This window comes from Flammeovirga aprica JL-4, from assembly GCF_012844305.1.
Taxonomy (GTDB): Bacteria; Bacteroidota; Bacteroidia; order Cytophagales; family Flammeovirgaceae; genus Flammeovirga; species Flammeovirga aprica.
The window spans coordinates 1-83,211 of record NZ_JABANE010000030.1 but is presented as its reverse complement, the minus strand read 5'-3'; the positions used below and the strand labels follow the sequence as shown (position 1 = coordinate 83,211).

The following is an 83,211-nucleotide window of genomic DNA, read 5'->3' as shown; positions in this document are numbered from 1 at the left end:
ATTCATCACCATGTCAGTGATCAATATATCCAACGATATTTAGATGAATTTCATTTTCGATTTAATAGAAGGGTATATCGGAAAACAATTTTCAAAAAATTATTGGCACGGATGGTTTCTTCAATTCATGTCACCCAAAAACAGCTTTGTGATTGGGCGACGTAAGTTTATATACCTAAAAATCTATTTTAACTTCAATACAGATTGTTATTTAAAGTTGAATTATATCTAAATATTTCAAAGCCCTTTTACTGACAGATTTCCTTTCATCTTTGGATAACCTCTCCAAATGAGGATGCAACCAGACTTTCAAATCCTCCTTTTTTTTAGACCATTTAAAAAGGGTTTCCATGGTTTGATTCAATACAATCCAATCATTATGATGCTCTAGATTATGTTTCATAATAACTATCGCATTTTTCTTTTGTTGATCGGAAATCTCTTTTTCTAGTAAAAGGAATAGCTGTGCAAAGGTCCATTGGGTAGAAGCTTGATCAATTTTTGAGATTTCATTTATAAATCGATCTATATAAGGTGTAAGATAGGTTTTGTCTACTTTGCCAATTTTTTTCATAGCATTGGAAACTCTTAATCGAACTACTTCATCATCACTAAAATAGCAATTGAAAAGTTCATCAAATAAGTCCCTATCTTGTAATACTTCTTCTACAATTTCAACAGTATTTCCGAGGGAGTTTGGGTGTCCTCCTTTTAGTCTTTCTTCAAAGTTTTTCATGTTTTTGGATTTAATGTAAATGATTATTTCTTTCGGTCAGATAAAGGCGAAATTCCAAATTTTCTTTTGTAGTGTTTAGCAAAATGAGAGGAATCAGTATACCCAATTTGATCTGATATTTCTGTCATATTTAATTCAGTGAACTTTACTAATCTTCTAGCTTCAATTAGTCGTTCATTCATTACAAATTGATGGGGTGATGTGCCAAATACATTTTTAAAATTGGTTCTTAAAACACCTATGTTTATCCCGAATTTTTCGCTCAATTCGGTAATTGGTGGTGGTTCCATTAAGTTTTCAATTAATAAATCCTTGATTTTAAATATCTCAACCAATTTTTCATCTGATAATTGAATGCTTTTTTGATTAGCTCTATTTTTAAATAATTGTATCAGCAGATAGGTCATTAATTCGACTGATCTTGATAAAGTCAATCCATATTTACCCTCAATTCCTTTTTGTATTACTATAATGTCTTTGAGTAGTCTCTCCATTTCCAAATCCAATGATTCATGAATCATCCAATCTTTTGGATTTTCTATAAAATTAGCGATTAAATCCCATCGATCATTGCACAACTTCTTGATAAACTCTCTTGTGATTCTGAATGTCACCCCTTTTAATTCTTGATCTTTTAAAACTTTGGTAGGAACACTCTTTTTAGAATTATAAATGACAACATTGGCGTGATTCCCCTTCCCTACTTTCATCTGATTGTAAATTACTTCTGTTTCAAGAAAGAATCGAAATGTAATGCAATCAAAATCCTTTTGATTATCAACAAAGTGAAAATCCTCTTTGAATGACATATCGAAAACTAATATTTGAAATTCATGGTCGAAATCATCGTACCACCACAAATCTATTTCTCCTTGTTTTCCCTTTCCCCAAAAGTGATTGTTGTTGTGTTGATGTTCTTCGTAATGCTTAAGGTTATCGAGAATACTTGATGCTGTAATTTTTTTACCAAAAGAAAAAGAATGTGAACTCATAATCATAATCGTTTTATACCGAAATATATTGTTTTTGCAACAATAATATAATAAATAATCACTGACATTTGTATCACGATATGAAAATAATAAACATAAATCATTATGAAACAAGTCAATTTACTTACCCTATTATTATGCCTTTTGGTCTATAATAGCAGTTTTGCTCAAAAAAAGAATAATTTATCAGTAGACCAAGCAAGAGCATTATCTAAAGAAGCGTTCGAGTTTGGTTTTCCCGCTGTATTTATTCAAAACCAATATTATGTCAATAGTTATGCAACCAAAGCAGTGGGATTTAAAGCACCTATTAATCAGTTTGCTCATAGTAGAGAGTTTGTTGACGCGAGTAACAGACAGTACGTGGGTAATAATGTCGATGTTTTAGCCTCATCTGCAAGTATAGATTTGTCTGAAGAACCTCTTGTTATCACAATTCCTGAGATGGGAGATCGATTTTGGTTAATGCAATTTATCAATACATGGAATGAAGTACCAGCTGTTCCAAGTTCCAGAACGCACGGAGGAAAAGCAAGAACTTTTGTAGTTGTAGGTCCTGAATGGGAAGGAGATGTTCCTGCTGAAATGGAACTTTTGAAAGTTAATACTGAAACTACTCTTATAGTATTGAGATTATACTGCAGTGGTAAATCTGATTACAAGGAAGTGAATGCCATTCAAGATCAAATTAATATTACTCCATTAAGTCAATGGGGGGGAAATTATGTTGCTCCTTCTTACGTAACACTAAAAGAGAACTTTGATGGAAATAGAGATGTCAATGAAATCGTAATGTCGATGCCTGCTGAAGAGTTTTTTAATTCACTTAACAAAGTCCTTTTAAAAAATCCAGCTTATGATGCCGATCAATCCTTCATGGAGAAAATTGCTGCTTTAGGTATCATTCCAGGAGAACATTTCACATTTGACAATTACACTGAAGAAGTACAAGAAGCTATTAATCAAGGTGTAATTGATGCTAAACAAGCCATTGGAGCAAGAGTTAAAAACTTAGGTGAGCTTAAGAACAATTGGATCTTGACTTATGATATGGGCCGCTTTGGTACTGATTACAACTACAGAGCCGCATGGACTTTAATCGGTGTGGGTGGTAATTTATTAGAAGATGCTTTTTACCCTACAACGATCATCGACGAAGACGGTGAAATGTTTGATACAAATAAACACGCTTACAAAATCACATTCTCAAAAGAGGAACTCCCTCCCGTTAAGTCATTCTGGTCATTAACAATGTATGATATTAAAAGCTATTTGGTCCCTAATGATCTAAATAAATATACTGTAGGTGATCGAAGTGATTTGCAATACAATGAAGATGGATCTTTAACGATTTACATGCAAAAAGATCGTCCATCAGAAGATAAAGTTTCCAATTGGTTACCAGCTCCTGAGGGAGCGTTTAGAATTGCTTTAAGATTATATACCCCTGAAGAGCAAGTAATCAAGGGAAATTGGATTCCACCTGTAGTTCAAAAAATTAAATAAACATAACTTATAGACACAATAATATGAAAAATCTAAACAGAATAGTTTTAAGCTTCTTATCCTTATTACTAATCATACAAAGTACTTTTGCTTCTAATATAAACGATCACATTACACCAGAAGAAGCGAAGAGTATAGCTAAAGATGCCTACATTTTTGGATTACCAGTTTTATTATGGGAAAAGCAATTTCAAAGAATTACTTATACCACTTCTCCAAAAGGTTTAATGGCTCCTATGGGACAATTTGGTCATAGCAGACAGTTTGTTGATGCGAGCAATAAAATGGTAGTTGGATTTAATGTAGACAACCTTTATTCTTTTGCAGGTTTAGACCTTGAAGAAGAACCCTTCATTTTATCAGTTCCTGAAGTAAAAGATAGATATTGGATCATGCAGATATTGAATGCATGGAATGATGTAGTTGCTGGTCCTGGAGTAAGAACACACGGTGAAAAAGGTGGTAATTTCTTAATTGCGGGTCCTAATTGGAATGGTACTGTTCCTAATGGAGTAGAATTGATCCGTTCTAATACAAATATCACTTGTATTGGTGGTCGTTTATATAGTAGCGGTGAGGAAGATTACACTATGGTAAATGCTATCCAAGATGAAATTACACTTACTCCATTATCTGCTTGGGGAACTGATTATACTCCTCCTTCAGAAGTTGCTTTAGCGGATATTGAATTCCCTAAAGATGTCAATGAAAGTGTTCAGAATATGTCAGCTGAAGAATTCTTCTCGAACCTGAATAGATTATTAGAAGGCAACTTACCTAACGCTGAAGATCATGAAATCATTGATAGATTGAAAAGATTAAATATTGAAGCGGGTAAAGAATTTGCTTTCACTGATTTTAGTGTAGAGATTCAAAATGCAATAAATGATGGTTTTGAAAAGGGACATCAAGAGCTTGAAGAAATAATAGCTAATCTTGGAACGATCAAAAATGGTTGGACTTTAACTTATGATATGGGTCGTTATGGTACAGATTACGCGCTAAGAGCTGGTTGGTCATATATCGGATTAGGTGGTAATGTTATTAAAGATGCCTTTTACCCAGTAACAAGAGTGGATCAAAACGGCGATGATTTAACTGGTGAGCACCAATACGAGTTAACATTTGCTCATGATGAACTTCCTCCTGCCAATGCATTTTGGTCAGCGACAATGTACGATAAAGATCAATATTTGGTAGATAATGAATTAGATCGTTATGCATTAAGCAACAAAAATGAACTGAAGTACAATGAAGATGGCTCTTTAACTATTTATATACAAAATGAGAAGCCAACCGAGGATAAACTATCAAATTGGTTGCCTGCTCCAAAAGATGGAATTAGAATAACATTAAGACTTTATTCGCCACATAAAAAAGTAGGAAATGGAACTTGGATTCCTCCAACCATCATGAAAGTCAATTAATTAAAAAGGAGTGTTTCTAAACTAAGAAACACTCCTCTTCTTTTTGTTTAAATAAGAAACTTAAACATCAAAACGATCCGCATTCATCACTTTCTCCCAAGCTTTCACAAAGTCTTGAGCAAAAGCCACTGTATTGTCATCTTGAGCATAATATTCACAATATGATCTTAAAATCGAGTTTGAACCAAATACAATATCAACTTGTGTGGCCGTCCAATCAATCTCTCCTGATGAACGATTGACAATATGATACAAGTTGTGTCCAGCAGGTTTCCAATTGTATTTCATATCTGTCAAATTCACAAAGAAATCAGTGCTTAACTTTCCAACATTCTTTGTAAAAACACCGTGTTTTGTGTTTCCATGATTGGTGCCCAATACACGTAAGCCACCGATTAATACAGTCATTTCAGGCGCTGTAAGTCCCAATAATTGTGCTTTATCCAAAAGCATTTCTTCTGGTTTTACTGCATACTCCTTTTTCAGCCAGTTTCTGAAACCATCATGTACAGGTTCTAATACTGAAAATGAATCAACATCTGTCATATCATCTGTTGCATCACCTCTGCCAGGAATAAAACTAGCTTTGATCGAAGGATCAACTTCTTGTGCGGCTTTTTCTACTGCTGCAGTTCCTCCAAGAACTATCAAATCAGCTATGCTTACATCCTTAGAGAAGGCAGATTTGATTTCCTCTAATTTAGAAAGCACTTTCTGTAGACGTTCAGGCTCGTTGCCTTCCCAATCTTTTTGTGGTGCCAATCGAATACGGCCGCCATTTGCTCCTCCTCTAAAATCAGAACCTCTAAAAGTACGAGCACTATCCCAAGCTGTGCTGATTAATTCTTGAGAAGTTAATCCAGAATTTAATATCTGTGATTTTAGATCTTCCACTTCAGCGTCAGTGAGTGTATAATCAACCGAAGGAATTGGATCTTGCCAGATTAAATCTTCAGCAGGTACATCAGAGCCAAGGTATCTTGATTTAGGTCCTAAATCTCTGTGGGTTAATTTGAACCAAGCTCTTGCAAATACATCTTCAAAGTAAGCCGGGTCATTCATGAATTTCTCAGATATTTTACGGTACTCAGGGTCAACCTTCATTGCCATATCTGCATCCGTCATGATCGGATTTCTTTTTACATTCGGGTCAAAAGCATCAACAGGTTTATCTTCATCTTTCATATTTACAGGCTCCCATTGATTGGCTCCGGCAGGACTCTTTCTTAATTCCCAATCGTGATTGAGTAAAAGATGGAAATAAGTGTGGTTCCATTTGTTTGGAGTAGTAGTCCATGCTCCTTCCAAACCACTTGTCACAGCATCTGCTCCGCTCCCCTTTCCTTTAGGGTTTATCCAACCTAAACCTTGCTCATAAACTTCTGCTCCTTCAGGTTCAGGTCCTAAAACAGAAGCATCACCATTACCATGTGCTTTACCTACAGTATGTCCACCTGCAGTCAATGCTACCGTTTCTTCATCGTTCATCGCCATTCTACCAAATGTAGTACGAACGTCATGAGCTGTTCTTTGAGGATCAGATTTTCCTCCAACTCCCTCAGGGTTTACATAGATCAACCCCATTACAACGGCGGCTAATGGATTTTCTAAAGAATCACTATCATCATTGTCACCATAACGGTTATTTCCTAGCCACTCTTTTTCATTTCCCCAGTAGATATCTTTTTCAGGGTGCCATATATCTTCTCTTCCTCCGGCAAATCCAAAGGTTTTGAATCCCATAGATTCATAAGCCATATTACCTGCTAGGATAAATAAATCGGCCCAAGAGATTTTATTGCCATATTTCTTTTTTACGGGCCAAAGCAATCTTCTTGCCTTATCAAGGTTAGCATTATCAGGCCAACTGTTCAATGGGGCAAAACGTTGGTTTCCAGTGTTACTACCACCACGTCCGTCAGAAGTTCTGTAAGTACCTGCTGCGTGCCAAGCCATTCGGATCATTAGACCACCATAATGCCCCCAATCAGCAGGCCACCAATCTTGACTGTCCGTCATTAAGGCTTTCAGGTCTGTTTTTAGGGCTTCCAAATCCAATTTCTTGAATTCTTCTGCATAATTAAAAGGTGTTCCGTAAGGTGTGCTTTTTGTGTCGTGTTGGTGAAGGATATCTAAATTAAGGGTCTTAGGCCACCATTCTTGCACATTGTGCTGTGTTTGAGAATTTGTCCCTTGGTGAAAGGGGCATTTGCTTTCATCTGTGAAATTCATAATTGAGTCTAGGGTTGTTGCTTATTCATTAATGATGGTAAATCATAAGGTTAATTTACCTTGCTGTTTTAAGTTATTCCATTTTCACTAAAAAAACAACGAATATAAAATAACTTTAAACAGTTAAACATTTAAAATCAGAAGCTTTGGATTTTAAGTGTTAATCTGCACAATAGAAACTGATTACTTTCTGAAAAGTTTTCAAATTAAACCATCATTATGAAGGGAGGATTGAACTTTAGGGAAAGAAAAAAGGTTATCTTCATGTACGAAATATTTTTTCTATTCCATAAAGAAGATAACCTAAAGTAGTAAAAAAATGTTAGTCACTATTGGTTTTTGGTTTTCGGTCTTTTGCTAAGCTGGTATATTAAAATAAAATGTTGAGCCTTTGTCGACTTGAGAATCGAGCCATATTCTGCCTCCGTGCAAATCAACAATCTTACGGCAATGTGCTAGCCCTATTCCTGTTCCTTCATATTCACATGTAGAATGCAAACGTTGGAATATGGCAAAAATTCTTTCTCTATGCACTTGGTCAATCCCAATTCCATTATCTTTTACAAAAAAAATCCATTGGTCTGTCTCCAAGCTTGCTCCTATTTTAATAATAGGAGTTGTATCTTTATTTTGAAACTTAATCGCATTGCTGATTAAATTTTGAAAGAGTAATCTTAATTCTGTTTCATAACCTTTTACCTTGGGTAATTTATTCACGTATAGCTGAGCATTTGATTTAGAGATCAATGAATCAATATCTGTTTTTACTTCATTGACTAATACATTGCAATCCACTTTTTCAAGATTCATGTTATGTCCAATCCTCCCGTAATCAAGCAGTGCTTTCACCAACTCACTCATCCTGACACTTGCTCTATTGATAAAGAGTAAATATTTATCCGCTTTTTTATCAATAACACCTCCATATTGTTGATTTAGCAGCATGCTAAAGCTTCTAATGGTATTCAAAGGTTCCTGTAAATCATGACTCGCTACATAATTAAACTGCTCTAATTCCTTGTTCTTAATTTCAAGCTTAGTGGTATACACTCGCATCTTGTGATCGAGTATGCGGTGTTTTACCACAATAAAATAAATCATCCATACTGCCAGAACAGATATTCCTCTATTTACAAAGGCCATCCAAGTAGTATTTTCATCAAAGGTTATAACAGGAATAGCAACAGTCAGTAAAGTTGCAACGATGGAAAACATCAAAGTAACCTTCACTTTCTCTCTTATCAACAATGCAATACAGCAAACATATAAAACACCTACTGCAACGCCCAAAGGAATTATTAAGTCAATAATAAATACGATCAACATTAATAATGCACATTGGTAGATTGGTCTTTCGAAATAATATCTCATGTTGATTCATCATCAGTTTTTTCACGCTCACTTTTTAAAGTATTTTTAATGCGCAAAATTCGATACTTCTTTTTTTGGGTTATACTTATTGTGCCAACTACTTGGTTATCCAATAAACAAGGAAGGGTCTATTTTAATCCTTGTTTTACGATTTATTTGAATATAACACTGTGTACTATATATTCCTAATTTCAACGAACTAACTATTGTACAATTTAATAAGGTTCATCGTTTCATCTTTTAATGTCTTGGAATAATACTATAATCAATCATTAAAACAAGCTCTGTTTAACTCTCTTGTATATATTAGATGTTTAAATACATATTTGACTAATGATATTATAGAATTGTTAAACAAAATAGAAAAAGCAGTTACTTGTTGTTTTAAATAAAATGGAAGTATTTTATTAGAAAATTACAATAAAATAAAGGAGTATAGCTAATAGAGGTTATATTATGTAAGATATTGTTTGAATATAAAAAAAACAGCCCATGCGTAACATGAGCTGTTTTGTATAAAAAAGATAACCTTAAACTTATTTAGTTTTTTCGGCTACCCAATTTTTAGCATTTACAAACGCCTCTATCCAAGGTGATACCTCATCAGTTCTGTCTGATGGATAGTGTGCCCAGTTCCAAGGGAAGATAGCTCTTTCTAAGTGAGGCATCATTACTAAATGACGACCATCTTCAGAAGCTAACGCCGCAGTGTTGTAATCAGATCCGTTAGGGTTGGCAGGGTAAGAAGTATAACCGTATTTACCTACGATATTGTATTTCTCCTCTGCATAAGGGAAGTTGAATTTACCTTCACCGTGTGCAATCCAAACACCTAAACGAGTATCTGCTAATGAGTTCAACATTACAGTGTTGTTTTCAGGAATCACCATGTTCACGAAACCTGACTCAAATTTATGAGAGTTGTTATGCAACATCTTAGGTTTTTCATCATGACCTTTCGTCACTAAACCTAATTCGACCATCAATTGACAACCGTTACAAACACCTAAACTCAATGTATCTTCTCTAGCGTAGAAGTTCTCTAAAGCTTGTTTTGCTTTCTCATTGTATAAGAATGCTCCAGCCCATCCTTTTGCAGAACCTAATACGTCTGAGTTAGAGAAACCACCTACGAAAACGATGAAGTTTACGTCAGTTAAGTCTTCTCTTCCTGAGATCAAGTCCGTCATATGAACGTCTTTCACATCAAAACCAGCTAAGTGCATAGAGTAAGCCATTTCTCTATCACCATTCACACCTTTCTCACGGATAATTGCCGCTTTGATTCCAGAACGCTCTTTACGATCAGGGTTGATACCCAATTTAGAAAGCTTTCCTTCAAATCCTTCAGGGAATGAATAATGTAATGGAGCATTTTTATAGCTCTCATAACGCTCTTTCGCTAATTCCTCACCACTTTGCTTTTGATCTAATAAGTAAGAAGTTTTCGACCAAACGTCTCTTAAATCTTCTGTATTAAATGCTAAAGTAGTTCCATTGTAAGTCACTTCAGTTTGAGCACCTTCTACTGCTTTACCGATCACATGGTAAGTAACACCCGCTTCTTTCATAACTGACTCTAACGCTGCTTCGTCTTCCACTTGGAAGATTACTGAAGGAGTTTCAGAGAACAATACGTTTGTCAAGTCCGCAGTAGAGATTGCTGATAAATCTACTTTATATGCTACATTTTGCTCAGGGAAAGTCATTTCCAATAAAGCAGTAATTAAACCACCTGCTGAAACGTCATGACCTGAAACTACGTTACCTGCTTTAATTGAAGTTTGAATTGCTTCGAAACCGTTCTTAAAGAAATCAGGTTTTGTTACTGTAGAAACTTTGTCACCTACTTTATTTAATACCTGTGCTAAAGATGAACCACCTAATTCATGACCACCTTGTGCAAGGTCTACATAAACTAATGATTTACCTACTTTAGCTACTGGCTCAACTACGTTTTTCAAATCGTCTACCTCACCTACTGTAGAAATAATTACAGTACCTGGAGAGTACACTTTTTCGTCACCGTACTTTTGCGTCATCGAAAGTGAATCTTTACCCGTTGGGATATTCACTCCTAATGCTACTGCAAAATCAGAACAAGCTTCAACCGCATCGTATAAACGAGCATCTTCACCTTCATTCTTACAAGGCCACATCCAGTTCGCAGATAATGAAACATTACCTAAACCGTGTGCCAATGGAGCCCATACTAAGTTAGTCAATGACTCCGCAATTGCGTTGATTGAACCTGCAGCAGGATCGATCAATGCGGCTACTGGAGAATGACCAATCGTTGTAGCGATACCTGCTTTTCCTCTGTAATCACAAGCCATCACTGAAACGTTGTTCAATGGTAACTGAAGACTACCTGCTGTTTGTTGTTTTGCTACACGACCTGTTACAGAGCGGTCCACTTTGTTTGTTAACCAATCTTTTGAAGCAACAGATTCTAATTGCAATACATCATTCAAGTACTCATGTACTTTTGAAGCTTCCACTTCAACAGCTGAGAAATTAGGAGCTACTTTTGTATCCTTCATGATTGTTTTTGGTGCTTTACCAAACATATAATCTAAAGGCATATCAATAGGAGCATTTCCTGTTGTAGTGTCTTTAAAAGTGAATTGCATATCGCCAGTTGTCTCACCTACTACGTAGAATGGAGCACGCTCACGAGCTGAAATTCTCTTTAAAGTATCAATATTTTTTTCGTTGATCACCAATCCCATTCTTTCTTGAGATTCGTTACCTACGATTTCTTTATTAGATAACGTTGGATCACCTACTGGTAATTTGTCTACATCGATCTGTGCTCCTGTTTCTTCTACTAATTCAGAAAGACAGTTCAAGTGACCACCTGCACCGTGATCGTGAATCAATACAATTGGGTTTTCGTCAGCCTCTGACATTGCACGAACCGCATTGTATACACGCTTCTGCATTTCAGGGTTAGAACGTTGAATTGCATTTAATTCGATAGAGTTAGAAAACTCACCTGTTGCAACAGAAGAAACGGCTCCACCGCCCATTCCGATACGGTAGTTATCACCACCCATCACAACAACTTTGTCACCTTTCTCTGGAGTATCTTTTAAGGCATCTCTTCTCTTACCGTATCCTATACCACCTGCCATCATGATTACTTTGTCGAAGCCATGTTTTTTAGCTTCTTCCTCATGTTCGAAAGTAAGTACAGAACCAGCAATTAGTGGCATACCGAATTTGTTACCAAAATCAGATGCACCATTTGATGCTTTAATTAAGATTTCCATTGGAGTTTGGTAAAGCCATGGTCTCTCAGCCATACCTTTTTCCCACTGACGGTCATCTTCTAATCTTGAGTAAGATGTCATATAAACCGCAGTACCTGCCAATGGCATAGAACCTTTACCACCTGCCATACGGTCTCTGATTTCACCACCAGCACCTGTAGCAGCACCGTTAAATGGTTCAACCGTTGTTGGGAAGTTGTGCGTCTCTGCTTTTAAAGAGATCACTGATTCGAAATCTTTTGTTTCAAAGAAATCCGGTTTGTCTTGAGTAGCTGGAGCAAATTGTTCCGCCATAGGACCTTTAATAAATGCTACGTTGTCTTTGTAAGCAGATACTAAGTTATCTGGAGTTTCGTTTGAAGTTTTACGGATCAATTGGAATAACGAAGTAGGTTTTTCCTCTCCATCAATCACAAAAATACCGTTAAAGATCTTATGTCTACAGTGCTCTGAGTTTACTTGAGCGAAGCCATAAACTTCAGAATCTGTTAAAGGACGATTTAATTTTTCACTTACTTCTTTTAAGTAAGTTACTTCATCCTCACTCAATGCCAATCCCTCCTCTTCATTATAAGAAGCGATGTCTTCGATATGACGAATTGGTTCTGGCTCTACATCAATAGTGTAGATCGAACCATCTAATCCTTCATACAAAGCTTGTAGCATTGGATCAAAATCCGCAGATTTTTCAGATTCAACGTGAAGGAATTCCTCAATACGGATAATTCCTTCAATACCCATATTTTGAGTAATTTCAACTGCGTTTGTACTCCAAGGAGTTAACATTTCTTTGCGTGGTCCTACGTACCAGCCGTCCAAAGATGTTTTTTCTGACAATTCCGCATTGCCAAATAACCAAGAAAGTTTTTCTAGATTTTCTTTTGAAAGTGCCTGACCGGCGTGTACTGCAAATACATTGTCTGTATTGCCTTGGAAAAAGAGTACCATTTTGCCCAATTGATTTTTCAGAAGCCCAATAATGCCCCCAAAAGTAAGGGTTAATTTGCGATTTCAACACATTTAGTTGAAAAAGTCACTAAAAAATTAAGTTAATATGAAGTTTTAGGTCTATTTAATAAAAAAATACATCCATTTACAGAGAAACGGATGTATTGTTGACTTTCATTTACTAAAGTTACAAAGCAATTAATCTACTTTCAACTAATTTAGAACTATATCTACGTCGGCAATTGAAACGGCTTTTTCTGATTCTAGAAAACGGATCAATTTAAAGTTGTCGTTGGCAGGGTCTTTAATGTCCTGCAAGTATTGATTCGTGAAATGTTCTGCATGAACGATATTTCCATCCATATCTTTCCACTTAATAAATACGCCATTTATAGCTTTATCAGATTTCATAATTTCACCCTGTAAAACTAAAGCGGCTTTTCTTTCAAAGATTTTAATAATGTTGTCATTCACTCTGAAATAACTGTTATTATACTCAGCATTTAAGAAATGAACGGAAGGTTTAAACTCTTTTGTTCTTATCTCTACCGTTTCGGCAGTATAAGGAATAGTAGTGACAACAATGTCGGAAAATGACAAATATGCTAGTGCAGTAAAAATAATTGCTCCAAAAGAACAGGCGACAATAAGTGTTTTCAATGATTCTTTTTCAATCACTCTTCTTTGTCTCTCTTCTTTCTTTAATGAACTTAGTAGTTGTAGTGCCTTCTCGTCAAGAGGGTTAATCTCAAGGCATTTGTTAGCGAAGCCAATGGATAGGTCTCTGTCTTCTTTTCTTTCTTCCTCATAGTACTTGTTAGCATAACAAGAAGAAATCATAAATAGGGTTTTTGAATCAAAAGGGTTAATTGTAAGTGCCTGATCAAGTTCGAAAATTGCATCATCCCAATTCTTGTATTTATGATATCCGATTGCCCTAGCTAAATGCGAAGAAAAAAGATCCTGCAATTTCACCCATTCTCTATCTGTAACTCCTATTTCTTTTGCAGCAGCTTTCAGATCGCTTTGGGTAATTACATTAGCACGACTTTCTTTGATTTCATATATCCGCTGGATAAACCTGGATAAATGATCTGAACTCATTATAGTATCTCGCATAAGGATCGTTTTGGGTATTAGTAACGTACTTTTATCTAATTAAATATAAACATTGTATCGATCAGTTAATAATTATCGGATTCAACTTGCTTCTTCAATGAATTATATTCTTAGAAGAGTACAATTTGATTATCTAATTAATTGATAATCACTCTTCTATTAACATTTAAGAGCGTTTTCAATAAAAAAGTGCCATAAATCTCCTACATTCTCAATGTAATTTTAATCAATCTTAGTTAGATACAATATGGACAGGTTCTTTGATTCAGAAACCCCTATTCTTTTCATTGCTTTGCACATAACAAAAGAATGATTCAACATTATTCATTCAAAATAACATACAATACCCACTCAATATTAGATTACTAACTAGCACTCTTTTATGGAAACCATTTAAAAAATAATGCTATTAAATTCTGACTCCTCTAAAGTGTTAAACTTTGTTACATACACCACTGTGCCTCATCTTATTTTCAAATTGTGATACTCATCATTAGTATATTAAATGATCAGCAAACAACTTTGCAACAAAGCAAACTATGGAAAAAGCAAACATCAAAATTTTTAATCTGAAGTCAAATTATTGTGAAATATGACTTATTTCAAATCTCAAATAACAACAAATTTCAAATGAGAATTCTAATCTTAACAATCTTCTCTCTCATCTTGTGTACTGCGTGTGAAAATGCAGAATATACTGCAAGTAAGTTTAATCAAGAAGAAGCTAACACAACTACAAATGCTGTAAAATCACATGATTTCTCTGTAGGTAACATTTACCGTCATGCAGGTACTGAAGACCTCTTTGAGTTCTATGGTGCGGGAACAATTGAACAACCTCTTTTCCAAGGAGCACTCAACACCCGTTCAATCAAGGATAAGCATGTTAATTTTACATGGGAAAAAGAAACGGGTACTTTGTACTTTTTTGATGACGAAGGTAATACTTTCTATTACACTTCTGATTCATGGTATGTAGCAGAATAATCTCATATCCTATTCATCTATTGCAGCCCTGTTAAACGAAATTCGTTTTTCGGGGCTGAAATGTCTAATTACTTTTTGTGTTCAGTGTTAGATTCTCATAAAATGCCAGTTTTATTCTACGTTATGAAGAAAAATCATCCTTAATATTTTACTTTTGATAAAATTTAATGGAATTAATCGATTGTAATCATGGATCTATCTCCCATCAATAACTTACCGGAAAAAGGAGAAAAAATATTTAAGGTTTGGAAAAGATACGCTAAAGAACACTTTCCATATACTGACTTATATATAGAAGATCTTAAAAATGATATTCTTCAGGCATTATCAAAATCACTGAAAGATATCGAAAGAAAAGGATACCATAAACACAGAGAGAAGAAAAGCTGGGTTGTGGGTGTTTTTATGGAAATTCTAGCCAAAAACATTAACCAATACTGGTATAACATATTTATTATCAGAGACAACAAAGACTTTAGCGGTTTGCTTTGGCTCAAAGCGATGTTAACACATTTAGGTGAAAATCAGCAGGGACAGATTGAAGTCAACCGTATTTATAAACACCTTTTAGACAAACATTATCCTTTTGATCAATTCGATGTTCCATCTACTGAAGAAGCTGATCAGAACAACCTTATTGCCGACTTAAATTATCAATCTAATTGGACTGAAGCAGAACAATATCTCAATTCTTTATTGAAAGATCGTTTGTCTGTGACAATTGATAACAGAGGACCACGGTTGATCACTGCAGAGAAGTTATATGATATTTTCACTGTAGATGAAATCTATAATTTCACAGAGCTCAACTTATTTATATAAACCTATTTATCAGTTATTTATAAATTTTTTTATTAATATTTCACCTTTTTTATTTTGAAATTAAAATAAAATTAATCTAACTTTGTGTCATCATCAAGAATCCTTGAATGGATACCAACCGAGTTTAATCCACGGTGGTAAAAACGATGTGGTCCGTAGGATGGACAAAAACCTACCCCCACTTAAATTTCACGTTTTTTCTTGATGTCATTAATCGATTATTCACTTTATAATCTGAAAAAAATGACATTAAAAGAAGAATTCTACATCCAGAAAGTCAAAGAACTTTCAACCTTACGTAACGAAGCGTTGATTGATACATTCAATGCTGAAGTTGGAAACACTGCTTGGAGTAATCCAAGAGGTGAGTTTCTTGGTGCCCTCAATGATGAAATCAGCAAAAGGAATTTCAAGGATGATCGCCTGATCATTAAAAATGGAAGACTCTCCATAAAAAAGAGAGTACGTCTAATTGATAATCAACTTTCAACCCTTTAATTTCTATTTTATCATGAGTTTAGCACAAGATATCTATATCCAATTCGTAGATCACTATTCAACTTTAGATGACAAATCTTTAGTTCGAATTTTCAAAAAAGTGGGACAAAAGGTTTCTCACCACAACCATAGTTTAGTGGCCGCTCTAAAAGATGTTTTAGAAGCCAGAGGGTTGGCTGTGGCTTAATCCATTTCCATGGGGAGGAGTGTAAATTCCTCCTCTCTTTTTAATGTTTGTATCAATTGAGTTGAATTTATTAAAGCTAATAATTAACAGAACTTTACCTCACTATTCTTTTTAAAATCAAGAGCTAACACAATCATCAATCTGAGAATAGCACATTAAATAATCACTTTTAAAATATTTTATATACATAAGCCAAGAGTCTTTTAAATATCAACTGACATTTTTGTAATTTCTATCATCTCAAAATTCCGTTACCTGATTTTATCATTGATTAATAATTATGAAATCTTTTTTTATTCTCTTCTTTTGTCTTCTATCCCTTCCATTTGTCTCATTTTCTCAGGCTACTTTCCATCCTAATCAAACAGAATATTTATCGCTTGAGGATTGGCAGAATAAAGAAAATTGGGTACTGATCAGTGGCACTCCCGAAAATGACTGGCCCACGGGTGATGATACTATTGAAACCCCACCAACAAGACTGAATATTGAATATTTGAAGATCAATTTTAATCTTAATGCCTTAAGTGATCAAATGACTTATATTATGAGGAGACAAAATACAAGGCTAGAAATTGGGGAAAACGGTGAGGCTTCTTTTAAAATAGAAATACTCAATAGTTATGCGGTAGCCTTAATGGTTGATGGCATTCTATCCATCAAAGATGATATTAGTTTTAAAGGCAGTAAAATAATATTGAATGTGAATGGTGTTTTGAATATTGAATCAGATATTACCTTTCAAAACGCCAACAATCAATTGCTGATTAATGAAGGAGGCAAAATGGATATTGGTGGTAATTTTAATTCATTTAATGGAGGTGGCAGTGCTTATACTTCTAATGGTGAATTGATTATTGGTGCTGATTATACCAACAATGGAAAAGCTATTTTAGAAATTGGTGAAGAAGGAAATGCACGTATAAGAGGAAATGTTAGTTCTAATAACGGGGGTGGCGGAAGTATAATTGTATATGGTGTTCTTTATATAGAAAATGATATAGATCTAGCAGGAAAAGAAACGATTTATGTAGATGAAACAGGCTGTCTCATTATTGGTGGCAATGTAATGCTGTCTTGTAATAATAATATTAATCCAACAATCAATGGAAAACTTCAATTTGGATCAGGAACAAAATGCTCTATTAGTGATGGAAAATGCAGAGAAAACTCCCCTAATTTCCAGATATGTAAGAAAATAAATGAAGAGGATTTGCCTGTAGAACTCACAAAATTCTATGGTGTAGTTGAATCAGGCCGTAATATTATTCATTGGGAAACAGCTTCAGAGATTAATAACAGTCATTTCGAAATACAGAACTCTAGTGATAATAACCAATGGATAATTTTAGACAGTGTAAGTGGTGCTGGAAATATAAACACTACTATCCAATATAGTTATGTAGATTCTATTTCCTTAAAACCTTTTTATCGATTAAAACAGGTTGATTTTGATGGAAACTCAACTTTTTATGGCCCAATTAATTTACAAAACAACAATGGTGAGATCTCTGCCCGTCTGTACCCAAGTGTAGTGACCAAAGGTACATCAATAACTTTGGAAATATTTGGTGTTCAAAATAAGCAATCCGTTCGTACATTTCTAATATCTTCTAGTGGTCAAATTATCGAAGAGACATTGCTTTCCGTTGATATCCAAGGAGATTTTATTACAAGTTATATTGTCCCAGAAGTACCATCAGCAGGTATTTATATTTTTCGTGTAGTGACTTTCAATTCAACAGATGAAATGAAATTTTACATCTATTAATCTACATATACTTCTCCATCATCTCCACATGCTTTTTGAAGGCTACAACTTTCTTTTTCCTCTCCTGAGTCAAGTCATTTCTATTTAATGTTATACACTGATTCGGTTCAGGTGAATTTCCACATGCCAGTTTCTTTTCTCCATCAATTTCAACTAAACAGGAATTACAAGTCCCAAACTTTCTCATTGTTTTATAACAAGGGGCTGTGATGCTTTTTTTACATCTTCTTATCGTATCAACTAATGTTTTATCCTTATCGCTGATATCTACCTTCTCTTCATCAATCATTAAGTATTCCATCTTGCAAAAGTAAATCAAAAAAGAAAATTCAAAAAACACCTCAAAATATTAGAATTAAATTATTCAATTGAACAAATATTAATATATTATATATTTTATTAATCGATTATATTAATATTAAATAAATTTGTATAGTTGCGTTTTCACTTTAATAATGAATAAATAACATATCATAGGATGTTTACTTCAATATTTTACAAGTTGAAAATTGAGTGATTTTTTGAACTAAAATTTTTTAATCTGTTTTTTTTAAGCTCAGAAATAATTCTTTTCAAAAACACAGGTTATGAATAGGCTCTTTTTAGTGGGGTAATTTGACTTTTGGTGTAAAAACCCTTCCGTTGTAACATGATTGCTTGTTAATTTCAAAGCAGTAGAAAAAATACCCTTCTACTTAATGGTTTCGCAAAGAAGGTTTTTCAACTAAATTTTTTAAACAAATTAAATTGGCTTTACGGGCTATTGATTGAAATGAAACAATTTTTACTATTTATTATTTTACCTCTTTGGGTAACGAATTCCTATGCTCAAAATATAGGGATTGAGGTCAATGTGAATGTGGAACACAGACAAGGTGGCAAGGCAGAATTTGAACGAGAAAAGTATATCGGTATTCATGCTGGAATCCGTGAAAATGACTGGACAAAATACGGTGATGCAAACCCATTGGATATCAAAAATGACTTTCTAAATGAAAGAAATGTATTTTTGGGTAGAAATACGGGTACAATCACATGGAATATTAACTCTGTATTGAAAGAAGATGCCAATCGCCCTGGCTTTGTAGATTTAGATCACTTAAGAACTGAAGCGACTAGGTACAGAAATCAATTCAGTGGCAACGCTGACTTTGTAAACTACATAGACAGAAATAACGATTTTATTTTAGCCGCACAGCATCATCCGTTCTACCCTGATGGGAAACTGACTAACAAAGGATGGGCATTATCTCAAAATGACACAGAAGATGAACCTTTTGGTACTGCCTCTGGAGAGTACTGTGCTCATTTCATCAAAGAGTTTTACGATAATGGTTCAGAACAAACACCTAAATATTTTGAAGTAATCAATGAGCCAATATACGGTCAATTTGGATGTGAAGATTGTGGTGAAACAGACGAAGCTATTGAAGAGATTTTTAAATATCACAATTCTGTAGCTACTGAAGTTAAAAAAGTAAATCCATCTGTAATGGTCGGTGGCTTCACTACCGCTTTCCCTAATTTCGATTATGACAACTTCCAGCGTTGGGAAAAAAGATGGAATAAATTTATGGATATGTGTGGTGAAAATATGGACTTCTGGTCTATTCACCTCTACGATTGGCCAGAGATTAGAAACAAGAGATTAATGAGAAGAGGTAGCCGAGTGGAAGCTACTTTAGATATGATTGAACATGCTAGTAAAGATAAATTTGGAGTAGTAAAACCTATTCTTGTATCAGAGTACGGCTGTCAGGTACATACGCTTATCAACAAAACGTGGTCTAGAGAAAGAGATTGGCACTTGTTAAGATCTTATATTTCTATGGCAATGACTTTTATGGACAGACCACAACATATTGCTAAAGCTTTACCTTTCATCGTTGTAAAAGCAACTTGGGGTACTCAATCTAATGGCAGTCCTTATAATACAAGGTTATTGAGAAAAGAAGGCGAGCCCGAAAGTTCAGATGGCGACTGGATTTATACTGAATTGGTTAGATTTTATGATTTCTGGAAAGATGTCAACGGCACAAAGGTTGATATCACTACAAGTAATGTAGATATTCAAACACTTGCAACAGTAGATGGCAACCGTGTTTATGTGGTATTAAACAATTTAAATAGAAACAGCGAGACGATCGATTTGAATATTAAAGGATATGAAGGAAACAACTTGCAAAGTGTAAACATCAAACATCTTTTTGGAAGAGATGGAATTCCTGTATTTGATCAAAAAACACAAACTACTGCTCCTACTGAGGTTACTTTATTCTCAGAATCTGCAATGGTATTAGAATATGTTTTTGAGAATGATATTTTGATTGATGAAACTTCTGAAGAAACAAAATATTATGCCAACCGCTATTATTTACCGATCAATGGAACGGAAGAAGCTTTTGAATTTTCTGATGTGAATACAGCTGAATTTGGAGAAGCAGTATTACGTATTGGTATCGGCAGAGGGCATCAGCTTTCTAAACAGCCTGTGGTGAAGGTGAACGGTACTCAAGTTGCAGTTCCTACAAATGTAAGAGGTGAACTTCAAGAAGACAGAGATGGTTTCTTCGGTGTTTTAGAAATTCCAGTTCCTTATGAATTACTGTCAGAGAACAATACGGTTACAGTTAATTTCCCTGATACAGGCGGACATATCAGTAGTATCAATATGAGGGTTTATAATTTCAGTTCAGAAATAAAACGCTTTGAAGATGATAAACCTATTACATCGATTGACGACATAAAAAGAGATAATTTAAAAGTTTATCCTAACCCAACGAAGGGGCAAATCAAAGTATACTGGGGAGAGCAAACCAAAGAAGTGAAGCTTTCAATCTACTCTCTTCAAGGACAATTAGTGGACAGTAAATTGATTCAGCCTAGTGCGTTGACCAATACTATCAACCTTGAACAACTTGAAGCAGGCTTTTATCTGTTAAGTTTTGAGTTTAATGGTAAAGTCATTAATAAGAAATTATTTATTGAATAAGCCTCTTTATACATCATTAGTCTGTAACTTGTTGTTATGGACTAATGATGAAAATTGTAATAATATAAATACCCCCTATTTATATTATTTTTTTAATTATATTTTAGTTGCAAGTTGCAACTTATATTGTTTATTATTTCACATACTCAAACCACAATATCACTTTACGAGGTACTAATATAAATCTATCAAACAAACATGAACCTTTCGGAAAAAAAAATGTTTATTGTAGTAATTATTACCTTTTACGACCTTCACTTTGAAAAAGCTATTACCTTTCTTAAATAAGTATCCTTTTATAACTACTTACTCACTTACAGTATCAGAATTACTTTTTGGTTATATTCTACTCTTTTTTATTACTAGAGAATACAGTGCTGAAGATGTGGGATTATGGTTTATATTCTTCTCTATTTTCAATTTCTCAATCAATATAAGAGAAGGTGTGACTTATGTTGCCCTAGTAAAATTCTCTTCAGGAAAAGATAATCAGCTCGCTTACCAAACTTATAAGACAGTGATAATTGCAATTTTGATTATAGAAATTGTGATAGGTGCTTTAATTGCTTTGGTAGGATACCTGAATATTTTCCCAAATATCTCTTACTTCTTAATGGTCTACCCTATCTTCTCAATTACAAATAACTGTTTGAAATGGGTAGAAAATATTCATAAAAGTAGAGATACGCTTTACAGAGCTGTTATTATAAATGTTATTTCATTGACATTGTTGGTTTTAGGTATTTATTATGTTCATCTATATACATTGAGTATCCAAAATTTAGTATTGGTGATTGTAGGTGTTTACAGTCTATCTTTTTTAATATCGCTTTCTACAATTCCAATAAAATCAATTCTTCTAAGTCCATTCGATAAAAAGACATTTAAAGAAATAATGCATTATGCAAAACAAGGTACTCTAAAAGCACTTTTTGGTACTGCTTCCTCAAAAATGACACTCTTCCTTTCAGCAGGAATTATTTCCTTAAAAATAACGGCAATGTTAGGTTTAGCACAACGTTACTTGGTCATTATTCTCTCTATCTCTAATGCGATTCAATTGAGTTTTTATCCAAAAATTGTTGAATTATATGAGAAAGGAAATATGGAGGAATTTAAAAAGTATTTCCTCCAAACCTTAGGAAAAGTATATCTAATTGTACTGCCCATCTCCATTGGTTTTTTAATTTTAATCAAACCTTTTATTGTGCTTTTACATGGTGATCAATATTCTGATTCCTTTCATCTGTTAGTTATACTTGTTATTACCTCTTTGTTTGCACCACTAGGAGCATTCTTTGCAAGTTATACCAACGCTAAGGGTAAACCACAATTGAGTACTAATATTGTGGTGATGAATAGCATTTTATTGATAATCCTTTCTTATGTGATGGTCACTTATATGGGTGAAATCGGTACCGTATTACCTGCATTAGTCACTGAAATTATCGGAGCAGTTGTAATATTTATCTTCTATATTAGATATGAAAATATTAATCTGCTCAAGATTATTCCACTAATGCGTCTTGAAGCGCTTACCATTTTCTATCATCTCAGGAAAAAGTTACTAGGAAATGCATAGATGGTTTTGCTCCAAGAACTATTACCTTTTCAGAACAATAAAACCATTGTAAGTATTCGTCTTATTATTTTGGTCTATTTGAAGAAGATAAAAATATGTTCCATCAGGCAATGGATCTCCACTATTGTTCACTCCATTCCATTGGTTAGCATACCCTTTTTCTCTGTAGATTTCCTGCCCCCATCTATTGAAAATTTTCAATTGATTGTCGGAGTAATTTTCAATATTTTCTACTATAAAATAATCATTGATTAAATCATTGTTGGGTGAGAAACCGGTGAATACAGAAATATTAATATTTTCTTCTTCCACATTATCTGGAATTATAGTATTTTCTTGCGGTTTAAAAATATCGACGATCAATAATCCATTGACGCATTCGGCATCGTTATTACAAACATTATAATAGATATAATCCCTTTCATTATCAGATGGTATTGATCCCGGAGCAGAATATAAAATGTTTAAAGGGCTTAGTGGTTTTGCTTCTGCATCTTCCAAATCAGGTTGGCTTAATAGATTAATATTACGGGAAATAAAATTAATTTCAGAAACATTATTTACTCTATCTTCTAATTCTAAATTATAATAGCTCCCTTCTGCGATAATAGTGGAGTCAATCCATTGAAATAGAAAACTATTGTTCGTAAAACCTTCATCTCCAACTAATACTACCACTTTGGCTTCATCTTTTTTTCCAGGATTTCCATCATCATAAACTTCATAAGTAAACTCATCCATCCCTTCATATCCATTGTCTGGTATATAATAGGCAATTACAGTTGTATCTCCATCAGAAACTTCAAAATCGAAAAGTACTGTACCATTGCTTGGAGGAGTTACCAAAGTAACAGAGTTAGGATTCAAATTCCCATCTACATCATGATCGTTATTCAGAATAAATAACTGTAATGAATTATCTGTATCAGTTACTGCAAAATCATCTTTAGCAACTGGAGGTAAATTATTATCTATAATTACTACCGGATCTATAGGTTCAGGAATTGTTATGATCACTTCGGCTTGATCACAATCAGCAGGCATTGAATTATCACAGATTTCATAAGTTATTGTATAGGTTCCAGTATAGTCTTGTGGAGGGGTATGCACCAATGTTCCATTTACAATTTCTATTTCTAGACCTTCAATCGATGGGGTTTCTATTAATTTTAAGGATGCAATGTTTAAATCATCGTCTGGATGACTGTCATTGGCTAAAACATTAATACTCACCTCTTCATTATTGACTAAATTAATGGTATCATTTACTGCAATTGGGACAACTGGTGTAATAGGTATAACTTCTGGTTCAGGAAATTCGATTATTACAAAACCAGTATCACAATATACTGGCATTCCCAAATCACAAACTTCAAAATACACTGTATCACTTCCAACAGCATTTGTTTTTGGTATAATTTTAAGATTTCCATTATCGACTACTGCAAAGAAAATCTGATTTATTGAATTCAATACAGTGAGGTGATCGGTATTTAAATTATTATCAGGGTCATTAGCTAAAACATCATACAAAATACCTGTAGTGGATAGTGAAGAGTCATATTTTATTACTACATCTTTTAGAGCAACTGGCGGTTGATTCATTCCTGCCAATGCAATGTATATAATTCCTGTATCACATAAAGTGTTGAATTCCTCATTACAAACGCTGTATTGCAATGCCAATGTATCAAAAGAAGCATCTGTCAAACCTACAGTCAGATTTGTACCATCAAAATCGAGAGTAGAAAAATGATCTGTATTCGTTATAAAATCTAGGCTTGAAACATCAATAAATTCATGATTTTGAAGCAAATCATCAATAGAAAAAATGACTGTATCATTTTCGTAAATAGTGAACAATGTATCATTGGCCATAGGTGGTGTTAGAAGTCCTTCTTTAAATTGATCCAATGCTGATTCTGGGGAAGATGCTAATTGAAAAACTGCATCATTATAATCGTAATCACCCTCTGAAGTATCTACATTATCTTCCATACATAGTAAGAAATCTGTTGTATTATCAGTAGTAAGATCATTAGGGAAAATAATTGTCATCTGATTATATAATCCTCCTTCTGTAAATTCTCTATTGAACTCTCCATTTGAAAACAAGGTGTAAAGCCCATTATCAATATTTCCATTCCATCCTTGGGCCACCAAGAAGAAACCAAAAACTGTATGTTTGGGATAAGTACCTAAACTAACTCTCATTCCATTATCTACAATATCAGGGCTGTCGAGATTTGGGAATATTATAGTTAAATCACCGATTTCATCCGATGATTCCGGAATATTGTCAGTAGTATACGTGTAAAAACCAATTGTATTTTTCCAACCAGCATCTTCATAAAGCAACGTTGCAAACACTTCTCCATCTTCTTTAAGGTAAATATCTACAGCATTTCTATCTAAAAATGCATTACCAAAAACCCTAATGGAGTCTTCTATAATTTCCCTTGTTCTATCTACTATATTGGTTGGAACCGCAATTCTACCATCTAAATATTGGGGGATACCATTACTGTCCCATGCTCCCAAAGTATTATAATCATAGGCTACTTTTAAGGGCATCATTGAAAGTAATATAACAACAAATGGGATAAATATAAGTCTGTGTTTTTGAGTTTTGGTATTCATTTAATGTAGGTTTAACTTCTTCTTTTTAGAAGATTTCAGTGAGCTTTTAAGTAAAGAAGTTTGGCTTTACTTAATAATGAAGAATTATCGTTGTCAATAAAATTAGAATCTAGCCTCTATTCTTCTAATAGTGCAATTTTTTAAGTTTATTATTAAATAATCCTTCTAATTTTCGAAACACTTTTACAGATAGAAAAGTTCCATAATACGTTATTTATTTTTCAACAAAAGAAAAAGTTTCAGTGCTTTATCATCAACAAGTGCTTTTTGAACTGGTATTGATAAAAAATGAATTTTTACAGGAAAAACATTAACATACCTTACATAGGTTATTCGAGATTTTAGGAGAAAAAAATGGAATTATCTTATATAAATACATGTTAAAAGAGTTGACGGATATTTTTTAATGATAGCCTTTATCATTTTCAATATAAATCTTACATGACAACCTAAAAACAGTATGAGAATATCTAATTTATATGTCCTAACACTTGTATTCATCTTTGGAGCCTGTACGGTGGTCAAAGATGATTCAAATACAAACCCAACTCCAGTACCTACAACAAATAGTACTTTCGAAGATGTGAAAGCACCAGCTTCTTTTGACTATGCTACTGTGAAAGAATTGTCAGTAAAAGTACAATCTAAATTTAACCCGATTCAAAGTGTTCTTACTTTCTATATTGTGGATAATAATGGAGAGTACTTCCAGATTGGTAGAGCCCTTTCAGACCTGACAGGAAACTTGGAACATACTTTAACGGTTCCTTCTTTTGTGGAGCGATTGTATGTGACAAAAATTGCGAAAGGAGTAGAGTGGTATGAAATCACACCTCTTTCTAATGATCAAACAACAATCACTTTTGATAGACTAAGTCAAAAGTCCTTTGCTGGCACAAGCTCAAATGCAAGGACTTCTACTGCCTGTGAAGATATTTTCTTTGCGGTAAACGGAAACGGTGAATCCTTTGCAATTAATTTTGAAAGCGGTTATACTGTCACTGATTATGGTGATCTTGTCGGTAAAAGTTTTGCAAATGGCTATGATCAGGAAAATGATATAATTTATTATGACAACACAGGTGATTTGTATTCTTATGTCAGATCAACAGGTACATCTACTTTTGTTGCATCATTGAATACAGCTAGCTCTAATTTTCATAATGGTTACCCAAGAATGGCTTATGAAAAAGGGAGATTGTTCATTGCTGACAACCAACACATGGCAGTTGTGGATCCTACTGATGGCACCGTATTAAAAAATCTTGTGATATCAGGAATTCCTACTGATAAACATGGTGCAGGTGATTTAGCATTTAGTTCTACTGGAGCCTTATATCAAGCATGTAGAGGTGGTTTATATCAACTTACATTTAATTCAGATTCTACTGCAGTTTCTGCGTCAAGAATCAGTGCAGATGATTTCCCTTATTCGATTACTGGTGTGACATTTGACCGTTTCGACAACCTTTATTTATCAACTAACAGCAGTAATTCTGTAATAATTCAGATGGATATAAATGACGGCTCCTATTCAATCGTTCAGAATTTAAGTAGAAAAGTAAATGATCTTTGTACGTTTAGATGTTCTGAAGATGATTTTGGAGGTGCAGATGCTGACGGTGATGGTGTAGTGGATGGTTTCGATGAATACCCTAACGATCCGGAAAGAGCATTCAACAATTACAATCCAGGTAAAAATGGCTTTGGTACTTATGCTTTTGAGGACCTTTACCCTGAAAAAGGAGATTATGACTTTAATGATATCATGGTGCATTACCGTCATAATTATGTTTCAAACGCAGGTAATAAAGTGGTGGAAGTACTTTCTACTTATGAAGTGAGTACTGTAGAATCTTCTTTACCATCTGGCTTTGGTATTGAATTACCAATTCATTCTGATTCGGTCAGTAGTGTAAGCGGATCTAATATTCTTAGTGGTGTGACTTCTTTGAATGATAAAGGTTTAGAAAGTGGTATTGATGACGCCAAGCCTTGTGTAATTATATTTGATAATCACTTTGGATTAGTACAAGGTGTCGGTGCTATCAGAACGAGTGATGAATTGGATATGACTATTTCTTTTACTAATCCAATTCCTTTTGGTGATTTGCCTGTTGCTAATTTCAATCCATTTATCTTTGTCAATCAGGATAGATCTAGAGAAGTTCATATGGCCAATGGTACTCCAACGCAAAAATTCAACTCTTCTTTAAGGACAAGTGGTGCTGATGCAGGAAACTATAAGACTTCTGCTGGTCACCCGTGGGCTTTACATATGCCTCACAAGTTCCACCCACCTCATGAAAATATTGATATTACAAATGCGTATTTAAATTTTAGAACATTTGTAGAAAGTGGAGGAACATCAAATGCTGATTGGTATACAGATGATGCCGGAAACAGAGAAAGTGGATTAATTCACTTACAAGATTAATATATAAATTAAGAATGTAGAATTAAGAATGAAAAGGTATTAAATTTCAATATCCTTCTTTCTTAATTCTACATTATTCATTAACTAACTGACAGATTTATAGACTTCTTTGGTTTTTCTAACGCTTTCTTCCCAAGTGAATTTTTTCACCCATAAACTACCTCTTTTAATCAGGTCTTGTCTATAGCTTTCATCATCAATAATGTTTGATATTTTTAATTGAAGGTCATCCACATCATAATCAAAAAAGTCTCCGCCTTCCCCAACAACTTCACGTAAAGAACCGCCTTTTGCACTAAGAACCGGAACACTACTTGCCATTGCTTCCAATGGAGCAAAACCAAAACCTTCATACAAAGATGGAAAAACAAGAAGGTCACCTTTGTGATAGAAATCTATTAATTTTTCATCAGGAATATATCCTTCAAAAATGACATTTTTAAGCTCTAAAGCTTCTGCAATTTTAGGATAAACCGTTCTTTCAGGATACATGCCTGCTATTCTTAATTTTACAAACGGATATTTTTTTTCTATCGCTTGAAATGCTCTTAATAAGAGCTGTAAATTTTTTCGTTCTCCTAATCCACCTGTATATATAATATTGAATTCATTTTCTGATCTTTCTATTGTTTTGGAAGGGTAAAATTGATCGAAATTAATACCGTTATGAATCACATGAACCAATTCTTCAGGATATTTTGCATGAAGAATTGTGTCTTTTTTTGCACTTTCAGAAACAACAATTATGGGTACTCTTCTTTCTTTAAAACGATTGATAGCCCACTTATAATACTTCATAAACCATTGATCTCCTTCGTGAATATGCAGAAGAGAAACATCATGCATTGTCACGACAAATTTGGCATTTTTGAAATAAGACAGTGCCAGGCCTGAAAGAAACCAATGTGCATGATAAATCTTATTGGAATCAAACGTTTTGTTCAAAGCTTGTTTAATAAACAACGGCAGTACATAGGGATGTAAATTTCTGAATGACTTATAAAAATATCCTTTTATCCAATCATATTGATCTTCATAAAAGTGATCTGCATTCGAGGGTTTTGAAGGTTTGAAAAGTTGAATTGCTGAAGATTTATACATTTCCTCTCCCAACTCAAAACTATACCGTCCTATTCCAGAAAAGAAATGCTGACAGCTTACTAAATTAATATGATCTTCCATTAGTAATCCAAAATTTTAAACTCTGTTCTCCTATTCAATTGGTGCTGTGTTTCTGTACACGAAATACAATCAACAGCATTTACTTTTTCACCATAAAATTGATAAATAAGACGTCTTGTATTAATCCCCCGTGCACTCATGTAACTGATAACTGATTCTGCCCTTCTTCGTGAAAGATCGATATTGTAATCATCACTTCCTCGTATATCACAATGAGACCCCATTTCTACTATTAATGAAGGGTTGTTGACCATAATTCTATACAAATCATTGAGGATCACTTTTGCTTCTGGTGTGAGGTAAGCTTTATCAAATGGGTAATAAATGTTCTCTATTTCTAATAGATCATTTTTAATCATACGTTTCAGATAAACGTCTCTTCTGATCACACCATCCATACTTATATTCGCAGCATCAACATTAGCATCTTTTGCTAAATATCCTTGAGCAGAAACCTTTAAATTCATCTTTTGGTCTGGTGCTTTTTCACCAAAAATAAATTGATAATGCCCATATTGACTAGAAGAGGTTTGATCTAAATGTACATATTTGCTATCCTCTAAAGCAATAGATGCCTGTGGTATTTTTTCTTTTGTATCCTCATCTATAATAAAACCTTCCATTCGGATTTGTTGCCCCTTTACGAGGTCTACAATAACAAACACACCTCCAAATTCTTTTTGCAGGTATTTAGTATTGACAATTTTAGGAATATAGCCCATTTGAATGGCTTCCACCTTACAAAAATTATGTAGGTCTACAGAAGTTGAAAAAGTTCCTTTATCATCAGTAGTTCCCTCTGAAATAGGTTCTTCTTCACAGTCAAATAATATTACAGAAGAATTGGCTAAAGGCTCTTTTGTAAGACTATCTACTACAAGTACAGTGACATTATCAGGAACTTCTCTAAAATGATAAACATCATCAGCACCAGTACCTCCATCTCTATTAGATGAGAAATAACCCTTGAACTCTTCTATATCATGATCTATTGCCATTCCAAAATCATCCTTTGAAGAATTGAAAGGGTAACCCATATTTTCTACGGATACAACTCTATTATTTCGAATATTTGCCTTATAAATATCTAATCCTCCTAATCCAATATGTCTATCAGAAGAGAAGAATAAAGTACTATCGTTATATATAAAAGGAAATACTTCATTACCTGAAGTATTGATCATTTCACCAATATTATAAGGAGAGTCCCAACCACCAGAAATATTTCGATGACTCACATAAATATCTGTACCTCCTTTACCATCTGCCATATCAGAGATAAAGTAAATCGTATTTCCATCTTTTGTCAATGTAGGATGCCCAACTGAAAAATCTTTGTTATTTAATTCGAAATCCGCCATACGTTGAAACTCACCATCTTTGTATTTTGTTGTTCGGATTTCTAAGTGATGTATGTCGAAATTTTCACCATCAATTACTTCGTTTTTATCTACATTAATGGTCACATACATCATATTTGACGACTTATCAAAATAAGAAGGGCCAACATGATGATTGGAAAAAATATCTTTATCCAATAATTCTACATCCGTATAGGCTCCCAAGTTTGTTTTACTGACCTTCACTAAATTAATAAATGAATACCCATCACGGTTATGAATATTTTGTCTTTTCTTTAAAGGTCTTGATGAACAGAAAGCTATACCTCCATCAAAAATCAATGGGCTAAAATCTTTTTCTTTTGCATTAAAAGACAGCCCTTCAATAATGACATTAAACTTATTTTTTTTCAGCTTTTTAAGTTGGCTTGCTTGACAAGACAAATACAGATCGCGGACTTCATGATCTCTTGGGTTTTTATACAAATATTTCTGAAAGGCTTTTCCAGCTTTACTGTATTGTTCCAGAGACTTGAGCATCAAGCCATAATTCAGTAATACTTCATCGGATAGTTCCCAATTAAAGTTGACCAATTTTTCATAAACCCTCACCGCTTCATGATATTGGAGGGTATGCTGATACGCATACGCAAGTTTGTATTCTGAGATAATATCAAGCTTGTTGACTTTCTCAAAATAATCGATAGCTAATACATAGTCGCTTCTCTCAAAGTATTCATTTGCTTTTTTCATATACTTGCTGTCATGTGAAGACTGAGCAAATACAATAGTTTGAGTCAATAGTTGAAGCAATATAGTAAGTACAATAGTTAATTTCATGTTTTAAAAATATCTTGGACTCACAATCACGTTATTCGTTCTTGATTTAATATTGAAACCTAATATTATTTCATGTGAACCAGAGGTAGCAGTTTGTATATCTGTGATTGGAATATCATAACCGTAGCCTACTCTGAATCTTTTATTGATATCTACTTGTGCCATTAAGGCGAAACCGTCTTGTGTTCTATAAGTTGCTCCCACCCAAAGCATTTTCTGTAGAATAAAGGTGGCAGTCATATCAAGTTGAACATCATTATTGGTCACATATTTTAAAAGTGCTGAGGGTACAAATTCTACATTTTCTGATAATTCAAAGTGTACTCCTCCTTTTAAAAAGTAATGTCTGTATTCTTGTGCTTCTGAAGTGTTCGTAATTTTATTTTCGAGGATATATGGAATTGAGAAACTCACATAATATTTATCACTGTATAAATACAAACCAAAACCAGTATTGATATTTGTGAGGTTCTCATTATTTGCACCAAAAGTAGGGTCTGAAGGATTTTGAAGTCTGATGTTGCTCCAATCATGTTTATATGATGTTGCAGAAAGCGCCAAGCCAAATGAAAGGGTTAATTTCTCGTTTAATTGAGTCATATATGAACCGGCCACTTGAATTGTATTGGTAGTGGAAACGCCAATTTTATCATTGACAAAGTTAACTCCCATACCTACTTTATCCATTACTTTGAAAGATGAGTTGAAGTTGAATGTGTTTGGAGCTCCTTCATAATCCACCCATTGCCACCTGTTCAACAATAAGAAATCAACGCCATCTTTTGTTCCTGCAAAGGCAGGATTGATCGCCAATGTGTTGTAAGCATATTGGGTGAACATTGGTAATTGTTGAGCCTTCCCCTCATTTCCAAAAATGTATATTAGTCCTAGAATTACTATTAATTTTCTCATCTTATTATCGCTTCAGTACCACATAGCCGTTAAACGTATTGGTTTTGTTATTTAATTCAATCAAGATCACGTAGAAATAGGTACCGTCAGGCAGTGGTTCTCCATTGTTATTATTTCCTGTCCACTCATTGGCATACCCTTCTTTATAATATATTTCCTGCCCCCACCTATTGTAGATTTTCAATTGATTGTCTTTATATCTTTCTATGTTTTCCACCACAAAAACATCATTTACGAGATCATTATTAGGTGAAAAACCATTATAGACCATAATGTCTATTTCTTCTACTATCTCTGTGCCTTCAGGATAAATATCTACGATCAAGAGACCATAACCACATTCATCAGCACTATTACAAACTCTATAATAGACATAATCTCTTTCGCCATCAGAGATGACTGAATCTGGAGCCGTGTATAGTATATTTAAAGAATCAACTGCACTTGCTGAGGCACCTTCAAGGTCCGGTGAACCAAACAGTGTTGTAGTTGGTGAAGAAAGATCAATTTCAGTCACTTGTTCTACTTTTTCCTGCAGTGGATGATTGTAACTTTCTCCCTCAAAAATTTTCACTGAATCAATCCAGTAAAGCGGAGAGTTTCCTGCCACAAATCCTTCGTCTCCAATAAGAATAATACCTATTGCTTCATCCTTCCTTCTTGGATTTCCGTTATCATACACTTCATAAGTAAAAATATCTACTCCTGTGTATCCTTGATTTGGAAAGTAATGAGCTGTTACTATTGTATCTCCATCTGAAATACTCCCATCGAAAAGTACTGATCCATTGAGAGGTTCTGTAATTTGAGTTACCGTAAAATAATCTAACCCTCCATCAGGATCATAATCATTTTCAAGTATAGGTAGCGTCACTGACACATTCACATCGGTCACCGCAAAATCATCTTTCGCAACAGGTGGCAGGTTTGTTCGCACATTAGGATTATCATCTGATACAGTGATGACAACCACTGCCTGTTCGCAATCTGCAGGTGTAGAATTATCACAGATTTCATAAGTTAACTCATAAGTCCCTTCAAAACCTTCTGGAGGGGTATGTACTATTTCACCATCAATCACTTCAAACTCTACACCTTCTATATCCGGCTCTTCAATAATTTTCAGAGTAGATGGATCAAAATCATCCTCTGGATGAGTATCATTTCCTAAAACATCTATACTCGCCAACTCACCACTAGGTAAACTTAATGTATCATTTACAGCTACTGGATCATCATCAAAAACCGTTATAAATACAACTGCTTGATCACAATCTGCAGGTGTAGAATTATCACAGATTTCGTAGGTCAACTCATAGGTTCCAACAAATCCCTCTGGTGGTGTATGTACAATTTCTCCATTCACCACTTCAAATGTTGCTCCTGTAATATCTGGTTCTTCTATAATTTTTAAAGAAGATGGATTTAAATCATCTTGCGGATGAGAATCATTAGCAAGTACATCTATGTTAACAGGGCTTCCATCAGGTAAACGTAATGTGTCATTTACAGCCACTGGATCATCATCAAAAACAGTAATGGTAAGTACTGCTTGATCACAGTCGGGAGGATTGGAAGTATCACAAATCTCATAAGTCACATCATAAGAACCTACAAAATCTTCCGGGGGGGTGTGTACAATTTCACCATCTACCACCTCAAATTCAACCCCTTCTATATCTGGCTCATCTATAATTTTTAAAGTAGAAGGATCAAGATCATCTTCTGGATGCGTGTCATTTGCAAGTACATCAATACTTATTTCATGACCATCAGGTAAATTCACCACATCATCTAATGCTGTAGGTAAAACTGGGAAATTCACAAGGAAATAACCTGTGTCACAATAAACCGGCATCCCTAAATCACATATCTCAAAAAAGGCCGTATCTATACCGCTTGCGTTGAGTTGAGGAACTATTTTAATATGGCCATTATCTGCAATTGTAAAGAAAACATCATTTGGTGACGTAATCACTTTAAGATGGTTCATGTTTAAATTGCTGTCAGGATCCGAACCTAAAACACTAAGAGGAAGACCTGTTGAAGTTAGTGATACATCATATGTAATCACTGAATCTTTGAGCGCGACAGGAGGTTGATTTATATGACCTAACGTAATGTATATTACGCCGGTATCACAAAGTGTAGTAAAATCTTCATTACAAATTCTATAATCTAAAGCCAGCGTATCAAAAACGCCATCTGTCATACCAACAGTTAAATCTGTACCGTTAAATGAGATTTCTGAAATATTATCTCCATCCACTGGAGTCAATATTTCTAATGAAGAATAATCTATGTAATTATGATCTTGAAGTAAACTATCAATTGAGAACGTTACTGTATCATGTTGGAATACTGTGATTAATGTATCTTCTACTGTCGGTGCTATTAAGGCTTCAGGTCTGAATTGATCCAAAGAAGTCTCAGGAGATGATTCTAATTGAAAGACTGCATCATTATAATCATAATCACCTGCTGAAAGATCTACATTGTCTTCCATACATAATAGGAAATCAAAGTCTTTTGAATTTGTCAAATCATTCGAGAAAATGATTGTCATCTGATTGTAAAGTGTACCTGCCGTAAAAGAAGCATTAAAATCACCGTTAGTAAAAAGCATATAATCACCATCTGTGATTCCTCCATTCCAGCCTTGTGCTACAAGGAAAAAGCCAAATACGGTATGCTTTGGAAATGTACCCAAACTAATTCTCATTCCATTATCAACAATGTCAGGGCTGTCAATATTTGGGAAAATTATGGTTAGATCACCTATTTCATTCTGGTTTTCAGGTATGTCATCTACTGTGTAAGTATAAAAACCTAAAGTATTTTTCCACCCAGCGTCTTCATAAAGAAGCGTAACAAATACTTCCCCTTCTGTTCTTAAATAAACATCAGTAGCATTTCTATCTAAAAATTCATTCCCAGATATTCTTAATGAGTCCTCAATAAGTTGACGTGTTCTATCTACAATATCTGTGGGTACAGATATTCTACCATCTAAATAAGAGGGAACACCATTTGCATCCCAAGAGCCCAAAGTTTGGTAATCATAATTCACTTTTAGAGGCATCATCGCCAATAAAAATGTCAGGATGGGAATAAATAGAAGTCGGTATTTGTGGGTGGTACTATACATTTATTGTCGGTTTACTTTCTCCCAAATGGAGGAATGATTTCCTTGCAGAAATTTGAAAAAGCCTAAGAGAACACAATAATTCATAAAGGCATAATAGTAAGGAAATAACAATCCTTTGATCTGAACTTTGTTTTTCTTTAAATATCTACCTATCAATGCCACGCCGTATGCGACGACTTGTAAGAGGAGGGTAAATTCGTAGATTCCTCCAACCTCATAAGCAAGGTATATATTTAATAATATCAGTAATGGCAAGGCAAAAGGGACAATCAGCCACCTTAAAACCCTGTGCGAAATATATTGAAATGAAACCCAACCGTATTTGAAAAAGTTGAGCATCGGTAATAAAACAAGCATTATCTGGAATCCGCCTGACGCTATACGAACTTTTCTTTTCATCTCATCTTTTACTGATGCTGAAGAAGTTTCAGTTGCATACGCATTTTTTTCATAAGCTACTCTAAATCCGTTTTGCACAATATGCATTGTGATAAAGAAATCATCGAGTATGATTTCCTTAGGAATCGACGGATACAATGAAGTACGTATAGAGAATAACTCTCCAGCCCCACCCATTACACTTGTCAGCTCGGCATCCCATTCTTTCAACTTAGATTCATATCGCCAATAAGCTCCTTCTCCCTCGGAAGCAGCACCATTTGAGGCAGGTGTAATTACTTTCTTCTCCCCACAAACTCCACCTACTTTCGGGTCTCTATAATGACTTGTAAGATGGATTAATGCATCCGCATTGATCATGGTATTAGCATCACAGCAAACTACAATATCTGTTTCAACAAATTGCATGGCTCTATTTAAAGCTTCTGATTTCCCACAACGTTCTGGGGAATGCAAAAGCTCTACTCCCTGCTCCTTGTATCTGCTGATAATATCAGGAGTCTCGTCTGTACTACCATCCGTTATGAAAAGAATTCTTTTCTTTTCTTCCGGATACTGAAGTGCCAAAGTATTTTTCACTTTTTCTTCAATAATTGAAGCCTCATTATAAGCTGGTATTATTACTGTAACTTCTGGGCAAGCCTCATCTGTCCAAATTGACAAGTCTATTTTCTTCTTGAAAATTCTTTTAATCAACAGAATTGAATAAAGCAAAATTGGATATCCAACAGCACTGTAAAAAATTACAAACAGGGATGCCCAGAATAGTAATTGGTAATTAGCGATCATTTCTAGGTTTTTTAACTTATTATTAAAGTACAAAAAATAAGTATTAAATCTAAGCGTATTTGAGTCCGTCTTTGGGTTGTGCCATGCTTTTATTGAAAAGATACAATAATGCAGAATAAAGTCCCGCTTTTAATGCATTATTCAGCTTTTTATCTTTATTGAGTAAGAAGAAATAGCGTTTTGGAAATGATAAAATCATAAAAAAGAAAAAGAAACCGATAAAATAAAATAAAGAATAGTTCCTGTACATAAATAAAATCCTATTTCTTGTCATATAGAACTCCTTTAGCGGACTTAGTTTTCCAACTGAAATGGATTCTTTGTGTAAAATTTTTGCTTTACCATTATAATGAATTTCATAACCGGCTTTCCTTATTTTTTTGCTCCAGTCCATTTCTTCATAATAAAGGAAAAAAGCTTCAGGGATTCCACCCACTTCATCGATCACTTTTCGTCGGAGCATCATAGCTGCACCATGACCAAAATACGTCTTTCGAACACTATCATATTGCCCTTGATCTTGTTCTCTCTCTCCTATCACACTATTCCGTCCTGTAAAAGGATTGATCTTTGTAAAACCAGAATACTGTATGGTATTAGGCGTGTAATAATAATGAATCTTAGGACAAACCATTCCCACTTTTTCATCCTCCAAAGATTCTAGCAATGGTTGAAAAGAATTTTCAGTTACGATGGTATCATTATTAATAAAAAAGAGAAAATCACCTTTGGACACTTCAATACCAAGGTTATTTCCTCCTGCAAAACCTAAATTTTCTTCTGATGTGACCACTTTTATTCTGGGATCCATCTGTTCAAGAAGTTTGGAAATGTCTTTCTGTGATCCATTATCTACAATAATCCATTCTGAATCTTTAGGTGCAAATTGAATTAAGGATTTTATAAGTTCAAGCGTGACATCTAATTGTCTAAAATTGACAGTAATGATGGAGAGCATAATATTACGATTTCGGGATTTTCTCCCAGGTTTTAGTTTCGAAATTATATTTTTTTACTAATCGGATAGGATTTCCGATGGCCACATGATAGTCTGGAATATCTTTATTGACTACACTTCCCGCACCAATCACACAGTGCTTCCCAATATGTACACCTTGTGTAATTGTCACATTGGCTCCAATCCAAGAGTTTTCATCTATTGTGATTTTTTTGGTATTGACTCCTTGGTCTACAATTGGTTGATCGGGATCTTCAAAAACATGATTCAAGGCAGAGGCAACTATATTTTGAGCAAATAATACATTATCTTTTATTTCCACAGGACCAATGATTGTGTTACCAATCCCTACAATCACATTGTTGCCTATCACCAGATCACCAACAGCATTATTGAGAGTAACAAAATCCTCGATAATACTTTTTTCCCCAATAGAAATTTTATTGAAAGGGAATAAATCCAAACGAGCTGATGATCGTATTACTGCCTTTTTCCCTCTCTTAATATAAAATGGAAACAAAAGCAGTCTCACCCAATATCTCGGGCGATAATAAAGAACAATGGACTGATGTATAAATTGTTTCAGCCAATCATTGTTCTTTACATATAATTTTAAACTACTGAGCATTTCTATTGATTTTATCGAGGTAAATATTATGGAACTGACTCGCTCTATTTTCCCATTTATTTGTTTTAGCGATTTCTTTTCTTCTTTGTACTTTTTTCTTAGAATCCTCTAATGCCACCTTCAACTCCTTTTCGAATGATAGGTCATCATCATATATATGAACCACCTCATCAAAATCCTCTAAATTGGTAAAAGGAGTTGTTAAAACAGGCTTCCCAACACTTAAGTATTCATTGATTTTTAGAGGATAAATACATTGTGTCAGATCATTACAGAGAAATGGAATAATGCAGACATCAGAATAATAAATATAGTCAGGAACATCGTCCATTTTTTGAGGGCCTAAATGATGAACATTCTTATAATCCAATAAATTTCCACCTCTGAATTCTCTCTCATTAATTGGGCCGATCAGAATTAGTTGCAATTCTGGATCATTTTTCACAATCTTCTCCAACAATTTATAGTTGATTCTCAAACCAATATTCCCTACATATGTTACTCTTTTTCCTTTCGGGATATTCTTCATTAAATGAGGCTCGAAATAATGCTCTCTCTGAAAAAAGTCATAATCCGCCCCGTTATAAACGGTCTCAATATGGTTTGCAAACGGTTCTAATTTATGTCTTAATTCGTCTGAGGTAGTTATTACTAAATCTGCATTTGCCGCTGCTTTTTTCTCTGCTGTTTTACCATGCTTTGCGATATACTTTTCCCCTTCTATTAAGTCCACGCAATGATAAATGGACATGATATATTTTTTCTTCGAATGAATAGAAAAATATACTGGATTAAAAGAATTGATATACACAAAATTATCTTTCACATGAAAGCGATCCAACACGGTATCAATTGCTTTCCAAATCGTTTTACAGTTTTTTGTTTTCAACTGATTATAGATCATTCCAGGAGGAAGAAAATTGATTGGGAAAACAGGACTTGGACATATATTTATAAAGTTTGGATAATCATCAAAAGGTTGAAAATGATAGATGTTTTTTTTCCAAAGTTCTTTTCTAATACTGAGCTGTTCTTGATAAGCCTCATTTGTAAGATCCTTAAAAGTGTAAGGATGATCTACATAAAATACCAATCTATCTCTAGACCACTTTTTCGCTAAAGAGATAGATGTAGCACCAAACTGTTCATCGACTCTCGTTAGTGCTTGTAATACAATGGGTCTAAAAATATGCATAGTTTATTATGATTGAAATTGTTTTTGATATTTGAAGTTAGAGGCAAAATATTTCGGGAATAAAACGATCAGGTCCATCCACCAATAGAAAATAAGTTGCAACCCGCCCCAGAATAGTTTTGGTCTGAAAAAGTATTTGAAAGTACTTTTAAGATTCATCAACTGATGATAGAAAAAGACTTCCCAATAAATAGTCACCCAAGGTGATGTGTTTCTATATTTATGATAGAGATTTGCATTTTTATAATATAATAGAAACTCACTCTCTAAAATTTTCATTCTGGATTTCATTTTAGAAAAAGACTCCTGACGTGGCGGATGACAGACTTTCATTTCTTCAGTAAATACAATCTCACCTACCTCTCTCATTCTCCATGCAAAATCAGCATCTTCATTATGAGCATAAGGGAAAGTTTCATCAAACCCATTGAGGTAATCAAATGTCTCTTTTCTAAAAGCAACATTACAAGTAGGCACTGCCGGGTTTCCATCTAGATTTTCAATCTGATGTGTCAGTGGAGTTACTTCTTTCTTGTAAGTGTAAGTCAAACCTTCTAATCCTACAACATTAGGATTATCACTCAAATTAAGATGAATGACTTGCAACCAATTTTTATCTGGAATACAATCATCATCTGTAAAAGCTAAAATTTCACCTTGAGCCAATTTTGCACCCGTATTTCGAGCTTTAGCTGGCCCTGCTTTCTCCACTTCAACTATTTTCCAGTTCTCTTTTTGAGCATAGCGTTTATCCAATTCCTTTTTCGTATCATCCTTGCAAGTATCACAAACAATAATCACTTCGTAATCTGGAAAATCAAGGGTATCTAAAGCCTCTGCTAAAGTGAGCATAGAAGACATCCTGTTATGAGTCGGAACTATAATACTTATTTTCATCGCATTAGGTTTTCGTAAATATTTGCAAGGTCCTTGGTCGCCTTACTCCATGTATATTTTTGGGCTGTCTCTATCCCTTTTTGTTCGTATTCTTTTTTCAAGTTTTCATCGCTCATTAGGCGAATAATATTTTCAGCCAATTCTTCGGGTGCAGATGAAGAAAGTAATGCACCATTTTCTAAAACTTCTCCTAAAGAGCCTTCATTGGATGAAACTGTGGCTGTGCCACAAGCCATTGCTTCTAATGGCGGGAAGCCAAACCCTTCAAACTTGGATGGGTATAAAAAAGCATCGGCTGTCTGAAGAAATTCCTGTAGATTTTTATCTGCTACATACCCTACAAAAGAAACATTTTTAAGATTGTACTTTTCTACTAAATCGGGAAGGTTGGTATAAGCTGGATTTCCGCTACCTATCTCCATTTTAAAATCCAATCCCTTTTCCTCAAGTATTCTAGCTACTTCAATCAAAGCTGAGGCATTTTTATGCACTACTCCCAATCCACCTAAATAACGTATGGTGAATTTATCATTTTCTGATTTGAAGTTTTTGTCCCAATAAAATGTATCATGATCAATGCCATTATATACCACTTCCACTTTACTTGGATCAACATTAGTCATCTTTACCAAATCTTGCTTAGAAGTCTCAGAAACGGTCACAATCAGATCAGAATGCTTTAAAGACGTATTTAACTGATATAGATAATACTGATGCACAAGAGGATTCTCATTTTTAAAATGAAGCGGAATCACATCATGAATAGTGACTATATTTTTACCCGCCTTTTTTTTATTGGACCAATAGTACCCTGTAAAAGCATCAATGTTATCTGCATGATAAATTGAATATTTTCTATGCTGGTTATTTAACTCTTTATACATATAGTAGGGTGCTATGTAGTTTCGTAGATTTTTTAACGAGCGATGATGGTAGTGATTGGTAAATGGAAATTCAGCTCCCTTTTTTCGGGAGAGTAAAATCTCTAAACCATGTCTATACATTCCTTGAGCTAATCTTTCTGAATACTGACCAATACCAAACTTTCCTTCTAAGCATGAAAGAAATTGTATATTCATTTTTTATTGGTTTAAATTTTTATTTATTAAAGTACTAAATAATATTAGCTTCACTTTAAAAATATTGAGATAGTACAATACAATGTTATATAGCGTATATTAAATTATTCTTTCAGAGTGAAATAGTCCTAAAAATTAAAAATATCAGAAAGGTCAAATACTTATGATTTAACTTCTATTCTTCTTTTTGTATCATAGCAGGAATTGTTTTCAGCATAAGTCCGATATCATAAAATATATTATACTTTCGGGCATATTTTGTGTCTAGTTCGATTCTCTCGTCGATGGACATAAAAGCTCTTTTTGATTTTTCTACCTGCCACAAACCTGTGATTCCAGCAGGGGCTGCGAACCTCAAGATTGACTTATCCTTAGTCATTTGCTCCGCCTCATAGATAGGCAATGGACGATTGCCCACAATGGACATATGACCAAACAAAACATTAAATAACTGTGGCAATTCATCAAGACTCGTTTTACGGATCAGGGCACCTACTTTTGTTACTCTCGGATCGTTTTTCAACTTAAAAAAGGATGACTTATTTTTCTCTTTGATATAATCTTTATAGGTGACTTGAAAACCTTTGTCACTATAAAGCATATGAGGATCTATCTCTTCCTTCTTCTCTTTTTCATCTCCTTCTTCCTCATTATTGTAAGCGTTCTCTTTTTGTAAAGAACTGACCATACTATCAGCGTCTACTCTCATTGACCTGAATTTATAAAATGGAAAAATGGCATAATACCGCCCCACTCTTTTGGCCGAATAAATTACAGCACCTTTAGATTCAAGCCTTATCGCTGCCGCAATTAATAACAGAATGGGTGACAATATGATGATCAAAGTAGCAGAAACAACTATATCAAAGATCCTTTTAGTAAAATCATTTAATAGCACATATAGGTTTCTTCGTCGTTTCAAAAGTTTTTGTTTAGGAAACTCAACCATTTCATAATCATCCAGCACCTCAAACTGATAAATTACATTTTCAAGAATAATATCGAGGTTTTCAGGAACAAAAGGTTTAGTGATATATTCACTCACCCCTGATTTCAAAAGCTCCATTTTGCAGTTGACATCTATTTCAGAAGTCAACACCACAATTGGAAGATGTTTGTAGGCATCATCTTGTTTTAGTTCCCCTAAAAAATCGATCATACTTTCATCATGAATATGTAAGTCTGATAGTAATAAAGAAATGGATACTTTTGATAAGATTTCTTGAGCTTGCTCGATGCTTCGTGCTTCGATGATTTCGTATTTATGTTTCAGAACATGCTCTACAAATTCAAACATAAATCGGTCGTCTTCTAGATATAGTACTTTTCTCATTGTCAATAATTAATGTTTACTGTAGAACATTGATTTTAAAAGAATGATTCAATTCAAATTTTTATTAAGAAATTACGTTTCTATATTCATGAATGATCTTAAAATAGTTCTATTAGTTTTCGGTTATATTCTTATTTCTGTAACATTATTCTTCATCAAATAACCTCTTCAAATATTTCTGTCTTTTTGCAAATTTTCGTTTCTCTCTTTCTTCAAACTCCTCTTTTCTTTGATCATTTAATTCTACCCATCTTCTAAATTCATCTGCTAAAGCTAGTTTAATCAAACGGCAAAATATAGCGGAAAAGAACCATAAACCCACACTGAAAGGTAGAATTCCGTTGATATCCTGAGCTTGCTCAACTACCATAAATGCACCGTAGAAGGCAAAAAATGTGAGTATAAGCAACTTGTAATCCTTGTCCTGTAAGCTCCAGACTTTGACTTTGAAAAAAGCTGGCAATAACAAAGCGGCATAGAAAGAAAGATAAACGACCAGCCCAACATACCCCGTTTCAACCATCACCCTCACATGACCTGAATCTGGTGCAAAACCTGAAAGCATAGTTCCTGGAGAGAACTTCATACCCCATATTCCTGTACTGCCAAGCCCACCGCCAATTGGATGCTTCGCCAGCCAAGGCTTAATTCTTTCTTGATTCCTTTTTCTTTCCTTATAAGATTCGTCTTCGCTTGCATTGAAAGTAGATTGGATTCTTTGAATATGATAATTGTTAGAAGGCGTTACAATTATGAAAGTCATGATGGCTACCAAAACAGCTCCTACTATATAAATTTTGGTATTTCCCCAGAGCCCGATAATGATAATGAAGCCAATAGGCACAATGGCAAATCCAGAACGAGTTCCCGACCAAACGAGCCCAAGAAAAATAATAACAAGAGCAATTACCATAAATATTTTTTGAGATAATTTCTTGTAAACAGGTACTAAAATCGCATAAAAATTGAACATCAGCCCCATCAATACGCCAAAGTGAGCAGGTGATCCTGTTGTTCCAAAAGAACGCCAACGGCCATTAATATAAACTAAGTGTTTGGCATCATTGGCCAGTACCCACATCATTTCAAAATTAAGATATCCAAACAAAAACTGATAACACCCCCAAGCGGCACAGATCGTTGTGATAACTAAAAAGAAATGTAATACTTTTAAGATTTGTTCTTTTGTTTTGAATTGATAATAGGTCAAAATAAAGATCAGAGGATAAAATACATAGGGGCGCATAGTATAAAACCACGCGGCTCTTGATGCTGCCCAAGGATTGCCTACTTGTAAAAAGTTATAACCCATCCAAGCATAGACAAAATAAACAGGGAAAAACTTAAAAGTGGATTTATAATCTTTTTTCTCGTAGCACTTAAAAACATGTCCAAAAAAAGTGAAGAGAATGGAACTGTCAAATGAAATACCAATAGGTATAGAAGTTGGTATTTTTAAAGGGACTCCAATGAAGATAGAAAGTGTAAGAAAGAAATAAATTGCAAACTCCAGCTTTACAAAAAGAGAAAAGAAGACAGGCATTGCTACACAAACAAATGCCAAAGCGATAGCGGTTGCCCAATTGGTTTTCATGACTAAAACACCAACTGTCAATGCAAATGATACAAGGCAGAACAAACCAAAATTGGTATTGTACCGCTCTCCTATCATTTTCTTTATCACTTTTTTTGCTACTCTCATAATCATCGGACCTATTTTTCTTCTCTCTCAGTATGTATGAAATTTCCTTTGGTTTGAGCCCCGATCTTCATGATGCTTTTAATATTGCTAATGATTAATGAAGGGAACATTTTCAATACATGAAATGCTGCTCTCCATAGTCTTTGGTTCGTTAAAAAAAGTATTACCCCAAAAACAATAAAAAGAAGGGACAAAAGATTGAAAACAGAGGTTTTAAATAAGGCTAATTCAAGGATCAGCAATGCAGGAACTATTAATAAATGAATACTTCTTGGTGGACGGGATAATGCAAAAATGTAATCCAGTATTTCTAAACGAAAAGTTGTAATTCCTTTGATGAACAGCTGACTGAAGTAAGTTCCCAAAGTTTGATACTGTTCTGCAAACCATCTTGTTCTTTGAGCGCCAAGTACATTGATATCGTCCGTTTTTTCTTCATAAAGCAATGTGGTATTAGAGAAACAAGCTTTGATGTCAGAAAAATTCAATAACCAATTGATCAATAGATTCTTATCCATTCCTGGGTTATTCACATCCAATTTATTAACCCCTTTTATAAAAAGTTTCTTCTCAACTAAGAAACCACTCCCACTTAATTCCGGCAACCAACCCATTTTCACTCTATACTGTCTCATCATCATATCATTCAATGCTTCTGAAATTTGATCATAAGATGTCACCCCATTTTTCTGTGATAAAGGAAGTCTTTTACCTTGAATCAAATCATAATTATTCCCTCTTAAAGCACTCATTTTGTAGAAGAAATCTGGAGCAATAATATTGTCTTTATCTAATAATATAATGTGAGTAGGATCAAATATTTTGAGTTGATTATCAGAAGTAATTTGATGGCAAATGAACTTCAATGCATGCACATAAGAATTTCCATCTCTATTATGAAAGCTTTTATGATTGCATAAAAAGTCCATTTTCTGATAACATTGATCAATAAACTTGGCATTCGTATTTTGAAAAAGAACATACGTTTTCATCTCAATAAAATTAGGAGGCTGATGATCACGAATGCTTTTCAGGACTTCAAAAAAAGTAGAATTCGGGGCATAAGCAGGCAAAACTACCAACCACCTGTCTTTTTGTGGATGTGTTGAAGTTTCAGGTTCTTTATAAAATGAACCAATAAACAGGGTCATCATCCAATAAAAACTATAGCATAAGAAGTAAAAACTTACAAACTGTAAAACGTAATGGGCTAGGTCAAGGTAATTAATATTCATCATCTTCAGTAATTATAGTACCTAATATATTGAGATGTGATTCGTACATCTCATGCTGATTTTTAGCATCATCTTCATTAAATGGATAATGTAACTCATACATATAGTATAAATCTGAGGACAAGTCCATCCATTCTTTCCATTCCAATGAACTGTTAATTGGAGGAGGTAAAATGAAAATGTATTTATATTGCTCTTTTAATCTTTTCAGCATTTTGAACCACTTGCTTGGCAAGGCGTAATCATATGGAGAAGCCGCATATTTGGAAAGATCAATCATACCTGATTCTGTAGCTGTTTCTACATCTGCATAACTGTTTCCTATAATAGGTGCATCTTCAAAATCTGCGTCAGGCATATCCCAGTTCGCATAAAGGATTAAAGTCTCTACATCTAATACACGCAAAAAATCATACAGCTTCTTTACCGTATGATATTGCATCTTATTACTCCTCACATAGTTAAATAATATAATGCCTGACTCTTTGGTGTCAATTTCCAGCACTTGTTTTCGGATTGATTTAATAACATCTCGTTCATGTGCATCTAGAACTTGATTTTTTTTCTTACACCTCTTTTCATAAAATTTATTCAGCTTAGGTATTTTATCGATTATCTTATTGACTTTAAACCTTCGGCCAGAAACTAGAGCGACGGTACTAATGATTGTTTCGTGCTCAAACTGAAACTGTTTATGAAGATTACTATCCAAAGCCAAAGTGGCTACAATCACTACAATTATCAGTAACAAACCACCCATAAAAGTACCAACCACTAAGAGCATTCTTTTTGAGCTCTTAGGTTTAAGCGGGAAATTTGCTTCTTCAATCACAAATAGATCCTTACCTGCATCTTTCTCTAATACCAAAGCGACATTCAATTTGTCTAATAATTTGAGATAATGTTTTTCCTTGGTATTGATTTTATGTTTTAAGTTGTCAACATGAGAAATAATTCCCACTAATCTTTTCCCTTCACTTTTGACGGCCCAAAGTTGAGACTCCACTACAGGAATCATAGCTTCTTCTTTTTCATATTCTATTTCTAATACTACTAAATCAGAAACAATACTTTGTTTGGTAGCAGAAGGATCATAAGTAGTGTTTATAATAGATTCATTCAAAGAATTTTGCAATCGGCTTTCTAAGTGGGAAATCTCATTTTCAAGATTATCTTGATAGTCAAAAGGAAGCTGATCCGCCTTGAATTGATCAAACTCTCTACTCAACTTTAGCTGTTGTAAAGAATCCTTCAAATGTACTATCTGCTCATGTAAACTTTGATTCTGATTAGCATACCCATAATCCGTTTTCGCTTCAAGTTGATGCTTTATATAATCAATCGCTCTTCTGCGTGCAGCATGATTTTTGTTCAGCATGCCCAACATTTTCTGCAATTCTAAAATCCTTTCGTTGACTGCATCAGAAGAAGCCTCCACATTGAAAATATTGAATCTTGATTGGTAATTTCTCAGGGAGTCCAATAGATAATCTAATTCTTCTTTTGCCTTGTTTGTGGTTTCTTCAATGATAATTCTCTTACCAGTCAACTGATGGCTGATTTCATTTTTATATTCCTGCGTCCATTCCTCTGCCATAATTTTCACATAGTAATAAGCTACCTTAGCTTGCTTATCTTCAGCAGAAATTGTCATGTATTTACTAGAACCAATTCTTGAAATCTTAATTTTAGATTCTACAGCATCAGGAGTTATACCATTTTTTTCAAGCAACTGTAAAATCACTACGTCAATAGGACGCTGCATATCTAAAAGCTTGTTCTTTGCTACTAAGAAATCAATGCGCTCTAAAATTTCTTTTGATCCATATAAATTTTGATCAATTGGAAAATCAAAGTATTGTTTCTCCCCTACACCATCTTTCAAAATACGGAGTTGGATTCTTTGCGTAACATGCTTTAAACGTGCCACTTCAATCACATCACTAAATAGAAACCCATATTCAAAAAGCTTGATAGATTTACTATTCAAAGTCAAGTTTTCATCACTTGTTAGCTCAAATTGAAGTTTTGATTTAGATTCGTAGCTCTTAAAATCTGCCGTTTTTGTATAGACAAACACTGCCGCTATTGCCGGAGGAATAGTCCACAAATACCATCTTTTTAAGACTTCAAATAATATGTAATATATTGTTTGCACTAAATATCTAACCGGTTAATCTGTTGTAAGTATTTGTAATTCTTTATAAGCCATTTCCGAAGCTACTTCAGCTTCAATTTTGGCAATTCGCGTTTTCTCCAACAGTTCTTCGACGGCTAGATAATCATCAATTTTTGCTTCTCCTCTGAGAAATTTTTCTTTTACAAGATTTAATATTTCAAGTTGATTTGATTCTTGACTCGTTAATAATTTAAGTTTTTCTACAGCAAGTAAATAAGTAGAATATACCCCTACTAATTCTCTTTCCATCGCTTTTTGCTGACTTAGATATTGATACTCCTTTTTTCTTAATTCGTGTTTTGCAATCCGAATCCTGTTATTCAAAGAAGCAAACGAATAAAGGTCTAAGGAAAGTGTAATTCCTATATCAGAAAATGCTGAAATTTGTGTGATAGCTCCATCTGAAGAATATCTAAAACTACTTACGCCAATGGTAAAAGACGCCAACCAGCTTTTTTGAGTGGAATAAAGTGCTTGTTGAGCAGCAAATATATCTTCTTGCTGAATTTTCAAAGAATAGGCAACATCATACCGTAATTCCTTGAGTGAATCGAGTAGTTTATAGTTTATATTAGTTTCAAACTGAGCATAAGTTTGAATAGAATATAGCATAAAAATGAATAATGATATGGTGATTTTTTTGACATTCATTAATCAAGCATCAAGAGTTTAGATTAAATATTAGTATCTCACTACTATTGGTCTCGTAGGTTCTAGTATACTTTCATTTAAGTAATACATAAAGTTATAAGTACTAAGTATAATTTAGTAAACTTTTGAAGGAATAAGTATTCTATGCTTTATTTCAGTTTTATTGGAATATAGATTGTTAGAAAAGTACTATTTATTAACAAATGAAAAAAAACTCACAACTATTCTCAAGCATTAAATCGCTTTTTAAGCTTGAGAAAAGGCTTCTCAAAATAGAAAAAGGAAAGATGAGAAATGATAATAGTCAAAATAATACAAGATAAATTAATGAGCAGAATTAATGAAATATCACTTAAACCAAGTTTATCTTCTAATTTCATTACAATAAATAAAATGAAGTTAATGGCTATCATATGATACATGTATACACCATAAGAAATAGTTCCTAAGTAATTCAGTACTTTATTGTTGATTACAAACATTTTCTCATTCGAAATATTTAAAATGAAAATACCAAAAAATGGGAAGGAGAAAAGGTGGATCCATACATCTTGGCTAAATACAAAAGCATCCGTAAAAAAGTAACCAAAAAACATAAAGTAATATACCAATCTTAATATGTCGTTCTTAATGATTAGAAAATCAGTTTTACCTTCATAATGTAAGACAGATAAAAGTCCACCAAAAGACATATAAAAATAGATAAAATGATATTTTCTTAGGAAGTCAAAACCAGGCAGAAAAAATAAGATAAAACTGACGATGGTAAATACAATCAATCCGATAATAAACGGTCTAGGTTTAGAAATCTTGGCAAGTGGTGCCACCATCAAATAAAATTGTTCTTCAATTCCAATAGACCATAACACAAGTAAAATCGCTCCTGGTGCATACAAAACTTTAAACACATTGGGCAAAAAACCAATACACCACGCCAACCCTTCTACTATTGAATATTCAATCGGGTAATCAATATTAAATGCTGGAAGAATTAAACTATAATAAGCAAACCCAAAAAGTAATACCACATAATATACAGGGTAAATTCTTAGAATTCGTCTGATGTAAAATTTCCTGATGGCAACATCTCCATTTTTCAATTCTTTATACAATTGACCAATGATTAGAAATCCACTCAAAGTAAAAAATACCCAAACCGCTTCTTCTCCTTTGTGAAAAATAGGCCAGTCCGAGAACGAAACAATATTGACAGTTTTAGATATTTCGGGTATATGAAAAATAACCACACACAAGGCTAAAAAGCCTCTTAACGGCTGTAAATTAGGCAATATCTTTTGTTTACTCATTCTGTTTTTAGGTTTTAGAAATATAGTAAGATATAGACAAATAAAATTACTTTACTGATAACACTGAAAATACAGTCTTATTATACAATAGTTTCTATAAATAAATATAGAATGACTGTCTTTCTTATAGTTAGCCCAATACCTTACTCAGCTTTTTCATCACCCGCTTACTTCTTGATTTTAATGCCGGCCCATAGTATGGCAAATTATCCTCTAGGATTAAATACAACTCATTGGCCAGTTCAGGATAGTGAAGTACATATTTTGACAATATTTCTATAGCGTGCACTTTTACAGCTATATCTGTTTCCATATCTTGAGTAAGTTCAAAAAGGTAATCTACCCACTCTCCTTCTTTTTCTGTAGACAAAGGTTGAGGTACAACTGATCTCAAAACAGAACGCTTTATTCCCTGAGTCTTAATTGCTGGCAACCAGAGTATAACGTCATCAATATGTTTCTCAAACCAAGTTATTTCCAAATCGCAAAGCACAGATAAAGCCCATGCTAACTGATTTCCATGTTGATCGTCATGTTTTTTCACTTCATTATATAGCCAATCCTGCTTCTTTTCTTTTATAATTTTAGCCACATATTGATCTCTATCTTCTTTTGAACTGAAAAGTCTTTTCATGCTGATGTAGGTTATTATTCATGAATTTACATTCATTGATATGTTAATTTACTTTAATATTAAAATTTAATAAGTTAATTTTCCATTAATACATACTTTGCTACGCTTGCTTAAGAAAACATCATATTTATATTTGAAAATAAGATATGTGAATTACGACTCATTTATTTAATGCTTTATTATTAAAGCCACATATCTGTAAATAAATTGATTTGTTGTTGTTTTTGCAAGCTTGATTTTTAGATATTTAAATTGACTATTAATATCATTAAATTAAATCTAGCAAACAATACTATTAATAATAGACTTAACTAGCAATCACCTTGAGAAGATTTGAAGAAATACCAGGTTTCCCCGACTATATGCTAAATATGGACGGTCTCGTTTTACTTAAACGAGATTATGAGGAAGGTAATTTTAATTTTTTAAAAGCTTATAAATGTAATGTGACACAAAAACTTAAGGTTACCTTAAAAAAGGATAAAGACGGTAAAAAAATTAAAAGTACTGCTTATTTGCATACGCTTGTAGGAAGAACATTTCTGCCAGTTTTCAGCCCTAAAGGGAAGAAAGTTTGGCACGTGAACAGAGACATTTATGATAATAGAGTAGAAAACTTAAAGTGGGTTCCTCTAAAGGGAAAACAGGAATTTAACTATGCTCCAGAGAAATATGTAAAGAACAACCGCCTTTATTTACCAATACCAAAATTGCCGTTTTTGAGTATTAATTCTAAAGGTGACGTTCTGTCTTTTAAAAGCGGTAATCCTAAGCCGATCAAGCAAAGACTGAATGGTAAAATTTCATTTTTCGACACTGAGGATTATGAAGGAAAAAGACATACAGTATATCCTCACGTTATTATAAAAGAACTGTTTGGCAAGAAGAAACCAGAAAAAGAAACAGAGTCCCTTTAACGGTTATTCACGATTCTAAAAAAAGTACTTTTTGTACTTTCAATGAAGAGCATGTTATTCAATCTGAACGAAATAGAATAACATGCTCTTCTTGTTTTTATAGATTCAAAAAAGACGTAAATTGTATGCTTATGAAAGAAATTAGTATTACTATAATTTTTTTACTGCATTATTTAATTTGCGTCAGTCAACCTATCATACCTTCGGTTACATCATATGACCGTTTGAATTATAATGCAGGCAGGCAAAACTGGGATATTGCTAAAGATCAGAATGGTATTATTTACATAGCGAATAACCGTGGTCTTTTAGTTAATATCAATGATTCTTGGGAATTAATAACCACACAAAATAATGATGTGATCATTTCGCTTGCAGTGCAAGACGATCTGATTTGGTGTGGTGGTAATATTGAATTTGGGTATTTTTACAGAGATGATAATACCACTTATAAATATAAACAATGCGGAACTGTAAATGGCGGTCAAATCTGGGACATTGAAGTCATAGATCAAAATGTCTATTTTAGAACTGAAGAGCAAGTAATCATTTTTAATAAAAACAGTGAAGACTTAAAACGAGTGAGAACTCCTGAGGGTTTTTCGAGTTTAAAAAAATGGAATAATGCTATATGGGTCACTGATAACAAAAATCATATTGGACACATCACAAACAACAAGTTTGTGGCAGTAGACACATTAATAGAACATGAGAAAGTAAGAAATCTATTCACTCATACCAACGAACTTTATATTCTTCATATTAATGGAGCTATTTACTCTTTCAATGGCGGTATTGTACAGAAAGTAATCGATCTGCCAAAAGAAATCTATCAAGAAGGAATTTTCTGTATAAAATCCTATAATAGTGAAAGTCTGATGATTGGTACTATATCAGCAGGACTTTTTATTTATTCTCTTGAAAAACAGAAAATCACACAACACATTTCTTCCAAAGAAGGGCTAAAAGATGATACTATTTTAGCTGTTTTCAATGATGAAAATGGAGATATTTGGTGTGGTTTAGATTATGGTATTTCCAAGGTTGAGTTACAGAGAGAAATTAAAACAATCTTCAATAGAGGTGCTACTTATAAAATTCTTAACCTTGATGACTCTTCTATTTTACTGGCAACTAACAAGGGTTTGTATTTTTCACAAAACAATGATCCTTTCCAAATTATCCCCAACTCACAAGGTCAGGTATGGAACATAAAAAAAATTAAAGGTACTATCTATATTTGTCATGATAAAGGACTCTTTAAATTCGAAAAGAATCAAATCATACCGCTTTATACTTCGGTTGGTGTTATGGATATTGCGTCCTTAAACGAGCATTACTTTATCTCAACCTATTCTGGATTTCACCTTTCCAAAATCCAAAATAATCATTTTCAAATTGAAGAAAATCTAAAACACAGAGGAAGTCCTAAAGTCTATATTGATAAAATAAATCAATGTATATGGGCTAAAACTGCTCCTGGTGTTTTGCATCAGTACCAATACAATGCAAATAACAAACTATCTATTGTACAATTCCCTTCCGTACAAAAGATATTTCCTCAGGCAAACGGAGAAATCCTATTTTTAGTAAACGGAAAGGTTTCCACATTTACAAATGGTACTTTCGAAACTATTAAAATGCCCTCCTCCTTTTCACAGTTAGTTGACCCAAATATTACGGCACTTCAAATCATAGACAAAGGACTTACTTTTGCTTATATTAGTGATGAAAAACTACATATGAGAGTCAATATTGTCAATGGAAATTTTTATGATTACAGCAACCTTTTCAAATCGCTTCAATATCAATTCTTAAAGGATCATGAATTTATATCATTTTATAAAGGCGAACTTCAGATTGCTACTGAAAGAGGAGTAAAAACTTTTGACCCTAATTCAAAATACAGATCTATAGACCTTCCACAGCCCGTTATTTCAAAAGTTATAGCATCTGATAAAAATAACATCAGTCGAAAACTGCTTTATCCTTACCGTTCAAAAAAAATTGAATTGACTAAAAAGGAAAATAACATCAAGTTTATTTTTGGTGTCGCAAAAGATAAAAATGACATTGTTGAATACAGGACAAAATTAATTCCTTTTGATGAACACTGGTCCGATTGGGGTATTGCCAATGAACGAGAGTATACCACCTTAAGTGGTGGAGAATACGATTTTGTTGTGGAGACAAAAATCAACAATAGTTCAACGAGCATCACCTCGATTTCAGTTTCCATACAGAAAAAATGGTATCAGACCTATTGGGTTATATTGCCTTTGATTTTTGTATTATTCCTTCTTTATGTAATTGTCTACAATGCCTGGAAAATCATGAATCGGAAAGCTGAAATAAAACAGAAGAAACAGCAAAAGGTAGACCTGGACAAGAAAACACTTGAGATAAAAAATGAACAGCTTATAAAATATGCTGAAGAACTTTCCAGAAAAAATGACTTTCTGAAACAGCTCAGTGAAGGCCTTTCTATCATCAAACATAAAAATGCAAAATTATGGATCGATAGAATTGATGATGAAATGAATAATGATAAGAAAAACTTTATTTTTTATAAACTTTTCTCCGAACTACACCATGATTTTATTGTCTCTCTCAATGAAAAATATCCTCAGCTGACTTCACATGACCACCGATTAATTGCACTTATTCGATTTAATTTAAATAATAATGAAATTGCAAATATCATGAACATCACCAATCGAAGTGTAATCATGAACCGCTATCGATTAAGGAAAAAAATGGGGCTTGATAAAGAGGTGGATCTTGATAAATTTATCAACGACTTAAAATAACATTATTTTTTATTGATTTATACATGTGTTTGGTGGCAAAATACCCATTAGTTGGTATTTCATTAGAGTATTATTTGGCTTAACTTTCAGAGTCTATATTGTATTCATACAACTTAACTAAAATGTACAAGTTCCTTATAATTGACGACCACGAATTGTTTAGTAACGGATTGAAACAAATTATTGAAAAATATATTCCATCAGAAATTGTCACTATCCATGACCCACTGCTCTCTCTTTCTGTTAATTTCAATGATTTCGATATGGCGTTTGTTGATATGGACATGCCACATATGAAAGGATTGGAATTGATCAAAACTGTGATTGATAGAGGTGAAAAAACTAGATACCTTATCATTTCCATGCACAATAAACCTTCTTTGATTAGAAAGGCGAAAAAGCTTGGAGTGCTAGGTTATATGCTCAAAGATGATAATGTGGAAGATATTATCAAGGCTACTGAAGCTGTGCTGAATGATCAAGTATATATGAGCCCGAAAATTGACCAAGACAATTTCAACACTGATAATAGCTTCACGCCTATTTCACCTAGAGAAGAACAAGTGCTTAGATATATCGCTATGGGAAAAACAATGAAAGAAATTGGAGATTTATTAAATATAAGTCCAGATACAGCAATCACTCATGGCAAAAAAATTAAACAAAAATTAAAAATTGATTCAAAGGCAGGATTAATCAAATATGCCGTTGAAAACCTCCTAACATAAAAATGCGTATTATTTTCACCAATATATTGCTACTACTTTTTGCGGTTAATACCTACTCTCAAACAGACACAAATTTAATTGTTTCTCAGTGTACACTTTCAGAATTTGACATCCAAAATATCCCTGGTGACTCAGAATGTATTTCAGAAAATTATGATTTTTTAGACGCTCAGTTTTACAAAATATCGATCCACAGTACTATTGCCGAAAACTATGTATTGCGGTTTAACTATATTCTTTTTGAAGATTTTAAGTTATGGAAAGTCGATAGAAAAGGTACTACTTTATTAGTAGATATTGAGAATAACTCAAACCCTACCGAATATGATCGTAGTTTGGGTATTCCTGTATCATTCCGACTTAATGGAAGAGAGAAAGTAGATTTTTATTATCGAATTGATAATAAAGGCTTTCCTGTTGATAAGCTCTTTTGGGTGATGACAGAAAAAGAGTTTAAAAAAGAGATTGATTATGAAGAGAGTATTAAACTCACTACCCGTACCATTGTCATCAGCTTGTTATTTATAGGTGTGATTCTAGGGTTGATCATTAAAGAAAAGCTTTTCTTATTCTATACATTAAGTTCGGTCAGTGCTTTCTTATTTTTTGAAACAGAAAGTGGTGTTATTACCAATTTATTGAGTCATGAATACTTCGGCTTCACAAAATACTTACTAATTTTTGGGTCTTATTCTTACTCAGTTTTCACATTCTATTTTTATATCTATCTGATTTTCAATAACACTAAAAAAATACCAAAGTGGGCTTTTAAAATCGTTAATCTAGCTACTGTTATTGGAATTATTGGGCTATTGATGTATCCTTTCGCATCCTATTACCCCAATATTGTCAATTTCTTTCTTGCACAATTCGCCACAGTTTTTACACTAATAATATTCTGTCTTTACCTAGTGGTAATCATTACTGGTATTAGAGAAAAAGAAAAATTGGCTATACCTACTTTGGCTATCTTCTTATTCACTACCTTATTTATAGTGATTTTCTCTGTGATGCCAAACATGGGGGTTTATGAAAAACTCAATATCACAAGAACACTTTATTTTATCATCTTCACTATTGACATCATTTATTATCTTTTGCTCATTTTAAAGAAAACTTCTTCTATCATTCAAGAACGTAATGAGTTACAAATTCAAAATCAATTAATCCAACAGAAATACTCTTTAGCAGTGATAAAAGGACAAGAAGATGAAAGAAATAGAATTGGCAGAGAACTTCATGATCATGTGGGCGGGAATCTAGCATTGATCAACAAATCCAAAGACCTTGATACTGATAATGTAAAAGAGATCTTAAAACATACCATAAAAAGTGTGAGAAGTCTCAGTCACGGGTTGGTTTCACCAGAATATGATAAGGAAGATTTTGAAGATATTTTACTCGACCTTTGCGCGAAATACAAAAGTGCTTATCTAAATATTCATGTCAATTACGGCATTGAAATACCTATAAAATCACAAATGGTTAAGAATCATAGTTACAGAATTATTCAAGAACTTTTCAGCAACGCCATCAAACACAGTAAAGCTACAGATATTTTTATTGATTTTATGCTTGACGAAAAATCACAGATGATGTCTATCTTCTATGAAGACAATGGTATCGGTTTTAATACTTATGACGCTAATGAAGGGATTGGTCTTAAAAATATTAGATTCAGGGTTAATGCTTTAAATGCCAAAGTAGCAATAACATCAGAAAGTGCCGGTACTTTTATCACTATTACTGACATTTACCTGTATCAATAACACAACTTCTATTCTTGGAATAGCAACAAAAAGTAAAATATTACAAGTGGGATTTCTATAATTGGTATGATGTTTTCTATAGCCCTCATAGGTTATTTAATTTATTGATTAGTTGTTATTTACAGGCTAATACTTATACATCACACGAATTAACACAGATCATTCTACACTTACAATGAAAAATTTCACATTAATTCTATTCTTGTCATTGTTACATTTTAATGTCTTTGCCCAATCAAATCAAAAACAAAAATGGAACAATTCCTCTTGTGGCACACTGAGCTTCTTTGAGGACAGTTTACTGATCCATATTCAGGAAAACACTTTTGCATTGAAAGAGGCTTCTATAGGCGGTGAAGTCAATATTGAAGTAACGCTTTATGCAGACTATTTTGATATGCTAAAGGGCGATATTCAGATGAAAGATCAAAAAGGAATATACGTTTCTGGAGGTATGTACGACATTAAAGTAACTTATGAAGGAGAAAAAACAGTGTTTCAAAAACCTGTGAAAGTTTCCTATATCTCTGATGGTATAAATCATTTTGATGGATTTCGTTTTAATGATCAGCAAAAGAAATGGGACAATTTAAAAGGTCCAGTATTGGATTATGCATCAACAAACTCTTCATCGGATGATTGGGGAGCATTACAACCTCAAAGTAGTGAGCAAGAAGGTTGGGATGATGGAGTTAGTGATTGGGGTTGGAGTGCAGAAAGTGAAATTGCTTCTCAGTGGCTTTATAAAACCATGAATATAAATAGCAACGGGCTTTATAATTACGATTACCTAATTGATAAAGAAGAACTTATCACCTACAAAGTTAAAGTAGAGGAAAAAAATATAAATAAAATTTATGTTTATTACCCTCATCTGAATACCGTCATTTATTATAATGTCAATAGTGACAGTATAGTCGAAGATTTTGCATTGGTAGATACAGATTTATCTAATGTCCGAATTTTCACTTTTGACCTTCTAAAGAATGATAAAACAAAAGTATGGATAGGTGAAATTGATAGCGGAGTACAGTTAAACCTCTCTCCTAATAAGAAATTAAATTATATTTCATTTGAGATCTCAGCTCATTCTCTTTCGAAAGCAGCTTTTGACACACATATGTCTTCATTATAATATGAAATACTTTTGCTTTTTTCTTTTCTTTACTTCTTCCTATTTCTGTTATTCTCAAGAAAAATATAAAGAAGTCCATATAAACACCACTTTTAAAGGTAATGATGCTTTTGAAAGCATGGCATCTGTAATGCTTGAAGCTGTAAAAGTGGGTAAACTTCCTATTTATACTCCATTGAACAAAAAAAGAACTTCTTTTGAGGTTTTATTATATCAATTAAGAGGGTGGACTTCTATCAGTTTAGAACCACAAGAAGTCATGTGCCATAATAAAGATATTGATGAAGTTTCTATCCTTTTCAATAGAGATTATATTTTATATTATGATGTCTCCAATGTGATGAATAAAATGAGCCGTGAACCAGTTTACGTCCAATTTTTCATTCCAGAAAGCTTAGGGTATCACACACTTGATGTGAAGGGACCTGTCTTCCATTTTAAAGATATCAAAGAGGCTAAATTAAAACTAAAAGGTGCTGATTTATATTTGCATGAAATGATTCAGAATTATCAATTTCAGGCTTATGAAGTGACACAAGAAGGAAAAGCTATCCCGTTTCGTTTCAATGAAAAAATAGAGCATTGATGTAAATCATTATGTTCTAATGCTTAGCTGAATATTTCTTTTTTTAAGTCGGCTAACTTTAATAAACGACTCATCCATTTACCTAAAAAATAGATTTACCTGACTGCTTAACAATCGTTTAAATTGTTAATTTTAATCATTTTAACTCATTGAATTACAACTATTTAAAAAGGAGTGATTTTATGATCTTTTTAATTTGTAAAATACTTCTCTACTTTTGATAAATAATCAAAACAGAACAAACACATCAATGCGTTATAGACTATTATTTTTTACTCTTTTTATTTCCTATTCTCTTCAAGCACAAATCTTAAACATCGAAAAATCACGACTCGATCAAGGTGATTCTGTTCAATGGGTAGGAAATATATCTTTAAACTATAAACTCATCAATCAACAAATAAGAACTCAGGGTGGCGGTCTTAAAACCAATATAGCTAGGATAGGTAAAGTCAATGACTTACTTGTAATCAGTGACCTTTCATTCTTGAATTCGGAAGGCTTTGATTTATTACAAAATGGTTTTGTACATACTCGTATGGAGTTTCTTAAAAACAGAAAGCTATCATATGAAGTCTTCACACAATTACAGTTTGATCAGGTAAAAGGTATGAATGAACGTTTTATCTTAGGTGGTAACTTAAGGTTTAGCCCTATCGAAAACGATACAGACCTTTTAGCGATTGGATTGGGTTCATTTTATGAAAATGAAAATTGGGAATGGGAACAGGACGTTGATGGAGAATCACTAGTAACAAAAGCACAACCTTCAATTGCAAGATGGAACTTATATGTGACTTACAGAGCTGATTTTTCAGATCACATATTTTTTAATATCACTTCTTATTTCCAATCGAAATATTCAACAATGGATGAATACCGTATCAGTATTCTGGCGAACCTTAATTTCAAAATATCTAAAAAATTGTACTTCACCAATAACTTCACATTATGGTATGAAAACAAGCCTTATGTGCCAATTGATAAATTGAATTACACCATTAAAAATGGTATCGGGTATAATTTTTAAATAAAAATAAACCTCTTCAACTACGAAATTGAAGAGGTTTATTTTTGAGGTGAAGTAAGCTTTTAATTCTCTTGAATATAAAAACGCACTACTTCTCTTTGTTTATTAATATCTTGATTACCTCCAGAAAGGCTATGTGATTCATATCTTAACAGTAAGCCTTCTTTTGATACAATGAACTCAATCCATTTGTTTGTTCTTTTCACATCTGAAGAAGATCCTTGTAAATGAATTTTCACTTTATAAGATGCCAAACCTAAATATGTTTTTTCTGTCACCTCAATTTCATTGGTAGTATCCTCTAAATATTCCAAAGCGTCTTTTCTAATTTTACTTTTGAAATAAGGCAAACCCAAATAATCATCATCAGCATGATACACTTGCATATTCCAATCCTGATTTAAGAATTCAATAGCATAATAATCATCCTTTGCATGAACAATTCTAGCATCAATACTTACATAATCTTGAGAACCGAAAGCAGTAGATAATACATCTACATTGTAGGGTAAATTATCTGATGCGTTTTTTTGTAATACTTCTTTCACATCTTTCACAGGTGGTCCTGCAAAGAAATTAAATAGTAGAGTAAGAATAAATAATAGTTTCATCTGTCTTTAATTTGAAATTGATATATACTTTAGTTGATTAAAAATGATGCCTATTTAACATCAGTTTGTCTTATATTTTGCTCCATTCCACATAAAAGTCAAACTACCAGCCTTTTCTATTACTATAATTTCTAGTTTTTTATTGAATTTATTTCTCCAGATCAATTCCGTTTTTCCTTTTACGGTGTAGGCTTCTAATTCTTCAACTGTCTCCTGATACGTTCTTAAGTTTTCATCTACAAAATTTAAGGTCATGCTTTCCTCATCTTTTTTGTAATGTAAAACAACTTGCTTCGCTTGGATATTGATCCCGTCAGTAATCACTTCCACAATTTTCTCATTCATCTGACAACGACCACCCTCAAAATAGAAATCAAGGATCTTTTTCTGTCCGTTCGAATTGAATGAAATGAATAGAAAGAATAATAATATTAAAGAGTGCTTGTACATATATGTTCTTTTTGGTTCTATTCAAATCTAAATAAATCTTAATTGAAAAACAATTGAAGCAAAGGGGATGAGGGATGAGGTAAGAGGGATGAATTCAGAATTGCACATACCTCTTAACCCTTCTCTCAAAAAATCAAGTGCTCTCTCTTTCTATTAATGAGATTGGCAGTTTCTTAAAAATGGCCATTGGAATAAAAACCTTACCCTGATTTTTCGCTTCTTTCATTGCATTCATACGGTCTATTAAAAGATTAGCGGCTACAAAACCCATTTCTTGTGCTGGCTGATCAATTGTGGTTAATGAAGGGTTGAAAAGCTCTCCCATATCATCACCGGAAATTCCCATAACAGCAATTTTTTCCGGGATTTCTATTCCACGTTTTTGCAAAAGACGCATTACTCTAAAAGCAATAGGATCATTGAGTGCAACAATAGCATCAGGTTTTTCTTTCAATACCATTAATTTATCCAAAGCCTTCCCTACTGACCTTCTTAAATCCAATGTGGGAACAATCAAGTCAGCTGAAGTGCCAAACCCGTTTCTTTCCATTGCTGTTCTATAACCTTTCAATCTTTGTTGAGAAATATATAAATCTTCGGGTCCAGCAATAAACGCTATTCTTTTATAGCCTTTATTAATTAAGTGATTTGTGGCTTGATACCCTGCCTCAAAATCATCGACAATTACTCTCGGGATAGGTAATTCTGAATTGGGAAGAATTCTATCGAAAACGACTATTGGCACCTCTTCTTCCATAGCTTTACGAAGGTGAAGGTCGCTTTTAGTATTGAAAGACAGCGAAATAAGTATTCCATCTACTTGACGGTCTAATAAAATATCAATGCATTCTTTCTCTTTCTGTTCTTGCTCGTCACTATGTACAATAATTAAATCATAGCCCAAAGGCTTCAAGAATTGCTCTATACCTAAAATGACTCTACCAAAAAATGGAACCGTCAGTTCTGGAATAATAACCCCTATCAGATACGATTTTTTACTGGCAAGCCCTGCCGCCAGCACACTTTTTTTATAACCAATTTTCTCTGCAAGATCCAAGACTTTCTTTTTTGTCATTGGATTAATGTCCTCTGCTCCTCTGATTGCTCTTGAAACCGTAGAGACAGAAATGTCCAAACGGCGTGCAATATCCTTTATGGTTGGTTTTCTCTTTTTCATGCTCAAATTTAAAAAAAAGTCAAAAATAAACACGTCAAAAATTACCGAGAACGTTTCCGGTAACGCTATTTTCTAAAATCATTAAGTGTTTTTTTGCCCATTAAAATAAAAGCCCGCATGTTTGAGCCATCGAAATGAATTAAAGAAATTTTTTAACTTAAAAATAAGGCAACATGAACGCTAAAGCTGTAGTAGCAAAATTCGAAGAACTTTTTAAGAAAGAACCAATGGTATCAAGAGCTCCAGGTAGAGTAAATATCATCGGTGAGCACACTGACTACAATGACGGTTTTGTATTACCTGCATCAATCGATAAAGAAATGGTATTTGCATTGGCATTAAACGGTACTGATACTGTAAACGCTTATGCGCTTGACTTAGAAGAATCTGGTTCTTTTGAATTGTCAAACATTGTTCCTTCTGAAGGTTGGATCAACTACATCAAAGGTGTTGTTGCTGAAACAGCAGTGAAAGGTTTAGAGCCAAAAGGTTTTGACGTAGTATTTGCTGGCGATGTACCTCTAGGAGCTGGTATGTCATCATCTGCTGCTTTAGAATGTGCTTTAGCAACAGGTTTAAATAAATTATTCGAAGGCGATTTATCTAAATTAGATATCGTTTTAGCTTCACAAATGTCTGAGCATAACTATGCTGGCGTGAAGTGTGGTATCATGGACCAATTTGCTTCAACTTTCGGTCAAGCAAACAAAGTAATCAAGTTAGACTGTCGTACAAAAGAGTATGAGTACCATAACTTAGATATCACTGGTCACAAATTAGTATTGTGTAACACTAACGTTACTCACTCATTGGCTTCATCTGAGTACAATACAAGAAGAGAGCAATGTGAGGCGGGTGTTGAAGTAATCAAGCAAACTTATCCTGACATCATCAACCTACGTGACGTTTCTGTAGAAATGATGCACGAGTTTGAAGGTAAAATGGATTCTGTAATCTATGACAGATGTTCGTATGTGGTTGAAGAAAACGACCGTTTAACGAAAGCATGTGAATTTATGGACAACGGAGACTTAGAGAACTTAGGTAAAATGATCTACGGTTCTCATGAAGGTCTTTCTAAGAAATATGCAGTATCATGTCCAGAGTTAGACTTCTTAGTGGAGCAAACTTTAGAAGATGACAATGTACTTGGTGCGAGAATGATGGGTGGCGGCTTCGGTGGCTGTACTATCAACCTTGTAAAAGAAGACGCAGTTGACGCATTTGTAGAAAGAATGACGAAAGCCTACAAAGAAGGTATGGGTAAAGATCTTTCTGCTTATGTTGTTGTTATCGGCGACGGAGCAAGAGTTGAAGAGTCAGTTGAAGCTTAATTTATATCTATAAAAGGCATGTTTAGTTCAGATGATGCTAAACATGCTTTTAAAGAAATTTTTTGACTAGGAAAACAAAAATCAACAATGGAATTTAATTTTGAGGATCATCCTCACCGTCGATACAACCCACTTACAAACGAATGGGTACAAGTTTCTCCTCATAGAGCGAAGAGACCTTGGCAAGGACAAGTAGAAAAGATTGAGGAGGAAAAGCGTCCTGAACATGATCCTTCATGTTACTTATGTGCGGGTAATACTCGTATCAATGGCGAAGTGAACCCTCAGTATACTGATACTTATTCATTCCAAAATGATTTCGCTGCTTTATTGGAAGATGTTCCAACTGGCGAAATGAATGATGGTAACGGTCTTTTCAGAGCAAAAAGTGAAAGAGGTTTATGTAAAGTAATTTGCTTCTCTCCTCGTCACGATTTGACTATTCCTGAAATGGAAACTGAAGGCATTAGAAAAGTAGTTGACCTTTGGACAAAAGAATATACTGAGCTAGGTGCTAGAGATTACATCAACCATGTTCAGATTTTTGAAAATAAAGGTTCAGTGATGGGTTGTTCTAACCCTCACCCTCACGGTCAAATCTGGGCTCAGGAATCAATTCCTCAAGAGCCAGCAAAAAAGCAAGAAAATCAAAAAGCATACTATGATAAAAATGGTACTACATTACTTTCTGATTATATTGCACAAGAAATTAAGCAACAAACGAGAGTTGTTTATGAAAATGAGCACTTTGTAGCTATCGTTCCTTTCTGGGCTGTATGGCCTTTCGAAACGATGATCGTTCCAAAGAGAGCAGTAAGCAGAATCACTGATCTTACTGAAGAAGAAAAAGACGCTTTTGCAGATGCTTACAGATCATTGACGATCAAGTATGACAACATCTTTGAAGTTTCTTTCCCTTACTCAGCGGGTATCCACCAAGCTCCAACTGACGGAGAGGATCACCCAGAGTGGCACATGCACATGTGTTTCTACCCTCCTTTGCTTCGTTCGGCAACTGTGAAGAAGTTTATGGTAGGATACGAAATGCTTGCCAACGCTCAAAGAGATATCACTGCTGAAACAGCAGCTGCACGTATCAGAGAGCAATCTTTGGTACACTATAAAAGTGCTGTTTTAGAAGAAGAAAAATAAACTTTTAGAGATAGATTATAGACTAGTGGTTTTAAAATTGCTAGTCTATAATTTTATTATTTTTAGAGATAACAAATAAACAAAATGAAGATTTTAGTAACAGGAGGTTTAGGTTACATTGGTTCACATACCGCAGTAGAGTTAATCAACAAAGGATTTGAAGTAGTTATCGTTGACAACTTATCAAATTCTGAAATTGGTGCTTTAGAGGGTATTGAGAAAATCACTGGAACAAAACCAAAGTTCTACGAGTTTGATCTTTTAGATTTTGACCAATTAGATCAGTTATTCCAAGAAGAAAAGATTGATGGTATTATTCACTTCGCCGCTTCTAAAGCAGTGGGTGAGTCTGTAAACAAGCCTAGCCTTTATTACAGAAATAACTTACAATCGTTATTAAACATCTTAGACCTAATGGTAAAACATGAGGTAAGTAATTTTGTTTTCTCTTCTTCTTGTACTGTTTACGGTCAGCCAGATGTGTTGCCTGTTACAGAACAAACGCCAGTTCAAGCCGCTTTATCTCCTTACGGAAATACAAAACAAGTGGGTGAAGAAATCATTAGAGATATCGTAAAAGCAGAAAGCGGTTTGAAAGCTATTGCTCTACGTTATTTCAACCCAGTAGGTGCACATGATTCTGCATTAATCGGTGAATTACCATTAGGTGTTCCTCAAAACTTAATGCCGTTCATTACACAAACAGGTGTGGGTATGAGAGCTGAGTTAAGCGTATTTGGTGACGATTACAACACTAAAGATGGTACTTGTATTCGTGACTATATTCACGTAGTAGATTTAGCACAAGCTCACATTGTTGCATTGAACAGAATGATGGAAAGCAAGCAAAAAGAAGATTACGAATTCTTCAACGTAGGTACTGGTACTGGTTCTACAGTTTTAGAAGTAATCCAATCCTTCGAAAAAATGTCTGGAGTGAAGCTTAACTACAAATTGGTGGATCGTCGTGAAGGTGATATCGAAAAGATTTATGCTGACACTACGTTCGGTAACCAAGAGTTAGGATGGCAGTCAGAAAAGACATTGGACGACATGACAGGTTCTGCTTGGAAATGGCAACAACAATTGCAAGAAAAAGCTTTATCTAAAGCTTAATTATAAAGCACTTCTCCTTAGCAGTTTTAAACTGAGGAGAAGTGCATTTTTTTATTTGGAATTAAGTCAATCGCTAATAAATAAATCAAGACTTAATACTCCCACTAACTTTGAATGAAATGATAGAAACAAATCAAATAGAAAAAGTATCATGGGGTAAAGTAGACGGAAAAGAAGTTTACTTATACACTCTAACTAATGCATCGGGCTCGCAGTTGCAAGTATCAACTTACGGAGCTATCCTTGTCAGCTTTTTGACTGCTGACAAAAACGGTACAATGGCTGACGTTCTTCTAGGAAAAGATTCTTTAGAAGATTATTTAAAAAATGACTGTTATTTAGGAGCAACTGTTGGTCAGTTTGCAAACAGAATTGCTAAGGGTAAAATCACTCTTGATGGAGTAGATTACCAATTAGCTACTAACAACGGTCCTAACTTCTTACACGGTGGTGACAAAGGTTTCGATAGTCATGTTTTTGATATTGTAGAGGAAATTTCTGAAGAAGGTATCAACTCTATCGTATTATCTCATACTAGCCCTGATGGCTTTGAAAACTTACCAGGTAATGTAACATTGAAGTTAACAATTTCATTGACAGACGAAAATGAAGTTGTTTTAGATTACAGTGCCACTACAGATAAAAAGACAATTGTAAACTTCACTTCTCACCCTTATTTCAACTTAAAAGGTGAAGGTGAAATTTCTGATCATACATTACAATTAAACTGTAACTTCTATACTCCTATCGATGAGACTTGTATCCCTACAGGTGAAATCGCTACAGTAAAAGGTACTCCTTTTGATTTTACAGAAGAAAAAGTAATCGGTCATGAAATTGATGCTGATCACGAGCAAACAAAAATCGGTATTGGTTATGACCACAACTTAGTGATCAATAAGCCACTTGGTGAGTTTGGTTTATTAGGTGTAGCCTATGAAGCGACTACTGGAAGAGCTATGGAAGTGTATACTACTGAACCTGGCGTACAGTTCTATACTGGTAACTGGCTTGAAGGTGATTTGGGTAAAAACCAAACAGCTCATATTAAACGTCAAGGTTTCTGTTTAGAAGCACAACATTACCCTGATTCTCCTAATCAACCTCACTTCCCTTCAGTGATTTTAAATCCTGGTGAAGAGTATTCTCAAAAGACGGTTTACAAGTTTGTCGTAAAATAATTTAGACAAAAGCATAAAAAAGTCCTGATTCTCAAATAATAGAATCAGGACTTTGCTTTTATTTTAAACTACTGATCTTAACCTTTGTGTAGCTTTGGTCTCTTTTGGATAGTTTCCAAGTAAGATGACACATTAAGTACACTAGAATTAAGTATATTTTTAGTTGAAGCATAAAGGTTTAAAACCTGTAATTTTGCTTCCTCAATTTTTTGTTCTTTCGCTTTCATTTTCTTTAGCTGATCATAATCTTCAAAAAATCTTTCTTCTTCAATTTCAATAACTGTTTCAAAAAGAGTTTGTTGTTCTAATATATTATTGTAACCTGAAATAAAGTTGGCAATCTCTTTCTCTCCTAACTCAATTCCATATTTATCTTTCAAAATTTCAGCTGTTTCTAACATAAAACCCTCAGCTGTAATTTCAATATTTGTATTTTTTAAATTTCTAAAATCTTTCATGAACCAATGGAAAGGTAATAATGCCCATTGAGATTCAAATAATCTTTTTGTCAATCTACCTTGATTAAATTCTAACATAGCATTTAATTCTTTGATATATTGATTATGGATTAATTTATATGTAGTTGTTTCTTTATTTATATTTTGACGTATCATAGCAATCAATTTTGAAGTTAGAAAAATACACTTAATTGTATTTACTTTTGATATATTGAACGGAAGGTCAAAATAAAGGGTTGAACAAAGAAATATAATAATCCTTAAAGATAGTTAAGCACCGAATTATAATTGAACTATTATGAAAATCACAGCAGATCATACTTATATAATTGTACATTTTGATATACATCAAAGTTGGGATTTCTTTCAAATTTTGGAATTACCAGAAGCGGAAAGTAATGCGCTTCACCAACAAATTGATCATTTACTCTATCAAGCCACACTCAATGAACAGGAGTATGATTTTTTAGCGATAGAGTATATAATTGCTTATGCATTTGAAAAAAAGTTTTCTCTATTAAGGAACTACCCTAAAGAGTTTTTTGATAATGTTAAAGTGGAATGTGATGGTGAGACCCTTGACTTTATTATTGACTTATCTGAAACTATAGTAAAAGAAGCTGCTGTACACCTCTTGAAAAACGTAATAAAGTATGATCTTTTTGATTATCAGTTGCTTTCATAAACTTTTGAAAATCAAAAAAGGGAGATATTACCTCCCTTCTTTTATTCTAACTTAATTACTACCTAACAATTTATATCTAGTAAAGAGTGTTAGTATTTGATCAATGCCTTAGAGTAATAGTTTAATTTTTGTTGCAATAATTATCTTTTACATCTCCTTATATCAGAGGTTAAAAAATGTCACTATCTGTAGGTGTTTTTTTTCTTCAAAAGGTTTTATTTATCTTAGATGTTCATTCTATTATAATTCCTACATATGAATAAAAAAGAGGTTTCACAGTTGCTCAATCAGCTTGATTTACCAAAATCAAAAGAACAGCTTTATCCCATTGTCTATGACAACTTGCATGACATTGCTCAAAAATTGTTTAATAGAGAAAGAGTAGATCATACTTTACAGCCTACATTACTTGTCAATGAAGCATATCTCAATTTAGTAGATCAAGATCAGATCAATTGGCAAGGAAGAACCCACTTCTTTGCAGTAGGTGCTCAAGCTATTCGCCGTATTTTAGTTCATCATGCAAGGAGTAAGAATGCTATCAAAAGAGGTAGCGGTGAGCATCAGCTTGAACTGGAAGAAGGCATAGCATTTACTCCTGAAAAAGAAGGAATGGTATTGGATATTCATGAAGGGCTTGAACAACTTTCAAAAGTTCATGAGAGACAAGCTACTGTAGTGGAATTAAAATTCTTTGGCGGACTTAAAATGCAGGAAATTGCAGATGAGTTAGGTGTTTCTATCAAAACTGTAGAAGTGGACTGGAAAGTGGCCAAAGCTTGGTTGAAAAAATTTATGAAGAGCGATCTTTAATTGCAGTTATGCCAAAGTCTCTACACGAAAAAGCCTCAGATATTCTAGCACTTGTTATTGAACTAGAAAAAGAGGAAGCTGTAAAATTGATTCATGAAAAATGTGAGGGTGATGAAGAACTTCTAAAAGAGGTATTAAGCCTCTATCAGGAATTTACTACTTACACACCAAAGGATAATGAATCTTCTTTACAATCTCATATACAACCCATAAAGGAAGACAATACATCTTCTCTTTACAGTAATGTCACCAATAAACTTCTTAAAAATAAGTACTCAAGGCTAATTGTCATTCTAATTAGTCTGACATTACTTCTTGTATTAGGCTACTTTGTAAGAAAACAGATTTATATTGATGTATTTAATCAAGAGATAGAAGAAAAAACTGCACAACTTAATTCTACTAGCAAAATAATTTATGATTGGGTTAACAATGAAAAAAGGATAGCAAAAGAAATTGCTTCTACCAATATGATAAAGAAATTTGCTATTCTTATTGACAGCCTACAGAAAGCAGAGTTACCAAATGAGGAATATCTAAATAAAATAAAGCCCTATAATCAAACAATCAACAAATTAAAAGACATTATGGGGGTTGATTATTTATGTATTCTTCACAAAAGCGAGCTTAAAATCACTTATAATACTTGGAATTCAGATACTAGTGATGAACTTTCTCCGCTTATCAATAAACACCTTGGCAAAAAAGTATTTGATTTCTATACAGAATTAAAGAAAGGAAAAACACTTTTTGCTCCTCCCATTCACGTTACTGAATCATTATTAGAAGAAGATACTCTAATCAACCGATTTTCAGACTGTGCAATAGGGACCCCAATCTATAACTACGAGAATGAAATAATAGGCTTTGTACTTACCGTTACTTTAGCCAAAAATCAATTCTCCAACTTATTTAAAAATACAGTTTATGGCAGATCATCTGAAGCTTATGCTCTTAATACTGATGGATACCTTATCTCTGAAAGTAGATTTACTGAAGAACTTAGAGCTATTGGTTTCTTGAAACATGAAACTGCCATCTATCACCTCTCGGGTCTAAATCCCGGTGTGAATGTGATGAAGGGTGAAGTCCCTCAAGAGGAGGAAATAAATTGGTTACTAACAGCTACCTCCTTAAAATTTCATGAATATTATAATGGTCTTATTAAAGAAAATAGCGGTAGTATAAATCATGTATATAAAGATTATCGCGGAGTAGATGTCATTGGTGTTTGGAAATGGCTTGATGATCTAGACTTTGGGATTGTAGTGAAAGAAGATGCTGCAGATGCTTTATTAATGATTCAAAAAATGGATTGGATCTTAGGCCTCCTCTATTTTATTATCTGTCTGCTGTGTTTCTTTTTATATCATTCTAATATCAGAATCTTAAAATTTAATTCTAAAATTAAAAAACTAGGACAATTTACGCTTGTCAATAAAATTGGTGAAGGTGGATTTGGTGTGGTTTATAAAGCAGAACATTCTCTGATGAAAATGCCTGTAGCGATTAAGCTTTTGAAGAAAGAGTTTAATACAGAAGACAACATCAAACGTTTTGAGAGAGAAGTAATGGCTACTTCTATGCTTAAACACCCAAACACTATCAAGATCTATGATTATGGTACTTCTAATGAAGGAAACTTCTACTATGTCATGGAATATATTGATGGAATTACCTTAGCAAAAATCATTGAGCGTGACCAAGTATTTCCTATCAGCAGAGTGATTTATATTCTTCTTGAAATTGCTTACAGCCTTAGAGAAGCGCATCATAAGAACTTAGCACACCGTGATATCAAACCCATGAATATCATCCTTTCTAAGCAAGGAGAGGCTTATGATCAAGTTAAACTATTGGATTTTGGATTAGTGAAAGAGCTAACCCCTAACTCTGAGCACACTGCTTTCCACAAAGTGGGTGGTACACCGTTATACATGGCTCCAGAACGATTGAGAGATCCTAAAAACAGTGATAGTAAAGTGGATATTTATTCTCTTGGCATTTTGGGGTTCTATATGCTGAATGGCCGTTTGATGATTGAAATTCTTTCACAGAGGGTATTATCAGGTCAAGAATCTGTGGAGAAAAAAGATATAGAAAAGCTGGTAGACCGTGAAGATATTCCCGAAGACTTGTATGCACTTTTAGTTCAGTGTATTCAGTTTGATCCAGAGGAAAGAGTACAGACTATTGATGATTTAATTCTTCAGCTGGAAGAAATAGCTCAACGTTTCAACTGGACTAAAAAGGATGCTCAAAAGTGGTGGAAGACCTATGATGTATATGAATCATAGGACATATTTTTCAAAAAGTCTTTCCAATACAGCATCAGGCTCTTCGATACATAAGCCTGGGTGTACCTTTGAGGATTGAATCATAGTCGATCTTGTGGCTGTTAACCAACGGAACCTGCTTGGCAAATCTTGTTCACCAATTACACCTCCTTTTGCACCTCCTTCACAGATCAATTTCCATGTATTGAGATAAGCTTCAATTTCTGATTTTTCAATATCAATTACATCAAAAGCATTAAGTCGTTTTTCTATCACTTTATATCTGAGATCAAGGAATTTCAAAGGTTTACTGAACAGGATCACACCAATATTAATAAACTCTTCTCTTTCTACTTTTGGCATAAAGCGGATGACCGCATATTCATATACATGTTTATCTTGCATTCTTCGCTTCTTTTGTTAGTTGGTCTAAATTTGAAATTCTTGTGTTCAACAAAGTGGTGTAGACTTTTCTCCTTTCCTCAATGCTCGCATCAATACTTGGGTCCGACAACCAGTCCTCAGGCAGCAAAGATACAATTCCTTCAATAATATCCGGGGTTAATAATTCTTTTAATAAATTATTTGCTTCATCAAGCTTTGTCGCTTTTGACAACAAAACATGATCTTTAATCATAGGAAAAGTGCGCTTAGCGTGATCTTCCCAGCCATTCCATGAATGATGAAAGTATAAACTTGCTCCATGATCAATTACCCAGAGTGCTTTATTCCAATTCAATAAATTAGTATTTCTATGTGTTCTGTCAATATTAGTAATAATACTATCGAGCAACACTACTTTTGAAGCCGCCAATGGATCAGCGATAGAAACCAATGGATCATATGTAATTGCCCCACTCAAATAACTCATCCCTAAATTCAACCCTTCACTAAATTTTAGTAAATCTTGAATCTCTTCATCTCCTTCCGATTTACTAAACGTGTCTACTAAATGAATAAAAACAAGTTCAGGCATATTCAACCCAATCTGACGAGCCATCTCTCCTCCAATCAATTCCGCAATCAGAGCTTTTACACCCTGCCCTGCTCCTCTAAATTTTATTACATAGTCAAAGCCGTCATCTGCTTCTACAATTGCAGGAAGAGAACCGCCTTCTCTCAGAGGGGTCACGTAACGCGTCATATTGACTGTTCTTATTTCATTATTGTACATAGATAATTTTCTCAATGATGAATGAATAATGGGTATAAAAAAACACCTTGTTCAAAGATAAAATGAACAAGGTATTTCTGAAAAATAAATGATCTAATTTTTAAAGGAAAACTATTCTACAATTATTCTTTTCGATTTGATCGTTTTTCCTGATTTTAATCTCAATAAATAAACGCCTCTTGGTAGATGATTTAAAGTCAATAATTTCAATTGACTATCTCCATAAGTCCAATTATCATCCAACACTTTATAACCTAATGCATTGAATAATCCAATTTCGACATCACCTTTCCATGATTTCAATAAAATATTTAGGTTCTCTCCTTGAGTAGGATTTGGATACACTGACATATCAGCTACGCCTTCTGCTCCCTCTAAATAAACTTGGACAGGATCAAATACTGTCTCAGTTCCATCAAAATCAGTTTGAATCAATCTGTAATAAACGATTTCATTCATGATAGGATTAGCATCAAAGAATTCATAATCCAAACGTACATTGGAATTTCCTGCACCTTCTTTCATACCAATTGAACTCCAGTTCTTACCATCTACTGAACGTTGTATCTCAAACTGATCATTATTTAGTTCTGAGGCTGTAGCCCAATCTAATTTCACTTGAGATTCTTCTGCTGAGGCATTGAAATAGATCAACTCAACAGGTAAATCAGTAGTTTCATCGATAGAAGCAATGGCAAGGAATTTTTCACTGAAAGAAACATCTTCTGTTTCAAAATAAGTTTCTGTATTATGCAGTGGATCTCCAGCCTTTCTCCATTTTGAAGATATCAAATCAAGGTCATTCCAAATGGCTAATATATAATTTGGATTTTTTCCCAAGCCACCATAGTATGCAAATATTTCAGCTTTACTTTGTTTAGCAGTTGGATCTCCCCCTTCATCAATATCAGTCACTCTCCATTGATACTCTGATGATACATTTGCTATACCAGTAGTTTCATCAATATTTTCAGGCTCGACGGGTTGTAATAATTCTCCATATTCCACTGTCCAGCACTTTTCACTTGCCCCCAATACATTTTCAGTATAAATGACAGTCAGCGTTCTTATAAGGCCTCCTCCACCAACTGGGAAATTGAAGCTGTCATTAACATCCATCTTTTTCGATAGTGGTCCAAGTACAAATGAATCTCCAGCAATAGAATTTCCTAGTATCAATAAAGATCCGTCATCATTTCCTGAATTATTCAACACAGAGTTTAGTGTTAGGTTTGACACCTCTTTTGTATTACTTCCTGAAAGTATAACTTCTCCACTTGCCTTATTGATTTGCAAATTGTCTATTGCTTTAGCAGAAGTAAAACTTCCTGTAAATGTTTGGTTGCCTGAAGCTCCGTTAAAAGATAAAGTAGAACCTGTAAACGTTGAGGTATTATCAGAACCATTATCAGTAAAATTGCCACCTACTGCCAGTGTTGCACCTGTTGAAAATGAGAAGCTTGATCCGCTATTGAAAGTAATATCATTCTCTGCGTCTAAATTTGCATTGCTGACGATCAATTTTCCATCTGTATCAATTACTAAATTACCTTTCACAATAAATGAACTTGAGGCTATATTTAAAGTAGAAGCATTTCCATCATTTGTATCGCCAACGTCTACATTAACATCTCCTGCTACAGTGGTTAAGGAATTGATTGTTAGCGTACCATTATTAATAATATTGATATCGTTTACATTAGATGATGTTGAAAGATCAAAATCTACATTACTGATAGAAAGTTCCCCAGAACTGATGTTTAAGCCATTACCACTTGGTATTTCCCACTCTTGCCCAGTTCCAGTTCCAATCAGCGACAGACTTCCTATAGTCAATTTACTATTATTGACTGGTGCATTGAGGTTCAGTACAGGTGATGATGCATCACCTTCTACAATGATTCCACCTCCTGCTGTATAGAAAGGTTCCCAATCTGCGTTTGGCATTTGCCCCACCTTAGCTTCATTTACAAAAAACTTCACTGTTCCAGCCCCTTCAACTGCATCAAAATTGATTTGTCTATCATCAACATTAATGACCAACGTACCATCTACAATGGCTTTGTAATAGGTTCTAAATCCTAATGTACCATCTGTTGTTGTTGTTAGGTTTGTACCTGAAGGCACCTCTAAAATTGTACCTGCAGATAACGTTGGAGAAGATTCTAGTTCTAATGCAGTGTAAGAAGCTCCATTGTTTTTTGATATTTCCCACTTACCGCTAGATACATCATTCAATACCGCATCTGTGACTCCTGTTGCTAATCTGTAACGGATAATATCATCAGGAGTTGAAAGCTCATCTCCTGCAAAATAATCACCTGTCACTAAGCCTGTATTTAAATTAATCTCAATTTTATTATTGGCCAGATCAATTGCTTTTTGTACATTTTTTTGAATGATAGCATCGTCGTTAATAATGATCCCAATATAATCTGATTCTGTACCATTGATATTGGTATCATCATAATATAAAGAAACATATCTGTCGCCTGCCACTGCTCCGTCCGTTTTAGAAAATTCAAATCTCCAATACTGATTCAGCGCTTCGTTATTATCTCCTTGATTCTCTGCTACAGTATGTCTTGTATTGATTGGTTTGATCACCAGCTCGGCCTCATTATAATCACCAACAATACCAACAGGAGCGTATATACCTGAATAACCAATAGGTAATAATTTTTCAGAAGCTATCTCTGTAGCAGGCAGTTTAATTTTAACTCCCTGAGCATTACTACTACCACTCAACTGTATCATATTATCCGAATTAAAAGCAGTTGTCGGCGTTAATACAACATCAATTCCAAGATTGAGTGTAAACTGATCAATATTCAAAACACCATTAGTGAAAACTATTTCATCAGCCACTAGATTTAAACTATTGGTTAGATTGATGCCTGTTGAATTATCAATTTCTAAACGTCCCAAACTACCTGTAATGTTCATATCTTGAGAAGAAGTACCATTCATTTTTATTCTCCCAACTCCAGTTGTAGTATGCGTGCCTGATACTGACAATACACCTCCTACATTAACTACTTGACCGTTATCTGATAACGTTCCTGTGTTGATTGTCAAATCCTCTGATGCTGTGATTGCATTTCCCATAGTCACAGTGGCCCCATCAGTGTCTACAATCAAGTTTTGAGCAGTGATTGCGTTCGATCCTCCAATTGTTTGGTCATCTGTACTGTTAAAAGTGATTGTGGAAGTTGAAGCATCAATAGTACCTCCGTTTGTTATATCACCTGCTATATTCAAATTAAAGCTATTAAGATTTAAAGTTGATGGGTTTGCCAATGTTAAATCACCTATCATATTGATATCATTGACTAACGTTTCTACTGTCACTTGAGAAAGAAGTTCAAGCTTACCAATAGTATTTTCAAAAACAGCATCAATAGACTCCGCAATAGTGTTTCCTAATTTGATCACGGCATTTTCATTGACAGAAGAGGAAGCTGCGTCCAGTGTGATTTTTCCAGAGTAAACATTAATATCACCTCCTGAAAAATCAAATGTTGCGGCACTGCCAACTACTTCAAAAGTGCCTCTCGTTGCACTATTAGGATTACCAACCAAACCTGCATTGAAAATACCTCCAGATTGAGTATAAGTAACACTTGCATCATTTGCTGCTAAATCACGTCTTAATTCAGACCCTACTGAAATTGAACCTGAACTGAGTTCTATTTCTCCACTAGTAGCATAAATAATAGAGTTTTCTTGTCCCGCATTTGCAATTTCAAAATTACCACCAGCAACAGTCAACTTACCACCTAATAAAAAGTTAGCATCATCGCCTATTACTTTTACTGTTCCTTGTTTTAAGTATAAACCTGAGTTTGATGACATGACCCAATCAGAACCTGCCACTGCATAAGGTGTAATATCTATATCAGCATTATCTAAAACCAAAGTACCGTTGGATAGCGTAATTAATTCTTCTGTGGTTACGCTTGGCAATGTAAAATTAGTCTTGAAAGTAAAAGTAGAATCCTGATTATCCCCTTTATTCATCACAATTTTATACAAATCTGGGGTTAATGTATTGGTTACATCATCTGTATAAAAATTATCAAAAACACCACTTCCTGTACCTTGTAGCTCAAGAGTTACACGGTTTTCAGTAGTTGATTTTAATAAGCTGAATTCAATACCTCCAGCATTACTTTCTCCTCCATTAATTTCAGGTATAGTGATATCGCCATTGACAATCAATTTATGTTCTACATCATCCGTTCCCGTTACCAAAAACTTGTTAGAAGCAGAGGAATTAGACGATATTGTGTTTTCCAGGTTTAGGTTATCTGTAGTGACTGTAATTGCCGAACTAGAGTTTATCTCAATAGCGGCCTCTCTGAATCCCCCTACATTAATGTTATTCTCTACGTTGATGGTTTTATCTAAAATTAATGTAGCACCGTCAACCATTAAAGATTTAAATTCCACAGGTTGTGCAACACCTGAGGCAAATGTGAATTCATTGTCAAAACTTCCCCCTCCCCATAATCTTACTGAAGGGTATTTAGGAAACTCAGGAATTTCCATGTCAGAGTTATTGCTTTGAATCATTATTTCACTCCTAGCTTCACTAAGAAAATCATTTAGATCTTGTGAATTCAGTGTTGTACCTTTATGGATTCTCAACGAACCAATATTTTCTACAACATCAACAGTAAGACTACCACTAGATAATCGTACCCTTGCCAAATCAGCTTTCTCTAAACTTGCACCTTCATCCGAGTCAAAACGGATCACTGCCGCACTCTGTGCTGATGTAATCACTACTCTATGACCTCTTGTTTCAGATGGATTTCCATATTGACCATGACCTACAATGATGATATCTCCAGCTCCTGGCGTTCCTTGTTTATCAAATGGATTACCTGTATTTTTCCAATCAGGGTTGGTCGTCCATCGAGGAGAATCATTCCAATTTGCATCTCTTGAAACACTGACAGTTTCTGCATTCATATTATCTTCGGCTGTTCCCCAGAAAGAATAATAAATTGTTAATTCACCCGTGAATTTTGATGCCGCTCCTGCTGTGAATAATGAATTATAAGCAGGTACTGCAGATGTTGTAATCGTGAAATCTGTTTCTGTAGCATCATCCCCATCTGTATCTACATCTGATGTTGTTCCTAAAGTTTCTCTCTGCTTATTTGAAACCTCTATCTGCACTCTTGCAGGGACAAAATTAGCTTCATCATCATTGGCTGCATCAAGATCTTCTGAATGATATTTAAATACACCTGCTATGTTCGGAATATCAGCACTGTAACCGTAATTAGTTGTTTTCCACCAATAATTGATAATTTCATCTTCTGTACCATCAGTAGTCAAAGTGGCTACACTACCGTTATTAGTTGCCAATTGTAAATAGCCATCTGCTGTTGGTTTATCAGAAACCGTTATCGTTGCTGGTGTATATTTATACGAATCGGCAACAGGTGTATCGAAATCCGAAGCCAAAGGATAATAATAGCTTCCATTAGCAGTAATCAAATAGGTAAGTCCTCCATCGGTATAATTACCTGCTCCCACTAACATTCGCTTATTTGTAATATTATCTGAGAAGTTATTGATTGGGTTCCCTGATTGATCTTTTATACCCTGGGCTCCAACAACTACACCATATTCATTCGCTTTGATCACACCTTGTTGCCAAGTCAATTTAGAGGCATAAATAACGTTAGACAACTCCACTCCATTAGCATTATTCAACCACAAGTGTGTGATACCCACACCTGTTGTATCGGCAATCTGAGCATCAGGAAGATCATAACTAGAAATTATTTTCTGAGCTGTTCCCGCTGTGCCGTTAATTAGTAAATGACCTAATGCATCTGACTCTCCAATTCTCCCTTTAAATGAAAGGTCTCCTTCAACCTCCACAACATAATTTGAATAATCAAAAGTACCCTGAGTAAGCGATAATGAAGATAGTACTTTCAATCGGGTTGCACCTACTCCAGAATTTCCACTAAAATCCCTCACTTTAAATACATCACTTGCGTTTGGTAGATCAAGAATCAGATTATTAATACTGTAGGCTTCGTCTGTATCTCGAATATCAATGTAATGTGTAGTACCATCTCCATTAAATTTTAATGCATTACTTGCACCTACATTTAATTTTGCTTCATCATATAAAGTAAGGTCCCCACTGATTGTTAGATCATAATCGCCAATTTGTAAATTACTATTTTCCTCAATTACTAAGTGATTCAAAATTGTCAGATCTCCATCAGTAGGAATCGGGTCACCAAATGATCCAATGCCATTGGATAATGATACATTTCTTAAAGGATAATCTGTTGTTACTGTTAGATTGTAAAATGGTATAGAAGAAATGAATTCTGCATCTCTGTCGGTATTGATATCAAAGATAATTTCTCCACCAGTTACATTGTAAAAACCATCCCCCATAGCAAACTTCGTTAAGTACTGCAGTTCACTATCTTCGTTGTGAATTGTAATAGTACCGCCCGACATATTGAAGGAATTCGTTTTGTACGGCAATGAAAATGCCGCTACATCACTGCCTGGAACATGACCATAAACCGTCATTTCACCACCTGACATCGTTACTGATCCTTGGTGGTCTACGCCTAGAACTGATGTTTTTACTTGATTAAGAAATACTTGCCCACCCGATTGTACAAAGTAACCTTTCTCTCTTAGTGTGATACTATTTTGCTTTCCATTACTAGTTCCATCGCTATTTAAACCAATGTTCAAACGGCCTCCTGTAACTAATACATTTCCATAAACTGTCAAGGCATTTACAGGACCAAAATTAATATCTGCTCCTTCATCTACCCAAAGTCTACATCCAAAACCTAAGTCAAAATTACCCGTTGTATTGGCATAGCTTGGGACATAGATATTTTGTCCGAAATGAATGGTTCCATATTTCATTACAAACATACCATTGCTTGTTGTCATAGAACCGTCAGTTCCTCCTGTGTTGCTGTTTCCGTGAGTATTATAGCCATACATCTCAAACCTTCCTGCAATATCCGCACTGATATTCAAATTGTAGGTATCTGAAGTTCCTTTATCGACTACAATTTGATATAAAATTGTCTCCCCATTACAAATTAAATTTTGATCTTTTTGATCTGCATCAAATGTTAGAATTGCATATTCACCTGATAAGTCGTTGGCAAAATAGGTTTCCAATTCAGTGAGGTACGCTGCTGATCCAAATGTAAAGGTATCTTTAATGTCTGCCCTATTGGTTAATGCAATTTGTCCAGCGTTGATTAAACTGCCTTTCAAAATAATATTATGAATAACATCATCTGTACCTACTCCTAATGATGCATTGGGTCTTACTCTGGTATTCCCTGCCACATTTATGTTCACTGCCTGATTTGAAGCGTTACTTGTTCCAAGGGTTATTTTACCTCTAGTCAAAGTGAGTGAGTCAGAAATCGTTAGATCGGTTGCTATTATCAATTCATCACTCGCATTATCCAAATCTATATTCACATTATGGTAAGCATAGCTGTTGCTCAATGTTATAGATGAACCATTAAATTCTACTGTCCCGCCATCTTTAGTAAGAAAACCTCCTACTGCAGTAGCGTTTGCCGGTGAAGGGAAATTATCTGCATCCAACTTAATTGTCCCTTTTCCATTTACACCAGAAAAATTATGGTTTGTAGTACTTCCTACAATCAAAGTTCCTCCTTGATTCACTTCTACTATTCCGGCGGCGATATCGTTAGTATTTAATGTAATCACCCCACCTGAAAGGATAAAAACGTCATCTGTTGAAGAAGGATAAGTATTCGTTCCATCTGCAAAACCTGATGGATTTTTAGTCCAAATATCAGTGTCAGTCCAATTACCAGTACTTTTAGTGTAAAATGCAGTTGGAGCAGTAGATGCCAATGTATAGAAACCATTACCATTTGTAGCAAATTGGGCATCTGTGAGTGTAAAGGAAACAATATCTGAACCAACAAATGTGGCTGTTGGACCTGCTACCACGGTATACGTTGAACCATTGTCAGCGGAATAAACTAATGAGTAATCAGCTACAGTTCTTTCTGGACCTGAACCTGTATTGTAGTCATTAGGTTTTCCTTCAAAACTTTGAACATCAAAATTAACTGTCAAATCAAGAGCTCCTTTTTTCTCTAAGTAGAATTTTTTTGACCAAATACGGGAATTATCTGGAGCGAAATCAAATGTCAATCCCCCTTCATTGGTTTCACCCATTATAACGTAATCTCCGTCAGAAGTATTTGAAACTGCAATTTCTATGGATGTAGATGGGTTTCCTCTATCAGGAGCATAAACTCCACCGTCATTGCCATAAACAACTATATTTTGATTAGGAGTTGTATTGTTATTAAATATCTCATCTGTATCAGAGAATTCGGCATGCGTAAACCCGTATTTAGATGTCAAATAATCATTGACCCTAAGTCGAGTGACCGGATCTAAAGTTGTTCCTCCGCCAGAAGTCTTATTATAAACGATAACTTCTGCGATGTATCCATCCCAACCTAAAGTGGTAGATTGATTCGCACCGCCTACAGAACCAAATTTATGCGTATTTGTGTTGGATGTGTTATTAGGTAAATTGGTAAGTAAACCCGCATTAGAAGTGTAACTTGTTTCATTGCTTGTATTTCTCTGGAATGAGATCAAGCCCCAACTATCACTGATTGGCCATGAAGCGTTGTCTGTGTTAGCCAAATTACTGTCAGGTCCTCTGAAATAAAACTGAGCACTATTCCATTTACCATATAAAGCTCTGGTTGCGTTACCTCCTGCATAGAAACCTACATTTCCTGTAGTTTCGTTTGCTTTCAGAACAATAAATACTTCGTAGTTCTCCAATAACAATTCAACAGTGTTATCAGAAGCATCTTTCAAGATTAAGCCTTCATGACCTGTGGAAGGGAAAAGTACTGCTGGTAAACCGTTTATCTGATTTGTCTGATAAACAATCCCGTCTTCATTGTTATCATTATTGACATAATATCCGTTACCGGATTGATCTACCCATTTATCCAATCTTAAATCACCACTAACATTAGTGTAATCAGAAGCGGATATCTGATCTGCTTTAAGCCAAAGCTCAAGGCCATCGGAAGGTATATCATTTTGTGCTTGTAGATCAATAAATGGTAAAACAATAAGAAATAGAGTAATAAATACCTTTCGGTACTTATTGTAGCAATTAATATTGATAATTCGGAACATAGTTATTTAGTGTGGTGCTATCATTCAAAACTTGGTTGAATAAGCTTTGAAACAGAAAGTTATGGTATTTGATAAAGCGTTAGCTCTTCATATATAATTATAGTAGTTGTAGTAGACTACTAGTTAAGGTTTATCTTGTTTTGAGTTATATCTTCGCTGGTAAAGAATACTTCACTCAAAAGACATTATTGGATGATTATTTATTCATTTAAATAGCAGTTTTTCCTTAACGATAAATTTCGTTTTAATCAAAATGTAGAACTGAGTCCTTCTATTAATCTCAATGATTGTTTTCTAAGTGAAGTGATAATTAAAAACAGAATATTCATAGGTTTATTCAATATGGGTTGTATTAAAATGAGCAAGTGCTTGTTGAAATTACATAAGCAAGATATATAACTGATTACTACTATTATATGTTTTAGTAATCATACATAATTACAATAATCCTGTTTTTTTTTGAATTATTAAAATATTTACAAATGTTTTTAGCTCTATTTTGAACTTTTAGATCAATTTATTAAACAAAACACACCTTAAAGCACTCAATACCTGCTATTTAAAAATTACTTTTTTATGGAATTTGGGCAAAATTTAGACACAGTGGAGCCACATTTTATTCTATTTTTTGAAACTCTGCAGTTTTGATTAAAAAAATTGAATGGCATCGAATTGATTATTTCAATAAAATAACGATTGCACTTTGTTATGTGATTAGTATTTATTTGAGAGGTCTTACGCTTATTCTTTTGCTTAAAAATAATTGTCTTAGTTTACGTAACAGCGTCTAACCGTTTCAGCATATGATTTACATTTGAGAATAATCAAGTAGGGTAAATATGGAATAAATTTAATCTTATCCCATATTTATCCCTCTCACAGAACCGTGCGTACGGGCCTCGTACACGGCTCATGCTAGAACCTTATCCCTAAATTGGTGTATTGTATTTGTAATTACCTTCGTCAAATCAAATAACCCTTGCTCTGAAAACCACTTATCAGGTAATGCACGGTGAATCAAATAACAATTCGAATTCCGCCATCGACACAAACTAATGCGACGATATGTACCTTTGTAGTTCATTCGGCGTAATTGCTTGTAGAGTCCTTTCCAGCTTTTCCAAGATTTCATGATCATCATACGAAGACGACGACGAATCCAGCTCTGAAGAGAACGAAATAAACTCTTACTCAATCCTAAACGATAATACATCGAGTAACCTTGCATCAACTGAGATAAATCTCGAATGTAGATTTTAAGTGGGTAGTGACCTTGACTACGTCTTGTCAGTTTTCTTACCTTATCCTTAAAGCTTTTGACACTTTTAGGACTGACACGTACGCCTTGGAGATCAATTACAAATCCAAGATAGTGAAGTCCTTCTTTTAAGTGAGTGATACTCGTTTTAGTTGCATTGACTCTGAGTTTCAAACTCCCTTCAAGAAAAGATACTGCTCTACGCATGTGGCAATACGCTTCTGATTTCGTGCGGGCAAACAATAAGATATCATCTGCATAACGAACTAGACGAATGCCTCGGGATTTCATCGACTGATCGAAACGGTTCAGATAAATATTGGCGAGCAAAGGGGAAATCACACCTCCTTGAGGGCTCCCTTTACTGCTTTCTATAAATGTCGACTTATGCATAATTCCCGATTTCAGGAAATGCTCTATCAAGCTTAAAACCTTCCCATCACTTACGTACTCCCCAACACTGTCTATGATTTCTTGATGATCCAAGAGATCAAAACATTGAGACAGATCCATGTCGACAACGTGACTAAGACCGTATTTACGCATAAACAGATCGGCCTTCGTTACAGCATGGTGGGCACTACGATTCGGACGGTAGGCATAGCTGGATGGATGAAAGGTTTCCTCAAAGATCGGTTCTAAAATATTACACAAAGCCTGCTGAACAACACGGTCACGGAAGCAGGGGATTCCCAACGGGCGTTGGCTACCATCGGGCTTGTCAATGAATGTACGACGAACTGCTTGGGGACGATACTCACCACTGCGTAACTCGTCGTGAAGAAGGCATAGTTCTTTAGTAAGTTCCACTTGGAAACTATGGGCGGTTACGCCATCGATTCCTTTCGTACGTGACCCTTTGTTTCTTTTAACCTTGTTAAAAGCTTCTGTAAGATTCTTGATACTGTAGACTTTGTCTATTAAACTATACCGTTTGTGCATGGTAATTAAAATGGTTTACAGTGAAGATCTGAACAGTTATTGGAGAAGTAGACTCTTGATTCAGCGGTATTTTCTAACGTTTCTAGCTCAAGGCAATCTATCAAAAAAAAACTCGCCTACTGAGTACTCGTACGGATTAAAAGCGATGAACATTCTTGCAGAGGAAGGTTCTTCACTGAAAATTCCCAGCAGTATTTCAACCACTGTTGTCTTTACTTGTACTTATTCAATAGTTCTGTTTACATTTTCACTTTCGGTTCTAACTTCACCCCTTCGCACAAGTCGCTTCCTTTTGAAAAGCGACCGCCTCTGTAACTGAAGCACCATTCGTGTACAGAGTCATCCAAGTTTTATCCTAGCTTCTGTCACCAGAAGATCAACGGCAAGGACTTGATCACTACTACGGGATCATCTGCCACCTTCATTTCCATAAATTCAGACTTGTCTT

Annotated in this window: 57 protein-coding genes and 1 riboswitch; of the genes, 24 read left to right on the top strand and 33 right to left on the bottom strand. The window is 34.2% G+C overall.

The annotated features are described in order from the left end of the window. Nucleotides 1–211 precede the first annotated feature (211 nt). A complete protein-coding gene (locus HHU12_RS12850; protein ID WP_169657148.1) occupies nucleotides 212–736 on the bottom strand; it encodes a hypothetical protein in 525 nt (174 codons plus the stop codon). Between the two features lie 23 nt (nucleotides 737–759). Further along, complete coding sequence (locus tag HHU12_RS12845; RefSeq protein ID WP_169657147.1) at nucleotides 760–1,728, bottom strand: helix-turn-helix transcriptional regulator; 969 nt, start codon at nucleotides 1,726–1,728, stop codon at nucleotides 760–762. Nucleotides 1,729–1,833: 105 nt separating this feature from the next. On the opposite strand from HHU12_RS12845, the gene HHU12_RS12840 reads away from it, so the two are divergent. Both HHU12_RS12840 and HHU12_RS12835 read left to right on the top strand, forming a co-directional pair. Then, nucleotides 1,834–3,234 carry a DUF1254 domain-containing protein gene (locus HHU12_RS12840; RefSeq protein ID WP_169657146.1) on the top strand — a complete coding sequence of 467 codons (1,401 nt, stop codon included), beginning with the start codon at nucleotides 1,834–1,836 and terminating at the stop codon, nucleotides 3,232–3,234. Between the two features lie 23 nt (nucleotides 3,235–3,257). Further along, a complete protein-coding gene (locus tag HHU12_RS12835) occupies nucleotides 3,258–4,661 on the top strand; it encodes a DUF1254 domain-containing protein (RefSeq protein WP_169657145.1) in 1,404 nt (467 codons plus the stop codon). A 60-nt stretch (nucleotides 4,662–4,721) separates the two neighbouring features. On the opposite strand, the gene katG is transcribed toward HHU12_RS12835, so the two are convergent. From katG to HHU12_RS12815, 4 genes are all read right to left on the bottom strand, one after another. After that, nucleotides 4,722–6,893 carry a catalase/peroxidase HPI gene (gene katG / locus HHU12_RS12830; RefSeq protein WP_169657144.1) on the bottom strand — a complete coding sequence of 724 codons (2,172 nt, stop codon included), beginning with the start codon at nucleotides 6,891–6,893 and terminating at the stop codon, nucleotides 4,722–4,724. Between the two features lie 357 nt (nucleotides 6,894–7,250). Continuing rightward, nucleotides 7,251–8,264 (bottom strand): sensor histidine kinase, encoded by a 1,014-nt coding sequence (locus HHU12_RS12825; RefSeq protein WP_169657143.1) that lies wholly within the window; start codon nucleotides 8,262–8,264, stop codon nucleotides 7,251–7,253. Nucleotides 8,265–8,800: 536 nt separating this feature from the next. Continuing rightward, on the bottom strand, nucleotides 8,801–12,487 hold the full coding sequence (purL, locus tag HHU12_RS12820; protein WP_169657142.1) for a phosphoribosylformylglycinamidine synthase: 3,687 nt from the start codon (nucleotides 12,485–12,487) through the stop codon (nucleotides 8,801–8,803). Nucleotides 12,488–12,700: 213 nt separating this feature from the next. Further along, a complete protein-coding gene (locus HHU12_RS12815) occupies nucleotides 12,701–13,606 on the bottom strand; it encodes a hypothetical protein (protein ID WP_169657141.1) in 906 nt (301 codons plus the stop codon). Nucleotides 13,607–14,236: 630 nt separating this feature from the next. On the opposite strand from HHU12_RS12815, the gene HHU12_RS12810 reads away from it, so the two are divergent. The 5 genes from HHU12_RS12810 to HHU12_RS12790 all read left to right on the top strand — a co-directional run bounded on the left by HHU12_RS12810 (nucleotide 14,237) and on the right by HHU12_RS12790 (nucleotide 17,871). After that, a complete protein-coding gene (locus tag HHU12_RS12810) occupies nucleotides 14,237–14,593 on the top strand; it encodes a hypothetical protein (RefSeq protein ID WP_169657140.1) in 357 nt (118 codons plus the stop codon). A gap of 189 nt (nucleotides 14,594–14,782) precedes the next feature. Next, nucleotides 14,783–15,415: a hypothetical protein gene (locus HHU12_RS12805; protein ID WP_169657139.1), complete on the top strand. Its 633-nt coding sequence runs from the start codon at nucleotides 14,783–14,785 to the stop codon at nucleotides 15,413–15,415. An 85-nt stretch (nucleotides 15,416–15,500) separates the two neighbouring features. Next, a riboswitch (SAM-I-IV-variant riboswitch) is annotated at nucleotides 15,501–15,597 on the top strand. A gap of 61 nt (nucleotides 15,598–15,658) precedes the next feature. Continuing rightward, nucleotides 15,659–15,913 carry a hypothetical protein gene (locus HHU12_RS12800; RefSeq protein WP_169657138.1) on the top strand — a complete coding sequence of 85 codons (255 nt, stop codon included), beginning with the start codon at nucleotides 15,659–15,661 and terminating at the stop codon, nucleotides 15,911–15,913. 13 nt (nucleotides 15,914–15,926) lie between these two features. Beyond that, on the top strand, nucleotides 15,927–16,100 hold the full coding sequence (locus tag HHU12_RS12795; protein ID WP_169657137.1) for a hypothetical protein: 174 nt from the start codon (nucleotides 15,927–15,929) through the stop codon (nucleotides 16,098–16,100). A gap of 280 nt (nucleotides 16,101–16,380) precedes the next feature. Then, nucleotides 16,381–17,871, top strand: coding sequence for a hypothetical protein (locus HHU12_RS12790; protein WP_169657136.1), 1,491 nt, complete (start codon nucleotides 16,381–16,383; stop codon nucleotides 17,869–17,871). Between the two features lies 1 nt (nucleotide 17,872). Here HHU12_RS12790 and HHU12_RS12785 read toward each other — a convergent pair whose 3' ends face one another. Further along, nucleotides 17,873–18,172, bottom strand: a complete 300-nt coding sequence (locus HHU12_RS12785) for a 2Fe-2S iron-sulfur cluster-binding protein (protein ID WP_169657135.1) — start codon at nucleotides 18,170–18,172, stop codon at nucleotides 17,873–17,875. A 471-nt stretch (nucleotides 18,173–18,643) separates the two neighbouring features. Between HHU12_RS12785 and HHU12_RS12780 the strand changes: the two genes are divergently transcribed. Continuing rightward, nucleotides 18,644–20,863, top strand: a complete 2,220-nt coding sequence (locus HHU12_RS12780; protein WP_169657134.1) for a T9SS type A sorting domain-containing protein — start codon at nucleotides 18,644–18,646, stop codon at nucleotides 20,861–20,863. 259 nt (nucleotides 20,864–21,122) lie between these two features. Further along, nucleotides 21,123–22,445, top strand: a complete 1,323-nt coding sequence (locus HHU12_RS12775) for an oligosaccharide flippase family protein (RefSeq protein ID WP_169657133.1) — start codon at nucleotides 21,123–21,125, stop codon at nucleotides 22,443–22,445. A gap of 21 nt (nucleotides 22,446–22,466) precedes the next feature. Here the strand turns inward: HHU12_RS12775 and HHU12_RS12770 are convergent, their stop codons facing one another. Continuing rightward, complete coding sequence (locus HHU12_RS12770; RefSeq protein WP_169657132.1) at nucleotides 22,467–25,022, bottom strand: Ig-like domain-containing protein; 2,556 nt, start codon at nucleotides 25,020–25,022, stop codon at nucleotides 22,467–22,469. Nucleotides 25,023–25,545: 523 nt separating this feature from the next. Between HHU12_RS12770 and HHU12_RS12765 the strand changes: the two genes are divergently transcribed. Beyond that, nucleotides 25,546–27,522 (top strand): LruC domain-containing protein, encoded by a 1,977-nt coding sequence (locus HHU12_RS12765; protein WP_169657131.1) that lies wholly within the window; start codon nucleotides 25,546–25,548, stop codon nucleotides 27,520–27,522. Between the two features lie 84 nt (nucleotides 27,523–27,606). On the opposite strand, the gene HHU12_RS12760 is transcribed toward HHU12_RS12765, so the two are convergent. The 17 genes from HHU12_RS12760 to HHU12_RS12680 form a co-directional block, all read right to left on the bottom strand. Next, nucleotides 27,607–28,704 (bottom strand): glycosyltransferase family 4 protein, encoded by a 1,098-nt coding sequence (locus HHU12_RS12760; protein WP_169657130.1) that lies wholly within the window; start codon nucleotides 28,702–28,704, stop codon nucleotides 27,607–27,609. After that, complete coding sequence (locus tag HHU12_RS12755; protein ID WP_169657129.1) at nucleotides 28,704–30,884, bottom strand: OmpA family protein; 2,181 nt, start codon at nucleotides 30,882–30,884, stop codon at nucleotides 28,704–28,706. Before HHU12_RS12755 ends, HHU12_RS12760 begins: the two co-directional genes overlap by 1 nt. A gap of 3 nt (nucleotides 30,885–30,887) precedes the next feature. Continuing rightward, nucleotides 30,888–31,796: a PorP/SprF family type IX secretion system membrane protein gene (locus HHU12_RS12750; protein ID WP_169657128.1), complete on the bottom strand. Its 909-nt coding sequence runs from the start codon at nucleotides 31,794–31,796 to the stop codon at nucleotides 30,888–30,890. A gap of 4 nt (nucleotides 31,797–31,800) precedes the next feature. Next, nucleotides 31,801–34,944 carry an Ig-like domain-containing protein gene (locus HHU12_RS12745; protein ID WP_169657127.1) on the bottom strand — a complete coding sequence of 1,048 codons (3,144 nt, stop codon included), beginning with the start codon at nucleotides 34,942–34,944 and terminating at the stop codon, nucleotides 31,801–31,803. Continuing rightward, on the bottom strand, nucleotides 34,945–36,132 hold the full coding sequence (locus tag HHU12_RS12740; RefSeq protein WP_169657126.1) for a glycosyltransferase family 2 protein: 1,188 nt from the start codon (nucleotides 36,130–36,132) through the stop codon (nucleotides 34,945–34,947). It abuts the gene before it with no gap. 49 nt (nucleotides 36,133–36,181) lie between these two features. Further along, nucleotides 36,182–37,090, bottom strand: a complete 909-nt coding sequence (locus HHU12_RS12735) for a glycosyltransferase family 2 protein (protein ID WP_169657125.1) — start codon at nucleotides 37,088–37,090, stop codon at nucleotides 36,182–36,184. A gap of 4 nt (nucleotides 37,091–37,094) precedes the next feature. Beyond that, nucleotides 37,095–37,718 (bottom strand): acyltransferase, encoded by a 624-nt coding sequence (locus HHU12_RS12730; RefSeq protein ID WP_169657124.1) that lies wholly within the window; start codon nucleotides 37,716–37,718, stop codon nucleotides 37,095–37,097. After that, complete coding sequence (locus HHU12_RS12725; protein WP_169657123.1) at nucleotides 37,708–38,913, bottom strand: glycosyltransferase; 1,206 nt, start codon at nucleotides 38,911–38,913, stop codon at nucleotides 37,708–37,710. The genes HHU12_RS12730 and HHU12_RS12725 overlap by 11 nt, the downstream gene beginning before the upstream one ends. A 6-nt stretch (nucleotides 38,914–38,919) precedes the next feature. Further along, nucleotides 38,920–39,810: a glycosyltransferase family 2 protein gene (locus tag HHU12_RS12720; RefSeq protein WP_169657122.1), complete on the bottom strand. Its 891-nt coding sequence runs from the start codon at nucleotides 39,808–39,810 to the stop codon at nucleotides 38,920–38,922. Further along, a complete protein-coding gene (locus HHU12_RS12715) occupies nucleotides 39,807–40,889 on the bottom strand; it encodes a glycosyltransferase family 4 protein (RefSeq protein WP_169657121.1) in 1,083 nt (360 codons plus the stop codon). Before HHU12_RS12715 ends, HHU12_RS12720 begins: the two co-directional genes overlap by 4 nt. 175 nt (nucleotides 40,890–41,064) lie before the next feature. Beyond that, nucleotides 41,065–42,222 (bottom strand): sugar transferase, encoded by a 1,158-nt coding sequence (locus HHU12_RS12710; RefSeq protein ID WP_262889394.1) that lies wholly within the window; start codon nucleotides 42,220–42,222, stop codon nucleotides 41,065–41,067. A 145-nt stretch (nucleotides 42,223–42,367) separates the two neighbouring features. Next, nucleotides 42,368–43,924, bottom strand: coding sequence for an O-antigen ligase family protein (locus HHU12_RS12705; protein WP_169657120.1), 1,557 nt, complete (start codon nucleotides 43,922–43,924; stop codon nucleotides 42,368–42,370). Nucleotides 43,925–43,935: 11 nt separating this feature from the next. Further along, nucleotides 43,936–45,162, bottom strand: coding sequence for a glycosyltransferase (locus HHU12_RS12700; RefSeq protein ID WP_169657119.1), 1,227 nt, complete (start codon nucleotides 45,160–45,162; stop codon nucleotides 43,936–43,938). After that, nucleotides 45,149–47,317 (bottom strand): GumC domain-containing protein, encoded by a 2,169-nt coding sequence (locus tag HHU12_RS12695; protein WP_205959877.1) that lies wholly within the window; start codon nucleotides 47,315–47,317, stop codon nucleotides 45,149–45,151. The genes HHU12_RS12700 and HHU12_RS12695 overlap by 14 nt, the downstream gene beginning before the upstream one ends. A 15-nt stretch (nucleotides 47,318–47,332) precedes the next feature. After that, the gene (locus tag HHU12_RS12690; protein WP_169657117.1) at nucleotides 47,333–47,989 is read right to left on the bottom strand and encodes a TolC family protein; all 657 of its coding nucleotides are present in this window, start codon (nucleotides 47,987–47,989) and stop codon (nucleotides 47,333–47,335) included. Between the two features lie 227 nt (nucleotides 47,990–48,216). Next, the gene (locus tag HHU12_RS12685; protein ID WP_169657116.1) at nucleotides 48,217–49,296 is read right to left on the bottom strand and encodes an acyltransferase family protein; all 1,080 of its coding nucleotides are present in this window, start codon (nucleotides 49,294–49,296) and stop codon (nucleotides 48,217–48,219) included. A 130-nt stretch (nucleotides 49,297–49,426) separates the two neighbouring features. After that, nucleotides 49,427–49,930, bottom strand: a complete 504-nt coding sequence (locus tag HHU12_RS12680) for a hypothetical protein (RefSeq protein WP_169657115.1) — start codon at nucleotides 49,928–49,930, stop codon at nucleotides 49,427–49,429. A 323-nt stretch (nucleotides 49,931–50,253) separates the two neighbouring features. Here HHU12_RS12680 and HHU12_RS12675 point away from each other — a divergent pair, with 323 nt between their 5' ends. The 7 genes from HHU12_RS12675 to HHU12_RS12645 all read left to right on the top strand — a co-directional run bounded on the left by HHU12_RS12675 (nucleotide 50,254) and on the right by HHU12_RS12645 (nucleotide 58,905). Beyond that, nucleotides 50,254–50,847, top strand: a complete 594-nt coding sequence (locus HHU12_RS12675; RefSeq protein ID WP_169657114.1) for a hypothetical protein — start codon at nucleotides 50,254–50,256, stop codon at nucleotides 50,845–50,847. 131 nt (nucleotides 50,848–50,978) lie between these two features. Beyond that, the gene (locus tag HHU12_RS12670) at nucleotides 50,979–53,657 is read left to right on the top strand and encodes a triple tyrosine motif-containing protein (RefSeq protein ID WP_169657113.1); all 2,679 of its coding nucleotides are present in this window, start codon (nucleotides 50,979–50,981) and stop codon (nucleotides 53,655–53,657) included. A 122-nt stretch (nucleotides 53,658–53,779) separates the two neighbouring features. Next, nucleotides 53,780–54,385, top strand: a complete 606-nt coding sequence (locus tag HHU12_RS12665; protein WP_169657112.1) for a response regulator — start codon at nucleotides 53,780–53,782, stop codon at nucleotides 54,383–54,385. Nucleotides 54,386–54,387: 2 nt separating this feature from the next. Then, complete coding sequence (locus HHU12_RS12660) at nucleotides 54,388–56,154, top strand: sensor histidine kinase (RefSeq protein ID WP_169657111.1); 1,767 nt, start codon at nucleotides 54,388–54,390, stop codon at nucleotides 56,152–56,154. A 175-nt stretch (nucleotides 56,155–56,329) separates the two neighbouring features. Continuing rightward, on the top strand, nucleotides 56,330–57,289 hold the full coding sequence (locus HHU12_RS12655) for a hypothetical protein (RefSeq protein WP_169657110.1): 960 nt from the start codon (nucleotides 56,330–56,332) through the stop codon (nucleotides 57,287–57,289). 1 nt (nucleotide 57,290) lies between these two features. Then, nucleotides 57,291–57,875, top strand: a complete 585-nt coding sequence (locus HHU12_RS12650) for a hypothetical protein (protein WP_169657109.1) — start codon at nucleotides 57,291–57,293, stop codon at nucleotides 57,873–57,875. Nucleotides 57,876–58,125: 250 nt separating this feature from the next. Continuing rightward, nucleotides 58,126–58,905, top strand: coding sequence for a DUF481 domain-containing protein (locus tag HHU12_RS12645; RefSeq protein ID WP_169657108.1), 780 nt, complete (start codon nucleotides 58,126–58,128; stop codon nucleotides 58,903–58,905). A 62-nt stretch (nucleotides 58,906–58,967) separates the two neighbouring features. Here the strand turns inward: HHU12_RS12645 and HHU12_RS12640 are convergent, their stop codons facing one another. The 3 genes from HHU12_RS12640 to HHU12_RS12630 form a co-directional block, all read right to left on the bottom strand. Beyond that, the gene (locus tag HHU12_RS12640) at nucleotides 58,968–59,516 is read right to left on the bottom strand and encodes a hypothetical protein (protein WP_169657107.1); all 549 of its coding nucleotides are present in this window, start codon (nucleotides 59,514–59,516) and stop codon (nucleotides 58,968–58,970) included. Nucleotides 59,517–59,576: 60 nt separating this feature from the next. Continuing rightward, nucleotides 59,577–59,966 carry a hypothetical protein gene (locus HHU12_RS12635; protein WP_169657106.1) on the bottom strand — a complete coding sequence of 130 codons (390 nt, stop codon included), beginning with the start codon at nucleotides 59,964–59,966 and terminating at the stop codon, nucleotides 59,577–59,579. A gap of 133 nt (nucleotides 59,967–60,099) precedes the next feature. Further along, nucleotides 60,100–61,143, bottom strand: a complete 1,044-nt coding sequence (locus HHU12_RS12630) for a LacI family DNA-binding transcriptional regulator (RefSeq protein WP_169657105.1) — start codon at nucleotides 61,141–61,143, stop codon at nucleotides 60,100–60,102. Nucleotides 61,144–61,316: 173 nt separating this feature from the next. Here HHU12_RS12630 and galK point away from each other — a divergent pair, with 173 nt between their 5' ends. The 4 genes from galK (at nucleotide 61,317) to HHU12_RS12610 (ending at nucleotide 65,926) form a co-directional block, all read left to right on the top strand. Continuing rightward, nucleotides 61,317–62,477, top strand: a complete 1,161-nt coding sequence (gene galK / locus HHU12_RS12625; RefSeq protein WP_169657104.1) for a galactokinase — start codon at nucleotides 61,317–61,319, stop codon at nucleotides 62,475–62,477. Between the two features lie 87 nt (nucleotides 62,478–62,564). Next, nucleotides 62,565–63,629, top strand: a complete 1,065-nt coding sequence (locus HHU12_RS12620; protein ID WP_169657103.1) for a UDP-glucose--hexose-1-phosphate uridylyltransferase — start codon at nucleotides 62,565–62,567, stop codon at nucleotides 63,627–63,629. 84 nt (nucleotides 63,630–63,713) lie between these two features. Continuing rightward, nucleotides 63,714–64,745: a UDP-glucose 4-epimerase GalE gene (gene galE, locus HHU12_RS12615; RefSeq protein ID WP_169657102.1), complete on the top strand. Its 1,032-nt coding sequence runs from the start codon at nucleotides 63,714–63,716 to the stop codon at nucleotides 64,743–64,745. Nucleotides 64,746–64,864: 119 nt separating this feature from the next. After that, nucleotides 64,865–65,926, top strand: a complete 1,062-nt coding sequence (locus HHU12_RS12610) for an aldose epimerase family protein (RefSeq protein ID WP_169657101.1) — start codon at nucleotides 64,865–64,867, stop codon at nucleotides 65,924–65,926. Nucleotides 65,927–66,003: 77 nt separating this feature from the next. On the opposite strand, the gene HHU12_RS12605 is transcribed toward HHU12_RS12610, so the two are convergent. After that, complete coding sequence (locus tag HHU12_RS12605) at nucleotides 66,004–66,540, bottom strand: hypothetical protein (RefSeq protein WP_169657100.1); 537 nt, start codon at nucleotides 66,538–66,540, stop codon at nucleotides 66,004–66,006. Nucleotides 66,541–66,682: 142 nt separating this feature from the next. Between HHU12_RS12605 and HHU12_RS12600 the strand changes: the two genes are divergently transcribed. The 3 genes from HHU12_RS12600 (at nucleotide 66,683) to HHU12_RS12590 (ending at nucleotide 70,179) form a co-directional block, all read left to right on the top strand. After that, a complete protein-coding gene (locus HHU12_RS12600) occupies nucleotides 66,683–67,069 on the top strand; it encodes a hypothetical protein (RefSeq protein ID WP_169657099.1) in 387 nt (128 codons plus the stop codon). A gap of 255 nt (nucleotides 67,070–67,324) precedes the next feature. Continuing rightward, on the top strand, nucleotides 67,325–67,882 hold the full coding sequence (locus tag HHU12_RS12595) for a sigma-70 family RNA polymerase sigma factor (protein WP_169657098.1): 558 nt from the start codon (nucleotides 67,325–67,327) through the stop codon (nucleotides 67,880–67,882). 8 nt (nucleotides 67,883–67,890) lie between these two features. Further along, complete coding sequence (locus HHU12_RS12590; RefSeq protein WP_169657097.1) at nucleotides 67,891–70,179, top strand: serine/threonine-protein kinase; 2,289 nt, start codon at nucleotides 67,891–67,893, stop codon at nucleotides 70,177–70,179. Here the strand turns inward: HHU12_RS12590 and HHU12_RS12585 are convergent. The 4 genes from HHU12_RS12585 to ltrA form a co-directional block, all read right to left on the bottom strand. Continuing rightward, nucleotides 70,174–70,563 (bottom strand): DUF3037 domain-containing protein, encoded by a 390-nt coding sequence (locus HHU12_RS12585; RefSeq protein WP_169657096.1) that lies wholly within the window; start codon nucleotides 70,561–70,563, stop codon nucleotides 70,174–70,176. The genes HHU12_RS12590 and HHU12_RS12585 overlap by 6 nt on opposite strands. Beyond that, complete coding sequence (locus HHU12_RS12580; protein WP_169657095.1) at nucleotides 70,553–71,332, bottom strand: HipA family kinase; 780 nt, start codon at nucleotides 71,330–71,332, stop codon at nucleotides 70,553–70,555. Before HHU12_RS12580 ends, HHU12_RS12585 begins: the two co-directional genes overlap by 11 nt. A gap of 111 nt (nucleotides 71,333–71,443) precedes the next feature. After that, a complete protein-coding gene (locus HHU12_RS12575; RefSeq protein ID WP_169657094.1) occupies nucleotides 71,444–80,563 on the bottom strand; it encodes a T9SS type A sorting domain-containing protein in 9,120 nt (3,039 codons plus the stop codon). Nucleotides 80,564–81,473: 910 nt separating this feature from the next. Beyond that, nucleotides 81,474–82,763 (bottom strand): group II intron reverse transcriptase/maturase, encoded by a 1,290-nt coding sequence (gene ltrA, locus HHU12_RS12570; protein ID WP_169657093.1) that lies wholly within the window; start codon nucleotides 82,761–82,763, stop codon nucleotides 81,474–81,476. Nucleotides 82,764–83,211 lie beyond the last annotated feature (448 nt).

Bases quoted from the DNA above. Each gene is read 5' to 3' on its own strand.
- HHU12_RS12685 (WP_169657116.1), bottom strand. From the start codon at position 49,296: ATGAGTAAACAAAAGATATTGCCTAATTTACAGCCGTTAAGAGGCTTT.
- HHU12_RS12735 (WP_169657125.1), bottom strand. From the start codon at position 37,090: ATGCTCTCCATCATTACTGTCAATTTTAGACAATTAGATGTCACGCTT.
- ltrA (WP_169657093.1), bottom strand. From the start codon at position 82,763: ATGCACAAACGGTATAGTTTAATAGACAAAGTCTACAGTATCAAGAAT.
- HHU12_RS12635 (WP_169657106.1), bottom strand. From the start codon at position 59,966: ATGTACAAGCACTCTTTAATATTATTATTCTTTCTATTCATTTCATTC.
- HHU12_RS12640 (WP_169657107.1), bottom strand. From the start codon at position 59,516: ATGAAACTATTATTTATTCTTACTCTACTATTTAATTTCTTTGCAGGA.
- HHU12_RS12825 (WP_169657143.1), bottom strand. From the start codon at position 8,264: ATGAGATATTATTTCGAAAGACCAATCTACCAATGTGCATTATTAATG.
- HHU12_RS12845 (WP_169657147.1), bottom strand. From the start codon at position 1,728: ATGAGTTCACATTCTTTTTCTTTTGGTAAAAAAATTACAGCATCAAGT.
- HHU12_RS12590 (WP_169657097.1), top strand. From the start codon at position 67,891: ATGCCAAAGTCTCTACACGAAAAAGCCTCAGATATTCTAGCACTTGTT.
- HHU12_RS12655 (WP_169657110.1), top strand. From the start codon at position 56,330: ATGAAAAATTTCACATTAATTCTATTCTTGTCATTGTTACATTTTAAT.
- HHU12_RS12745 (WP_169657127.1), bottom strand. From the start codon at position 34,944: ATGTATAGTACCACCCACAAATACCGACTTCTATTTATTCCCATCCTG.
- HHU12_RS12700 (WP_169657119.1), bottom strand. From the start codon at position 45,162: ATGATGAATATTAATTACCTTGACCTAGCCCATTACGTTTTACAGTTT.
- HHU12_RS12630 (WP_169657105.1), bottom strand. From the start codon at position 61,143: ATGAAAAAGAGAAAACCAACCATAAAGGATATTGCACGCCGTTTGGAC.
- HHU12_RS12580 (WP_169657095.1), bottom strand. From the start codon at position 71,332: ATGTACAATAATGAAATAAGAACAGTCAATATGACGCGTTACGTGACC.
- HHU12_RS12645 (WP_169657108.1), top strand. From the start codon at position 58,126: ATGCGTTATAGACTATTATTTTTTACTCTTTTTATTTCCTATTCTCTT.
- HHU12_RS12835 (WP_169657145.1), top strand. From the start codon at position 3,258: ATGAAAAATCTAAACAGAATAGTTTTAAGCTTCTTATCCTTATTACTA.
- HHU12_RS12785 (WP_169657135.1), bottom strand. From the start codon at position 18,172: ATGGAATACTTAATGATTGATGAAGAGAAGGTAGATATCAGCGATAAG.
- HHU12_RS12720 (WP_169657122.1), bottom strand. From the start codon at position 39,810: ATGAAAATAAGTATTATAGTTCCGACTCATAACAGGATGTCTTCTATG.
- HHU12_RS12790 (WP_169657136.1), top strand. From the start codon at position 16,381: ATGAAATCTTTTTTTATTCTCTTCTTTTGTCTTCTATCCCTTCCATTT.
- HHU12_RS12660 (WP_169657111.1), top strand. From the start codon at position 54,388: ATGCGTATTATTTTCACCAATATATTGCTACTACTTTTTGCGGTTAAT.
- HHU12_RS12810 (WP_169657140.1), top strand. From the start codon at position 14,237: ATGAGAATTCTAATCTTAACAATCTTCTCTCTCATCTTGTGTACTGCG.
- HHU12_RS12600 (WP_169657099.1), top strand. From the start codon at position 66,683: ATGAAAATCACAGCAGATCATACTTATATAATTGTACATTTTGATATA.
- HHU12_RS12610 (WP_169657101.1), top strand. From the start codon at position 64,865: ATGATAGAAACAAATCAAATAGAAAAAGTATCATGGGGTAAAGTAGAC.
- HHU12_RS12800 (WP_169657138.1), top strand. From the start codon at position 15,659: ATGACATTAAAAGAAGAATTCTACATCCAGAAAGTCAAAGAACTTTCA.
- HHU12_RS12740 (WP_169657126.1), bottom strand. From the start codon at position 36,132: ATGATCGCTAATTACCAATTACTATTCTGGGCATCCCTGTTTGTAATT.
- HHU12_RS12665 (WP_169657112.1), top strand. From the start codon at position 53,780: ATGTACAAGTTCCTTATAATTGACGACCACGAATTGTTTAGTAACGGA.
- HHU12_RS12760 (WP_169657130.1), bottom strand. From the start codon at position 28,704: ATGGAAGATCATATTAATTTAGTAAGCTGTCAGCATTTCTTTTCTGGA.
- HHU12_RS12795 (WP_169657137.1), top strand. From the start codon at position 15,927: ATGAGTTTAGCACAAGATATCTATATCCAATTCGTAGATCACTATTCA.
- purL (WP_169657142.1), bottom strand. From the start codon at position 12,487: ATGGTACTCTTTTTCCAAGGCAATACAGACAATGTATTTGCAGTACAC.
- katG (WP_169657144.1), bottom strand. From the start codon at position 6,893: ATGAATTTCACAGATGAAAGCAAATGCCCCTTTCACCAAGGGACAAAT.
- HHU12_RS12605 (WP_169657100.1), bottom strand. From the start codon at position 66,540: ATGATACGTCAAAATATAAATAAAGAAACAACTACATATAAATTAATC.
- HHU12_RS12575 (WP_169657094.1), bottom strand. From the start codon at position 80,563: ATGTTCCGAATTATCAATATTAATTGCTACAATAAGTACCGAAAGGTA.
- HHU12_RS12710 (WP_262889394.1), bottom strand. From the start codon at position 42,222: ATGAGAAAAGTACTATATCTAGAAGACGACCGATTTATGTTTGAATTT.
- HHU12_RS12755 (WP_169657129.1), bottom strand. From the start codon at position 30,884: ATGAAATTAACTATTGTACTTACTATATTGCTTCAACTATTGACTCAA.
- HHU12_RS12850 (WP_169657148.1), bottom strand. From the start codon at position 736: ATGAAAAACTTTGAAGAAAGACTAAAAGGAGGACACCCAAACTCCCTC.
- HHU12_RS12705 (WP_169657120.1), bottom strand. From the start codon at position 43,924: ATGAGAGTAGCAAAAAAAGTGATAAAGAAAATGATAGGAGAGCGGTAC.
- HHU12_RS12750 (WP_169657128.1), bottom strand. From the start codon at position 31,796: ATGAGAAAATTAATAGTAATTCTAGGACTAATATACATTTTTGGAAAT.
- HHU12_RS12690 (WP_169657117.1), bottom strand. From the start codon at position 47,989: ATGAATGTCAAAAAAATCACCATATCATTATTCATTTTTATGCTATAT.
- HHU12_RS12765 (WP_169657131.1), top strand. From the start codon at position 25,546: ATGAGAATATCTAATTTATATGTCCTAACACTTGTATTCATCTTTGGA.
- HHU12_RS12815 (WP_169657141.1), bottom strand. From the start codon at position 13,606: ATGCGAGATACTATAATGAGTTCAGATCATTTATCCAGGTTTATCCAG.
- HHU12_RS12670 (WP_169657113.1), top strand. From the start codon at position 50,979: ATGAAAGAAATTAGTATTACTATAATTTTTTTACTGCATTATTTAATT.
- HHU12_RS12715 (WP_169657121.1), bottom strand. From the start codon at position 40,889: ATGAATATACAATTTCTTTCATGCTTAGAAGGAAAGTTTGGTATTGGT.
- HHU12_RS12680 (WP_169657115.1), bottom strand. From the start codon at position 49,930: ATGAAAAGACTTTTCAGTTCAAAAGAAGATAGAGATCAATATGTGGCT.
- HHU12_RS12595 (WP_169657098.1), top strand. From the start codon at position 67,325: ATGAATAAAAAAGAGGTTTCACAGTTGCTCAATCAGCTTGATTTACCA.
- HHU12_RS12780 (WP_169657134.1), top strand. From the start codon at position 18,644: ATGAAACAATTTTTACTATTTATTATTTTACCTCTTTGGGTAACGAAT.
- HHU12_RS12585 (WP_169657096.1), bottom strand. From the start codon at position 70,563: ATGCAAGATAAACATGTATATGAATATGCGGTCATCCGCTTTATGCCA.
- HHU12_RS12650 (WP_169657109.1), top strand. From the start codon at position 57,291: ATGAAATACTTTTGCTTTTTTCTTTTCTTTACTTCTTCCTATTTCTGT.
- HHU12_RS12840 (WP_169657146.1), top strand. From the start codon at position 1,834: ATGAAACAAGTCAATTTACTTACCCTATTATTATGCCTTTTGGTCTAT.
- HHU12_RS12805 (WP_169657139.1), top strand. From the start codon at position 14,783: ATGGATCTATCTCCCATCAATAACTTACCGGAAAAAGGAGAAAAAATA.
- HHU12_RS12770 (WP_169657132.1), bottom strand. From the start codon at position 25,022: ATGATGCCCTTAAAAGTAGCCTATGATTATAATACTTTGGGAGCATGG.
- HHU12_RS12725 (WP_169657123.1), bottom strand. From the start codon at position 38,913: ATGCATATTTTTAGACCCATTGTATTACAAGCACTAACGAGAGTCGAT.
- HHU12_RS12620 (WP_169657103.1), top strand. From the start codon at position 62,565: ATGGAATTTAATTTTGAGGATCATCCTCACCGTCGATACAACCCACTT.
- HHU12_RS12730 (WP_169657124.1), bottom strand. From the start codon at position 37,718: ATGCTCAGTAGTTTAAAATTATATGTAAAGAACAATGATTGGCTGAAA.
- galK (WP_169657104.1), top strand. From the start codon at position 61,317: ATGAACGCTAAAGCTGTAGTAGCAAAATTCGAAGAACTTTTTAAGAAA.
- galE (WP_169657102.1), top strand. From the start codon at position 63,714: ATGAAGATTTTAGTAACAGGAGGTTTAGGTTACATTGGTTCACATACC.